This is a genomic window from Pseudomonas azerbaijanoccidentalis (assembly GCF_019145495.1).
Lineage (GTDB): Bacteria > Pseudomonadota > Gammaproteobacteria > Pseudomonadales > Pseudomonadaceae > Aquipseudomonas > Aquipseudomonas azerbaijanoccidentalis.
The window spans coordinates 114,945-228,687 of sequence record NZ_JAHSTU010000003.1 but is presented as its reverse complement, the minus strand read 5'-3'; the positions used below and the strand labels follow the sequence as shown (position 1 = coordinate 228,687).

The 113,743-nt window shown below is 59.4% G+C and carries 114 protein-coding genes and 1 pseudogene (2 of these 115 only partly in view); 28 read left to right on the top strand and 87 right to left on the bottom strand.

The features are described from left to right. A protein-coding gene (locus KVG88_RS11800) for a PQQ-dependent sugar dehydrogenase (RefSeq protein WP_217871410.1) crosses the window boundary here: on the top strand, positions 1–278 show its end. 1,036 nt of this gene lie to the left of the window's left edge; 278 of the gene's 1,314 nt are visible here — the last part of the coding sequence; its start codon lies off the left edge, out of view; its stop codon occupies positions 276–278. 48 nt (positions 279–326) lie between these two features. Here KVG88_RS11800 and KVG88_RS11795 read toward each other — a convergent pair whose 3' ends face one another. The 5 genes from KVG88_RS11795 to KVG88_RS11775 all read right to left on the bottom strand — a co-directional run bounded on the left by KVG88_RS11795 (position 327) and on the right by KVG88_RS11775 (position 5,000). After that, the gene (locus KVG88_RS11795; RefSeq protein WP_217871409.1) at positions 327–863 is read right to left on the bottom strand and encodes a C40 family peptidase; all 537 of its coding nucleotides are present in this window, start codon (positions 861–863) and stop codon (positions 327–329) included. 166 nt (positions 864–1,029) lie between these two features. Beyond that, complete coding sequence (locus tag KVG88_RS11790) at positions 1,030–1,677, bottom strand: C40 family peptidase (protein WP_217871408.1); 648 nt, start codon at positions 1,675–1,677, stop codon at positions 1,030–1,032. Between the two features lie 227 nt (positions 1,678–1,904). Next, positions 1,905–2,609 carry a DnaA regulatory inactivator Hda gene (hda, locus tag KVG88_RS11785; RefSeq protein WP_056852945.1) on the bottom strand — a complete coding sequence of 235 codons (705 nt, stop codon included), beginning with the start codon at positions 2,607–2,609 and terminating at the stop codon, positions 1,905–1,907. Between the two features lie 219 nt (positions 2,610–2,828). Continuing rightward, positions 2,829–3,902 (bottom strand): AI-2E family transporter, encoded by a 1,074-nt coding sequence (locus KVG88_RS11780; protein ID WP_217871407.1) that lies wholly within the window; start codon positions 3,900–3,902, stop codon positions 2,829–2,831. A gap of 36 nt (positions 3,903–3,938) precedes the next feature. Beyond that, positions 3,939–5,000: a DUF2066 domain-containing protein gene (locus KVG88_RS11775; RefSeq protein WP_150702776.1), complete on the bottom strand. Its 1,062-nt coding sequence runs from the start codon at positions 4,998–5,000 to the stop codon at positions 3,939–3,941. A gap of 383 nt (positions 5,001–5,383) precedes the next feature. Here KVG88_RS11775 and purM point away from each other — a divergent pair, with 383 nt between their 5' ends. From purM to KVG88_RS11750, 5 genes are all read left to right on the top strand, one after another. After that, positions 5,384–6,442 (top strand): phosphoribosylformylglycinamidine cyclo-ligase, encoded by a 1,059-nt coding sequence (gene purM / locus KVG88_RS11770; protein WP_034146362.1) that lies wholly within the window; start codon positions 5,384–5,386, stop codon positions 6,440–6,442. Continuing rightward, positions 6,442–7,092: a phosphoribosylglycinamide formyltransferase gene (purN, locus tag KVG88_RS11765; protein ID WP_217871406.1), complete on the top strand. Its 651-nt coding sequence runs from the start codon at positions 6,442–6,444 to the stop codon at positions 7,090–7,092. Before purM ends, purN begins: the two co-directional genes overlap by 1 nt. A gap of 8 nt (positions 7,093–7,100) precedes the next feature. Beyond that, positions 7,101–7,814 (top strand): DUF3108 domain-containing protein, encoded by a 714-nt coding sequence (locus tag KVG88_RS11760; protein ID WP_150702774.1) that lies wholly within the window; start codon positions 7,101–7,103, stop codon positions 7,812–7,814. Positions 7,815–8,030: 216 nt separating this feature from the next. Next, entirely contained in the window at positions 8,031–8,447 is a 417-nt protein-coding gene (locus tag KVG88_RS11755) for an OsmC family protein (protein WP_150702773.1), read from the top strand. A 62-nt stretch (positions 8,448–8,509) separates the two neighbouring features. After that, complete coding sequence (locus KVG88_RS11750; RefSeq protein ID WP_217871405.1) at positions 8,510–9,370, top strand: pirin family protein; 861 nt, start codon at positions 8,510–8,512, stop codon at positions 9,368–9,370. A gap of 100 nt (positions 9,371–9,470) precedes the next feature. Here the strand turns inward: KVG88_RS11750 and KVG88_RS11745 are convergent, their stop codons facing one another. From KVG88_RS11745 to KVG88_RS11730, 4 genes are all read right to left on the bottom strand, one after another. Continuing rightward, positions 9,471–10,199, bottom strand: a complete 729-nt coding sequence (locus KVG88_RS11745) for a dienelactone hydrolase family protein (RefSeq protein ID WP_150702771.1) — start codon at positions 10,197–10,199, stop codon at positions 9,471–9,473. Positions 10,200–10,266: 67 nt separating this feature from the next. Next, positions 10,267–12,171 (bottom strand): molecular chaperone HtpG, encoded by a 1,905-nt coding sequence (htpG, locus tag KVG88_RS11740; protein WP_217871404.1) that lies wholly within the window; start codon positions 12,169–12,171, stop codon positions 10,267–10,269. A gap of 82 nt (positions 12,172–12,253) precedes the next feature. Beyond that, entirely contained in the window at positions 12,254–12,703 is a 450-nt protein-coding gene (locus tag KVG88_RS11735) for a PaaI family thioesterase (RefSeq protein WP_150702769.1), read from the bottom strand. Next, a complete protein-coding gene (locus KVG88_RS11730) occupies positions 12,700–13,176 on the bottom strand; it encodes a PaaI family thioesterase (protein ID WP_150702768.1) in 477 nt (158 codons plus the stop codon). Before KVG88_RS11730 ends, KVG88_RS11735 begins: the two co-directional genes overlap by 4 nt. A 160-nt stretch (positions 13,177–13,336) precedes the next feature. Between KVG88_RS11730 and KVG88_RS11725 the strand changes: the two genes are divergently transcribed. Next, the gene (locus KVG88_RS11725; RefSeq protein WP_150702767.1) at positions 13,337–13,582 is read left to right on the top strand and encodes a hypothetical protein; all 246 of its coding nucleotides are present in this window, start codon (positions 13,337–13,339) and stop codon (positions 13,580–13,582) included. 79 nt (positions 13,583–13,661) lie between these two features. On the opposite strand, the gene KVG88_RS11720 is transcribed toward KVG88_RS11725, so the two are convergent. Together KVG88_RS11720 and KVG88_RS11715 are read right to left on the bottom strand one after the other, a co-directional pair. Beyond that, positions 13,662–14,063 (bottom strand): MAPEG family protein, encoded by a 402-nt coding sequence (locus KVG88_RS11720; protein WP_150702766.1) that lies wholly within the window; start codon positions 14,061–14,063, stop codon positions 13,662–13,664. Next, a complete protein-coding gene (locus KVG88_RS11715; RefSeq protein ID WP_150702765.1) occupies positions 14,063–14,800 on the bottom strand; it encodes a DUF599 domain-containing protein in 738 nt (245 codons plus the stop codon). Before KVG88_RS11715 ends, KVG88_RS11720 begins: the two co-directional genes overlap by 1 nt. Before the next feature lie 197 nt (positions 14,801–14,997). Here KVG88_RS11715 and KVG88_RS11710 point away from each other — a divergent pair, with 197 nt between their 5' ends. Next, complete coding sequence (locus tag KVG88_RS11710) at positions 14,998–16,197, top strand: NHL repeat-containing protein (RefSeq protein WP_217871403.1); 1,200 nt, start codon at positions 14,998–15,000, stop codon at positions 16,195–16,197. A gap of 110 nt (positions 16,198–16,307) precedes the next feature. Here the strand turns inward: KVG88_RS11710 and brnQ are convergent, their stop codons facing one another. The 10 genes from brnQ to sdhC form a co-directional block, all read right to left on the bottom strand. Further along, positions 16,308–17,621, bottom strand: coding sequence for a branched-chain amino acid transport system II carrier protein (brnQ, locus tag KVG88_RS11705; protein WP_150702763.1), 1,314 nt, complete (start codon positions 17,619–17,621; stop codon positions 16,308–16,310). Between the two features lie 383 nt (positions 17,622–18,004). After that, the gene (gene sucD, locus KVG88_RS11700; RefSeq protein ID WP_003223019.1) at positions 18,005–18,886 is read right to left on the bottom strand and encodes a succinate--CoA ligase subunit alpha; all 882 of its coding nucleotides are present in this window, start codon (positions 18,884–18,886) and stop codon (positions 18,005–18,007) included. Beyond that, on the bottom strand, positions 18,886–20,052 hold the full coding sequence (gene sucC / locus KVG88_RS11695; RefSeq protein ID WP_007919879.1) for an ADP-forming succinate--CoA ligase subunit beta: 1,167 nt from the start codon (positions 20,050–20,052) through the stop codon (positions 18,886–18,888). The genes sucD and sucC overlap by 1 nt, the downstream gene beginning before the upstream one ends. A 196-nt stretch (positions 20,053–20,248) precedes the next feature. Continuing rightward, positions 20,249–21,685, bottom strand: a complete 1,437-nt coding sequence (lpdA, locus tag KVG88_RS11690; RefSeq protein ID WP_103394793.1) for a dihydrolipoyl dehydrogenase — start codon at positions 21,683–21,685, stop codon at positions 20,249–20,251. A gap of 98 nt (positions 21,686–21,783) precedes the next feature. Beyond that, positions 21,784–23,004 (bottom strand): 2-oxoglutarate dehydrogenase complex dihydrolipoyllysine-residue succinyltransferase, encoded by a 1,221-nt coding sequence (gene odhB, locus KVG88_RS11685; protein WP_217871402.1) that lies wholly within the window; start codon positions 23,002–23,004, stop codon positions 21,784–21,786. 42 nt (positions 23,005–23,046) lie between these two features. Continuing rightward, positions 23,047–25,878 carry a 2-oxoglutarate dehydrogenase E1 component gene (locus KVG88_RS11680; RefSeq protein ID WP_150702761.1) on the bottom strand — a complete coding sequence of 944 codons (2,832 nt, stop codon included), beginning with the start codon at positions 25,876–25,878 and terminating at the stop codon, positions 23,047–23,049. Between the two features lie 258 nt (positions 25,879–26,136). Then, on the bottom strand, positions 26,137–26,841 hold the full coding sequence (locus KVG88_RS11675) for a succinate dehydrogenase iron-sulfur subunit (RefSeq protein WP_056852962.1): 705 nt from the start codon (positions 26,839–26,841) through the stop codon (positions 26,137–26,139). Between the two features lie 11 nt (positions 26,842–26,852). After that, the gene (sdhA, locus tag KVG88_RS11670; RefSeq protein ID WP_150702760.1) at positions 26,853–28,625 is read right to left on the bottom strand and encodes a succinate dehydrogenase flavoprotein subunit; all 1,773 of its coding nucleotides are present in this window, start codon (positions 28,623–28,625) and stop codon (positions 26,853–26,855) included. Between the two features lie 3 nt (positions 28,626–28,628). Beyond that, positions 28,629–28,997, bottom strand: a complete 369-nt coding sequence (gene sdhD / locus KVG88_RS11665; RefSeq protein WP_007977503.1) for a succinate dehydrogenase, hydrophobic membrane anchor protein — start codon at positions 28,995–28,997, stop codon at positions 28,629–28,631. Further along, positions 28,991–29,365: a succinate dehydrogenase, cytochrome b556 subunit gene (gene sdhC, locus KVG88_RS11660; RefSeq protein ID WP_056852964.1), complete on the bottom strand. Its 375-nt coding sequence runs from the start codon at positions 29,363–29,365 to the stop codon at positions 28,991–28,993. Before sdhC ends, sdhD begins: the two co-directional genes overlap by 7 nt. Positions 29,366–29,728: 363 nt before the next feature. On the opposite strand from sdhC, the gene gltA reads away from it, so the two are divergent. Beyond that, entirely contained in the window at positions 29,729–31,018 is a 1,290-nt protein-coding gene (gltA, locus tag KVG88_RS11655) for a citrate synthase (protein WP_150702759.1), read from the top strand. A gap of 772 nt (positions 31,019–31,790) precedes the next feature. Here gltA and KVG88_RS11650 read toward each other — a convergent pair. The 3 genes from KVG88_RS11650 to KVG88_RS11640 all read right to left on the bottom strand — a co-directional run bounded on the left by KVG88_RS11650 (position 31,791) and on the right by KVG88_RS11640 (position 34,882). Further along, the gene (locus KVG88_RS11650; protein WP_150702758.1) at positions 31,791–33,449 is read right to left on the bottom strand and encodes a cation acetate symporter; all 1,659 of its coding nucleotides are present in this window, start codon (positions 33,447–33,449) and stop codon (positions 31,791–31,793) included. After that, positions 33,446–33,757: a DUF485 domain-containing protein gene (locus KVG88_RS11645; RefSeq protein WP_150702757.1), complete on the bottom strand. Its 312-nt coding sequence runs from the start codon at positions 33,755–33,757 to the stop codon at positions 33,446–33,448. Before KVG88_RS11645 ends, KVG88_RS11650 begins: the two co-directional genes overlap by 4 nt. A 273-nt stretch (positions 33,758–34,030) precedes the next feature. Beyond that, positions 34,031–34,882, bottom strand: a complete 852-nt coding sequence (locus KVG88_RS11640; RefSeq protein WP_150702756.1) for a glycine betaine ABC transporter substrate-binding protein — start codon at positions 34,880–34,882, stop codon at positions 34,031–34,033. Positions 34,883–35,180: 298 nt separating this feature from the next. Between KVG88_RS11640 and KVG88_RS11635 the strand changes: the two genes are divergently transcribed. Next, entirely contained in the window at positions 35,181–36,776 is a 1,596-nt protein-coding gene (locus KVG88_RS11635) for a glycoside hydrolase family 17 protein (RefSeq protein WP_217871401.1), read from the top strand. A gap of 53 nt (positions 36,777–36,829) precedes the next feature. Here the strand turns inward: KVG88_RS11635 and KVG88_RS11630 are convergent, their stop codons facing one another. Together KVG88_RS11630 and KVG88_RS11625 are read right to left on the bottom strand one after the other, a co-directional pair. Beyond that, entirely contained in the window at positions 36,830–37,852 is a 1,023-nt protein-coding gene (locus KVG88_RS11630; protein WP_217871400.1) for an RHS repeat-associated core domain-containing protein, read from the bottom strand. Between the two features lie 218 nt (positions 37,853–38,070). Beyond that, complete coding sequence (locus tag KVG88_RS11625; RefSeq protein ID WP_217871399.1) at positions 38,071–38,439, bottom strand: hypothetical protein; 369 nt, start codon at positions 38,437–38,439, stop codon at positions 38,071–38,073. Between the two features lie 223 nt (positions 38,440–38,662). On the opposite strand from KVG88_RS11625, the gene KVG88_RS11620 reads away from it, so the two are divergent. Together KVG88_RS11620 and KVG88_RS11615 are read left to right on the top strand one after the other, a co-directional pair. Then, on the top strand, positions 38,663–39,961 hold the full coding sequence (locus tag KVG88_RS11620; RefSeq protein WP_217871398.1) for a serine/threonine protein kinase: 1,299 nt from the start codon (positions 38,663–38,665) through the stop codon (positions 39,959–39,961). Then, the gene (locus tag KVG88_RS11615; protein WP_150702750.1) at positions 39,954–40,742 is read left to right on the top strand and encodes an MlaA family lipoprotein; all 789 of its coding nucleotides are present in this window, start codon (positions 39,954–39,956) and stop codon (positions 40,740–40,742) included. Before KVG88_RS11620 ends, KVG88_RS11615 begins: the two co-directional genes overlap by 8 nt. Positions 40,743–40,868: 126 nt before the next feature. Here the strand turns inward: KVG88_RS11615 and KVG88_RS11610 are convergent, their stop codons facing one another. Continuing rightward, the gene (locus KVG88_RS11610) at positions 40,869–41,783 is read right to left on the bottom strand and encodes a DUF808 domain-containing protein (RefSeq protein ID WP_150702749.1); all 915 of its coding nucleotides are present in this window, start codon (positions 41,781–41,783) and stop codon (positions 40,869–40,871) included. Between the two features lie 134 nt (positions 41,784–41,917). On the opposite strand from KVG88_RS11610, the gene KVG88_RS11605 reads away from it, so the two are divergent. Then, a complete protein-coding gene (locus KVG88_RS11605) occupies positions 41,918–42,523 on the top strand; it encodes a TetR/AcrR family transcriptional regulator (protein WP_053156767.1) in 606 nt (201 codons plus the stop codon). 112 nt (positions 42,524–42,635) lie between these two features. Here KVG88_RS11605 and KVG88_RS11600 read toward each other — a convergent pair whose 3' ends face one another. Further along, on the bottom strand, positions 42,636–43,094 hold the full coding sequence (locus KVG88_RS11600; RefSeq protein WP_150702747.1) for an REP-associated tyrosine transposase: 459 nt from the start codon (positions 43,092–43,094) through the stop codon (positions 42,636–42,638). Positions 43,095–43,290: 196 nt separating this feature from the next. Next, positions 43,291–43,731 carry a GlcG/HbpS family heme-binding protein gene (locus KVG88_RS11595; RefSeq protein ID WP_075948483.1) on the bottom strand — a complete coding sequence of 147 codons (441 nt, stop codon included), beginning with the start codon at positions 43,729–43,731 and terminating at the stop codon, positions 43,291–43,293. A gap of 268 nt (positions 43,732–43,999) precedes the next feature. Here KVG88_RS11595 and gcl point away from each other — a divergent pair, with 268 nt between their 5' ends. The 12 genes from gcl to KVG88_RS11535 all read left to right on the top strand — a co-directional run bounded on the left by gcl (position 44,000) and on the right by KVG88_RS11535 (position 57,295). Continuing rightward, a complete protein-coding gene (gene gcl, locus KVG88_RS11590; protein WP_053156761.1) occupies positions 44,000–45,775 on the top strand; it encodes a glyoxylate carboligase in 1,776 nt (591 codons plus the stop codon). Between the two features lie 144 nt (positions 45,776–45,919). Beyond that, positions 45,920–46,702, top strand: a complete 783-nt coding sequence (hyi, locus tag KVG88_RS11585) for a hydroxypyruvate isomerase (protein WP_095944031.1) — start codon at positions 45,920–45,922, stop codon at positions 46,700–46,702. A 126-nt stretch (positions 46,703–46,828) separates the two neighbouring features. Beyond that, the gene (locus tag KVG88_RS11580) at positions 46,829–47,722 is read left to right on the top strand and encodes a 2-hydroxy-3-oxopropionate reductase (protein WP_217871397.1); all 894 of its coding nucleotides are present in this window, start codon (positions 46,829–46,831) and stop codon (positions 47,720–47,722) included. Positions 47,723–47,870: 148 nt separating this feature from the next. Then, positions 47,871–49,145 (top strand): glycerate kinase type-2 family protein, encoded by a 1,275-nt coding sequence (locus tag KVG88_RS11575; RefSeq protein WP_217871396.1) that lies wholly within the window; start codon positions 47,871–47,873, stop codon positions 49,143–49,145. Next, a complete protein-coding gene (gene pyk, locus KVG88_RS11570) occupies positions 49,142–50,557 on the top strand; it encodes a pyruvate kinase (protein ID WP_217871395.1) in 1,416 nt (471 codons plus the stop codon). The genes KVG88_RS11575 and pyk overlap by 4 nt, the downstream gene beginning before the upstream one ends. Positions 50,558–50,673: 116 nt before the next feature. Next, on the top strand, positions 50,674–51,588 hold the full coding sequence (locus KVG88_RS11565; protein ID WP_150702743.1) for an urea transporter: 915 nt from the start codon (positions 50,674–50,676) through the stop codon (positions 51,586–51,588). A gap of 21 nt (positions 51,589–51,609) precedes the next feature. Further along, complete coding sequence (locus KVG88_RS11560; protein WP_150702742.1) at positions 51,610–52,434, top strand: ion transporter; 825 nt, start codon at positions 51,610–51,612, stop codon at positions 52,432–52,434. Positions 52,435–52,613: 179 nt separating this feature from the next. After that, positions 52,614–53,612 carry a sulfate ABC transporter substrate-binding protein gene (locus tag KVG88_RS11555; RefSeq protein WP_150702741.1) on the top strand — a complete coding sequence of 333 codons (999 nt, stop codon included), beginning with the start codon at positions 52,614–52,616 and terminating at the stop codon, positions 53,610–53,612. 410 nt (positions 53,613–54,022) lie between these two features. Beyond that, complete coding sequence (locus KVG88_RS11550; RefSeq protein ID WP_150702740.1) at positions 54,023–55,228, top strand: MFS transporter; 1,206 nt, start codon at positions 54,023–54,025, stop codon at positions 55,226–55,228. A gap of 56 nt (positions 55,229–55,284) precedes the next feature. Next, entirely contained in the window at positions 55,285–56,172 is an 888-nt protein-coding gene (locus tag KVG88_RS11545; RefSeq protein WP_217871394.1) for a LysR family transcriptional regulator, read from the top strand. An 83-nt stretch (positions 56,173–56,255) separates the two neighbouring features. Next, positions 56,256–56,723, top strand: a complete 468-nt coding sequence (locus KVG88_RS11540; RefSeq protein WP_217871393.1) for a helix-turn-helix domain-containing protein — start codon at positions 56,256–56,258, stop codon at positions 56,721–56,723. Further along, on the top strand, positions 56,720–57,295 hold the full coding sequence (locus KVG88_RS11535) for a PIN domain-containing protein (RefSeq protein WP_217871392.1): 576 nt from the start codon (positions 56,720–56,722) through the stop codon (positions 57,293–57,295). Before KVG88_RS11540 ends, KVG88_RS11535 begins: the two co-directional genes overlap by 4 nt. A gap of 16 nt (positions 57,296–57,311) precedes the next feature. Here KVG88_RS11535 and phnP read toward each other — a convergent pair whose 3' ends face one another. The 23 genes and pseudogenes from phnP to ccmA form a co-directional block, all read right to left on the bottom strand. Then, on the bottom strand, positions 57,312–58,061 hold the full coding sequence (phnP, locus tag KVG88_RS11530) for a phosphonate metabolism protein PhnP (RefSeq protein ID WP_217871391.1): 750 nt from the start codon (positions 58,059–58,061) through the stop codon (positions 57,312–57,314). After that, positions 58,052–58,621: a phosphonate metabolism protein/1,5-bisphosphokinase (PRPP-forming) PhnN gene (gene phnN / locus KVG88_RS11525; protein ID WP_217871390.1), complete on the bottom strand. Its 570-nt coding sequence runs from the start codon at positions 58,619–58,621 to the stop codon at positions 58,052–58,054. Before phnN ends, phnP begins: the two co-directional genes overlap by 10 nt. Beyond that, entirely contained in the window at positions 58,621–59,766 is a 1,146-nt protein-coding gene (locus KVG88_RS11520; protein ID WP_150702736.1) for an alpha-D-ribose 1-methylphosphonate 5-triphosphate diphosphatase, read from the bottom strand. Before KVG88_RS11520 ends, phnN begins: the two co-directional genes overlap by 1 nt. Further along, the gene (gene phnL / locus KVG88_RS11515; RefSeq protein WP_217871389.1) at positions 59,756–60,475 is read right to left on the bottom strand and encodes a phosphonate C-P lyase system protein PhnL; all 720 of its coding nucleotides are present in this window, start codon (positions 60,473–60,475) and stop codon (positions 59,756–59,758) included. Before phnL ends, KVG88_RS11520 begins: the two co-directional genes overlap by 11 nt. A gap of 28 nt (positions 60,476–60,503) precedes the next feature. Continuing rightward, positions 60,504–61,310, bottom strand: a complete 807-nt coding sequence (gene phnK, locus KVG88_RS11510; protein ID WP_217871388.1) for a phosphonate C-P lyase system protein PhnK — start codon at positions 61,308–61,310, stop codon at positions 60,504–60,506. Next, a pseudogene (locus KVG88_RS11505) lies at positions 61,307–62,171 on the bottom strand (alpha-D-ribose 1-methylphosphonate 5-phosphate C-P-lyase PhnJ); the annotation flags it as partial. The pseudogene KVG88_RS11505 and the gene phnK, both read right to left, overlap by 4 nt. Continuing rightward, positions 62,172–63,248 carry a carbon-phosphorus lyase complex subunit gene (locus KVG88_RS11500; protein WP_217871386.1) on the bottom strand — a complete coding sequence of 359 codons (1,077 nt, stop codon included), beginning with the start codon at positions 63,246–63,248 and terminating at the stop codon, positions 62,172–62,174. Next, a complete protein-coding gene (gene phnH, locus KVG88_RS11495; RefSeq protein ID WP_150702731.1) occupies positions 63,248–63,838 on the bottom strand; it encodes a phosphonate C-P lyase system protein PhnH in 591 nt (196 codons plus the stop codon). The genes KVG88_RS11500 and phnH overlap by 1 nt, the downstream gene beginning before the upstream one ends. Then, positions 63,838–64,287 (bottom strand): phosphonate C-P lyase system protein PhnG, encoded by a 450-nt coding sequence (phnG, locus tag KVG88_RS11490; protein ID WP_225933964.1) that lies wholly within the window; start codon positions 64,285–64,287, stop codon positions 63,838–63,840. Before phnG ends, phnH begins: the two co-directional genes overlap by 1 nt. Positions 64,288–64,298: 11 nt before the next feature. Further along, positions 64,299–65,003, bottom strand: a complete 705-nt coding sequence (phnF, locus tag KVG88_RS11485) for a phosphonate metabolism transcriptional regulator PhnF (RefSeq protein ID WP_191630488.1) — start codon at positions 65,001–65,003, stop codon at positions 64,299–64,301. A gap of 36 nt (positions 65,004–65,039) precedes the next feature. Beyond that, entirely contained in the window at positions 65,040–65,822 is a 783-nt protein-coding gene (phnE, locus tag KVG88_RS11480) for a phosphonate ABC transporter, permease protein PhnE (protein ID WP_150702729.1), read from the bottom strand. Positions 65,823–65,954: 132 nt separating this feature from the next. Beyond that, positions 65,955–66,965, bottom strand: a complete 1,011-nt coding sequence (gene phnD, locus KVG88_RS11475; RefSeq protein ID WP_217871384.1) for a phosphonate ABC transporter substrate-binding protein — start codon at positions 66,963–66,965, stop codon at positions 65,955–65,957. Positions 66,966–67,009: 44 nt separating this feature from the next. After that, positions 67,010–67,843, bottom strand: a complete 834-nt coding sequence (gene phnC / locus KVG88_RS11470) for a phosphonate ABC transporter ATP-binding protein (protein WP_150702727.1) — start codon at positions 67,841–67,843, stop codon at positions 67,010–67,012. Between the two features lie 1,010 nt (positions 67,844–68,853). Further along, positions 68,854–69,264, bottom strand: coding sequence for a hypothetical protein (locus KVG88_RS11465; RefSeq protein WP_217871383.1), 411 nt, complete (start codon positions 69,262–69,264; stop codon positions 68,854–68,856). 14 nt (positions 69,265–69,278) lie between these two features. Beyond that, entirely contained in the window at positions 69,279–70,481 is a 1,203-nt protein-coding gene (gene ccmI, locus KVG88_RS11460) for a c-type cytochrome biogenesis protein CcmI (RefSeq protein WP_217871382.1), read from the bottom strand. Then, a complete protein-coding gene (locus KVG88_RS11455) occupies positions 70,478–70,948 on the bottom strand; it encodes a cytochrome c-type biogenesis protein (protein ID WP_217871381.1) in 471 nt (156 codons plus the stop codon). The genes ccmI and KVG88_RS11455 overlap by 4 nt, the downstream gene beginning before the upstream one ends. After that, positions 70,945–71,481, bottom strand: coding sequence for a DsbE family thiol:disulfide interchange protein (locus KVG88_RS11450; protein WP_150702722.1), 537 nt, complete (start codon positions 71,479–71,481; stop codon positions 70,945–70,947). The genes KVG88_RS11455 and KVG88_RS11450 overlap by 4 nt, the downstream gene beginning before the upstream one ends. Beyond that, on the bottom strand, positions 71,478–73,466 hold the full coding sequence (locus KVG88_RS11445) for a heme lyase CcmF/NrfE family subunit (RefSeq protein WP_150702721.1): 1,989 nt from the start codon (positions 73,464–73,466) through the stop codon (positions 71,478–71,480). Before KVG88_RS11445 ends, KVG88_RS11450 begins: the two co-directional genes overlap by 4 nt. Before the next feature lie 3 nt (positions 73,467–73,469). Then, the gene (gene ccmE / locus KVG88_RS11440) at positions 73,470–73,925 is read right to left on the bottom strand and encodes a cytochrome c maturation protein CcmE (protein ID WP_060541439.1); all 456 of its coding nucleotides are present in this window, start codon (positions 73,923–73,925) and stop codon (positions 73,470–73,472) included. Beyond that, positions 73,922–74,098 (bottom strand): heme exporter protein CcmD, encoded by a 177-nt coding sequence (ccmD, locus tag KVG88_RS11435; RefSeq protein ID WP_008055370.1) that lies wholly within the window; start codon positions 74,096–74,098, stop codon positions 73,922–73,924. The genes ccmE and ccmD overlap by 4 nt, the downstream gene beginning before the upstream one ends. Next, positions 74,095–74,850: a heme ABC transporter permease gene (locus KVG88_RS11430; RefSeq protein WP_217871380.1), complete on the bottom strand. Its 756-nt coding sequence runs from the start codon at positions 74,848–74,850 to the stop codon at positions 74,095–74,097. Before KVG88_RS11430 ends, ccmD begins: the two co-directional genes overlap by 4 nt. A 92-nt stretch (positions 74,851–74,942) precedes the next feature. Then, positions 74,943–75,611 (bottom strand): heme exporter protein CcmB, encoded by a 669-nt coding sequence (ccmB, locus tag KVG88_RS11425; protein ID WP_007980754.1) that lies wholly within the window; start codon positions 75,609–75,611, stop codon positions 74,943–74,945. After that, positions 75,608–76,243, bottom strand: coding sequence for a cytochrome c biogenesis heme-transporting ATPase CcmA (gene ccmA, locus KVG88_RS11420; protein WP_217871379.1), 636 nt, complete (start codon positions 76,241–76,243; stop codon positions 75,608–75,610). Before ccmA ends, ccmB begins: the two co-directional genes overlap by 4 nt. A 198-nt stretch (positions 76,244–76,441) precedes the next feature. Here ccmA and fliK point away from each other — a divergent pair, with 198 nt between their 5' ends. Both fliK and KVG88_RS11410 read left to right on the top strand, forming a co-directional pair. After that, a complete protein-coding gene (gene fliK, locus KVG88_RS11415; protein ID WP_217871378.1) occupies positions 76,442–78,016 on the top strand; it encodes a flagellar hook-length control protein FliK in 1,575 nt (524 codons plus the stop codon). After that, positions 78,013–78,342 carry an EscU/YscU/HrcU family type III secretion system export apparatus switch protein gene (locus tag KVG88_RS11410; RefSeq protein WP_217871377.1) on the top strand — a complete coding sequence of 110 codons (330 nt, stop codon included), beginning with the start codon at positions 78,013–78,015 and terminating at the stop codon, positions 78,340–78,342. Before fliK ends, KVG88_RS11410 begins: the two co-directional genes overlap by 4 nt. Positions 78,343–78,469: 127 nt before the next feature. Here the strand turns inward: KVG88_RS11410 and KVG88_RS11405 are convergent, their stop codons facing one another. The 14 genes from KVG88_RS11405 to flhA form a co-directional block, all read right to left on the bottom strand. Further along, complete coding sequence (locus tag KVG88_RS11405) at positions 78,470–78,862, bottom strand: DUF2802 domain-containing protein (RefSeq protein ID WP_150704834.1); 393 nt, start codon at positions 78,860–78,862, stop codon at positions 78,470–78,472. Next, on the bottom strand, positions 78,863–79,348 hold the full coding sequence (locus KVG88_RS11400) for a chemotaxis protein CheW (protein WP_007980742.1): 486 nt from the start codon (positions 79,346–79,348) through the stop codon (positions 78,863–78,865). Positions 79,349–79,389: 41 nt separating this feature from the next. Beyond that, positions 79,390–80,340 carry a CheW domain-containing protein gene (locus tag KVG88_RS11395; protein ID WP_217871376.1) on the bottom strand — a complete coding sequence of 317 codons (951 nt, stop codon included), beginning with the start codon at positions 80,338–80,340 and terminating at the stop codon, positions 79,390–79,392. A 120-nt stretch (positions 80,341–80,460) separates the two neighbouring features. Further along, positions 80,461–81,249, bottom strand: a complete 789-nt coding sequence (locus KVG88_RS11390) for a ParA family protein (RefSeq protein WP_217871375.1) — start codon at positions 81,247–81,249, stop codon at positions 80,461–80,463. A 43-nt stretch (positions 81,250–81,292) separates the two neighbouring features. Further along, positions 81,293–82,186: a flagellar motor protein MotD gene (gene motD / locus KVG88_RS11385; protein ID WP_412071306.1), complete on the bottom strand. Its 894-nt coding sequence runs from the start codon at positions 82,184–82,186 to the stop codon at positions 81,293–81,295. 12 nt (positions 82,187–82,198) lie between these two features. Beyond that, a complete protein-coding gene (locus tag KVG88_RS11380) occupies positions 82,199–82,939 on the bottom strand; it encodes a flagellar motor protein (protein ID WP_150704831.1) in 741 nt (246 codons plus the stop codon). Then, positions 82,939–84,069, bottom strand: a complete 1,131-nt coding sequence (locus KVG88_RS11375) for a protein-glutamate methylesterase/protein-glutamine glutaminase (protein ID WP_217871374.1) — start codon at positions 84,067–84,069, stop codon at positions 82,939–82,941. The genes KVG88_RS11380 and KVG88_RS11375 overlap by 1 nt, the downstream gene beginning before the upstream one ends. Before the next feature lie 50 nt (positions 84,070–84,119). Next, positions 84,120–86,369 (bottom strand): chemotaxis protein CheA, encoded by a 2,250-nt coding sequence (locus KVG88_RS11370; protein ID WP_217871373.1) that lies wholly within the window; start codon positions 86,367–86,369, stop codon positions 84,120–84,122. A gap of 54 nt (positions 86,370–86,423) precedes the next feature. After that, positions 86,424–87,212: a protein phosphatase CheZ gene (locus KVG88_RS11365; protein WP_217871372.1), complete on the bottom strand. Its 789-nt coding sequence runs from the start codon at positions 87,210–87,212 to the stop codon at positions 86,424–86,426. 19 nt (positions 87,213–87,231) lie between these two features. Beyond that, complete coding sequence (locus KVG88_RS11360; RefSeq protein ID WP_003183998.1) at positions 87,232–87,603, bottom strand: chemotaxis response regulator CheY; 372 nt, start codon at positions 87,601–87,603, stop codon at positions 87,232–87,234. A 166-nt stretch (positions 87,604–87,769) separates the two neighbouring features. Beyond that, positions 87,770–88,510 carry an RNA polymerase sigma factor FliA gene (gene fliA / locus KVG88_RS11355; RefSeq protein WP_007894214.1) on the bottom strand — a complete coding sequence of 247 codons (741 nt, stop codon included), beginning with the start codon at positions 88,508–88,510 and terminating at the stop codon, positions 87,770–87,772. Beyond that, the gene (fleN, locus tag KVG88_RS11350) at positions 88,507–89,337 is read right to left on the bottom strand and encodes a flagellar synthesis regulator FleN (protein ID WP_008001746.1); all 831 of its coding nucleotides are present in this window, start codon (positions 89,335–89,337) and stop codon (positions 88,507–88,509) included. The genes fliA and fleN overlap by 4 nt, the downstream gene beginning before the upstream one ends. A 116-nt stretch (positions 89,338–89,453) precedes the next feature. Then, positions 89,454–90,779, bottom strand: coding sequence for a flagellar biosynthesis GTPase FlhF (gene flhF, locus KVG88_RS11345; protein ID WP_150704827.1), 1,326 nt, complete (start codon positions 90,777–90,779; stop codon positions 89,454–89,456). Between the two features lie 11 nt (positions 90,780–90,790). Beyond that, complete coding sequence (gene flhA, locus KVG88_RS11340; protein ID WP_150704826.1) at positions 90,791–92,920, bottom strand: flagellar biosynthesis protein FlhA; 2,130 nt, start codon at positions 92,918–92,920, stop codon at positions 90,791–90,793. Between the two features lie 346 nt (positions 92,921–93,266). On the opposite strand from flhA, the gene KVG88_RS11335 reads away from it, so the two are divergent. Continuing rightward, positions 93,267–94,364 (top strand): RHS repeat-associated core domain-containing protein, encoded by a 1,098-nt coding sequence (locus KVG88_RS11335; RefSeq protein ID WP_217871371.1) that lies wholly within the window; start codon positions 93,267–93,269, stop codon positions 94,362–94,364. A gap of 66 nt (positions 94,365–94,430) precedes the next feature. Here KVG88_RS11335 and flhB read toward each other — a convergent pair whose 3' ends face one another. The 21 genes from flhB to KVG88_RS11230 form a co-directional block, all read right to left on the bottom strand. Continuing rightward, on the bottom strand, positions 94,431–95,570 hold the full coding sequence (gene flhB / locus KVG88_RS11330) for a flagellar biosynthesis protein FlhB (protein ID WP_150704825.1): 1,140 nt from the start codon (positions 95,568–95,570) through the stop codon (positions 94,431–94,433). A 3-nt stretch (positions 95,571–95,573) separates the two neighbouring features. Beyond that, a complete protein-coding gene (fliR, locus tag KVG88_RS11325) occupies positions 95,574–96,359 on the bottom strand; it encodes a flagellar biosynthetic protein FliR (RefSeq protein ID WP_150704824.1) in 786 nt (261 codons plus the stop codon). Between the two features lie 3 nt (positions 96,360–96,362). After that, complete coding sequence (gene fliQ / locus KVG88_RS11320) at positions 96,363–96,632, bottom strand: flagellar biosynthesis protein FliQ (RefSeq protein WP_008058625.1); 270 nt, start codon at positions 96,630–96,632, stop codon at positions 96,363–96,365. Further along, positions 96,629–97,387 (bottom strand): flagellar type III secretion system pore protein FliP, encoded by a 759-nt coding sequence (gene fliP / locus KVG88_RS11315; protein ID WP_075948885.1) that lies wholly within the window; start codon positions 97,385–97,387, stop codon positions 96,629–96,631. Before fliP ends, fliQ begins: the two co-directional genes overlap by 4 nt. After that, positions 97,387–97,833, bottom strand: coding sequence for a flagellar biosynthetic protein FliO (fliO, locus tag KVG88_RS11310; RefSeq protein WP_150704823.1), 447 nt, complete (start codon positions 97,831–97,833; stop codon positions 97,387–97,389). Before fliO ends, fliP begins: the two co-directional genes overlap by 1 nt. Further along, complete coding sequence (gene fliN / locus KVG88_RS11305) at positions 97,834–98,292, bottom strand: flagellar motor switch protein FliN (protein WP_056853168.1); 459 nt, start codon at positions 98,290–98,292, stop codon at positions 97,834–97,836. A 66-nt stretch (positions 98,293–98,358) separates the two neighbouring features. Continuing rightward, entirely contained in the window at positions 98,359–99,327 is a 969-nt protein-coding gene (gene fliM, locus KVG88_RS11300; protein ID WP_150704822.1) for a flagellar motor switch protein FliM, read from the bottom strand. Between the two features lie 9 nt (positions 99,328–99,336). Beyond that, complete coding sequence (gene fliL / locus KVG88_RS11295; protein ID WP_150704821.1) at positions 99,337–99,837, bottom strand: flagellar basal body-associated protein FliL; 501 nt, start codon at positions 99,835–99,837, stop codon at positions 99,337–99,339. Between the two features lie 187 nt (positions 99,838–100,024). Then, positions 100,025–101,380, bottom strand: a complete 1,356-nt coding sequence (locus tag KVG88_RS11290) for a flagellar hook-length control protein FliK (protein WP_217871370.1) — start codon at positions 101,378–101,380, stop codon at positions 100,025–100,027. A 100-nt stretch (positions 101,381–101,480) separates the two neighbouring features. Further along, on the bottom strand, positions 101,481–101,831 hold the full coding sequence (locus KVG88_RS11285) for an Hpt domain-containing protein (protein WP_150704819.1): 351 nt from the start codon (positions 101,829–101,831) through the stop codon (positions 101,481–101,483). A gap of 30 nt (positions 101,832–101,861) precedes the next feature. Then, a complete protein-coding gene (locus tag KVG88_RS11280; protein ID WP_217871369.1) occupies positions 101,862–103,568 on the bottom strand; it encodes an ATP-binding SpoIIE family protein phosphatase in 1,707 nt (568 codons plus the stop codon). A gap of 5 nt (positions 103,569–103,573) precedes the next feature. Further along, positions 103,574–103,873, bottom strand: coding sequence for an STAS domain-containing protein (locus KVG88_RS11275; RefSeq protein ID WP_150704817.1), 300 nt, complete (start codon positions 103,871–103,873; stop codon positions 103,574–103,576). A gap of 180 nt (positions 103,874–104,053) precedes the next feature. After that, positions 104,054–104,503 (bottom strand): flagellar export protein FliJ, encoded by a 450-nt coding sequence (fliJ, locus tag KVG88_RS11270; protein ID WP_150704816.1) that lies wholly within the window; start codon positions 104,501–104,503, stop codon positions 104,054–104,056. Positions 104,504–104,509: 6 nt separating this feature from the next. Then, positions 104,510–105,868: a flagellar protein export ATPase FliI gene (gene fliI, locus KVG88_RS11265; protein WP_150704815.1), complete on the bottom strand. Its 1,359-nt coding sequence runs from the start codon at positions 105,866–105,868 to the stop codon at positions 104,510–104,512. Next, positions 105,858–106,655: a flagellar assembly protein FliH gene (fliH, locus tag KVG88_RS11260; protein WP_150704814.1), complete on the bottom strand. Its 798-nt coding sequence runs from the start codon at positions 106,653–106,655 to the stop codon at positions 105,858–105,860. Before fliH ends, fliI begins: the two co-directional genes overlap by 11 nt. Positions 106,656–106,659: 4 nt before the next feature. After that, a complete protein-coding gene (fliG, locus tag KVG88_RS11255) occupies positions 106,660–107,679 on the bottom strand; it encodes a flagellar motor switch protein FliG (RefSeq protein WP_007983391.1) in 1,020 nt (339 codons plus the stop codon). Next, a complete protein-coding gene (gene fliF, locus KVG88_RS11250) occupies positions 107,672–109,459 on the bottom strand; it encodes a flagellar basal-body MS-ring/collar protein FliF (RefSeq protein ID WP_217871368.1) in 1,788 nt (595 codons plus the stop codon). Before fliF ends, fliG begins: the two co-directional genes overlap by 8 nt. Positions 109,460–109,474: 15 nt before the next feature. After that, positions 109,475–109,804, bottom strand: coding sequence for a flagellar hook-basal body complex protein FliE (fliE, locus tag KVG88_RS11245; RefSeq protein ID WP_150704812.1), 330 nt, complete (start codon positions 109,802–109,804; stop codon positions 109,475–109,477). A 264-nt stretch (positions 109,805–110,068) separates the two neighbouring features. Continuing rightward, positions 110,069–111,454 (bottom strand): sigma-54-dependent response regulator transcription factor FleR, encoded by a 1,386-nt coding sequence (gene fleR, locus KVG88_RS11240; RefSeq protein ID WP_150704811.1) that lies wholly within the window; start codon positions 111,452–111,454, stop codon positions 110,069–110,071. Positions 111,455–111,459: 5 nt separating this feature from the next. Further along, positions 111,460–112,665: a sensor histidine kinase gene (locus KVG88_RS11235; protein ID WP_217871826.1), complete on the bottom strand. Its 1,206-nt coding sequence runs from the start codon at positions 112,663–112,665 to the stop codon at positions 111,460–111,462. A 128-nt stretch (positions 112,666–112,793) separates the two neighbouring features. After that, on the bottom strand, positions 112,794–113,743 hold the 3' portion of the coding sequence (locus KVG88_RS11230) for a sigma-54 dependent transcriptional regulator (protein WP_150704809.1). Its footprint extends 526 nt past the window's final position; the window shows 950 of its 1,476 coding nt (coding positions 527–1,476); its start codon lies off the right edge, out of view — the gene reads right to left on this strand; its stop codon occupies positions 112,794–112,796.

Genomic DNA, 113,743 nt, shown 5'->3' with positions numbered 1-113,743 from the left:
CCGAAGGCAACAAGTTGCCGTCGCAGTTCAAGGAAGGCGCCTTTATCGGCCAACACGGCTCCTGGAACCGCAAACCGCACAGCGGCTACAAAGTGATCTTCGTACCGTTCAGCGCCGGCAAGCCAACGGGGCAACCGATAGACGTGCTCTCAGGTTTTCTCAATGACGAGGAAAAAGCCATGGGCCGGCCGGTGGGTGTGGTGATTGATCAGCAGGGAGATTTGCTGGTGGCCGATGACGTTGGGAACAAAGTGTGGCGGGTCTCCGCAACCCAATAACCCCGCCACCGTGAGAGCGCTCACGATGGCGTCAGGAACCTCCGGCGCTTACGGGTTGCGCGCCAAGTGTTCCGGTTGCAGGACGCGCTTGGCACTCAGGTAGGCTTTCTGCCAATACGCCTTGGACAGGCTGTCCAGCTTGACTGTGCCACCTGTGGCCGGTGCATGGACGAAACGGCCTTCGCCGACGTAGATCCCGGCGTGGCTTACCTGGGAGCCACCATTGGTAGCGAAGAAGATCAGGTCACCGGTCTGCAAGCCTTCCTTGCCGACATTGGCCGCTTGCATGGTGATCATCTCGCGTGTGGTGCGCGGCAAGGAGATGCCGGTGACATCGCGGTAGACATAACCGATCAAGCCACTGCAATCAAACCCCGAATCCGGTGTGTTGCCACCCCAGCGATAGGGCGTGCCCACCAAACCCAACGCGCGAAACAGCACGTCTTCCGCTTCAGGCGAAAAAGCTTGGGAGGGACCAAAAACGATGGGAGCGCGAACCACCGGCGCGGGTGGTGGCGTACGGCTGGCGCAAGCGCTGAGCAGCGCGGCGAGGAACAAGATTGCGAGGCGGGCCGACGTCGACATAAGCAGAGCATCCTGATCTGGCTGCGGCTTTTTTCTGCTGGGGACGCAGAAAAGAAAACCGCCTGCGCAGTACGCAGGCGGTTTGCCATCATTGATAGATCAGAATTCTAGCGCTTATCAGGCAAACTTCAAGTAAGACTTTAAGTTCACCTTACAAAATGTCCGCTTACTTGCGTGCGGTGACGATCGGAGTAGCGCCGGGTGCCATGGCGAGTGCACGCTTGGCTTCGATGAAGGTCTTGCTCCAGTAGCTATCGCCCAGGCTATCGATCCGCACGCCACCGCTGCGACGGCTGCTGGAATGGATGAACTGGTTGTCACCGAGGTAGATGCCGGCATGGCTCACGCGACCGCGACGGCCATTGGTGGCGAAGAATAGCAGGTCGCCGGGCTCAAGCTTGCTGCGCGACACCAGTGGCGCATCAACGTTGATCATTTCGCGGGTGGAGCGCGGCAGGTTCATGCCGGCTTCTTCGCGGAACAGATAACCGATGAAACCGCTGCAATCGAAGCCAGCTTCAGAGGTACCGCCAAAACGGTAACGGGTACCGATCAGCGACATACCGCGTTCGAGAATGCTGTCTGCCAGAACCGGCAGTTGGTAAGACTTGCCGTCGGCGAAGTTGGCCAGTTCTTTTTCGGTGGCCACTTCTTCCTGGTAAAGAGAGTCTTGATAACGAACGGAAGACTGGGCGGTAGCCGAGTTTTTAACCTGCTGTTGCTGCGCTTGCTGGGCCACTGGCGTGTGGGCAGCGCAACCGAACAACAGGGTAACGAGTGCGAGAGGCACGAGGGGTGCAAAGCGATTTAGCATGGGCACGACCGTGGCTGATAGTTGTAAAGAAGCCGAGACTATGCCCGCTATCATCCTCATTTGCAAATTCAATCGAACTTTTTGTGACTTATCGGTTTCTCGTTAACATCTAAGCGCTTAAGCCTATTTTGAATGTTGACGCAGCCTGCAACCGTACAGGAAAGCGCATTTTCTGGCGCCTGAAATATGCCAGAAAGCGCTTCAGGCCTTGAATTCCGCGGGTTCAGCTACCAACCCAGCGTCTCTTTAAGGAAAGGAATTGTCAGCTTGCGCTGTGCTTGAAGTGAGGCTTGGTCTAGCTGCTCAAGCAGGTCGAACAGAGCACTCATGCTGCGGGTGCCGCGGGTCAAAATAAAATGCCCGACTTCATCGGTCAGGTGCAGCCCACGGCGGGATGCACGCAGTTGCAGGGCACGTAATTTGTCTTCGTCGGAGAGTGGGCGCATCTGGAAGATCAGCGCCAGCGTGAGGCGGGATTTGAGGTCCGCCAGCTTTACCGGCAATTCGCGCGGTGACGTCGATGCCGCAATCAGCAAGCGCCGACCGCTGTCCCGCAGACGATTGAACAGATGAAACAGCGCTTCTTCCCAATCCGCCTTGCCCGCCACCGCATGCAAGTCGTCCAGGCAGACCAGTTCGTACTGTTCGAGGTTGTCGAGAATTTCGATACCGCGGTCCATCAACTCGGCTAGTGGTAGGTACACCGCCGGTTCCCCCATCTGCTCGAAACGCAGGCACGCGGCCTGCAACAGATGCGTACGCCCTACCCCGTGCTTGCCCCAGAGATAAATCAGGCTCTCGGTCCAGCCGGCGTCGGCTTCGCACAGCCGCTCGACATAGCCGAGTGCAGCGGCATTGGCGCCTGGGTAGTAGTTGATAAAGGTGGCGTCGTCACGCAGACGCACACCTAGGGGCAGCTGAATCGGTTTCATGCTGACTGAACAGTTCCAAAGGAACCGTTAGTGGCCTCTGTGTAAAGTTTGCGAAGTTTATACCCGTGAAGCCGACCGCACAATGCGACAGACCACAAGCAAAATCAAAGGTTTGCGTTGACGCTCTGGTTTTATGACAGTTTCTTTGGCGCTGCGGGCAACATTGCCGTGGAGGTTGCGGGTCAACCCGGGAGCGAACCGGGGTGCCCGCATTAACCTTTAAAGCTCAGGTTCGTCCGCACCACTGTAAATATCTGAATCCTTATATAAATCATGAACATGGCGCACCAGCACCATGATCACGGCCGCCACCGGCAGCGCCAGCAGCACGCCGGTAAAGCCGAACAGCTCTCCCCCGGCCAGAATCGCGAAGATCACCGCCACCGGATGCAAGCCGATTCGATCACCGACCAGCAATGGCGTCAGCACCATACCTTCCAGCGCTTGGCCGACCATGAACACCGCTACGATGCCGGCCATCGGATACAGGTCGCCACCGAACTGGAACAACCCGGCAATCAGCGCCGCGCCAATACCAATCACAAAGCCCATGTACGGCACGATTGCCGCCAGACCGGCGATCAGACCGATCAACAAGCCCAACTCCAGCCCCACCAACATCAGGCCCGCGGCGTAGATCACGCCCAGCGCCACCATCACCAGCAGTTGCCCGCGAACGAACGCCCCAAGCACCTCATGACACTCACCGGCCAACATCACCGCGCGCTCTTCGCGGTCACGGGGCAACAGGCTGCGGATCTTGGCCATCATCAGGTCCCAATCGCGCAGCAGGTAAAAACTCACCACTGGAATCAGTACCAGATTTGCCAGCCAGCCAATCAATGCCAGACCCGAAGCCGTCGCTTGGCTCAGCACGACCCCGACAATATCTGTGGTTTGCCCCATGTGTTCACTGATGGCAGCTTTGAGCTTGTCGAATTTCCAGAAGCCCTCCGACAAGCCGAACTTTGACTGCGCCCACGGCAGCGCGGTGTGCTGCAACCAATCAAGCATCTGAGGCGCCAACTCATACAAGCGGAACAGCTGCTTGGCGAGCATCGGCACCAACACCAGCATCAACGCAGTAACAATCAACGTGAACAGCGCGAACACCGTGATTACGCCCCAGGTCCGCGACAGTCCGGCCCTTTCCAGCCGGTCCACCACCGGATCGAAGAGGTACGCCAACAGTAACGCCACCAGGAAAGGCGTGAGAATCGGATGTAACAGCCAGATAAACGCGCAGAGCAGGACCACTGCACCCAACCAAAACCAACGCCGCGTATCGGCCATGAACCACTCCATTGCTTCTATATAAAGAAAGAAAATCTACCAGCGGAAACGCAATTGCGGTGTCGGTGCCGGGGCTGGTGCAACCGCAGGGGGCGCACCCTCCGCCGCAGGTTGAACCGGGGTTGCAGGAACGGCTGCTACCGGCGCCTCCGTCACCTCCTGCAATTTCGCCAGTGACAATTGCGCGCGCAATTGATCGGTGCTGCCATTGACCCGATAGAGAATCCGGTCGCCGTCGACACTTTGCGGGCGCCCGTTAAAAGGCTCCAGCAAACGCCCCAGTGCCGCGTAACGCTCAAGGTTCATGCCCTGCACTTCCAGCAGTTGCGGGGTTGAAGCCCCAGGCTTGGCGACATAGCGTGGCGCCAACCGCTCGTTGACCGCCAGCATCACCGCATCGGCCAAGGCAGCCTGATCAGCCCCCTGGACGCTGCCCGCCTCTTTTTGATCGCCCAACCACAAACGCCACTTGGCCTGCCACTGCCCAGCCTCTTCAGTGGCATGCACCGCCAGCAAGGCGTCGGCATTGTAACGTTCCGAGGCGCTGCGCAGCGGTGCCGCATCAGCACCTTCCAGATTCGGTGCAGTGGCGACGATCTGCTCGTTCAAATCAGCAAGCGGCAAGCGCAGCGGCAAACCACGATGCTGCGCCGCCCGACGCAACGGTGCGGCGCTGGCCTGGCCGTCGCCGACCAGGCTCGAACCCTCCGTGGAATCGTTCAGCCACCAGCCAAGGATCGATGGCCGATTGGCGCCCCACATGGCCAGCCCGGCACGGCGCAACACCTGCTCGGTGGTGGCCGGATCGAAATCGACCTTCAGCACTTCCGGCGGCCCGGCGTCGTAACCGAACTGGCTGATGATTTGCTGCGGCTCTTTGCGAATCGCCGCCAGCCCTGGACTCTGCGCCGCCTTCGGATCGCCGGTCAGGCGCAACACCAGGGTGTCCAGTGCGCGCAGGATCGCCTGATCGCGCTCTTCCGGCGCCTGGCCGCTGACCGGCTCGCGCACTTGATAGAGACCTTTGACGGTTTCGGCATGACTGACCAGACTGATCAACGACAAACAGCCCACAAACAAGAATTTACAAAAACGCATGGAAGATTCCTGACGACAAGAGCGGCTGGAACAGACCGCATGAAGACGATCGAGCTAGGCTGTGACCATCGCCCGGCGCAAAACATTCACACGCCCTGGGTAAGTTTTCGCACTGTCATAACGATAGACGGTTAATGGCGATACCTTGCACAGGTCAGCAGGATGCCATCAACCAGAAAGAATTAAGTTTTTTTAGGTGGATATGCCCCTGCCGTCGGCGTGAGGATGGCCGCTGCCCTTCAAGCCTGATAAAATCGCGCGCCTTCGCAGACCGGCAACAGCCGGGCACTTTCGAAATTCGCGTGAGGCAATCGCCCTCGTCGATTTCGGCGGCCCCGCTGGACTCGGTCGTTACCCCTGAATCCCCCCTAAAGGCCTGGATCATGAGCAAGCAACCCTCCCTGAGCTACAAGGACGCCGGTGTAGACATCGACGCCGGTGAAGCATTGGTCGAACGCATCAAGAGCGTCGCCAAGCGCACTGCGCGCCCGGAAGTCATGGGCGGCCTGGGCGGTTTCGGCGCCCTCTGCGAAATCCCGGCCGGCTACAAGCAGCCTGTGCTGGTTTCCGGTACTGACGGCGTCGGCACCAAGCTGCGCCTGGCCCTGAACCTGAACAAGCACGACAGCATCGGCATCGACCTGGTTGCCATGTGCGTCAACGACCTGGTCGTCTGCGGCGCCGAGCCGCTGTTCTTCCTCGACTACTATGCCACCGGCAAACTGAACGTCGACACCGCCGCTCAGGTCGTGACCGGCATCGGTGCCGGCTGCGAACTGTCCGGCTGCTCCCTGGTCGGCGGCGAAACCGCTGAAATGCCTGGCATGTACGAAGGCGAAGACTACGACCTGGCCGGTTTCTGCGTCGGCGTGGTAGAAAAATCCGAAATCATCGACGGTTCCAAAGTGGCTGCCGGCGACGCCCTGCTCGCCTTGCCGTCCTCCGGTCCGCACTCCAACGGCTACTCGCTGATCCGCAAGATCATCGAAGTGTCCGGTGCCGACATCGAAAACACCCAGCTCGACGGCAAGCCGCTGACCGACCTGCTGATGGCCCCGACCCGTATCTACGTGAAGCCGCTGCTCAAGCTGATCAAAGAAACCGGCGCCGTCAAAGCCATGGCTCACATCACTGGTGGCGGCCTGCTGGACAACATCCCGCGCGTTCTGCCAAAAGGCGCACAAGCGGTGGTTGACGTGGCAAGCTGGACCCGCCCGGCGGTGTTCGACTGGCTGCAAGAGAAAGGCAACGTCGACGAAAACGAAATGCACCGCGTGCTGAACTGCGGCGTGGGCATGGTCATCTGCGTGGCTCAAGAGCACGTTGAAACCGCCCTGAACGTCCTGCGTGAAGCCGGCGAGCAGCCTTGGGTCATCGGTCAGATCTCCACCGCTGCAGAAGGCGCGGCTCAGGTCGAACTGAAGAACCTCAAGGCTCATTGATGTCCCAGACCTGTGATGTGGTGGTGCTGTTGTCCGGCACCGGCAGTAACTTGCAGGCCTTGATCGACAGCACGCGGACCGGCGACAGCCCGGTCCGCATCGCTGCGGTGATTTCCAACCGTGCCGACGCCTACGGCCTGCAACGCGCCAGTGATGCGGGTATCGCCACCCGCTCGCTGGATCACAAGGCTTTCGAGGGTCGTGAAGCCTTCGATGCCGCGCTGATCGAACTGATCGACGCCTTCAACCCCAAACTCGTGGTACTGGCCGGTTTCATGCGCATTCTCAGCGCTGATTTCGTGCGTCACTATCAGGGTCGCCTGCTCAACATCCATCCCTCGCTGCTGCCCAAATACAAAGGGTTACACACTCATCAGCGTGCGCTGGAAGCCGGCGATACCGAACACGGCTGCTCCGTGCACTTCGTCACCGAGGAACTCGATGGCGGACCACTGGTCGTACAGGCAGTAATACCGGTAGAGTTGCATGACTCGCCGCAAAGTCTGGCGCAGCGAGTTCATGCTCAGGAACACCTGATCTACCCGATGGCCGTACGCTGGTTTGCCGAAGGCCGGTTATCACTCGGTGACCAAGGTGCTTTACTGGATGGACAGTTACTCGCGGCCAGCGGCCACTTGATTCGAACCTAGGAGATTTTATGCGTCGCGCCCTGCTCTTCGCTTGCGCTCTGCTCGCCTTGCCATTCGCGCAGGCCGCAGACCTTCAACCCTTCTCCGCCAGCTACACCGCCGACTGGAAGCAGTTGCCCATGAGCGGCACCGCTGAACGCAGCCTGACCAAGGAAGCCAACGGCGTCTGGAAGCTCAACTTCAAGGCGTCGATGATGATCGCCAGCCTGTCCGAAGAAAGCACCCTGACCGTCGACAAGGACACCCTGCTGCCACAGTCCTATCACTTCGAACGCGGTGGCCTGGGCAAAGCCAAGAAAGCCGACCTGGACTTCGACTGGGCCGCCAAGAAAGTCACCGGCACCGATCGTGGCGATGCGGTCAATATCCCGCTGAACCGCGGCATGCTCGACAAATCCACCTATCAGCTGGCGCTGCAACATGACGTGGCTGCCGGTAAAAAGAGCATGAGCTATCAGGTTGTCGATGATGGCGAAGTCGATACTTATGACTTCCGCGTGCTCGGTTCGGAAAAAGTCGACACCAAGGCAGGCCAGATCGATGCGATCAAGGTCGAGCGCGTTCGCGACCCAACACAAAGCAAGCGCATCACCGTGCTGTGGTTCGCCAAGGATTGGGACTACCTGCTGGTCCGCCTGCAACAGGTCGAAACCGACGGTAAGGAGTACAACATCATGCTCCTGGACGGTACCGTCAACGGCAAGGCTGTCAAAGGCAGCTGATCCGGATCGACATGAAGAAGCCTCGCGAATGCGGGGCTTTTTTTTGAGCAAAAGATCGCAGCCTGCGGCAGCTCCTACATGAAAAGGTGCACTCCTGAAGGAGCTGCCGCAGGCTGCGATCTTTTAAAAAGCAGGAACGCACGCCCGGCACAATGCTCTATACCTTCAAGGTCTTTTTTGATCGAATGACCATTCCTGTCGCTTGCGAGGTTTTCCATGACTGTCACCGTCAACACCGTTTCTGCCGAAGGTTTTCGCCACAGCGTCCAGATCGATGAGCACGAACTCTTCGCCGACGTGCCCGTCACGTCAGGCGGTGAAGGCTCGGCACCGGAACCACACGACTACTTCGACGCGGCGCTGGGTGCCTGCAAGGCCCTGACGCTGAAGCTCTACGCAAAGAAGAAAGACATCCCGCTCACCGGCGTTGGCGTGGAGGTTAAGCGCGACAACAGCCAGGAACAGAAAGGCAAATACGCGCTGCACGTCAAACTGACCCTCAAGGGCGTGCTCACTGACGCCCAGCGCGAAGAGTTGCACCGCGTGGCCGACCGTTGCCCGATCCACAAACTGATGACCACCAGCGAAGTCAGCATCGAAACCCATCTGTCTGAAGGTGCGTTCAGCCAATAGCGGCAACGGCTGCGCAAGCGGGTTATGCTCCAGCGCATCACCCGCTCAGCCTGGAATGCACCATGAACACTCCGCTCGTGATCCGCCCCCGCGCCGAAGATGTCGAAGGCCAGCCGATTCTTCGCCCGTTGCCGTCAGCCAAATGCCGTAATGTCGGGCCCTTCGTGTTTTTCGACCACATGCTTGAAACCGAGTATCCGGCAGGCAAAGGCATGAACATCCGACAGCACCCGCATATCGGGCTGTCGACCCTCACCTACTTGTTCGACGGGCAGATCCAGCACAAGGACAGCCTCGGTTCCGATCAGGTGGTCAATGCGGGCGATGTCAGCTGGATGACTGCCGGCAGCGCCATCGCCCACGTTGAACGCACACCGCAGCCGCTGTGGGACCAAAGCTTCAAGATGCATGGCTTGCAGATCTGGCTGGCTTCACCCAAAGATCACGAACAAGGCCCGGGGCATTACAGCCACCATCCAGCCGCCACGCTGCCGGTCAGTGAAAATCTGGGGGTGAAAATCCGCATGATTGCCGGGTCAGGCTTTTGCCTGGAATCGCCGGTGCCGGTGCTTTCTCCGACGCTGTACGCCGAACTGCACCTGCAAACGGCGACGACGCTGCTGATTCCCACCGAGCATGAAGAGCGTGCGCTGTATGTGTTGAGCGGTGAGGTGCAACTGGAAGGCGAGTTAATAGAACCGCATTCACTGGTGGTTTTGCCTGCCGGAGAAGAAATGACCCTGTCTGCTGACAGCGACACGCATGCCGTACTGTTGGGTGGCGCACCACTGGACGGGCCACGGCGGATCAACTGGAATTTTGTCGCGAGCGATCCTGCGGCCATCGATGAGGCGCGGCGCAAGTGGGCGGCCGGGGATTGGCCGACAGTGCCGGGGGAAGTTGAGCGGATCGAATTGCCTTAGGATAAAAAGCAAAAGATCGCAGCCTTCGGCAACTCATACATGGAATCAGGCAATTCTGTAGGAGCTGCCGAAGGCTGCGATCATTTGATCTTAAAGGTAATCAGTGTTTGAACACTTCATCCAGCAAATTATGCATCGAAGTAAACGCCCGGGCAGCGACTTTGGCGTCGTACATCATCATCCCCGGCACATTCGCGTGCGGATCGGTGAACGAGTGGAACGCGCCGCCGTAGCTCAGCAGCTGCCAATCCACGCCAGCCGCGTTCATTTCATCTTCGAAGGCCGGCAGTTGCTCTTTCGGCACCAACGGATCGGAAGCGCCGTGCAGTACCAGGACTTTACCCTTGATGTTTTTCGCATCGTTGACGTCTGGGGTATCGAGCGTGCCGTGGAAGGACACAGCCGCTTTAACCGGAGCCCCGGTACGAGCGAACTCCAGCGCACAGCAGCCGCCAAAGCAAAAACCGAAGGTCGCCAGTTTCGACGTATCGACGGCCACTTCACCCTGGTTTTGCAGCTGTTCGAACGCCACCTGCATGCGCTTGCGCAGCAATGGGCGGTCGTTTTTCAACGGCATCATTGCCGCGCCGGCCTCGTCGTTGTTCGTCGGTCGAACCGATTGCCCGTAAATATCCGCGATCAGCACCACGTAGCCCTTGGCCGCCACCGACTTGGCGATTTCCTCGGCCCCGGCACTGACGCCCATCCAGTTCGGCGCCATCAACAGACCCGGACGCGGGCCTTTATGATCGGCGTCGAAGGCCAGGCGGCTTTCATAGGATTGACCATCAATCTGATAGGCCACGGAACGCACAGTGATTTGGCTCATTTCTGACTCCTGATTGGTGAACACCAGAATGAAAAAACCCGCCGAAGCGGGTTTTCTTGCAATGCAGTTAAGCCGATAGCTCAACCAATAGCTTGTTCAGACGGCGCACATACGCTGCCGGATCTTTCAAGCTGTCGCCGGCCGCCAGGGCTGCCTGATCGAAGAGGATGTGCGACAGGTCGCCGAAGCGCTCGTCGCTCTGCTCGTTGTCGAGCTTCTCGATCAGCGGGTGAGCCGGGTTGAATTCGAAGATCGGCTTCGAATCCGGAACCTTCTGACCGCTGGCTTCGAGGATCTGACGCATCTGCAAGCCCAGGTCCTGCTCGCCGATGGCCAAAATCGCTGGCGAATCGGTCAAGCGATGGGATACCCGAACTTCAGCAACGGACTCGCCCAGCGCCGTTTTCAAGCGCTCGACCAGACCTTCTTTGGCCTTGGCGACCTCTTCCGCAGCCTTCTTGTCTTCTTCCGAATCCAGGTTGCCGAGATCAAGGTCACCGCGCGCGACGTCGACAAAGCTCTTGCCGTCGAAATCGCTGAGGTAGCTCATCAGCCACTCGTCGATGCGGTCGGTCAGCAGCAGCACTTCGATGCCTTTCTTGCGGAAGACTTCCAGATGCGGGCTGTTCTTGACTTGCGCGTAGGTTTCGCCGGTCAGGTAGTAAATCTTGTCCTGACCTTCCTTGGCCCGTGCCAGGTATTCGGCCAGGCCGACAACCTGCTCGCCATCTTCGCCATGGGTCGATGCGAAACGCAGCAAACCGGCGATTTTCTCTTTATTGGCGAAATCTTCTGCCGGGCCTTCCTTCATGACCTGACCGAAGTTTTTCCAGAAGCCTTTGTATTGCTCAGGCTCGTTTTTCGCCAGTTTTTCCAGCATGTCCAGGACACGCTTGGTCAGCGCCGACTTCATCGAGTCGATGATCGGATCTTTCTGCAGGATTTCGCGCGAGACGTTCAGCGACAGGTCGTTGGAATCAACCACACCTTTGATGAAGCGCAGGTACAGGGGCAAGAACGACTCAGCCTGGTCCATGACGAACACACGCTGCACGTACAGCTTCAGGCCCTTCGGCGCTTCACGCTGGTACAGGTCGAACGGAGCACGGCTCGGCACGTACAGCAGCGAGCTGTATTCCAGTTTGCCTTCAACCTTGTTGTGGCTCCAGCTCAGCGGATTTTCGAAATCGTGAGCGATGTGCTTGTAGAACTCCTGGTATTCCTCGTCCTTGATATCGGTACGCGGACGTGTCCACAGGGCGCTGGCGCGGTTGACGGTTTCCCACTCAACGGCCGGTTGCTCTTCGCCTTCGGCGGCTGCCACTTCTTTCGGCAACTCGATCGGCAAGGCGATGTGGTCGGAGTACTTCTTGATGATGTTGCGCAGACGCCAGCCGTCGGCGAACTCGTCTTCTGCGGATTTCAGGTGCAGGACGATACGAGTACCGCGCTCGGCTTTTTCGATGGTTGCAACTTCGAAATCGCCTTCGCCTTTGGACGACCAGTGCACGCCTTCACTGGCGGCACTGCCGGCACGACGGCTGTACACGTCGACTTTGTCAGCGACGATGAATGCGGAGTAGAAACCAACACCGAACTGGCCGATCAGGTGCGAGTCTTTCTTCTGGTCGCCGGTCAGGTGCTTCATGAAGTCGGCGGTGCCGGATTTGGCGATGGTGCCCAGATGCGTGATCGCATCTTCGCGGCTCATGCCGATACCGTTGTCTTCGAGGGTGACGGTTTTAGCGTCCTTGTCGAAGCTCACGCGGATTTTCAGTTCGGCGCCACCTTCCAGCAGTTCTGGCTTGGACAGCGCTTCGAAACGTAATTTGTCTACAGCGTCAGAGGCGTTCGAGATCAGTTCGCGAAGGAAAATTTCCTTGTTGGAATACAGCGAATGGATCATGAGGTGCAGCAGTTGCTTCACCTCGGTCTGGAAGCCCAGGGTTTCCTTTTGAGTTTCCACACTCATGGTCATCAAACTCCAATCAGATGGCATTGGCCGCGACCTTGAGCGGTCGGCGGCGGGTTGTCATCAGAGTTGGGGGCTGAGTTCAGGATTTCAAGGGCTCCTCCAGTTTGAAATGCGCCCGGGCCGTGGCAATGGGCTCGCCTTCGGTGGTTTGCCAGGCGGTTATCGCCACGTTGGCGACCCGGCGCCCCTGACGGCACACCTGGCAACGTGCCCAGGTATCGCGGAATTGCCCCGCACGCAGGTAATCAAGGGAGAAGTCGATAATCTTCGGTACACCGGGCGAGCCGGTAGCAATGAGCAAATGCAGGGCCGCGGACAACTCCATAAACCCGGCGATCACGCCTCCATGGATGGCTGGCAGTAAAGGGTTACCAATGTTGTCTTTGTTAGCCGGCAGACGAAACAGCAATTCATCCCCCACCCGCGAACATTCGACACCGATCAATCCGGCATAAGGGATGAGCTGCAGCAGCGGCGCGTAGTCGCCTTTTGCGTGAGCCTCCTCAAGCTGAAGTTTGAAATCACTCATTGCCCCGCTCCCTTGATCACACCGCCAAAGCTCTTGGTGCCCCTGATGCCCTTGCCCATGCGCATGAACGTGCCCACCACGTGGGCGATAGGCTGCTCGGGATCGTCCTGATAGGCAAAGCCGCGGGCGAAAATCACATCGGTGGTCACCCGGTAGCACTGGGCGAAGCCGTAGACATCTTTGTGCGGTTCGGCGGCATGCATGTAGTCGATGCGCAGATCGAGCGTCGGGCAGACTTCGAACTCGGGCAGTACACAAAGCGTGGACATGCCGCACGCGGTGTCCATCAGCGAAGTCAGCGCACCGCCATGAATGACGCCCGTTTGCGGGTTGCCGACAATCTGCGGGCTGTAAGGCAGCACCACCGTGAGCCCTTCGGTACTCGCGCTGTGAACCCGCAAACCAAGGACCTGACAATGTCGCAGCGCCGAGAGAAATCGCGTCGCGCGCTCAAAAACGGGGTTTTCGGCCATTTGATAAATACTCTTGTTTAGTGTTCGGACCGTGCAGTAACAATCAGGGTAAAAGTTCCGCATTAGAACAAACTTATATATCTGAAGAATTTGAGGAACTTAACCCTGACGGCTGGGCTCTTAAGGCCAGATAGATATTTTCCATAAGGAGAAACACCCCATGCGTAAGACTTTAGCTATTGCCTTGATGTTGACCGCTTCCCTCGGTCTCGCAGCCTGCGATAAAAAATCCGAGGACAAAGCTCAAGATGCTGCCAAACATGCTGAGCAAGCTCAGCAAGACATGAGCAAAGCTCAGGATAAAGTGAACGACGCGGCGAAAGAAAACGCCGAAGCCGCCAAAGATCAGGCTGAATCGAATGCAGAAGCGGCTAAAGAAGCTGCTCCGGAAGCACCTAAGAACTAATTCGGTTTTTAGCGTGATAAAAGAAAACCCGCCAAGTGCGGGTTTTCTTTTGCCTGCGTTTTCTGTCGCCGTGCCAGCGTTAGAGCAAAATCGTGCGAAAAGTCGGACTAATCATCAACAACAACGAACAGACTAAACCTATCAACCAAACCAGGCTGCGCTGCCAAGTCAGGTCCTTCCAGTAACATACCAAATAGACTACTCGCGAGATCACGAAGATGATCGCCAGCAAGTCGATGAGCCATCCCGCTGTCTGCGTGGTATGCGCCATCAGCACCCCGACCGCAAACAATATGAACGCCTCGAAACTGTTCTGATGCGCCGCCACAGCACGGGCACCCAGCCCGGTGAGTTGCGCCTGCTGTTGGCGCGGCAAGTGATTGTTGTAACCGCCCTGCTCTTTCATCGCAGTAGTCACGGGCAAGCGCGCCACGTAAATCAGTACTGCACTGATCAACACACACCAGAATGGAATACTCATCAAGCTGCCTCTTTATTCACCTCGGGCAATGGCGCCTCTGTAGGGGTATAGACCATCACGTCGAGTACGTCGGAGTGAAACTCGCGGCGGTACAGCACAAACACCACACCAGCACTCATCAACATGAACAGCCACGGGCTGACGAACCAGGCCAGCATGGTCATGCCGAAGTAGTAGGAGCGCAGACCGAAGTTGAACTGGTTGGCGGCCATCGAGATGACACGTGCCGCGCGGGCGGCAAAGGCTTTACGTTCCAACTCGGACACATGCCGTTCACCCACCATCGGCGCCGACCCCACCAGAATCGCTGCGAAGTTGTACTGACGCATGCACCAACTGAACGTGAAGAACGCATAGACGAACACCAGCGCCAGGCACAGCAACTTGATTTCCGACATGCCCTGGGACGCCTGTTGCACCATCGGGATGTCCGCCAGCAACGATACCGCCCGTTCCGAAGCCCCCAATACCGTGAGAATACCGGCCAGGATAATCAAGGTACTGGAGGCAAAGAACGAAGCATTGCGTTCCAGATTGCCGATCACGCTGGCATCGGCGATTCGGTTGTCGCGCAGCAGCATGCGGCGCATCCAGTCTTCTCGATACAGGTGCAGCACACTGGCCAGGCACGCGGTGTCACGGCCCTTCCAGGTGGCGTAGCGGGTGTATCCGCCCCAGCAGATAACGAACCAGACGGCTGCAAGAAGGTGGATCAGGTTGGCGTGGATGAATGACATGAAAGATCCCTATGGATTGGACAACGACGCCTATTTCGCCAAGACGCAATCGACGGTTGATATATCAAAACTATGGTTAAACCTCAACCAATAGCTGTCATTTCTAACAGCTAACAACCTATATCACCTGCGAGTAGATTGAATAAGACCGATGCTTTACCCGGTAACTCCATTGTTCTTATCTCAGGAAAATAAACATGTCGAACAACAAAACAGTTCCTATCAGGGATGGGCTGGACACTGCATTCGCAGATGACGGTGTGGCAGCCAATTTTGAGCCAGGTAGCTCGCCATTGAAAATCGTCGGAAGAAGGGCCAATGGCAAGCTCGTTTTCGTGGGCTCGATCTCTTCAGGGATTCAACAAGAGTTTCTGCTGGTTCAACTGCTTGAGAACGGCCAACTGGACCCAGACTTCGGAGCCGGAGGTATTGTTAAAGGCAAATTCCGGAATGAAACTGGCGCAAATGCAACGGGGGCCCATCTGCTTGAGGATGGAAAAATCCTGCTGATCGGCAATCACCTTGGAGAGCCGACACAAAGGGCCTTCGCCAGGTTTGATATGAACGGAGCACCTGACCCTGCTTTTGGAGACAATGGCGTGGTTATTCCAACGCCAGCCAAAGTGGATGAAACCTCTGACTCTCAAAAACCGTCGGACATCACTCTCAATAGCAACGCTCCCAGATCCGATACCGCCATTGGACCGAACGGAGAACTTCTGGTGGCGACCCCAACCAGAATCCAGGTTTACAAAAGCGATGGGCAGTTTGAACGCAACATTGCGATGAGCCCGCCTGTACTCGGCCCCACCCTGGGGACGTCAGTTAACGCAATTACCGTCGCAGGCCACCATTCCGGCTATGGCAAAATTGCCCGTTTTAGCCTGAATGGCAATCCCGACCCGAGTTTTGGAGAAAACGGGCGCGTTCAATTCAGCGTTAATGATCGCCCCGTCGCCGTCACAGCCTTGCTGCTGCGCGATGACAACAGCATGTTCGTTGCAGGCGGTATATATATGGGCGAAGCGGGAAACCTGGGCATGCTCGCCGCCTTCAACACTAATGGTCAACCGAATCTGGTTTTCAACGGAGGCAAACCGGTGGTCAGCGAGCATCCATCCAAACAAACTTTCCTGTGGAGCGGCATTGCTATGGACGGGGCGAACGGACTTATTGTCACTGGGACAATAGGCCCCGAAGACGATGAATGCACCCTGATAGCTCGTTATAAAATGACCGGAGAGATCGATATTTCTTTTGGAAAGGAGGGGTTCCTGGAAACAAGAATTGGTGAGGGAAACGAAAATGCATTCTCCCTGCTGGTACAGCCAGACGGCAAACCCATCGTGTCCATAGATCGCGAGTCTCTGCCAGCGGTCGTTCGTTATCTACCGTAGTGGCACGTCGACGCCTGTTTCCTGCATCACAATAAAATGCCCCGCATCGATTGATACGGGGCATTTCTGTTTTTGCTCAAGACCCGCTTGTGGCGGGCCGTGGGAGCGAATCAGGCCAAGGCTTCTTCGCGCTTGCCCAGCAGGCGGTCGCAAACCACCGCGACCACAAGAACCATCACCGACGGCACCAGCCACGCCAGGCCTTGCTCGCTCAGCGGCAGGTGGGCCATTTGCGCCGGCATCCAGTCTGCCAGGCCTGCACCCTTGAGGGCATCGATCAGGCCGAAGATGAACGACACCAGCATCACCGGGCCGAGGATTCGACCCTGCTCATGCCAGAAGTCCTTGCAGAAACTCAACGCCACCAGAACGATGCATGGCGGATAGATCGCGGTGAGCACCGGGATCGAGAACGCAATCAGCTTGGTCAGGCCCAGGTTGGACACCAACAGCGAGAACGCAGCGAGGATGATCACCAGCGTCTTGTAGGACAGTGGCACCACACGGCTGAAGTACTCGGCGCAGGCACAGGTCAGGCCGACCGCAGTCACCAGGCACGCGAGGGAGATCAGCACGGCCAGGAAGCCGCTGCCCAGCGATCCAAAGGTGTGTTGCACGTACGCATGCAATACCGCCGCACCATTGGTGGCACCGGCCGCCACTTCATGGCTGCCCGAGCCGAGACGGAACAGGCTGACGTAAACCAGCGCCAGGCCGACACCGGCGATCAGGCCGGCGATGATCGCGTAACGGGTGATCAGCGCAGGCGACTCGACGCCACGGGAGCGAATGGCGTTAACAATGACGATCCCGAACACCAGGGCGCCCAAGGTATCCATGGTCAGGTAACCATTGATGAAGCCCTGGGAAAACGGTGCTGCCACGTATTCCGGCGTGGCATGGCCAATGTCACCGGCCGGCAAGGCGAATGCGGCGATGCCCAGGACGGCGAGCGCAATGATCTTCAGCGGCGCGAGGAAGCGCCCTACGGTATCCAGCAAGCGACCCGGATACAGCGAGATGAAGAACACCAGCAGGAAGTACACCGAGCTATAGAGGAACAGCGCCAGCGGGCTCTCGCCGGTCAAAGGCGCCAGGCCCACTTCGAAGGACACGGTCGCCGTGCGCGGCGTGGCGAACAGCGGGCCAACAGCGAGGTAGCAAGCGGCGGCCAACACGCCACCGGCCACTTTACCGATCGGGCTGCTCAGCGCGTCCATGGCGCCGCCAACCTTGGCCAGGGCCACGACCGTGATCACCGGCAGACCTACCGCCGTGACCAGGAAGCCCAGCGCCGCCATCCAGACATGAGGTCCTGACTGCAAACCGACGATAGGCGGGAAGATGATGTTGCCAGCCCCGACGAACAGGGCAAACGTCATAAAACCAAGTGCCAGGATGTCCTGGCCTTTCAACACTTTCATTAAGGAAATACCACACTACTGAATCGGAATTTAGAGAGGGATTTCCCTATGGGTGAGGGAAATGCTGTCAGTCCGTATGAGACCGACCCTTTTAGCGCGTTGCGGCCTTGTGGGCCACGGACGCAAAAATGGCGCGTAGCCTAACGAATTTGCTCGATAAGCGCACTGTTACGGGGCGAACATTCCGATATACGACATCATTGTGTCGCGTTTACATATCTAAATTTCAATACAGATCAAAAGATCGCAGCCTGCGGCAGCTCCTACGGAAGATCGCACCCCGATGTAGAGCTGCTGCAGGCTGCGATCTTTCGATCTTCAAGAACGACAAAGGCCACCCGAAGGTGGCCTTTGTTTGGTGAAGCGTCAGTTAAGCGCGAGGCTTACTTGACAGCCCAACCAGTCAGCTCAGCCAAGGCTTTGCCGATGTCTGCCAGCGAACGCACGGTTTTAACGCCTGCGTCTTGCAGCGCAGCGAATTTCTCGTCTGCAGTGCCTTTGCCGCCAGAGATGATTGCGCCAGCATGGCCCATGCGCTTGCCCGGAGGAGCAGTCACACCAGCGATGTAGGAAACAACCGGCTTGGTCACGTGTGCCTTGATGTAGGCAGCCGCTTCTTCTTCAGCCGAACCGCCGATCTCACCGATCATGACGATCGCTTCGGTCTTCGGGTCTTCCTGGAACAGCTTCAGGATGTCGATGAAGTTCGAACCCGGGATCGGGTCACCACCGATGCCGACGCAAGTCGACTGACCGAAACCGGCGTCAGTAGTCTGCTTCACAGCTTCGTAGGTCAGGGTGCCGGAACGGGAAACGATACCGACCTTGCCTGGCAAGTGAATGTGACCTGGCATGATGCCGATCTTGCATTCGCCTGGGGTGATCACGCCTGGGCAGTTAGGGCCGATCAGGGTAACACCCAGTTCGTCGCACTTAACTTTAGCGTCCAGCATGTCCAGGGTAGGAATGCCTTCGGTGATGCAGACGATCAGTTTGATGCCGCCGAAAGCAGCTTCCAGGATCGAATCTTTGCAGAAAGGAGCCGGAACGTAGATCACGCTGGCGGTAGCGCCAGTGGCCGCTACTGCGTCTTTAACGGTGTTGAACACTGGCAGACCCAGGTGCTCGGTGCCGCCTTTGCCTGGAGTTACACCACCAACCATCTTGGTGCCGTACTCAATGGCTTGCTGGGTGTGGAAACTACCTTGCGAACCGGTAATACCCTGGCAGATAACTTTGGTGTCTTTATTGATCAGGACGCTCATTATTTGCCCTCCGCAGCTTTGACAACTTGTTGAGCAGCGTCGGTCAGGCTGGTAGCAGCGATGATGTTCAAACCGCTTTCTGCCAGTACTTTAGCGCCCAGCTCAGCGTTGTTGCCTTCAAGGCGAACAACAACCGGGATTTTCACGCCGACTTCTTTCACTGCACCGATGATGCCTTCGGCAATCATGTCGCAACGAACGATGCCGCCGAAGATGTTAACCAGTACTGCAGCGACGTTGGTGTCGGACAGAATGATCTTGAACGCTTCGGTAACGCGTTCTTTGGTAGCACCGCCGCCCACGTCGAGGAAGTTGGCTGGCTTGCCGCCATGCAGGTTGACGATGTCCATGGTACCCATGGCCAGGCCAGCACCGTTGACCATGCAACCGATGTTGCCTTCCAGCGCAACGTAGTTCAGTTCGAACTTGGCAGCGTGCGCTTCGCGCGGATCGTCTTGCGACGGATCGTGGAAAGTCTTCAGCTTAGGCTGACGGTACATGGCGTTGGCGTCGATGTTGATCTTGGCGTCGAGGCAGTGCAGATCGCCGTCAGCCTTGATCACCAGCGGGTTCACTTCCAGCAGGGCCAGGTCGTGATCCTTGAACAGCTTGGCCAGACCTACGAAGATCTTGGCGAACTGAGCAACTTGCTTACCTTCCAGACCCAACTGGAATGCCAGCTCGCGACCCTGGAATGGCTGAGCGCCAACCAGTGGATCGATAGTGGCTTTCAGAATTTTTTCTGGAGTGTCGTGAGCGATTTTCTCGATGTCCACGCCACCTTCGGTGGAAGCCATGAACACGATACGACGGCTCGAACGGTCAACGACAGCGCCCAGGTACAGCTCTTTAGCGATATCAGTGCACGATTCAACCAGGATCTTGGTGACTGGCTGGCCATTGGCGTCAGTCTGGTAAGTCACCAGACGCTTGCCCAGCCACTGCTGTGCGAAGGCTTTGGCGTCTTCTTTGCTGCGAACCAGCTTTACGCCGCCCGCTTTACCGCGACCACCGGCGTGGACCTGGGCTTTGACAACCCACTCGCTGCCGCCGATTTTGTCGCAAGCTTCTGCTGCTGCTTCCGGGGTGTCTACCGCGTAACCGGTGGAAACTGGCAGGCCGTATTCAGCGAACAGCTGCTTACCCTGATACTCGTGAAGATTCATGCTTATTACCGTCTTCGTTAGGTACTGCGCATTCGGTGCTGCACTCATTCAAGTGCCGCACCACCTGTGACTGCTGCTTGCATAGCCTTTCCGGATACCCGGTGCAGCTATGCAAGACTGCGTCCAGCGGATATTCCGCGGTGAGTCTTGCATGCAAGGCTCACGACGGGCCATTCCGCCGTGGTTTCTTATTGTCTTAACGCTTCTTGCGGTTGGCGATGTGGATGGCGCCGCCATTCACTGCCAGAGCAGCTTCGTGCAAGGCTTCAGACAGGGTCGGATGGGAGAAAACCATCATGCCCAGGTCTTCAGCGCTGGTGCCGAATTCCATACCGATTGCGCCCTGCTGAACCAGCTCGGCAGCGCTTGGGCCAATCACGTGGACGCCCAGTACGCGGTCTGTCTTGGCATCTGCGATGACCTTGACGAAACCACCGGTATCGTTGGCAGCCATGGCACGGCCAGAGGCTGCGAACGGGAAGGTGCCGACGTTAACTTCAACGCCTTCAGCTTTCAAGGCCTGCTCGGTTTTACCCACCCACGCGATTTCCGGGTGAGTATAAATAACCGAAGGGATCAAATCATAGTTCATCTGAGCCTTGTGGCCCTTGATGCGCTCGACAACCATGATGCCTTCTTCCGACGCCTTGTGCGCCAGCATCATGCCGCGAACCACGTCACCGATGGCGTAGACGCCCGGTACAGTGGTAGCGCAGTGATCGTCAACGTGCACGAAACCGCGCTCGTCCAGGGTCACGCCGCAGTCGGCAGCCAGCAGATCAGTGGTCACCGGACGGCGACCAACGGCTACGATCAGCTTATCGAAAGTGATGTTCTGTTCGCCGTTGGCATCGGTGTAGTTCACAACGACTTCGTCGCCGTTCACTTTGGAGCCGGTCACGCGAGCGCCCAGCTTGATGTCCAGGCCCTGTTTGGTCAGGGTTTTCAGCGCTTCCTTGGAAACAGCGGCATCAGCTGCCATCAGGAAAGTGTCCAGGGCTTCCAGGACAGTCACTTCTGCACCCAGACGCGACCAGACCGAACCCAGTTCCAGACCGATTACGCCAGCGCCGATCACGCCCAGCCGCTTAGGCACGGTCTGGAATTCCAGAGCGCCAGTCGAATCAACGATCACATTCTGGTCAACAGGAGCCGGTGGAATGTCGATCGGACGCGAACCTGGAGCCAGGATCACGTTCTCGGCCTGGATGATTTCTACCGAGCCGTCCGGCTTGGTGACTTCAACTTGCTTGCCGGCCAGCAGCTTGCCGTGACCTTCAATGGAAGTCACACCGTTGGCTTTGAACAGGGTCGCAACGCCGGAGGTCAGGCCTTTGACGATGGTAGCCTTGCGGCCGACCATTGCTGGCACGTCCATGGTCACGCCAGCGTGGTTGATACCGTGGATCGCGAAACCTTCTTTGGCTTCCTTGTACTTCCAGGAGCTGTCCAGCAGCGCCTTGGATGGAATGCAGCCGACGTTCAGGCAAGTACCGCCCAGAGCCAGTTTGCCTTCCTTGTCGGTGTACTTCTCGATGCAGGCAGTGCTGAGGCCCAGTTGGGCGGCCTTGATGGCAGCCACATAGCCGCCAGGGCCAGCGCCGATCACTACTACGTCAAATTTCTGCGACATTCAAAAAATCCTCTTTTGCGAAAAGCTTCAAGCCGCAAGCTGCAAGCCAAGCTGCGGGTTTTCCGACAGCTCGAGCCTGCAGCTCATGGCTGCTTCTATCAGATATCCAGCAACAGACGAGCCGGATCTTCCAGCAGGTTCTTGATGGTCACCAGGAAGGTCACAGCTTCTTTGCCATCGATCAGACGGTGATCGTAGGACAGAGCCAGGTACATCATCGGACGGATAACGACCTGGCCATTGATGGCCATAGGACGCTGGATGATGTTGTGCATGCCCAGGATGGCCGCTTGTGGCGGGTTGACGATCGGGGTCGACATCATCGAACCGAAAGTACCACCGTTAGTGATGGTGAAAGTACCACCGGTCATTTCGTCCATCGACAGTTTGCCGTCGCGGGCTTTCTTGCCGAAGGTGGCGATGCCGCCTTCGATTTCAGCCAGGCTCATCAGTTCGGCGTTACGCAGAACCGGTACAACCAGGCCGCGATCGCTGGAAACTGCAACGCCGACGTCAGCGTAGCCGTGGTAAACGATGTCGCCGCCGTCGATCGAAGCGTTGACAGCCGGGAAGCGTTTCAGCGCTTCGGTGGCCGCTTTCACGAAGAACGACATGAAGCCCAGGCGCACGCCGTTGTGGGACTTCTCGAACAGGTCCTTGTACTTCGAACGCAGGGCCATGACTTCAGTCATGTCGACTTCGTTGAAAGTGGTCAGCATCGCCATGTTCGATTGCGCTTCAACCAGACGCTTGGCCACAGTGGCACGAACGCGGGTCATCGGTACGCGCTTCTCGATGCGGTCGCCGGCGGCGAACACAGGAGCGGCAGCCGAAGGAGCAGCAGCCTTGGCAGGCGCGGCAGCCGGAGCGGCTTTCTTGGCAGCAACAGCTGCAACCACGTCTTCCTTGGTTACACGACCGCCTTTGCCAGTGCCGGCAACGGAAGCGATGTTGATGCCGTTTTCTTCAGCCAGCTTGCGAGCAGCCGGTGCAGCAACAGGATCGTCTTCGCCTTCGGCAGCTGGAGCAGCAGTTTGTGCAGCGGCCGGAGCAGCAGCGGCAGCCGGGGCAGCAGCAGCGCTGCCCGCTTCGATGGAGCCCAGGACTTCGTCGGACAGAACGGTGTCGCCTTCGTTCTTGACGATAGCGCCCAGCACGCCATCAGCAGTGGCCAACACTTCCAGGACAACCTTGTCGGTTTCGATGTCGACGATCAGGTCATCACGCTTTACAGCGTCGCCCGGTTGTTTGTGCCAGGTGGCAACGGTGCCATCGGCAACCGATTCCGGGAAAGTGGGGGCTTTGATTTCGATAGCCATTATCTGTGGGTCCTTAAATTCGGTTTCAGGTGCGCGAAGGCGTTAAACAGTAAAGGCGTCTTGCAGCAGTTTTTCCTGCTGCTCAGCGTGCATCGATGCATAACCGCATGCCGGTGCAGCAGAAGCCTCACGGCCCGCGTACTCAAGTACGAGAGACTTGTCGAGGTTGCTGATGCTGCGACGCATGTGGTGTTGGCTGCAGTACCACGCACCCTGGTTCATCGGCTCTTCCTGACACCAAACGGCAGCTTTGACGTTGGTATAAGGAGCCAGGACTTCTTTCAAGTCGTCCTCAGGGAATGGGTACAGCTGCTCGATACGCACGATGGCGATATCGTCACGGCCTTCGGCACGGCGTTTTTCCAGCAGGTCGTAGTAGACCTTGCCGCTACACAGAACAACGCGCTCGACCTTTTTCGGGTCCAGGGCATCGATTTCCGGGATAACGGTCTGGAACGAACCTTCGGCCAGATCTTCCAGGGTCGAAATGGCCAGCTTGTGACGCAACAACGACTTCGGAGTCAGAACGATCAACGGCTTGCGCAGCGGGCGAATCACCTGACGACGCAGCAAATGGTAGATCTGAGCCGGCGTAGTCGGTACCGCGACCTGAATGTTGTGCTCGGCGCACAGTTGCAGGTAACGCTCCAGACGAGCCGACGAGTGCTCCGGACCCTGACCTTCATAACCGTGCGGCAGCAGCATGGTCAGACCGCACAGACGGCCCCACTTGTGCTCGCCACTGGTGATGAACTGGTCGATAACCACCTGGGCACCGTTGGCGAAGTCGCCGAACTGGGCTTCCCAGATAACCAGCGCATCCGGCGTGGTGGTCGAATAGCCGTATTCGAACGCCAGCACCGCTTCTTCGGACAGGAACGAGTCGTACAGGTCAAAGCGTGGCTGACCGTCGTACAGGTTCTGCAACGGGATGTAGGTTCCCGCGTCTTTCTGGTTGTGCAGCACAGCATGACGGTGCGAGAACGTACCGCGGCCGATGTCCTGGCCGGTCATGCGGATCGGGTGACCTTCGAACGCCAGGGTCGCGTACGCCATGGTTTCGGCGTAACCCCAGTTGATCGGCAGGCCGCCGGCTTGCATCTTCTGACGGTCTTCGTAGATCTTCGCAACCTGGCGCTGAACCACGAAGCCTTCCGGGATTTCCAGCAGCTTGGCGGACAGTTCCTGCAAGGTCTTGAGGTCGAAACGAGTGTCGTGACGCGCAGTCCAGGCGTGGCCCAGATACGGACGCCAGTCCACGAACAACTCTTTGTTCGGCTCTTTGACCAGGCTTTTCACTACGTGCAGGCCGTTGTCCAGCGCGTTGCGGTATTCGTCGACTTTCGCCTGAACACGCTCTGCGTCGAGCACACCGCCCTGGGTCAGACGATCGGCATACAGCTCACGGGTGGTGCGCTGCTTGGTGATCTGCTGATACATGATCGGCTGGGTGCCGCTTGGCTCGTCGGCCTCGTTGTGGCCGCGACGACGGTAGCAGACCAGGTCGATCACCACGTCACGCTTGAACTGCATGCGGTAGTCGATGGCCAGCTGGGTCACGAACAATACGGCTTCCGGATCATCACCATTCACATGGAGGATCGGCGCCTGGATCATTTTCGCAACGTCGGTCGCGTACTCGGTGGAACGCGAGTCCAGCGGGTTGCTGATGGTGAAACCAACCTGGTTGTTGATCACGATGTGCACGGTACCGCCGGTCTTGAAACCGCGGGTCTGCGACATCTGGAAGGTTTCCATCACCACGCCCTGACCTGCGAAAGCAGCGTCACCGTGGATGGAGATCGGCAGGACTTTCTCACCGGTCGGGTCGTTACGACGATCCTGACGGGCGCGAACCGAACCCTCGACAACCGGCGAAACGATTTCCAGGTGGGACGGGTTGAACGCCATGGCCAGGTGAACTTCACCGCCAGTGGTCATCACGTTGGACGAGAAGCCCTGGTGGTACTTAACGTCACCGGAACCCAGCTCGACCTTCTTCTTGCCTTCGAACTCGTCGAACAACTCGCGCGGGTTCTTGCCGAAGGTGTTGACCAGCACGTTCAGCCGGCCACGGTGGGCCATGCCGATGACGATTTCCTTGGTGCCGTAGGAACCGGAACGCTGGATCAGCTCGTCGAGCATTGGAATCAGGCTTTCGCCGCCTTCCAGACCGAAACGCTTGGTACCCGGGTATTTGGTGCCCAGGTATTTTTCCAGGCCTTCACCGGCGGTCACGCGCTCAAGCAAGTGGCTCTTGATGTCGGCGGAGTACGTCGGGCGGCCGCGCACGCTTTCCAGACGCTGCTGGAACCACTGGCGCTGCTCGGAATCGGTGATGTGCGTAAATTCAGCGCCGATGGTGCGGCAATATGTCTGCTGCAACGCTTCGTGAATTTCGCGTAGGCTCGCTTCCTCTTTGCCGATGAACAGGTCGCCGGCACGGAAGGTCGTATCAAGATCGGCATTGGTCAAGCCGTAATGATTGATCGACAGGTCTGCAGGTGCAGGACGCTGCCACAGCCCCAGCGGGTCAAGCTGGGCTGCCTGGTGGCCACGCATACGGTAGGCCTGGATCAATCGCAGCACTTCAACTTGCTTCTTCTCGTGCTCACTGCTCACGCTGCCGGCGGAAACCGGTTGGGCGCGGCGCTGGTTCTTTGCCAGCAAGACGAAATGATCGCGAATTGTGGAGTGCGAAACATCGGTGGCAGAGTTGCCGTCAGCAGGCAACTTCTGGAAGTAGGTGCGCCACTCTTCTGGCACAGCGTTAGGGTCGTGCAGGTAGAGCTCGTAGAGCTCTTCCACATAGGCAGCGTTACTACCGGACAGGTAGGCGCTGTTCCACATGCGCTGCATCACGCTTTCTTGCATGCTTGGTCACCCTCGGTTAGGGGAACACCACCGGTGTCGACACCGAGCAAACTTGCAGAAGTCCGAATGCAGCGACCAAAACAAGCCACTAGGATCACACTGATAGTCCGGGTACCAGCCCGGATGCCCCTGCTTGTCTCATTTCTTCAAAATAAGAGCTGCAGCCTTATAAGCTGCTGCTCAGGTTAAAACTACGGCGCCGGTTGAAGCCTGCGCCGTAGCATCTACGGGTACAGCAGTACATCTACAGCAGCTGAATCACACGCCGCTTTGCAGCAACATGTTACGGATGTGACCGATGGCCTTAGTCGGGTTCAGGCCTTTCGGACATACGTTGACGCAGTTCATGATCCCGCGGCAGCGGAATACGCTGAACGGGTCATCCAGCGAAGCCAGTCGCTCGGTCGTCTTGGTGTCACGGCTGTCTGCCAGGAAGCGGTACGCTTGCAGCAGTGCGGCCGGGCCCAGGAACTTGTCCGGGTTCCACCAGAAGGACGGGCAAGAGGTCGAGCAGCAAGCGCACAAGATGCACTCGTACAGACCGTCGAGCTTTTCACGCTCTTCAGGGGACTGCAGACGCTCGATGGCCGGAGCCGGCGTGTCGTTCTGCAGGAATGGCTTAACCTTCTCGTATTGCTTGTAGAAGATGCTCATATCGACGACCAGGTCACGGATAACCGGCAAACCTGGCAGCGGACGAACGATCAACTTGTTACCTTTTACAACAGCAGACAGCGGCGTGACGCAGGCCAGGCCGTTCTTGCCGTTGATGTTCATGCCGTCGGAACCACAAACGCCTTCACGGCAAGAGCGACGATAGGAGAAACCTTCGTCCTGCTCTTTGATCAGGGCCAGTACGTCCAGCACCATCAGGTCTTTACCACCGGTATCAACCTGGAATTCCTGCATGAACGGCGCGGCGTCCTGATCAGGGTTGTAACGATAAACGCTGACTTGCAACATGGCGGCCACCCTTAATAAGTCCGAATCTTAGGTTCAAAAGTCGGAACAGTCTTCGGCGAGAAGTTCACAGCACGCTTGGTCACGCGCTTGTCACCCGGGAAGTACAGGGTGTGGCACAGCCAGTTTTCGTCGTCACGATCTTCGAAGTCTTCACGGGCGTGAGCACCGCGGGACTCTTTACGTACTTCTGCAGCGATGGCGGTGGCTTCGGCCACTTCCAGCAGGTTTTGCAGTTCCAGAGCTTCGATACGCGCAGTGTTGAACGCTTGCGACTTATCGTTGATCTTGACGTTGGCGATGCGCTTGCGCAGATCAGCCAGCTGGGCGATACCCTTCTGCATGTATTCGCCGGTACGGAATACACCGAAGTAGTTCTGCATGCAGTTTTGCAGTTCGCGACGCAGGGAGGCCACGTCTTCGCCTTCGGTACGCTCGTTCAGAGCGGACAGACGCGCCAGGGCAGCTTCGATGTTGGCGTCGGTGGCGTCATCGTATTCGATGCCGTCGGTCAGGGCTTTTTCCAGGTGCAGGCCGGCAGCGCGACCGAATACCACCAGGTCGAGCAGCGAGTTGCCGCCCAGACGGTTGGCACCGTGAACCGATACGCAAGCCACTTCGCCCACTGCGAACAAGCCAGGGATGATGGCATCAACGCCGTCAGCGTCCTGGGTGATCGCCTGGCCATGAATGTTGGTGGCAACGCCGCCCATCATATAGTGGCAAGTCGGAACAACCGGAACCGGAGCAACCACCGGGTCAACGTGTGCGAAAGTCTTCGACAGTTCGCAGATGCCTGGCAGACGGCTGTGCAGCACTTCCTCGCCCAAGTGGTCGAGTTTTAGCATCACGTGGTCGCCATTCGGACCGCAACCGTTGCCGGCGATGATTTCCTTAACCATCGAACGGGCAACCACGTCACGACCGGCAAGGTCTTTGGCGTTCGGAGCGTAACGCTCCATGAAACGCTCGCCGTGCTTGTTGATCAGGTAACCACCTTCACCACGGCAACCTTCTGTAACCAGTACACCGGCGCCGGCGATGCCGGTTGGGTGGAACTGCCACATTTCGATGTCTTGTACCGGTACGCCGGCACGCAGTGCCATACCAACGCCGTCACCGGTGTTGATCAGGGCATTGGTGGTCGATGCGTAGATACGACCTGCACCGCCAGTAGCCAGAACGGTAGCCTTGGCACGGATGTAGGTGGTTTCGCCGGTTTCGATGCAGATGGCGATCACGCCGACGAACTCGCCTTGCGAGTTCTTCACCAGATCGACAGCGTAGTACTCGTTCAGGAACGTGGTACCGGCTTTCAGGTTGCCCTGATAAAGGGTGTGCAGCAGCGCGTGACCGGTACGGTCGGATGCCGCGCAAGTACGCGCAGCCTGGCCGCCTTTACCGTAGTCCTTGGACTGACCGCCGAACGGACGCTGATAGATGCGGCCTTGTTCGGTACGGGAGAAAGGCAGACCCATGTGGTCCAGTTCGAAAACTGCGGCCGGGCCTTCCTGACACATGTATTCGATAGCGTCCTGGTCACCGATGTAGTCGGAACCCTTGACGGTATCGTACATGTGCCAGCGCCAGTCATCGTTCGGGTCAGCCGACGCGATGGCGCAGGTGATGCCACCCTGGGCGGATACAGTGTGCGAACGGGTCGGGAAAACCTTGGTGATCACGGCAGTCTTGTGACCGCCCTGCGCCAGTTGCAGCGCTGCGCGCATGCCGGCACCGCCACCACCAATAATGATGGCGTCGAAAGAAATCGTTGGAATGTTAGCCATGAATCAGATACCCCAGAGAATCTGCACACCCCAGACGAAGTAAGCGAACATCGCAACGCCGCATACTGCCTGGAAAAGGAAACGTACTGCAGTCGCGGACTTGCCCAGCGCCATCGGCGTCAGGTAGTCGGTCGCGATGGTCCACATGCCGACCCAGGCGTGAGCGCCCAGGGCCACAAGGGCCAGCAGACTGAAGATACGCATCCCGTTGTGGGCGAACAGGCCGTGCCATTGGTCGTAGCCAATGCCCGGGTTCGCAGCGAGGTATCCGATCAGGAAAATGAAATAAGCCGCGAGAACGACCGCAGACACACGTTGCGCCATCCAGTCATACAGACCGGAACGCGAAAGGTTCGTAACGCTGGTTACCATATCCAAACTCCTGCCAGAACGATCAACACCACGGAAACGGCGATGATAATTTTCGAGCCCAGGCGGCCGCCTTCCAGCGTCTCACCGATGCCCATATCCATGATCAAGTGGCGCACACCGGCTACCAGGTGATACAGAAGAGCGGACAGGAGGCCCCATGCTACGAACTTGGCCAGCGGACTGGTCAAGCATGCCTTCACGTCGGCAAAACCTTCCTCGGAACCCAAAGACTTGCCCAATGCATAAAGCATGAAGCCAAGGCCCAGGAAGAGGATGATGCCGGAAACACGGTGAAGAAACGACGTAACGCCGGTGATGGGGAGTTTGATGGTCCTTAGGTCTAGGTTTACAGGTCGTTGGCTTTTCACGGCTTTTTTTTCACACTGAAGAGCCCCTAACAATCAGGGCAAAGTTGTTGGGGAGTGCACTGGTCAGGTAACCACCACCCAGGGATGCGACCCCCAATAAAGCAGGCCCAAAAGCCCTTGGCGGTCGGTGGCCGAGTATAGACAGTTAGGCTACTAATGACAACGCAAAGACCTAACCCAAACAGCTGATTGCGCAACTGACATAAAAGGCGTAAATGGCTGGCAATTTCGAGAAAAAAGTACGGTTAAAGCCTTCTGGAGCAAGACTTTAGGCAAATTGACATTCGAATTTATCTCACTATAGTGGTGCGGGCCCTGCGTGGGGGGTCTGTCTGATGATTTCAAGCATAAATAGGAGGCCACATGGCTGACAAAAAAGCGCAGTTGATCATCGAGGGCGCAGCCCCCGTCGAGCTGCCCATTTTAACCGGCACCGTTGGTCCCGATGTTATCGATGTTCGGGGCCTGACGGCCACGGGCCGCTTCACCTTTGACCCTGGTTTCATGTCGACCGCCTCTTGCGAGTCGAAAATCACCTATATCGACGGCGACAACGGCATTCTGTTGCACCGCGGCTACCCGATCGAACAGCTGGCTGAAAAGTCGGACTACCTGGAAACCTGCTATCTGCTGCTCAACGGCGAACTGCCGACCGCAGAACAGAAGGCCCAGTTCGTCAGCACCGTTAAGAACCACACCATGGTTCACGAGCAGCTGAAGACCTTCTTCAACGGCTTCCGTCGCGACGCCCACCCGATGGCCGTCATGTGCGGCGTCGTCGGCGCCCTGTCGGCGTTCTACCACGACTCCCTCGACATCAATAACCCGCAGCATCGCGAAATCTCCGCGATCCGTCTGGTTGCCAAGATGCCGACCCTGGCAGCGATGGTTTACAAGTACTCCATGGGTCAACCCATGATGTACCCGCGCAACGACCTGACGTACGCGGAAAACTTCCTGCACATGATGTTCAACACCCCGTGCGAGATCAAACCGATCAGCCCGGTACTCGCCAAGGCCATGGACCGGATCTTCATCCTCCATGCCGACCACGAGCAGAACGCATCGACTTCGACCGTACGCCTGGCAGGCTCCTCGGGCGCCAACCCGTTCGCCTGTATCGCCGCCGGCATCGCTGCACTGTGGGGCCCTGCCCACGGCGGCGCCAACGAAGCCGTTCTGACCATGCTCGATGAAATTGGCGATGTTTCGAACATCGACAAGTACATCGCCAAGGCCAAGGACAAGAACGATCCGTTCAAACTGATGGGCTTCGGTCACCGCGTTTACAAAAACCGCGACCCACGCGCAACAGTCATGAAGCAGACCTGCGACGAAGTGTTGAAGGAACTGGGCATCCAGAACGATCCGCAACTCGAACTGGCCATGCGCCTGGAAGAGATCGCCCTGACCGACCCGTACTTCATCGAACGCTCGCTGTACCCGAACGTCGACTTCTACTCGGGGATCATCCTCAAGGCGATCGGCATTCCAACCAGCATGTTCACCGTGATCTTCGCCTTGGCGCGGACCGTTGGCTGGATCTCCCACTGGAAAGAAATGCTCTCCAGCCCGTACAAGATTGGCCGTCCACGCCAGCTGTACACCGGCTACGAGTCGCGTGATATCTCCAAGCTGGAAGACCGCAAGTAAGAGCTCTCTTGCTATAGCGTGTTGAGTTGCACCGGAAACGGCCTCCTGCTTTATATAAAGAGCAGGAGGCCGTTTTTGTTTGTGCCGCTTTTAACGATCAAAAGATCGCAGCCTTCGGCAGCTCCTACAGAGGATACGCATTCCCCCCTGTAGGAGCTGCCGAAGGCTGCGATCTTTTGATCTTGCTGTTGCTTTGGCTTTTACTCCACTCACCACCATTCCCGACAAGCCGGCCCCCTACAGATAGATAAAGGGCGATCAGCGGACAAAAAAATGCCCCGATCTCTCGACCGGGGCACCTCGTACAACTGCGTTACTTATATGGCAGCCTTCGGCAGCTCCTACAGAGGATACGCATTCCCCCCTGTAGGAGCTGCCAAAGGCTGCGATCTTTTGATCTTGCTGTTGCTTTGCCTTTTACTCCACTCACCGCCATTCCCGACAAGCCGGCCCCCCCCTACAGATAGATAAAGGGCGATCAGCGGACAAAAAATGCCCCGATCTCTCGACCGGGGCACCTCGTACAACTGCGTTACTTATATGGCAGCCTTCGGCAGCTCCTACAGAGGATACGCATTCCCCCTGTAGGAGCTGCCGAAGGCTGCGATCTTTTGATCTTGCTGTTGGTTTGGCTTTTACTCCACTCACCGCCATTGCCAACAAGCCGGCCCCCTACAGATATATAAAGGGCGATCAGCGGACAAAAAAATGCCCCGATCTCTCGACCGGGGCATCTCGTAGAACTGCGTTACTTATATAAAAGCATCAAACTTTAGTGCGAAACCGCCCCACTCGCCCCCAGACCGGTCTGCGAACGAACAAACTGCGGGAAGAACAGCGCGCGTTCATTGTCAGCCGCCGTAGACTTGTCAGTAATCGAGAAGAACCAGATACCGACAAAAGCAATGATCATCGAGAACAGCGCTGGATACTCATACGGGAAGATAGCCTTCTCGTGATGCAGGATCTGCACCCAGATGGTTGGCCCAAGGATCATCAAGCCAACAGCGCTGATCAAGCCCAACCAGCCGCCGATCATCGCACCGCGGGTGGTCAGCTTTTTCCAGTACATGGAAAGCAGCAGGACCGGGAAGTTGCAGCTCGCCGCGATGGAGAACGCCAGGCCCACCATGAACGCAATGTTCTGGCTTTCGAACAGAATGCCCAAGCCGATCGCCAGCACCGCCAAAGCGATAGTGGTGATTTTCGAGACGCGAATCTCGTCCTTCTCGTTGGCCTTGCCTTTCTTGATCACGCTGGCGTACAGGTCGTGGGACACCGCCGATGCACCGGCCAGGGTCAGACCGGCAACCACTGCCAGAATGGTCGCGAACGCTACCGCCGAGATGAAGCCCAGGAAGATACTGCCACCCACCGCGTTGGCCAGGTGCACCGCCGCCATGTTGTTACCGCCCAACAGTGCGCCAGCCGCATCTTTGAAGGCCGGGTTGGTGCTGACCAGCAGGATCGCGCCGAAGCCGATGATGAACGTCAGGATGTAGAAGTAACCAATGAAGCCGGTTGCGTACAGCACGCTCTTGCGAGCTTCTTTTGCGTCACTCACGGTGAAGAAGCGCATCAGAATGTGCGGCAGGCCAGCGGTACCGAACATCAGTGCCAGACCCAGGGAGAACGCCGAGATCGGATCTTTCACCAGGCCGCCCGGGCTCATGATCGCTTCACCTTTCGGGTGAACCTTGATCGCTTCGGAGAACAGCATGTTGAAGTCGAAGTTGACGTGCTTCATCACCATCAGCGCCATGAAGGAGGCACCGGACAGCAGCAGCACTGCCTTGATGATCTGCACCCAGGTGGTCGCCAGCATGCCGCCGAACAACACGTACATGCACATCAGGATACCGACCAGGATCACTGCAACGTGGTAATCGAGACCGAACAGCAGCTGGATCAGCTTGCCGGCACCGACCATTTGCGCGATCAGGTAGAACGCCACCACCACCAGCGAACCGCAAGCGGACAGCGAGCGAATCTGGGTTTGGCCCAGGCGATAGGACGCCACGTCGGCAAAGGTGTATTTACCCAGGTTACGCAGGCGCTCGGCGATCAGAAACAGAATGATCGGCCAGCCCACCAGGAAGCCGATCGAATAGATCAGCCCATCGTAGCCGGAGGTGAACACCAGCGCGGAAATACCCAGGAAGGAAGCTGCCGACATGTAGTCACCGGCAATCGCCAGACCGTTCTGGAAACCGGTGATCTTGCCGCCAGCGGCGTAGTAGTCGGAGGCCGAGTTGTTTTTCTTGGACGCCCAGTACGTGATGTACAACGTTGCGCCGACGAACGCCACGAACATAAGGATTGCGGCGACGTTCAGCGGTTGTTTCTGCACGGCGCCGGTCAGGGCGTCAGCCGCCCAGGCGCCCGGTGCGAAGGCTGCGATGCTCAATAGAGCCATTAGACGCCGGATCATTGCTGAGCCTCCTTGAGAATCGCATTGTTCAGGTCGTCGAATTCGCCGTTGGCGCGTCGTACGTAAATGCCGGTCAGGATGAAGGCCGAAAGGATCAGCCCGACACCGATCGGTATGCCCCAGGTAATCGATGACTCAGGGCTGAGTTTCGCCCCCAGCACATGCGGCCCGTAAGCAATCAAAAGGATGAATCCGGAGTAAAGCCCTAGCATGATCGCCGAAAGAATCCAGGCGAATCGTTCCCTCTTGCTAACCAGCTCCTTGAAGCGCGGGCTGTTTTGAATCGAGAGGTAAATGCTGTCGTTCATTGTTTTTATCCTCGCAGCACAGATTTAGTTGGAACGGTATCCACTCTATGCGGCTGCGGGGCAGGTTCCAGACGACCTTAGTCTTAGAACCCTATGACATATTCGCCAATTATCAGCAGGAAACAATTTCCCGGCCATCAACATGACTGTAGGAGCTGCCGAAGGCTGCGATCTTTTGATTTTGCTTTTAAAGCGAGATCAAAAAATCGCAGCCTTCGGCAGCTCCTACAGGGTAAATCGACCATCTATTAAATATGCAGGCCTGTTCTCAGATTACTTGACCCAGTCAGCCACGCGCTCCGGGTGCTTGGCTACCCAGTCTTTCGCTGCGGCTTCAGGCTTGGCGCCTTCCTGAATTGCCAGCATGACTTCGCCGATTTCGTCTTTCGAAGCCCACTGGAAGTTCTTCAGGAACTTGGCCACTTCCGGTGCCTTGGTTGCCAGCTCTTTGCTGCCGATACTGTTCACGGTTTCAGCCGCGCCATACACGCCTTTCGGGTCTTCGAGGAAACGCAGTTTCCACTTCGCGAACATCCAGTGCGGCACCCAACCGGTCACGGCAATGGATTCGTTTTTCTTCTCGGCACGGGTCAGCTCGGCGATCATGCCTGCGCCGGAACTGGCCTTGAGCTGGTAGCCGGTCAGGTCGTAGTCCTTGATGGCCTGCTCGGTTTTCAGCATCACGCCTGAACCGGCGTCGATGCCGACGATGCGTTTTTTGAAGCTGTCATCGGTTTTCAGGTCTTCAAGCGACTTGGCCTTGACGTAGTCCGGCACGATCAAGCCGATCTTGGCGTCCTTGAAGTTCGGGCCGTAGTCGACAACCTGATCCTTGTTCTTGGTCCAGTAGTCGCCGTGGGTCACTGGCAGCCAGGCCGACAGCATGGCGTCGAGTTTGCCGGTGGCCACGCCTTGCCACATGATCCCGGTCGCGACGGCTTGCAGCTTCACGTCGTATCCGAGTTTCTGCTTGATCACTTCAGCCGCCACGTGAGTGGTGGCAACGCTATCTGACCAGCCGTCAACGTAACCGATGCTCAGGGTCTTGCTCTCGGCATTGGCGAATGTGGAGCCAATCGCAAGTACCAGTGCGGCACCTGCGCCTAAAAGTCGTCGCATCTTCATCGTTACTTCCCCGAAAGTGCTGCGCTCGACGGGTGCCGAGTCGCGTCAACGTTTTATTATGGTGCACAGCGCCCCCTTCACGCCCCACCTCAAACTCGATCATCAGCGCGATTTATCAACGAGGGTACTGACGCTTCCGATAATCAACCTGACGTCATCAACGACCTGCTCTGCCAGCGACCTCAAGGCATCGAGAAACGACATCACAACGCCATTAATCTCGAGCACCGCTGGCGCTCCGGCCAATCCGCCCGAACTTTGCATGTCAAAATTATGCGAGCCACCAAGCACGCGACAAATGCAGGTAACATGCGCCGCTTTGCTCCCAGACGGCCTGATCATGCCCGCGACATCCCGCTTTCCTTTTTTTGCTTATCTATTCGCCTGCCTGTTGGGGCTTTTTGCCCTTTGCGGCTTCTGGTACGGCATCGGCAAACCGGTGACCCTGCCGGACGTGGCCAGCGCGACGCACAAGCTTCAATGTGCCTCCTACACCCCGTTCGACAAAGACCAATCGCCGTTCGACGTGCCGTTCAATCTGCGCCCCGAGCGCATGGACGCGGACCTCGCGCTGCTGTCGAAAAGCTTCGAATGCATCCGCACCTATTCCATGACCGGTCTTGAAGCCCTGCCCGATCTGGCGCGCAAGCACGGCCTGAAGTTGATGATCGGCGCCTGGGTCAACAGCAACCCGGTGGACACCGAAAAAGAAGTCGATCTGCTGATTGCTTCGGCCAACGCCAACCCCGATGTGGTGACCGCCGTGATCGTCGGCAACGAAACCCTGCTGCGCAAAGAGGTTACCGGCGCACAACTGGCCCGGCTGATCAGCAAGGTCAAAAGCCAGGTCAAGCAGCCCGTAACCTACGCCGACGTTTGGGAGTTCTGGCTAAAGCACCCGGAAATCGCCCCGGCCGTGGACTTCCTGACCATTCACTTGTTGCCGTATTGGGAAGACGATCCATCGAACATCGATGCTGCGCTGCAACACGTCGCCGAAGTGCGTCAGGTGTTCGGCAACAAGTTCGCGCCCAAAGACGTAATGATTGGCGAAACCGGCTGGCCGAGCGAAGGTCGTCAGCGTGAAACCGCCCTGCCGAGCCGCGTCAACGAAGCCAAGTTCATTCGCGGTTTTGTCACCATGGCCGAGCAACAAGGCTGGCACTACAACCTGATCGAAGCGTTTGACCAACCGTGGAAGCGCGCCAGCGAAGGTGCGGTAGGTGGTTACTGGGGACTGTTCGATGCCGACCGCCAAGACAAAGGTGTACTGGCAGGTCCCGTGTCGAACGTACCGTTCTGGTCGCAGTGGCTGGTGGTGGGCGGCTTGATTTTCCTCGGCACGCTTTTGCTCGGCGGCCGCGTTCGCAGCACCCGCGCCGCGCTGGTGCTGCCGTTGTTTGCCGCCGTGGCTGCATGCTCCCTCGGCGTGTGGGGCGACCTTGCCCGCGTCACCACGCGCTTTACCAGTGAATGGTTGTGGGTGGCATTGCTGACGGCGCTGAACCTGTTGGTGCTGATGCACGCCGCGCTGACATTGAGCCCTCGCACGGGATGGCGCGCGCAGGCTTTCAATGCGCTGGAGCGTCGAGCAGGCTGGCTGGTGGCCGTGATCGGGTTTGCCGCCGCGGTGAGCATGCTGGAACTGGTGTTCGATCCGCGTTATCGCAGCTTCCCGAGCGTGGCGTTCATCGTACCGGCGCTGGTGTATCTGTGCCGCCCGGTGAACGTACCGCGTCGGGAAATTGCGCTGCTGACCTTCATCATCGGAGCCGGTATTGCGCCGCAGTTGTTCCGTGAAGGGCTGCAGAACCAGCAGGCTTGGGGCTGGGCGTTGGTGAGTGTGTTGATGGTGGCGGCGTTGTGGCGGTGTTTGCGGGTTCGCATGAAGTAATCGCCATTTAGACCGAGGAAAAATAACCGGCCCCACGCTCTATTGGGGCTGCGTTATTCCCATCGAATTCTGGAGATCAGCTCTCTTGTAGCCGCCTCATGGGCAGGATATTTTCTTACATGAACACCCGTTGCCACTAGAAGCTTGACGTCTGCCTGCCGTAACCGCTCTATCGCCTCTGGCTGTTGCGAATGGAAGTATTGCTTCTGCACCCCGGGATCGTTTTTAAACCCGTCTTCCGCAAACAAATCCTGTTCAGAATAGTTCTTGGATTTTGCGAACCGGGCTATAGCCGGAGGCTCATCCGCCGTCTTAATCGCCTTATATTCTTTACCAATCTGACGCAGCTTTACCTCATCAGCCGCTTCATCAATCAAGGCATTTAAAGGGCTGGGTCGAGGTGTGCGCTTGGGAACTTCAGACGTCGATGCACTGTGAGGCCTACTCATTGCACTCTTCTTCATTGCACTAAGTCCTTTGCCAATCTGCCGAAATGTAGAAATTGGCGCATACACTAGCCGCGAAAGCCCAGGCGCAATTAATGCAATCCCACCCGTCGGATCCATCTTATTAACGGGGTCTCCCATACAGTACGCATACGCATTCACCCCACCCTTCCCAAACGGACTCAAACTGTCCGGGCTGTTAAACCGCATCAACACCGGATTGAACGCACGATACCCATTCCCAAGCAAATAATGCCCGGTCACCGGATCCCTCCGCTGGCCATTGAAGCCCAAGAGACTGCTCAAACCACTTTCAGGAGAGCGATGTCCGTAAGGACAAAAGACCGATGGCTGATGCTCACCATTGATAAGGGAATGCAGAACTGAACGTTTAAAATCCGTGGCAAGCAACAATGAATCAACCCTGCCCTCCTGGCTCAGTTGCTGCGCCAATGGTTGATCCTCATGCTCCAGGATCGAGTACTGAACCGGACCCTGAATTTCAGTAGCCAAGCGATCTTTTCGATAAAAGCGCTGAATGCTCTCCTGATTCAGCAGGTCACAACCCACGATCTTGTCTTGTGGATCGTAGCGATACTGGCAAAGCAACGTGTCTCGCTGGATGGTCATGGACGTGTTCCGTTTCAGATCCGAAGGGCAGATGACTAGATTCGGATCATTTGGAACGGCCGTCTACTATCAGAACTGATAGGGAGGGAGATGGATACTCAGCGCGGCTACAGGCCTCATCGCGAGCAGGCTCGCTCCCACAGTAGATTTGCAGTGAACGCAATTCCTGTGCGACGAAGATCCAATGTGGGAGCGAGCCTGCTCGCGAAAGCTGACTATCAGGCGCTACGAGGCGCCCTGACCAACCGCAACCCCGCAATCACCACCGCAAACACCGCCAGCGTCGTGTTGTACAACGCCAGTGCCGGAAAGCCGAGCGCCAGCGCCAGCACTGCCAGCCACCACCCTGCCCGTCCCGGGATCACGAAGCCGATCACTGCAGCAGCCAGTGCGCCGTATCCCAGAATTTTGAAGTGAATCATCAGCCCCAGGTTTGCACGAACCTGGCATTCCCAGCGACTCGCCTCATCCACGCAAATGCCGACCCACTGCGCATCCTCCATGAAGCCATAACGCGCGCCATAACTGGCGGCCAGCCACAGGGGCAGCAAAACGAGCAGTAGAATCACAGGCAGACGGCGGGACATGAAGCACTCCAATAAACGAAAAACGGCGGCCAGCTTAATCCCCCGCCAGCCTTACGCAAGCGATAACAACTGTTAACTGGTCAATCAATCGCTGCAAAGTGTATCGTCCAGCTACTATTACTTCGAATTAGGCCTGTTTGGTGCCGATGCGTGGCACTTTGGCGCAAATCCAGTGGTCATAGCCTGCGAACTTCATTCGGCACCTTATCTAAGGGATCTAGTCATGCTCCGTTCCTTGCGCTTCGCCGCCCTGTTTGGCGGCCTTATATTGAGTGCGTCCGCACTGGCGGTCGACATCGACGCCGCCAGTTATGGCTATCCCTTGACCAACCCTTTCGAGGCAACCATTGCCACGACGCCACCAGATTTGCGGCCCGAACTGCCCCTGGACGACGACATCAATCAGTCGGATCGCAGCATCACCTTGCGTCCGGAGCGTGCCTTCGAACTGCCGGACAATTTTTGGGCGGTAAAGAAACTCACCTATCGCATCGCCACCCAGGACAAAGCGGCGCCGCTGATTTTCCTGATCGCCGGCACGGGCGCTCGCTATGACAGCAGCCTCAACGAATACCTGAAAAAGCTCTACTACAAGGCCGGCTATCACGTGGTGCAGTTGTCGTCGCCCACCAGCTTCGACTTCATCAGCGCCGCCTCTCGTTTTGCGACCCCGGGCATCACCAAGGAAGATGCCGAAGACATGTACCGGGTGATGCAATCCGTGCGGGCACAGAACCCGAACGTGCCGGTCACCGATTACTACCTGACCGGTTACAGCCTCGGCGCACTGGATGCCGCTTTCGTCGCGCACCTGGACGAAACCCGCCGCAGCTTCAATTTCAAGAAAGTGTTGTTGCTCAACCCGCCGGTCAATCTCTACACCTCGATCACCAACCTCGACAAACTGGTGCAAACCGAGGTCAAGGGCATCAACAACTCCACCACGTTCTATGAACTGGTACTGAACAAACTGACCCGCTATTTCCAGCAGAAAGGCTACATCGACCTCAACGATGCACTGCTTTATGACTTTCAGCAGTCCAAACAGCACCTGACCAACGAACAGATGGCCATGCTGATCGGTACCTCGTTCCGCTTCTCGGCGGCCGACATTGCCTTTACTTCGGACCTGATCAACCGTCGCGGCCTCATTACTCCACCGAAAACCCCGATCACCGAGGGCACCAGCCTCACGCCGTATCTCAAGCGTGCGCTGCAGTGCGATTTTGACTGCTACATCACTGAACAAGTGATCCCGATGTGGCGCGCCCGCACCGACGGCGGCAGCCTGCTGCAACTGATCGACCAGGTGAGCCTGTACGCACTGAAGGATTACCTGCACGACAGCCCGAAAATCGCCGTCATGCACAACGCTGACGACGTGATCCTCGGCCCGGGCGACCTCGGGTTCCTGCGCAAGACTTTCGGCGATCGCTTGACCGTTTACCCGCTGGGCGGCCATTGCGGCAACCTTAACTACCGCGTCAACAGCGACGCCATGCTGGAGTTCTTCCGTGGCTAAATACCTCCTGCTTATCGCTGCGTTACTCTGTGCAGGCGTTGCCAATGCCGACAACAGCAAAGCCAACGCCCCTGTTGTCGTCGACGATGACGGCTTCAAGGAACCGTTGAGCAAACTCAAATTCAACCCGGGGCTGGATCAGCGCGAGTTCGAGCGTTCGACGCTCAGCGCACTGAACGTCTACGACCCGCTGGAAGAATGGAACCGCCGCGTTTACCACTTCAACTACCGGTTCGACCAATGGGTATTCCTGCCGGTGGTCGATGGCTATCGCTACATCACGCCAAGCTTTTTGCGCACCGGCGTGAGCAACTTCTTCAACAACCTGGGTGACGTGCCGAACCTGCTGAACAGCCTGTTGCAGTTCAAGGGGCAGCGTTCGATGGAGACCACGGCACGGCTGCTGCTCAACACCACGATCGGCATCGCCGGCCTGTGGGACCCGGCCACTGCCATGGGCCTGCCGCGCCAGAGCGAAGACTTTGGCCAGACCCTGGGTTTCTATGGCGTTCCGGGCGGCGCCTATTTCGTGCTGCCGATTCTCGGGCCGTCCAACCTGCGTGACACGGGCGGGTTGTTGGTCGACTACAGCGCCGAGAACGCAATCAACTTCCTCAACGTTGCCGAAGTCAGCTCCAACCATCCCGAAGTCTGGATTCTGCGAGGCGTCGACAAGCGCTATCAGACCAGTTTCCGCTACGGTCAGATGAACTCGCCGTTCGAGTACGAGAAGGTGCGGTACGTTTACACCGAGGCGCGCAAGTTGCAGATTGCCGAGTAATTTCGGCTAGGCAAAAAACTGTGGGAGCGAGCCCGCTCGCGATGAGGCCATAACAATCAACACCTGTGTTGACTGTTACACCGCTATCGCGAGCAGGCTCGCTCCCACATTGGTTATTGGTGGTTCTTAGCCTTTCAAGGCTTTCCAGATTTTGCTGACGGCCATCACACCCACCAACACCACCGCCCCCGCCACAATCCCCGCGACGCCATTGAGCAATACCGGCACGATAAACCCGGCACCGCCCGCCGCTGCACTGACGCTTTCGATCCAGTGATGCACCACCGGCACGCCATGGGTAAGGATGCCGCCACCGACCAAAAACATCGCCGCCGTACCAATTACCGACAGGCTTTTCATCATGTAGGGAGCTGCGCGCAGAATTCCGCTACCGATGCTTTTGGCCACTTGCCCAGGCTTCTGGGTCAGCCACAGACCCAAGTCATCCAGTTTGACGATGCCGGCCACCAGCCCGTAGACGCCGACGGTCATGACGATGGCGATACCTGAAAGCACGATGACTTGCTGGGTCAGCGCCGAATCAGCCACGACGCCAAGGGTGATCGCGATGATCTCTGCCGAAAGGATGAAGTCAGTGCGGATCGCGCCCTTGATCTTGTCCTTCTCGTACGCCACCAGATCCACTGCCGGGTCCGCCACGGCTTCAACCAGTTCAGCATGTTCGGCCTGATCTTCAGCCTTGCTGTGCAAGAACTTATGGGCGAGCTTCTCGAACCCTTCGAAACACAGGTAAGCGCCGCCGACCATCAACAACGGCGTGACCAGCCACGGGATGAACGCGCTGATGGCCAGTGCCGAGGGCACCAGGATCAGTTTGTTGATGAACGAGCCCTTGGCCACCGCCCAAACCACGGGAATTTCCCGGTCGGCACGCACGCCGCTGACTTGCTGGGCATTGAGCGCCAGATCGTCGCCGAGCACGCCGGCGGTCTTCTTGGCGGCCATTTTGGTCATCAACGCCACATCGTCCAGCACCGCCGCAATGTCGTCGATCAGCAACAGCAAACTGCTTCCTGCCATGAATCGGGTTTCCTTCTAGAGTGAATGCGATGCAGCATAGCGTGGCCGAGCGGCGCATGGAGCATTCTTGAGCGTCGCCGAAGGCCGGTGCTACCATGCGCAACCGCCAGAACAGGCAAGGAACCCCCTGGTTTATGAGCACCATCCGCGAGCGCAACAAACAACTGATCCTGCGTGCCGCCAGTGAAGAATTTGCCGACAAGGGCTTCGCTGCGACCAAAACCAGCGATATCGCAGCCAAGGCGGGATTGCCCAAGCCCAACGTCTATTACTACTTCAAGTCCAAGGAAAACCTCTACCGCGAGGTCCTGGAAAGCATCATCGAACCGATCCTGCAGGCCTCGACGCCGTTCAACCCCGACGGCGTGCCCAGCGAAGTGCTGAGCGGTTACATTCGTTCAAAAATCCGCATCTCCCGCGACCTGCCTTTCGCCTCCAAGGTATTCGCCAGTGAAATCATGCACGGCGCCCCGCACCTGAGCACCGACCTGGTCGAACAACTCAACGGCCAGGCCAAGCACAACATCGAGTGCATCCAGACCTGGATCGACCGCGGCCAAATCGCCCCCATCGACCCCAACCACCTGATGTTCAGCATCTGGGCCGCGACCCAGACCTACGCCGACTTCGACTGGCAAATCACCGCCATCACCGGCAAGGCCAAACTGGATGAAGAAGATTACGAAGCGGCGGCACAGACGATTATTCGGCTGGTGTTGAAGGGGTGTGAGCCGGACTGAAATACCGAGGTGGATTTATCGCTAGCAGGCTAGCTCCCACAGGGGATTTATGTACACCATGGATCCAGTGTGGGAGCTAGCCTGCTAGCGATGAAGGCAACACAATTTTAGTTCAAACCCAAATGGCATCCCACAGTGGATAGTCGCCCAGCTTTTCAACCAAACCTGCCCGCAACGGGTTGGCCACGATATATCGAGCCACCTTCACCAGATCTTCTTCCCTTCTTAAGGCCCGGTCATGAAAGCCTTTCTGCCAGAGAGTGACCTTGCGGCCAGTAAACTGATTTACCGCTTTGGTACTCATCGATTTGGTCCTCTGCATGAGGTCACACAATGATTCCTGTTGTAACTCGACCAACCAATGAAAATGATCGGGCATGACGACCCAAGCCAGTGAGTTAGCGAAACCTTGGTCCTGAGCGCAGCGAAATTGATTGACCACCGCTCTCCCCGAGTTGAAGTCTTTGAATATCGGCTCTCGATCACGTGTATTGGTAGTTAACAGATAAATGCGGTTGGATTCGGCATAGCGGCCGATGCGCAAGCGATTTGAGGCGGGTAGATCAGGCATTCCTTTGCCCTTGCATGATTAATTCATGAGTAAGGCTAGTCCTGATATTCCCCAATGGAGGGACAGACATTTAGCGGGATGTGTCTGGGAGATAGCCATCGCTAGCAGGCTAGCTCCCACACTGGATTTGCGGCGTTCACAAACCCCTGTGGGAGCCAGCCTGCTGGCGATGGCTATAGATCAATCAATACAAAACTTAAGCCACAACCCCCGCATCCGCCCTCAACCCCAACGCCTCGATCGCGGTGATTGCGCACTGTTCATCCACATCCGACAGATCGCCGCTGATCCCCACTGCCCCCAACACATTGCCGGCGTGATCGCGAATCAACACACCACCCGGTGCCGGCACGACGCTGCCCTGCCCCAGGCTATTCAATGCGGCGATGAAGGCCGGGCGCTGTTGGGCGTCCAGCGCCAGCAGGCGCGAGCCTTTGCCCAACGCAATGGCGCCCCAGGCTTTGCCGATGGCGACCTGCGGGCGTAGCAGGCTGGCGCCGTCTTCGCGTTGCAGGGTAATCAGATGCCCACCGGCATCCAGCACTGCGATGGTCAGGGGCGCCGCGGAGATTGCACGCCCTGCGGTGATGGCCTCGTTGACCAGGTTGACTGCGACTTTCAAGGTTAAAGCGCTCATGGTGCCGTCCTCATTTTGTTTTTCGGAAAGCCGTGGAGCTGCGCGTTTGTGCCGCAGCTCGATGCAACAAATAGAACACAATGAATTATTTTTTTGTATACAATAATTCTCGAAAAGCGCCACATGCGACGAAAAGCCACAGTAGATCGGGCTTCCGACGAATGAAACGAGCGCTTGAGAAAATGGATTGACCTGCGCCGTCCGCCGTGAATACACTCTGCGCAAAGCCACTTGTATACAATTACAAAACGTAAAGAGGCACAAAACCATGAGCAAAATGAGAGCAATCGAAGCCGCCGTTCTGGTGATGCGCCGTGAAGGGGTTGATACCGCTTTTGGCATCCCGGGTGCAGCCATCAACCCGCTGTACAACGCCCTGCAAAAAGTCGGCGGCATCGATCACGTACTCGCTCGCCACGTTGAAGGCGCCTCGCACATGGCCGAGGGCTACACCCGCACCAAGGCCGGCAACATCGGCGTGTGCATCGGGACTTCCGGCCCAGCCGGTACCGACATGGTCACCGGGCTCTACAGCGCCTCGGCCGACTCGATTCCCATCCTCTGCATTACCGGCCAGGCACCCCGCGCCCGTATGCACAAGGAAGACTTCCAGGCTGTCGACATCACCAGCATCGTCAAGCCAGTCACCAAGTGGGCAACCACCGTTCTTGAACCGGGCCAAGTGCCTTACGCGTTCCAGAAAGCTTTCTTTGAAATGCGCTCCGGTCGTCCAGGCCCAGTGCTGATCGACCTGCCGTTCGACGTGCAGATGGCTGAAATCGAATTCGACATCGACGCTTACCAGCCACTGCCGCTGGCCAAGCCGACCGCTAGCCGCGTTCAAGTCGAGAAGGCCCTGGCCTTGCTGGATCAGGCTGAACGTCCATTGCTGGTGGCCGGTGGTGGCATCATCAATGCCGACGCCAGCGATCTATTGGTCGAGTTCGCCGAGCTGACCGGCATTCCGGTTATCCCGACCCTGATGGGCTGGGGCACCATCCCGGACGATCACCCGCTGATGGTCGGCATGGTTGGCTTGCAGACGTCGCACCGCTACGGCAACGCGACCATGCTCAAGTCGGACGTGGTGCTGGGCATCGGTAACCGTTGGGCCAACCGTCACACCGGTTCGGTCGACGTGTACACCGAAGGCCGCAAGTTCATTCACGTCGACATCGAAGGCACGCAGATCGGCCGCGTGTTCACTCCGGACCTGGGCATCGTGTCCGACGCCGCTGCCGCGCTGACCGTGTTCATTGAAGTCGCTCGCGAGTGGCAAGCCGCCGGCAAGCTGAAAAACCGCAGCGCCTGGTTGCAGGACTGCCAGCAGCGCAAAGCCAGCCTGCAGCGCAAGACTCACTTCGACAACGTGCCGGTCAAGCCGCAACGCGTTTACGAAGAAATGAACCAAGTGTTCGGCAAAGACACCTGCTACGTCAGCACCATCGGTCTGTCGCAGATTGCCGGCGCGCAGTTCCTGCACGTCTACAAACCACGTCACTGGATCAACTGCGGTCAGGCTGGCCCGTTGGGCTGGACCATTCCGGCAGCACTGGGTGTGGTCAAGGCTGATCCGAACCGCAAAGTCGTGGCCCTGTCGGGGGACTATGACTTCCAGTTCATGATCGAAGAATTGGCGGTGGGCGCGCAGTTCAAGCTGCCGTACATTCATGTGGTGGTAAACAACTCGTACCTGGGTCTGATCCGTCAGGCGCAGCGCGGTTTCGACATGGACTACTGCGTACAGCTGTCCTTCGATAACCTCAACGCTCCGGAACTCAACGGTTACGGTGTCGACCACGTCGCCGTTGCCGAGGGCCTCGGTTGCAAGGCACTGCGCGTGTTCGAACCGGCGCAGATCCAGCCTGCCCTGCGCAAGGCCCAGGAGCTGATCGAAGAGTTCAAGGTGCCGGTGATCGTCGAAATCATCCTGGAGCGCGTGACCAACATTTCCATGGGTACCGAGATCAACGCCGTCAACGAGTTCGAAGACCTGGCGCTGGTCGGCAACGACGCACCGACTGCGATTTCGTTGCTCGACTGATTCGTTATGGCCTGATGCCCCTGTAGGAGCTGCCGCAGGCTGCGATCTTTTGATCTTTGGTTTTGAAGATCAAGATCAAAAGATCGCAGCCTTCGGCAGCTCCTACACAGGGCCATCCTCATTAATTTGCAACGGGAGACCACCATGCCGCGTTTCGCAGCCAACCTGTCCATGCTGTTCACCGAACAGGACTTTCTTGCCCGTTTCGAAGCGGCCGCCAAGGCCGGCTTCAGTGGTGTCGAATACCTGTTCCCGTACGACTTCAGCTCCGCCGAAATCAAGGCCAAGCTCGACGCCCACGGTCTGACCCAAGTGCTGTTCAACCTGCCGGCCGGTGACTGGGCCAAGGGCGAGCGCGGTATCGCGTGCCTGCCGGACCGCGTTGAAGAATTCCGCGCCGGTGTCGACCTGGCCATCGCTTACGCACAGGTACTGGGCAACACCCAGGTCAACTGCCTGGCCGGTATTCGTCCGCAGGGTTTTGACGACGCCACCGTAGAGAAAACCTTCGTTGCCAACCTCAAGTACGCGGCCGACAAGCTGCAAGCGGCGGGTATCAAACTGGTGATGGAAGCGATCAACACCCGTGACATTCCAGGCTTCTACCTGAACAACACGGCGCAAGCCCTGTCGATTCGCGAGCAGGTCGGCAGCGCCAACCTGTTCCTGCAATACGACATCTATCACATGCAAATCATGGAAGGCGATCTGGCTCGCACCCTGCAATCGCACCTGGGCGAGATCAACCATGTACAGCTCGCGGACAACCCGGGGCGCAACGAACCAGGCACCGGTGAAATCAACTACCGCTTCCTGTTCGAACACCTGGACCGCATCGGTTACCAGGGTTGGGTCGGTTGCGAATACAAGCCGCTGACCACCACCGAAGCGGGCCTGGGCTGGTTGAAAACCCATAACGCGATTTAACACGTAATCCTGTAGGAGCTGCCGAAGGCTGCGATCTTTCGATCTTGATCTTCAAAAGCAACATCAAAAGATCGCAGCCTTCGGCAGCTCCTACAGGGAACGACACAAAAACAAGAGGATTTTCTCATGGCTAAAATCGGATTTATCGGCACCGGCATCATGGGCCACCCAATGGCGTTGAACCTGCAGAAAGCCGGTCACAGCCTGTTCCTGTCGGCGCACCACGATGCCGCCCCTGCCGACCTGGTCGCCGCTGGCGCCGTTGCATTGGCGAACCCGAAAGAAGTCGCCCAGGAAGCCGAATTCATCATCGTCATGGTGCCGGATACCCCGCAGGTCGATGACGTGCTGTTCCGCGCCGACGGCATTGCCGCCGGTATCGGCAAAGGCAAAGTCGTGATCGACATGAGCTCGATCTCGCCAACCGCGACCAAGGCCTTCGCCGCCAAGATCAACGAAAAAGGCGCCCAGTACCTCGACGCGCCAGTGTCCGGCGGTGAAGTCGGCGCCAAGGCTGCGACCCTGAGCATCATGGTCGGCGGCGATGCCGATGCCTTCGAACGCGCACTGCCGCTGTTCCAGGCCATGGGCAAGAACATCACCCTGGTCGGTGGCAACGGCGACGGTCAGACCGCGAAAGTGGCCAACCAGATCATCGTGGCGCTGAACATTCAGGCGGTGGCTGAAGCCCTGCTGTTCGCCGCGAAAAACGGTGCCGATCCAGCCAAAGTGCGTGAAGCGCTGATGGGCGGTTTCGCGTCCTCGAAGATCCTCGAAGTCCACGGCGACCGCATGATCAAGGGCACTTTCGATCCAGGCTTCCGCATCAGCCTGCACCAGAAAGACTTGAACCTGGCCCTGCAAGGCGCCAAGGAACTGAACATCAACCTGCCCAACACCGCCAACACCCAGCAAGTGTTCAGCACCTGCGCGGCCATCGGTGGCAGCAACTGGGACCACTCGGCGCTGATTAAGGGCCTGGAACACATGGCGAATTTCTCGATTCGCGATAAAAACTAAGCCCTGCCGCAATACCTGTGGGAGCTAGCCTGCTAGCGATGAAATCGACGCGGTGTGTCTGATAGACCTCAGTGCCTGAATCGCTAGCAGGCTAGCTCCCACAGAGGTTCTAGCCGTTCTCCAATAACAAGAATTCCGGGAGCCCGCCATGTCGGTCGATCCGCAACAACTGCTGCGCGAGCTGTTTGCCACAGCCATCGACGCGGCCCATCCGCAGCAAGTCCTCGAAGCCCATTTACCTGCCGACCGCACAGGTCGTGTGATCGTCATCGGTGCCGGTAAAGCCGCCGCGGCCATGGCCCAGGTGGTCGAGCGCTGCTGGCAGGGTGAAGTCTCAGGTCTGGTGGTGACCCGTTACGGTCACGGCGCCCCGTGCGAAAAAATCGAAGTGGTCGAAGCGGCGCATCCGGTACCAGACGCCGCCGGCCAAGCCGTCGCCAAGCGTGTATTCGAGCTGGTCAGCGACCTGAACGAATCCGACCGTGTGATCTTTCTGCTCTCTGGCGGTGGCTCTGCCCTGCTCGCACTGCCGGCAGTCGGCATCACCCTGGCCGACAAACAATCCATCAACAAAGCCCTGCTGAAATCCGGCGCGACCATCGGCGAGATGAACTGCGTACGCAAGCACCTCTCGGCGATCAAGGGCGGCCGTCTGGGCAAAGCCTGCTGGCCTGCCACTGTTTATACCTATGCGATCTCCGATGTACCGGGCGACCTCGCCACGGTCATCGCCTCCGGCCCCACCGTGGCTGACCCGAGCACGTCCGCCGAAGCGCTGGCGATCCTCAAGCGCTACAACATTGAAGTGCCGGCCTCGGTGCGCACCTGGCTGCAAAGCCCGGAATCGGAGACGGTCAAACCTGGCGATCCGAGCCTGGCCCGCAGCCATTTCCAGTTGATCGCCAAGCCTCAGCAATCGCTTGAAGCGGCGGCAGTGAAGTGCCGTCAGGCGGGCTTCAGCCCGCTGATCCTCGGCGATCTGGAAGGCGAATCCCGCGACGTGGCAAAAGTCCACGCCGGTATCGCGCGGCAGATCGTTTTGCATGGCCAGCCGCTGGCCGCACCGTGCGTGATTCTTTCCGGCGGTGAAACCACCGTCACCGTGCGCGGCAATGGCCGTGGCGGACGCAATGCCGAGTTCCTGCTCAGCCTGACCGACAGCCTCAAAGGCCTGCCCGGCGTCTACGCGCTGGCCGGCGACACCGATGGCATCGACGGCTCCGAAGACAACGCCGGCGCCATCATGACCCCGGACAGCTACGCCCGCGCCGCTGCCCTCGGCCTGAGCGCCAGCGACGAGCTGGACAACAACAATGGCTATGGCTATTTCGAGGCGCTCGACGCACTGATCGTCACCGAGCCGACCCGCACCAACGTCAACGACTTCCGCGCCATTCTGATCCTTGAGAGCCCAACATCATGACGCCTGATAAAAAGGTCAAAATCCTCGCCACCCTGGGTCCGGCCATTGACGGGATCGACGATATCCGTGAACTGGTGCAGGCCGGGGTCAACATTTTCCGCCTGAACTTCAGCCACGGCGATCATGCCGACCACGCCCAGCGTTTCCAGTGGATTCGCGAAGTCGAGCGCCAGCTCAATTACCCGCTGGGTATTCTGATGGACCTGCAAGGCCCGAAACTGCGGGTCGGCAAATTCGCCGAGGGCAAGGTGCAACTGGTGCGCGGTCAGGCACTGCGCCTGGACCTCGATGCCTCGCCGGGCGATGAACGCCGGGTCAACCTGCCGCATCCGGAAATCATCGCGGCGCTTGAGCCGGGCATGGACCTGCTGCTCGACGATGGCAAGCTGCGCCTTCGCGTGGTCACCAAGTACGCCGACGCCATCGACACTACCGTGCTCAACGGCGGCGAACTGTCGGACCGCAAAGGCGTGAACGTGCCGCAAGCGGTGCTCGACCTTAGCCCGCTGACCGCCAAGGATCGCCGCGACCTGAGCTTCGGTCTGGAGCTGGGTGTGGACTGGGTGGCGCTGTCGTTTGTGCAGCGCCCGGACGACATCCGCGAAGCCCGCACGCTGATCGGCGACAAAGCGTTCCTGATGGCGAAAATCGAGAAACCATCGGCCGTTGAACAACTGCGCGAAATCGCCGAGCTGAGCGACGCGATCATGGTCGCGCGCGGCGACCTGGGCGTTGAAGTGCCGGCCGAAAGCGTGCCGCAGATTCAGAAAAACATCATCAGCACCTGCCGTGAACTGGGCAAACCGGTGGTGGTGGCGACGCAGATGCTGGAGTCGATGCGCTTCTCACCGGCCCCGACCCGCGCCGAGGTAACCGACGTGGCCAACGCCGTGGCCGAAGGTGCGGACGCGGTGATGCTGTCGGCCGAAACCGCGTCCGGCGAATACCCGCTCGAAGCCGTGCAGATGATGAGCAAAATCATCCGCCAAGTGGAAAACGGTCCGGACTATCAGGCGCAACTGGATGTGAGCCGGCCGAAAGCCGAAGCCACCGTTTCCGACGCCATCAGCTGCGCGATCCGTCGTATCAGCAACGTGCTGCCGGTGGCGGTGCTGGTGAACTACAGCGAGTCGGGCACCTCAAGCCTGCGCGCTGCACGTGAACGGCCAACGGTGCCGATCCTCAACCTGACGCCGAATCTGCAAACCGCTCGTCGCCTGACCGTGGCGTGGGGCGTGCACTCGGTGGTCAACGATCGCCTGCGCCAGGTCGATGAAGTCTGCTCCACAGCCCTGGAAATCGCCCAGGCCCAAGGCATGGCGCAGCGCGGTGATACGTTGTTGATCACAGCCGGTGTGCCGTTTGGGCAGCCGGGGTCGACTAACTCCTTGCGTATCGAGACGTTGATCTAGAGCGCCCACCGGCCTCACCGCCAGCAGGCTGGCTCCCACAGGAACAGCGTATTTCTGTGGGAGCCAGCCTGCTGGCGATGCAGGCGTTCCGGTTTCACTGACCTTTCAGAACTGCCATGCCTGCCAACCACTTCAACACCCACTGCCCCGACTGGGCCGAAGCCATGCTCAACGGCTTCAGCCAGATATTCCTCCAGCGCAATCCGCTGTGCGGCTTGCTGATACTTTCGGCCATCCTGTTCACCGCGCCCGCCTTACTCGGCGGTGCATTGCTCGGCGGTGTCGCCGGCTTGCTCACCGCGCAACGCCGCAACTATGCCAAGGCTGATCGCCAGGCCGGGTTGTTCAGCTACAACGGTGTGTTGCTCGGGCTTTTGCTGAGTCTGTATTTCCCCTGGTCGGCGATGATGCCACCACTGATTCTGGCCGCTGGCGGCCTGAGCGCGATGATCACTCAACAGTGGCTCAAACGCGTGCGGGTCAGCCAATACCTCCCCGCCTACACCACGCCCTTCGTCGTGTTGAGCTGGGTGCTGCTGTGCTTCGCCACGCCTTCGACAGAAGCGCACTTGATTGAAGTCAGTACGCTGAACATGCTCGCCGCGCCACTCAAGGGCGTTGGCCAAGTGATGTTCCTGGGTCATCCGCTGGCCGGGGCGATGATTGCCGCGGGTTTGTTGATCGCCGATCGCCGCGCGTTCTGTTGGGCGCTGTTGGCGTCTATCGCCGGTATGGGCTGGAGCCTGTTGCATCACGACTTCTATACCGCACTACTCGGCCTCGGTGGCTATAACGCCGTGCTCGCCGCCCTTGCCCTCTGCTCACAGCGCCAACAGCCGTGGCTGCCGCTGGTTGGCATCGTGCTGGCGCTGTTGCTGACGCCGATGTTTGCCGCCATCGGTCTGCCAACCCTGACGGCGCCGTTCATTCTCGCCTGCTGGCTGGTGCGCAGCGTGGTTCAGATGTTTGCCAAGGCCACTGTCAGCCATACGCCTTGCACTCTGGAGGAGAATCAACCTAGGCTGCGCTGATCATTGAGTCAGGCGTTATCCATGGACAGCAACAAAAACTGGCGTGAAGAGCTTTACGTCATGATTTTCCAGAGCGACACCAAGGCCGGCAGGCGTTTCGACGGCATTTTGCTGTTGATCATCCTTGCCAGCCTGGTGATCGTGATGCTCGACAGCATCGACAGCATTCACAAAAACTACGCCGATGTACTCGCCTACATCGAGTGGGGTTTCACGGTCATCTTCCTCGGCGAATACATCCTGCGCCTGTACTGCTCGCCCAAGCCGCTGCGCTATGCCTTCAGTTTTTATGGGCTGGTGGATTTGCTGGCGATCGTGCCCGGCATCCTTGCGCTGTATTACGCCGATGCGCAGTACTTGCTGATCATCCGGATCATTCGGATGCTGCGGATTTTCCGCGTGCTCAAGCTCAGCCCCTACCTCAAGCAAGCCAACTATTTGATGTCGGCGCTGCGCGGGAGCAAGCAGAAAATCGTGGTGTTCCTGGTCAGCGTCTGCACCCTGGTGACGGTGTTCGGCACGCTAATGTATGTGATCGAAGGCCCGGAGCACGGTTTCACCAGCATTCCCAAAGGCATCTATTGGGCTATCGTGACCCTGACCACCGTGGGCTTCGGCGACATCGTGCCGAAGACACCGCTGGGCCAGGTGATTTCGTCACTGGTGATGATCACCGGTTACTCGATCATTGCCGTGCCCACCGGGATTTTCACCGCCGAACTGGCCAACGCCATGCGCGGCGAACAGCTGCAACACGACTGCCCGGTGTGCCGGAAAAACAGCCATGAACACGGCGCCGCGTTCTGCTCTCGATGCGGCAACGCCCTGTTCAAAAAACTGGAATAAGCAAAGTTCTTTTTAATCTTTAAACGACTATGTGAGCCCGGCTATAGTCGCTGCCTTTAATAACAGACAAATAACCTGTAGGAGCTGCCGCAGGCTGCGATCTTTTGATCTTGCTTTTGAAGATCAAGATCAAAAGATCGCAGCCTGCGGCAGCTCCTGCATAGAACAAGGAATTCGCAGTGAAAAAACTCTTTGGCGCCTCACTTCTGGCCGCTGGCCTGGCCCTGACCAGCGTGGCTCAGGCCGCACCGACCCTGCTCAACGTTTCCTACGACGTGATGCGCGATTTCTACAAGGACTACAACACTGCGTTCCAGAAACACTGGCAAGCCGAGCACAACGAGAACATCACCCTGCAGATGTCATTTGGCGGCTCCAGCAAACAGGCGCGTTCAGTCATCGACGGCCTGCCGGCTGACGTGATCACCATGAACATGGCCACCGACATCAACGCCCTCGCCGACAACGGCAAACTGGTTCCGGACAACTGGGTCACGCGCCTGCCGAACAACAGCGCGCCGTTCACCTCCGCCACCGTGTTCATCGTGCGCAAGGGCAACCCGAAAGCCCTGAAAGACTGGCCGGACCTGCTCAAGGATGGCGTGCAAGTCATCGTGCCGAACCCGAAAACCTCGGGCAACGGTCGCTACACCTACCTGTCGGCCTGGGGCTACGTGCTGAAAAACGGCGGCGACGAAAACAAGGCCAAAGACTTCGTCGGCAAGCTGTTCAAGCAAGCGCCAGTGCTGGATACCGGCGGCCGCGCCGCCACGACAACCTTCATGACCAACCAGATCGGCGACGTACTGGTGACCTTCGAAAACGAAGCGGAAATGATTGCCCGTGAATTTGGTCGCGATCAGTTCGAAGTGATCTACCCAAGCGTCTCCGCCGAAGCCGAGCCACCGGTGTCCGTGGTCGATAAAACCGTGGACAAGAAAGGCACCCGCGCCGCCGCCGAGGAATACCTGAAATATCTGTGGTCCCCGGAAGGTCAGGAAATCGCTGCCGCCAACTACCTGCGTCCGCGTGACCCGGCCGTGCTGGCCAAATACACCGACCGCTTCCCGAAAGTGGACTTCCTGTCGGTGGAAAAAACCTTCGGTGACTGGCGCACCGTGCAGAAAACCCACTTCAATGACGGTGGCGTTTTCGATCAGATCTACAGCGGTCAGTAATCGCTGAGTGGCAATGAAAAAGGCGACCTGCAGAGGTCGCCTTTTTTGTGGGTTTGCGATTTACCTGTAGGAGCTGCCGCAGGCTGCGATCTTTTGACTTTGCTTTTAACAATCAAGATCAAAAGATCGCAGCCTGCGGCAGCTCCTACAGTGTTTAGCTCAGATATAAGCCTGCACATCGGCGGTGGCACGCCTTCCAATGAAGAGGGAACATAAGCACGCTATCGAACGGGATGTAAGTGAATGTATCATCGACTTTTCGTATTCTGACGCTACACCCAGCGGCGAACGACATGCACGTTCGCCTGTCATTCCGCAATGGAATGACTGCTATCACTCCAATCTCTCTTCCGCCGTTCCGGTCAGGCCATTAGCCTGCGCGCATTCCCATCTGTACAGCGAGACACGTTATGAACCCAGCGACTCAAGTGCCCCACGGCACCGCGACAATGACCCGAGGCATGGTGCTGCTGTTCGCCTTCTGCTGCGGCGCGATTGTGGCCAACATCTACTACGCACAACCGATCATCGGCCTGATCGCCCCGGACATCGGCCTGACCAACACCATGGCCAGCCTGATCGTTTCGCTGACCCAGATCGGTTACGCGCTGGGCCTGTTTTTCCTGGTGCCGTTGGGTGATCTGCTGGAGAACCGCCGCCTGATGATCATCACCACGCTGGTGGCGATTGCCAGCCTGCTGGGCGCGGCGTTCACTGATCAGCCCAATGTGTTCTTGCTGATTTCGCTGTTGGTAGGGTTCAGTTCGGTGTCTGTGCAGATCCTGATTCCACTGGCCGCGCACCTGGCGCCGGAAGAATCCCGTGGCCGGGTGGTTGGCGGGATCATGGGCGGTTTGTTACTGGGGATTTTGCTGGCGCGACCGGTTTCCAGCGTAGTCGCCGACCACTTTGGCTGGCGTGCGATGTTTATGATTGCTGCGGTTTTAATGGCTGCGATCAGCATCGTCCTGGCCGTGACCATCCCCAAGCGCCAGCCTGATCACAGTGCCTCCTACGGCCAGTTGCTGGGTTCGTTGTGGACGCTGCTGCGCAAGCAGCCGGTGCTGCGCCAACGGGCGTTCTATCAGGGTTGCATGTTCGCCACGTTCAGTCTGTTCTGGACAGCCGTGCCGCTGGAACTGGCGCGCAATCATGGTTTGACGCAAACCCAGATCGCGATCTTCGCCCTGGTCGGAGCCATCGGCGCCATCGCCGCGCCCATCGCCGGTCGCCTGGCCGACGCCGGCCACACCCGCGTCGCTTCGCTGCTGGCGCTACTGTTCGCCAGCCTGAGCTTTTTGCCCGCGTTCATCCATCCGGTGTACAGCGTCATCGGCCTGGCCGTGACCGGCGTGGTGCTCGATTTCTGTGTGCAGATGAACATGGTCCTCGGTCAGCGCGCCGTCTACGCGCTCGACGCCAAGAGCCGCAGCCGCCTGAACGCGCTGTACATGACCAGCATCTTCATCGGTGGCGCGTTCGGCTCCTCGGTCGCCAGCCCGGTGTACGAACACGGTGGCTGGCTATGGATCGTGATCGTCGGTAGCGCGTTTCCATTGTTGGCGTTGCTGCGTTTCTTGAGTGTTTCGCAGAAGGCTGCGCTGGCGACGGCTTAGTTTCAAAAGTTTTGCGAGCGGGCTCGCTTCTACAGTGATTTCTATAAGGACCATCGATGGACCGTCTCGGCGCAATGGAAACCTTCGTCCTCGTGGTGGAAACCGGCTCGTTTTCCGCGGCGGCTCGACGCTTGAATATTGGTCAGCCCGCCGTGTCGAAAACCATTGCACAGCTTGAATCGCGGCTGGCGGTGCGGCTGTTGTTGCGTTCCACCCGTGGCCTGACGCCCACCGAGGCGGGTTTTGCGTTTTTCGAGCGGGCCAAGCGCGCCATCGAAGAAGCCGATGAGGCCGACAACGCGGCCCGGGGTGCCGCCGGTGGATTGACCGGCAACCTGCGGATCTGCGCTGCCGTGACCTTCGGCCGGATGCATATCGTGCCGCATCTGGCAGCGTTCCTTGAGCAGAATCCGCAGTTGAACATCGACCTGATGCTCGATGATCGCAACGTCAATCTGGTGGAAGAAGGCGTCGACATTGCCCTGCGCCTGGGCACTCTGAACGACTCCAGTCTTACCGCCCGCAAGATCGCCCAATCCCGGCGCGTAGTGCTCGGTACGCCAACGTACTTCGAAAAACACGGTGAACCCACCTGCCCCGCAGACCTGGGCAAGCATCAGGCAATCGTCTACACCCTCGGCGGCGGTGCCAATTGGCAGTTCAAGCAGGCTGACGAGGAGCACCCCGTGATCATCAACGGCCGCCTGCGCATCAGCGCCGCCGAAGGCTTGCGCGCTGCCGTGCTGTCGCACCAGGGGCTGACCATGGCGTCGCAGTGGATGTTCGCGCCGGAACTGGCCAGCGGCGCGGTCCGTGAAGTGATGAGCGAATGGACGCTGCCAAATCAGGAACTGTGGGCCGTATTTCCCACGGGCCGAATGGCCAGCGCCAAGGCTCGGGCGTTTATGGAATATGTGCAGGGGTTGTTGATAAAGGACGCCTGAAAGCCATGCGTTTCGTTTATTGCGAATTTCGATTAATTCGAATAGGCTGCCGACATCGATTATTCACAATATTGGAAACCGTCATGCCGACAGTCATGCATCCACCTATCAACTTGCCAGCAGAACATGAAGTACAGGTTGCCATAGAGGGAAAGCGCGCCCTGGCTGCCTACCTCGCCACTCAATTCGAAACCCAGCGCATCCAGATTTTCGACGAACATAACGAAGCGCACATCGTCGAATTGCCAACTTCGGCGCTACGCTTGCTGGTCGACATCCTCGCTGAATTGGCGGCTGGCAACGCCGTCAAAGTGGTCCCCGTCCATGCGGAACTAACCACGCAAGAAGCGGCTGACTTGCTCAATGTCTCACGCCCGCACCTGATCAAACTGCTCGAATCCGGTGAACTGTCCTACCACAAAACCGGTAAGCACCGACGTGTGCGCTTTGCCGATTTGATGGACTATAAGAACCGGCGCGACATCGCCAGCGAGCAAGCAATGACGCTACTCGCCGAGCAGGCACAGGCATTAAGGACAGGATACGAGTGAGGCATTCCTCTTTTACCGCTGTATATGACGCTTGCGTGCTTTACCCCGCTCCCTTGAGAGATTTTTTGATGTGGCTCGCGCTTTCCGGTCGCTTCCGCGCGCGATGGTCCCTGGAGATTCACAACGAATGGAAACGCAACCTGCTGAAAAACCGTCCTGACCTGACAACCCAACAACTGGATCGCACATCCGAGTTGATGGATCAGGCCATCCCCGACGCTTGTGTCACCGGTTACGAGGAGTTGATCGCGGGACTGACATTGCCCGACCTCGATGACCGACACGTGCTTGCGGCCGCGATTCGTTGCAATGCCGACGTCATCGTGACGTTCAATCGGAAAGACTTCCCTAGTTCGGCATTGACCCCATACGGTATCGAGGCCCAGCACCCTGACGAGTTCGTCGACAACCTTTTTCACCTTGACCCGACAGCAGTGCTTTCGGCTGCCGAACGGCAACGTAGCCAATTGAAAACCCCGACAATGGAAGTTGACACCTACCTTGACCTATTACTGCGCCAAGGTCTGGTTCTATCGGTCACGTCATTAAGCAAGTACCGGGCAATGCTATGAACCAATCCGGATTTCGCTAAAGCACACACCCATCAAACCCCACACTGACATTCCCCGGCAACTCGCCGCGATGCTCCATCAACCAGACATCAAACGTATGCCCCACATGGGTCAACACTGCTGACTTCGGTTGCAGTTCGTCGATGCATTGCAAGGCCAGGTTCAGGTCGTTGTGATTGCGCGGTGCCTGGGGTTGCGGTGGCATTGAGCAGTCCAGCACCAGTACGTCCAATGGCTGACGGCGCAGCCATGCCGTGGTTTGTGGTGGTAGCCCGACGGTGTCGGTGAGGTAGGCGATGCGCCGCCCCTCGCCTTCCAACAGATAGCCCAGGGTTGGTTTGGAGTGCAGCAGCGGCAGTGCTGTCACGCTCAGCGGCCCGAAGGAGCGGGTTTCAAACGCGTCGAACGGCTGGCTGAAATCAAGTATGCCGGGGTGTTTGTAGAGGTCGGCCAGGCCCTCCGGGTCAACCGGACCGTGCACGGGGATCACCAGTCCCTGACCCCAGCGCAAGTGCAGCAAACCTTGTGCATGGTCTGCGTGGTAGTGCGTCTGCAAGATGCCATTGAAACTGCGTGGTGCAAAGCGTTCCGTCAGGTCTGGCAGACCACTGTCGATCAGCCAGCGCTGGTCCCCACATTCGACCAGCGCGCAGCAAGGCAGACGTCGCCAGCGCTCATCGATGTGAGCGCGCGTACAGGCCGCGCACTCACAGCCATAGACCGGGACTTGCCGCGCGTCACCGGTGCCCAACAACGTCAGGCGCATGCCGATTGTTCGTCGATGCAGGCGAGCAAACGTTCAACGGTATTCTCCAGTGCTCCGGAGTTGTCGAGCACATGCAGCGCCGGGTCGTTGTCAGCAAGGACGCGTTTGTTGAAACGGGCATTTCGCGCCAGCCGTGCATCGATTTCCGCGACCGACTCCCGCCCTCGCGCCAGTAACCGCTCGCACAACACAGCCTGGTCCACGGTCAACAACACCACCAGCATCTGCGGATAGCGCGCGCGAGCGTTCTGCAAGTGCCCGCGCGAACCGTTGACCAGCACGTCATCACCCGCCGCCAACCAATCGTCGATTTCCCGAGGGATGCCGTAGGACAGGCCGTTGGCGTGCCAGCTCAGGGCAAACGCGCCCTGAGCTTCCATCTCGGCGAACTGTTGCGTACTGACGCCCAATGCTGCCTCGCCCACCGCTTCCGCCGAACGGGTGATGACCCGCCGTACGATGCGGCAACCCCGTTCGGCCAAGCGCGTGCGCGCTGCATCCAACAGGCTGTCCTTGCCCGAACCGGAAGGCCCGATGAGATAGATCAACCTGCCTGACATCAAAATACCCTCGTCGCTTGTCGCCACACTTGTTGGACCACCGGCAAACCGTCCTGACTGCGTGCCTGAATCAGGTCGGCACGCAAACCCGGCGCAATTTCACCGCGATCAGTCAGCCCCGCCGCCCGCGCCGGATTCAGGCTGACCATGCGCACCGCTTCGGCCAAACCGATCCGCTGGTTCTGCGCAGCCAGCGCAAACGCCGATTGCAGCAGGCTCGCCGGGTAATAGTCGCTGGACAGAATATCCAGCAAGCCTGCGGCGGCCAGATCGGCGGCGGCCACGTTACCCGAGTGCGAACCGCCACGCACGATGTTCGGTGCGCCCATCAGGACCTGCATGCCGTTTTCCCGGCAACCGCGCGCGGCTTCGACGGTGGTCGGGAACTCGGCAATGGTCATGCCGTAGCGCGCCGACTCTTCGACGTGAGCCAGGGTCGCGTCATCATGACTGGCCACCGACAGGCCTAGGGCCAGGCAGTGCTCGACGATTGCCGCCCGATATCGATCGCTGTAAGTGCGCGAGTTGGCCATTTGCAGCGTAATGAACTCATCCATCTGCGTGGTCGTCAGGTGGTATTTGCCCATGTAGTACTCACGGTACTTGGATTCGAGCACGAACTGGCGCTGACCCGGCGAGTGGTCCATCACCGACACCAGTTGCACCAGCGGGTTTTCCACCAGGTCGCGAAACACGGTGAGGGTGTCCGGGTGGCACAGCTCGCAACGCAAATGCAAACGGTGTTCGGCGCGGGTCAGCCCGGCCTCGGAGGCCTTGGAGATAGCCTCGAGCATCGCCGGCAGTTTCTGCATGCGATTGCCCTTGGGGTTCACGTCGCCGATAGATACCGCGTCGAACACCGTGGTGATGCCAGCCGCGATGATCTGCGCATCATGGCTGAGCACCGCCGGCACCGACGGCCAGTCCACGCCAGGACGCGGGGTCATGTGCCGCTCCAGGTTGTCAGTGTGCAACTCCACCAGCCCCGGCAGCAGGTAATCACCATTGAGGTCCAGCGCCTGGGGCAAACGGCTCGGGCCTTCATTGACCTCGGCGATCAAACCGTCGCGCAGCACCACGGTGCCGTAGAACACACGGTCAGCGGTGACCAGTTGGGCATTGCTGAGGATCTGTTCAACGGGCATCGGCGTATTCCTCTGGGTTCACGGCGGCTGGGGTCATGTCGAGATGGCGGTCGGCAACTGCTTCGCGGGCGATGCGGTCGTGGAAGATGCCGATCAGCGCGGCACCGGCGACTTTTGCTTCGTTCATCAGTTCCAGCACCACTTGGCGATTGCCGTCGTCAAGGGAGGCGGTCGGCTCATCGAGCAACATCACCGGCCACGCGACCATGAAGCCTCGGGCGATGTTCACCCGTTGCTGCTCGCCACCGGAGAACGTGCCGGGCGCCAATTGCCAAAGACGTTGTGGAATATTCAGGCGACTGAGCAGCAATTCGGCGCGCGATTGCGCCAGTTGCTTCGACCAGCCACGGGCCAGAGCGGGCTCCATGACGACGTCCAGGCACGCGACCCGCGGGATCACCCGCAGGAACTGGCTGACATAGCCGAGCGTGCGCTGACGCACTTGCAGAATGTCCCGGTGCTCGGCGCCCACCAGCTCCCGCCACTGGCCGTCATGCTGCACGCGAATGCTGCCGCCCGCCGGCAGATAGTTGCCATACAGGGTGCGCAGCAAGGTGCTTTTGCCGGCGCCGGACTGGCCGTGCAACACCAGGCACTCGCCGCCCGCCACACTGAAATCCACCCCGCGCAACACGTTGAGGACCACGCCGTTTTGCTGATGCAGGGTGAAGGTTTTCGAGAGGTCACGGACCTCGATCAAGGTATTCATCGCTCGGTTTCCACAGTTGGACGGGGCTTCACGGCTGCAACACCGAAGACACCAGCAGTTGCGAATAAGGGTGCTGCGGATCGTCGAGAATCTGGTCGGTCAGGCCGGTTTCCACCACCCGCGAACGGCGCATGACCATCAGTCGATCCGCCAGCAAGCGAGCAACCGCCAGGTCGTGGGTGACGATCACCACGGCCAGATCGAGCTCCCGCACCAGGCCGCGCAACAGGTCGAGCAAGCGCGCCTGCACCGAAACGTCGAGGCCACCGGTCGGCTCGTCCATGAACACCAGCCGTGGACTCGACACCAGGTTGCGGGCGATTTGCAGGCGCTGCTGCATGCCACCGGAAAAGGTCCGCGGCAAATCGTCGATACGCTGCGGATCGATTTCCACCTGGCTCAGCCAGTCGAGACCGGCGCCGCGCAACTGTTGGTAATTGCGTACGCCTTGGGCCATCAGGCGTTCGCCGATGTTGGCGCCAGCAGATACGCCCATGCGCAAACCGTCACGCGGGTTCTGTTCGACGAAGCCCCATTCGGTACGCAGCAAGGTGCGGCGCTCGGCTTCGCTGGCGCTGTACAGGTCCAGCCATTGCCCCTGTTTATCGCGATAGCCGATGTTGCCGCGCTGTGGCGGCAAGCGACCGCTGAGCAGCGACAGCAAGGTCGATTTGCCCGAGCCGGACTCGCCGACAATCCCCAACACTTCACCGGGATACAGATCGAAACTGACGTCCTGACAGCCCTTTTCCGGTCCGTACAACAGCGACAAATCACGCACTCGCAACAAGGGTTCGGTGGATACGGACAATTGGTTTTTCAGCGCCTGGTTCATTGACCCTGCTCCTGCTGGCTGACGCGCTGGGCGCAGTAATAAGTGTCGGAACAGACGAAGCTCTGGGTGCCGGCGTCGTCGAGGATCAGCTCGTCGAGGAACGATTCACGGCTACCGCAGATGGCGCAGCACTCTTCCCATTTCTGCGCTTCGAAGGGGTGATCCTCGAAGTCGAGACTGGTAACTCGGGTAAACGGCGGCACCGCGTACAGACGCTTCTCGCGACCGGCACCGAACAGCATCAGCGCCGGACTCATGTCGAGTTTCGGGTTGTCGAATTTCGGGATCGGCGACGGGTCCATCACATAGCGCTCGTCGACCATCACCGGGTAGGCGTAGGCCGTGGCGATGTGGCCGAAGGTAGCGATGTCCTCGTAGAGCTTGACGTGCATGACCCCGTAATCGTTGAGGGCGTGCATTGTCCGCGTCTCGGTTTCCGACGGTTCGATGAAGCGCAGCGGCTCGGGAATCGGCACTTGATAGACCATGATCTGGTCAGCGTGCAGCGGTGTTTCCGGGATGCGGTGACGGGTCTGGATTACCGTCGCGTCCGGCGTACTTTCCGTTGTCTCGACGCCAGCGGTGCGGGCGAAGAAGCGGCGGATCGAGACCGCGTTGGTGGTGTCGTCCGCGCCCTGGTCGATGACCTTGAGCACGTCGTCATCGCCAAGAATCGCGGCGGTCAATTGCATGCCACCGGTGCCCCAGCCGTAAGGCAGCGGCATCTCGCGCCCACCGAACGGCACTTGGTAACCGGGGACCGCCACGGCCTTGAGCAGGGCGCGACGGATCATGCGTTTGGTCTGTTCGTCGAGGTAGGCGAAGTTGTACGCCGCGTCGCGGACCGGCGCTTGAGTCAGGTCATTCATGGTTGCTGCCCTCGGCCGGCTTGCGCAGTTTGCGGATCAGTTCCAGTTCGGCCTGGAAGTCCACGTAGTGAGGTAATTTGAGGTGCGAGACAAACCCCGAGGCTTCGACGTTATCGCAGTGCATCAGCACGAACTCTTCCTGCTGCGCCGGGGACACGATCTCTTCGTTGTACTCGTCGGCGCGTAACGCACGGTCGACCAGCGCCATGCCCATGGCCTTGCGCTCGGCGTGTCCGAAGGCCAGACCGTAGCCGCGAGTGAACTGCGCCAGCTCCGTGGCCGAGCCGACGAACTGGTTGACCATCTCGCACTCGGTGACTTCGATGCTGCCCAGGTTGACGGGGAAACCCAGCTCTTCGGGTTCGATCCACACCTCGACCTCACCGATACGAATCTCACCGGCGAACGGGTGATTGCGGCCATAACCGCGTTGGGTCGAGTAACCCAGCGCCAACAGAAAACCTTCGTCGCCACGGGCCAACGCTTGCAGGCGCTGGGCGCGACTGGCGGGGAACTCCAGCGGATCGCGGGTAATGTCAGCGACGGTTTCGCCGTTGTCGAACTCGTTCTTGATCAAGCCTTCCTTGGCCAGCAAACCGAGGACCCGCGGGCACGGTTCAAGACTGGCATTCGGGGTGGTTTGCGGTCCCGGATATTCACCTTCGGCGAGCAGCGCAAAGTCCAGCAAGCGATGGGTGTAATCGAAAGTCGGCCCGAGCAATTGCCCGCCCGGCACGTCCTTGAACGTGGCAGAGAGGCGGCGGCTGAGTTGCATGTTTTGCGTGTCGATCGGCAGGCTCGGACTGAAGCGCGGCAACGTGGTGCGGTAGGCACGCAGCAGGAAGATCGCTTCGACCATATCCCCCGCCGCTTGCTTGATGGCCAGCGCGGCCAGCTCTTCGTCGTACAGCGAGCCTTCGCTCATGACCCGCGCCACTGCCAGCGGCAGTTGCTGGCGGATCTGCTCAACGCTCAGCTCGGAGACCGAGGTATCGCCCCGGCGTTTTTTCGCCAGCAGACGGTGGGCATTGTCGATGGCCTGTTCGCCACCCTTGACGGCTACGTACATCAGGCACGCTCCTCTGCGATACGGGTGCTGCGTGGCAAACCGATCAGGTCATGGCCGGCCGCGAAAAACAGGTCCAGGCCCCGGGGAAATTCGATGCGGCGTTCACGCTCGCGCCAGAAGCCATCGGCCACCGGCAGCGCCACGCCGTGTTCGCTTTCGATCCCCGGCCCGCGCCACTTCAGCCCTGCCCCGCCGTCGAGGCTTGGCAGTTGAACCAGCAAAGTGCAGGACTGATCGGGGTAGCGGTCGTTGCCATGATCGAAGCCGCTCAGGTCGAGCAAATCGTCGGCGGCAAGCAAGGCAAACCCCGCGTCTTCACGCTTGGCGGTCAGCGGGCAACCACAGTGGAACGCCAGGTTGGCGCGGATCAGCGGCGTGTCGAAGGACGGCGCCAGCCACAGCGGCGTGTCGACATCCAGCAGCGCCAGGCACAGCGCATAAGTCGCCGGTTCCAATCCTTCAAGGCTCGGAGTCGGTTGCAATGTCTGGATCAGACCGGGACCAGCAAGAGCCTTGAGTGCCGCGCGAAAACCGCGCTGGGCATCCAGCACAGGGTCGGCGAACGCCGGTTGCAATAGCTGCGCGCTCATCAATTTTCTCCTCGCACGAGGGTGAAGAATTCGACTTTGGTGGCGGCGGTTTCCGCCTCTTTCTGTGCCCGGCGCTCGGCCTGACTTGCCGCCAGTGGCGTGATCATTTCCGTCAGCCAATGACGCTGTTGCACGCCTTGCAAATGCGCGTCGGCCAGCGCCGCGAGTTCGGCGTGAACCTTGTCGCGACCTGCCAGGTAGCTGTAGCCCGTGCGGCCATCGGCCAGGCGCACCACGCAACGCGTCACGCTCATTTCGCCGACGTTGAACGGCGCGCCATTGCCGCCCATGCGGCCGCGAACCAGGGTCATGCCGATTTCCGGCGCGCGGATCAGTTGGTACTCGATGTCGCGCAGTGCGTCTTCGAAGGGCTGCAATTCATTGCGACGAGCGCGGGCCAGCACGCCGATCCAGTGCTGGCGTTCGGTGTGAGGAACAGGGTTTTGCATGGCGTTCTCCATCAGGTGACGACCTGGTACTGGAAGCGATCCGAACGGCTGGTGGACTGGGCCAGCTCCACCGCACGGCCGTCGCGATCACGGGAAAGGGTGAACACACTCAACGCCGGCAAATGCCGGGGCATCATCAACAACGCGGCTTCTTCGCGGTTGGGCAAACGGGCGCCGATCAGGCTTTGGGTGCGGGTCAGCGGCATGTCCCGTTCGCTGAGGTACTGGCGCAATGAGCCGCCGGTGTAGTCCGCCAGCAGTGGCGCGTGGCTGGCGCAGTAGCGATGGCGAATCAGGCTGACCGGCTGGTGGTCGAGCTTGCGCAAGGTCTGCAATTCAATCATCGGTGCCATCTCGGCGATGCCCAGATGCTGCGCCTCTTCACGGCTGGCAAAGCAGTAGCGACGCTTGAGCAACACCGCCTCGACGCCATGCCCTTGGGCCGACAGCGACTGGCTGTAGGCGCTGTCGGCGGCCATCGGATAAATCAGCGGGCGTTCCAGCACTTGCGTGCCTTTGCCCTGGCGCCGCAACAGGCTGCCTTCGAACACCAATTCATCGATGGCGCGGCGAAGGGTGTGGCGGTTGACACCGAAGCGTTCGGCCAACTGCACCTCGGCCGGCAGGAAATCTCCGGCGCGGTAGTCACCCAGCTCACGACGCAGGATGTCGGCCAATTCGCGGTACACCGGCTCATCTTGTCTAGACAACTGCATGCTTTAAAAAAGCGCCCGCAGGCACCCCTCCGAAAATCAGATGAACTGCTTGCGCAGGCGTTGCGAGAGGATGTCGATCAGGCTGACGACGACGATGATCACCAGCAGCACCGCGCAGGTTTGTACGAACTGAAAAGCGCGAATGTTTTCCCACAGGATCACGCCGATCCCGCCGGCACCGACCATGCCCACCACCGTCGCCGAGCGCACGTTGGCTTCGAAACGGTAGAGCGCATACGAAACCCACAGCGGCATCACTTGCGGAATCACGCCGTAGATCACCTCTTGCAGGGCACTGGCGCCGGTAGCGCGAACGCCTTCGACCGGGCCTGGATCAATCGCCTCGACCGCTTCGGCGAACAGCTTGGCGAGGACGCCGGTGGTGCTGATCCACAGTGCCAGGACACCGGCAAACGGCCCCAAGCCGACGGCCACCACGAACAACATCGCGAAGACCATTTCGTTGATCGAACGGAAGGCATCCATCACCCGACGCAGCGGTTGGTGGATCCACCAAGGCGTGATGTTTTCCGAGCAGAGAATGCCCAGCGGCACCGAGCAGACAATCGCCAGCACCGTGCCCCACAAGGCGATTTGTAAGGTGACGATCATTTCCTTGAGGTACGAGCGCCATTCATGGAAGTCCGGCGGGAAGAAATCTGCGGCGAACGTCGCCATGTTTCCCGAATCGCGGTACAGCGCCATCGGATTCATTTCGGCACCGTGCCAGGCCCAGGCCAGCAGGACCAGAAACAGGCCCCAACCGGCGTATTGCGGCCAGGTACGCTTGCCAACAGCTTCAGCGTGGAGAGTGGTCATGAGGGTTCTCTGAAAAAGTTATGCCGAGTACAAAAAACTGTGGGAGCGAGCCTGCTCGCGATGAGGCCGGCACATGCACCTGCGATGTCGACTGACACATCGTCATCGCGAGCAGGCTCGCTCCCACATGGATCAACCGGCGTTGGCGGTCTTTTTGTCGCTCTTCTCGAGCAAGGTGATGCGCTCTTGCAGCTTGGCCAGCTCGGCGTCGATGTCGGCCAGTTTCTTGGCCTTGTCCGCCGCTTCAAGCTTGGTGTCGGCGCTGATCGTGGTGCGCTGCTTGAACAGCTCCAGCTGACGGATCGGCAGCAATTGGTCGTCGCTGGACTTCAGGAACTTGCCCAACTGCATGCCCGCGAGCACGGCTTTCTCGGAGTCGGTATCGCCGTAGCTGAAGATGAAATCGCGGATCTTCTGCTTCTCGCTGTCACTCAGCGCTTTGCTCCACACCAGCGGGTCGGCCGGGATCAGCGGCGACTTCCAGATCACTTTCAGCAACGCGGCTTTATCAGGTTGGGTGACTTCCAGGCGATCCCAGCTTTCGGTGTTGAAGGTCGCCACGTCCAGTTGCCCCTTGGCCACGCTCAACGCGTTGACCTCATGGCTGGAATTGAGGGTGCGCTTGAAGGCGGTGGCGGCATCGACGTGGTTCTTGGCGAACACGTAATAGCCCGGTACCAGGTAGCCCGAAGTGGAGTTCGGATCGCCGTTACCGAAGGTCAGGTTCTTGGCGTTTTTCAGCATGTCGTCAACGGAGTTGATCGGGCTGTCCTTGCGCGCGATCAACACGCTCCAGTAACCGGCTGCACCGCTGGCGGCTGCGGTTTGGGCGAAGATTTCACCGTTGGAGCGGTCCACGGCTTCAATGGCCGCCTTGTTGCCCAGCCAGGCGACGTCGACCTTGTTGAAGCGCATGCCCTGGATCAGGCCGGCATAGTCAGAGGCGAACGTGGCGTTGATCTTCAGGCCGGTCTGCTTCTGCATGTCATCGAGAAATGGCTGCCAGATGCTCTTGAGGTTTTGCGAAGACTCGGTGGACATGATGCCGAAGTTGATGGCTTTTTCTTCAGCCTGGGCGGTGCCCATTACGCAACTGGCGAGCAGGGCTGCGCCAGCAAAAACACGACCGATACGGTTCAACATGGAAAGGTTTCCTGAGGGTGAACGGTTGGGAAATCCAGGAGTTGTCACGCGCGCGCCATGACCAGGCGGGGCGTGGCTTCGACGGGGCGAAGCTGGTCGGAACACATCAGGCTGGTGTCGATGTCGGCACCATACAAATCGTTGAGGAACTGGCCGCTCAGCTCAGCGGCGCGACCATCGAAATGGATGCGTCCGCCCTTGAGCGCCACGGCGCGCGGGCAATAGCGGGTGGCGTAATCGACTTGATGCAGGGTCACCACCACGGTCTTGCCATCGCGGCGGTTGATGTCGGCGAGGATTTCCATGACCTTGCGCGCCGACTCGGGGTCGAGCGAGGCAATCGGTTCATCCGCCAGAATCACCTCGGCCCGCTGGGTCAACGCACGGGCGATGGCCACGCGTTGCTGCTGGCCGCCGGACAGGGTCGAAGCGCGCTGCGCCGCCAGATCAGCCAGACCGACGCGGTCCAGGGACTCCAGGGCGAATTGTTTTTCTTCGGCGTTGAACAGGCCCAGGTTGCCACGCCAGCGCGGCATGCGCCCCAGGCAGCCGAGCAGTACGTTGTCGAGCACGCTCAGGCGATTGACCAGGTTGAATTGCTGGAAGATATAGCCGATGTCGGCGCGCAGACGTCGCACTTTGCCATTCAATCGACCGCTCGCCTGCACTTCGCGGCCCAGGACCTTGACGCTGCCGCCGTTGTTTTTATCGCAACAGGCCAGGCCCGCGAGATGGCGCAGCAAGGTGGATTTGCCGGAGCCGGACGCGCCGATCAGCGCGACCATCTCACCGGCCGCAATGGTCAGTTCGAGGTCGACCAGTGCGGTTTTACGCGCAAAGGTCTTGTTCAGATGATCGACATGGATAGCTGCGTTCATGGGCTTCTCTGTCTGGTTGAACAGCCGTCCGTGGCTGTATTGGAGTTCAACCGACTTTAGGCACGGGGCATGTCAGCCCTATGACTCGCACAAGTCGCTGGAATAACTATTTGATGAAGGTTTTGTGAAAGGTTGAGCGGGTGGCTCCGGTTTTACACAGTTACTGTGTCTGCTGAAGATCCCTGTGGGAGCCAGCCTGCTGGCGATTTTTTGAGGGTGTACTTATCCGTTTCTGCGGTAACGGCGGCTTATGGTTTCGCTCTTACAGCGACTCACTTTTCCAAACGCCGGAGTGCCGGCCCAGCAAAAGTAAGCAAAAGGCTTTGCCCCGGCGTACGGCCTGCCGAAGGGGTAAAAGATCAAAAGCCAAAGCAAAAGCGAGGCGGCCTACCGGCCGGCCTGTTTGTTTGGTTCGTGCGCATTTCCCTGTAGGAGCTGTCGAGTGCACCGAGGCTGCGATCTTTTGATTTTGTTTTTTACAAGCGAGATCAAAAGATCGCAGCCTGCGGCAGCTCCTACATTGGGCGTGGTACAGCCGTGAAATCTGGTCGGCTGTCAGGCCGCCATCGCCAGAAGGCTGGCTCCTACAATGGATCGGCCTACACCCAGGCTTTTCACCACTCAACAGGCCGAGCGTTAGCTCGCCTGCCGCTTTTGATCTTGATCCACCCGCCCCATCGGCAGGCTGAGTGCAGGCGTTTATCCGGGGGTGGGCGCGCAGCGCCGTGCGGCGCAGCCGCACACATCGAGAGGAGGTCGTCGCGAAGCAGACCGGAGGCGATGCCCCCGGATGAATGCCGGAGCGAAGGAACACCGAGCCTTAGCGAGGGGCCGTACGTAAGGGCGAAACCATAAGCAGCCGTTACCGCAGGAATGGATATGTACATCATCAACACCCACTCCGCCTGACACAAAGCCATCGCCAGCAGGCTGGCTCGCACAAGGTTCGTAAGTGCCCGAGACAAACACGCACCCACAAAAAAGGCGACCCAGAAGGTCGCCTCTTAACGTCACTGCCCGAACTGCCGCCCCAATCCCCCAGGCACACCATGAATATCCGTCTCCTCCCAAGGCCCCTTCGGACTGATCGAACGGCTCCAGCCATTATCCCAACGGTAATAAGTACGCTGGCGATAAAAGGTATTGGGCTGATCATCCAGCACGTAGACACCCAGTTTAGGATCCCAGTGACTATTCCCCCCCGGCGGCGGCGCGAAACTGGCCGAGGTCCGGGGCAGCGATTTGGCGGGCTTGGCCGGCGTGGACGGCTTGCTCGGCACAGTAGACGGCACCGGCTTGGTACTTGGCTGCGATGGCGGGATCGGAGGTCGCGTCGGCTGCTCCGAAGGTGGCCGTTGGACCGCACAAGCGCTCAGCCCTAAAACAACGCTGAGCAAGGTGATACGAGCGATGGCGGTCATGAGGGTGCTTCCTGTTATTTATCCGGGCTGTCGATAGTCAGTGTTTGCGGCGCGGTGGTGCTGCTAGCCAAGGGTTGGCTGCGACCGATCCACTCGCCAGCGGTAGGTTTGCCGGCGCGAGAGATGCGCGCAACCAGTTGGACTTCAGGAAAGTTCGACAGTTTCAACTGCGGCATCATTGCGTCAGCATCGCTCAACTCAACGGTTGCCGGCAGATCAGCCACGGTCAGACGCTTGGCTGCCAAAGGCGCGGGAGGACCGTTGGTGGCACGAGCGAAGATGAACACACTGTCACCCGGCTGAACCTTCGCCTTGAGGTCCGGCGCCAGATCGACGCTGACCTTGAGCAATGCCGTCGCTTTAGCCACGGGAGCCTTGACCACCTGGCCACCGCTGGCCACCAGTTTCTCGGTGGCGCGAGTAATCCCGCCTTGCAGCGCGATTCGCGATTTATCGTCCGCCGGCAGTTGCTCCAGCAGGCGATTCCAGTAGTCGATGGCGTCCTGGTAACGCTCGGCTTCGAATGCGGCGATGCCCAACAACCCGAGGCTGGTGACTTCTTTCGGATCGGCTTTCAACGCTTCGTCGGTCAACGCCTGAACCTTGTCCGACCATTTCTTGCCGTCGGCAAAGTACTGGGCCTGAGCCCACTGCCCCAGCAGTTCAGGCTGGCGCCCGGCGAGGTTGACGGTGCGCTCGAAAATCTTCGCCGCATCCGCTGGTCGATCCTGAGTCATGTAGGTGCGACCGAGGAAATACAGGGCCTCGGCGGAATCCGGCTGTGCCGCCACCGCGCGCTCCAGACGCTGGGTCATTTCTTCCATCGACTTCGGCGCCTGGGAGAATTCCCGGGTCAGCTCGACTTTGTCGCTGGCGCCGAAATGCAGGTACAACCCCAGGCCCAGCACCGGAACCAGAATCGCCGCCAGCAACGGTGCCGGTTTGCCCAGACGCGTGACGCGTGGCGCGGCGACGCCTTCGGTGTCGGCGAGCAATTCCCGGGCGGCTTCAGCGCGACCGGCATCCATTTGTGCGGCGTCGAGCACGCCCTCTTCCTGCTGAGTCTGCAACTCAGCCACGCGCTCTTGATACAACGCCACGTTCAGGGCAGTACGATCCTCTTCGAGCTGGGCGCGACGGCTGCGCAGAACGGGGATCAACAGAAAACTCAGGGCCACCAGAAGGAGCAGACCTGCAGCGAGCCAGAAATCAATCATTCTTGGTTTTTATCCAACAGTTGATCGAGGCGCTTGCGCTCCTCGGCAGAAAGCGTGTCCGGGGTATCAGCGCGTTGCACGCGACGACGGCGGACGATCACCGCGATGATCACAAAACCGCCCAGCAGGAGGCCGGCAGGACCAAACCAGAGCAATGCGGTCTTGGCGTTCAGGGCCGGTTTGTAGCGGACGAAATCACCGTATCGATCGACCATGAAGTCGATGATCTGCTGATTGTCCTTGCCCTCGCCGAGCATGCGGAAAATCTCTTTGCGCAGGTCCGCGGCGATCGGTGCGTTGGAGTCGGCGATGTCCTGGTTCTGGCACTTGGGGCAGCGCAACTCCTTGGTCAACTCACGAAAACGCTCGCGATCGCCTTCCTTGGCGAACTCGTAGGTGTCGATGGCGGCGTGCGCCACACCGGCCAGGCTCAAGCCCAGAACAACAGCAGCCACCCAGCGCTTCATGGCTTGGCCTCATCAACCAGCGCCTGATACTTGGCCGCCAGTTTTTCGCGCCAGACCTGCTCGTCAATCACACCGACAAACTTGTCGCGGATGATGCCCTTGGCGTCGATGAAGAAGGTTTCCGGCGCGCCGTAAACCCCGAGGTTCAGGCCCAGGGTGCCGGCGTCGTCACGGATATCCAGCTGATACGGGTTGTGAAATTCCGACAGCCACTTCAAGGCATCGGCGTTGACGTCCTTGTAGTTGATGCCGTAGATCACCACGCCTTTCTCGGCCAGTTTGTTCAGCACCGGGTGCTCGACCCGGCAGGAAATGCACCAGGTCCCCCAGACGTTGACCAGTGCCGGTTTACCGAGGATGTCGGCGCGGGTCAGGGTCTTGTCGCCCTGCACCGCTGGCAGGGAGAACTCCGGGAACGGCTTGCCGATCATTGCCGAAGGCAGCTCGGCGGGGTCCAGATACAGTCCGCGATAAAGGAACACAGCGACCACCAGAAAAATCGCCAGTGGCAACAACATCAACCAACGTCTCATGCAGTGGCTCCCGACATGCCCAGCGCTTCACGCACACGGCTTTTCACCTTGACCCGATAACGACGATCCAGCGCCGCCAGCAATCCGCCCAGACCGGTGAGCAAGCCACCGAACCAGATCCAGCGCACGAACGGTTTGACGTGCACCCGAACTGCCCAAGCGCCATCGCCCAGCGGTTCACCCAGAGCAACGTAGAGGTCACGGGTGAAACCGGCGTCGATCCCGGCCTCGGTCATCACCGAGTTCTGCACGGTGTACAGGCGTTTTTCCGGGTGCAGCACGCTGACTTCCTTGCCATCGCGGATCACCCGCACAGTGCCTTTGTCGGAAGTGAAATTCGGGCCTTCGAAGTGCTTGGCGCCTTCGAAGACGAACTGGTAGCCGCCCAGGTCCATGGATTCGCCCGGCGCCAGGCGCAAATCGCGCTCGGCACTGTTCTGGCTCGACAGCACCACGCCGAGGGCGCAGACCGCGATACCCAGGTGCGCCACCTGCATGCCCCAGTAGCTGCGGGTCAGGGTCGGCAGGCCTTTGATCAAGCCTTTGTGGCGCGTCTTGTCGAAGATGTCACGCACACCGGCCAGCAACACCCAGGCCGCAAGCATGAACGTCGCCAGCACCGCCCAGTTGAAATCGCCATAAGCGACGCCAGCCACCACGGCCAGCGCGGCGCTGCCGAGCAACACCGGGGTCAGCATGCTCATCAGCCATTTGACCGGGGTGTCTTTCCAGCGCACCAGCATGCCCACTGCCATCACTACCATCAGCAACCCCATCAACGGAATGAACAACGCGTTGAAGTACGGCGGGCCGACCGACAGCTTGGCGCCGGTCATCGCATCGAGAATCAGCGGGTACAAAGTGCCGAGCAGGATCATCGAAGCTGCAACCACCAGCACCAGGTTGTTGCCCAGCAACAGGGTTTCCCGGGACCAGAGGTTGAAGCCGACCTGGCTCTTGACCACCGGTGCGCGCAAGGCGAACAAGGTCAGCGAGCCACCGACCACGAACAGCAGGAAAATCAGGATGAACACGCCGCGCTCCGGGTCGGAGGCAAACGCATGAACCGAAGTCAGCACGCCGGAACGCACGAGGAAGGTGCCAAGCAAGCTCAACGAGAACGCGGCGATCGCCAGCAACACGGTCCAGCTCTTGAACACGCCGCGTTTTTCCGTGACCGCCAACGAGTGAATCAACGCGGTGCCCACCAGCCATGGCATGAACGAGGCGTTTTCCACCGGGTCCCAGAACCACCAGCCGCCCCAGCCGAGTTCGTAATACGCCCACCACGAACCGAGGGTGATGCCGATACCGAGAAACGCCCACGCAACGATGGTCCACGGACGCGACCAACGCGCCCACGCCGCATCAAGGCGACCGCCCATCAGCGCGGCAATCGCGAAAGCAAACGCCACGGAGAAACCGACGTAGCCCATGTACAGCATCGGCGGGTGGACGATCAGGCCGATGTCTTGCAGCAACGGGTTGAGGTCGGCGCCGTCGCTGGGCACTTGCGGCAGGATGCGTTTGAACGGGTTCGAGGTCAGGATCAGGAACAGCAGGAAACCGGTGCTGATCATGCCCATCACCGCCAACACGCGGGCCAGCATGACTTGCGGCAATTGCCGGGAGAACACCGAGACCGCGAAGGTCCAGCCGCCGAGGATCAGCGCCCACAGCAGCAACGAACCTTCGTGGGCGCCCCATACGGCGCTGAATTTGTAGTACCACGGCAACGCGCTGTTGGAGTTGTTGGCCACATAGGCCACGGAGAAATCATCGACCATGAAGGCGTAGGTCAGGCAACCGAAGGCGAACAGCAAAAACGCGAACTGCCCCCATGCGGCTGGCTGGGCCAGGCTCATCCAGAAACGGTCACCGCGCCAGGCACCGACCAATGGCACCACGGCTTGAACCAGCGCGAAACACAGCGCCAGGATCATGGCCAGGTGGCCCAGCTCCGGGATAAATATTCCAGATGTCATCGGTTAGCCCTCTTTCGCAGGAGTAGGTGCCGACTGGCCGCTGTCTTTCAGGGCCTTGGTCACTTCCGGCGGCATGTACTTTTCATCGTGCTTGGCCAGCACTTCATCGGCCACCACTACGCCATCGGCGTTGATCTTGCCCAGGGCGACGATGCCCTGCCCTTCGCGGAACAGGTCCGGAAGGATGCCGCGGTAAGTGATAGTCACGGACTTGTTGAAGTCGGTAACGACGAACTTCACGTCCAGCGAGTCGCCGGAGCGCTGCAAGGAACCGGCCTCGACCATGCCGCCAGCACGGATGCGCGTGTCTTGCGGGGCTTCGCCATTGGCGATCTGGGTCGGTGTATAAAACAGGTTGATGTTCTGCTGCAGGGCACTCAGGGCCAGGCCGACGGCAGCGCCGACCCCGACCAGGATGGCCAGAATGATGATAAGTCGCTTTTTACGCAGCGGATTCACTTGCCGTTCTCCCGGCGCAGACGACGCGCCTCTTGTTGCAGATACCGCTTGCGGGCCAGGATTGGCGCCGCCACGTTGAGGGCCAGCACCGCCAGGCAGATGCCGTAGGCCGACCAGACATACAGGCCGTGATGGCCCATGGCGAGGAAATCGCCGAATGACGCAAAACTCATCTAGCGATCTCCAGGCTGTTTTCCACTTCAGCTTTCACCCAACTGGCCCGTGCTTCCCGCTTGAGCACTTCAAGGCGCATGCGCAGCAGCAGGACCGCGCCGAAGAAACAGTAGAAACCCAGCGCCGTCAGCAGCAATGGCAGCCACATCTCTGCCGGCATCGCCGGCTTTTCGGTGAGGGTGAACGTCGCGCCCTGGTGCAGGGTGTTCCACCACTCCACCGAGTACTTGATGATCGGGATATTGATGACGCCAACAATCGCCAGCACCGCGCAAGCCTTGGCCGCGCTGTCACGATTACTGATGGCGTTGCCCAGCGCAATGAGACCGAAGTACAGGAAAAGCAGGATAAGCATGGACGTAAGGCGTGCATCCCAGACCCACCACGAGCCCCAGGTCGGTTTGCCCCAGATCGCCCCGGTGACCAGCGCCACGGCGGTCATCCAGGCACCGATGGGCGCCGCGCATTGCAGGGCGACGTCGGCCAGTTTCATCTTCCACACCAGCCCGACGACGCCGCACACCGCCAGCATCACGTAGATGGACTGCGCCAGCATGGCGGCCGGAACGTGGATATAGATGATGCGGAAACTATTGCCTTGCTGGTAATCCGGCGGCGCAAACGCCAGACCCCAGACCACGCCGACGCCGATCAGCAGCAACGCCGCGACGCTCAGCCAGGGCAGCATTTTGCCGCTGATGCCGTAAAACCATTTGGGCGAGCCGAGCTTGTGAAACCACGTCCAGTTCATACTTTGTTTCCGTCACGGTTGCTCTTTACTGTGAAGAGCCAGGGCCTGCCTTTCTTCAAAAGAAGTGATCAAAAAATGATCAGGCCTCATTATTATTCGCCGACGCTGATCTTCAGGCCAGCAGCTATTGCAAAAGGTGTCAGGGTTATCGCCAGGGCGGTCAGGCTACCAAGCCACAGCAGATAACCGGTCGCCGGCATGCCCTGCAGCGCGGCCTGCAAGGCGCCACTGCCAAGGATCAACACCGGGATGTACAGCGGCAGAATCAGCAACGCCAGCAACAGGCCACCGCGCTTCAAACCGACCGTCAGGGCTGCGCCCACCGCACCGAGCAGGCTCAGCACCGGTGTACCCAGCAACAACGAAAGCAGCAACACCGGCAGACAGGCGGCAGGCAGACCGAGCATCAAAGCCAGCAAGGGTGCGAGCAAAACCAGTGCCAGGCCGGAAAACGCCCAGTGTGCCAGCACCTTGGCCAAAACCAGAAGAGCCAGGGGGTGCGGCGAAAGGACCCACTGTTCCAGCGATCCATCCTCGAAATCACTGCGGAAAAGCCCGTCCAGCGAGAGCAAAACCGATAAAAGCGCTGCCACCCAGACCAGTCCCGGAGACAAGGTTTGCAACAATTGAGACTCGGGACCAACCGCCAACGGGAACAGCGAAACGACGATGGCAAAGAACACCAGCGGATTGGCCAGTTCCGCGGGACGGCGGAACAGCAGACGGGCCTCACGGGCGACCAACAGGCCGAAAACACTCATACGGCCCATTTCCCCAGATCAATATCGCGGTAACCGGCCGGCATCCGGCTCAGCGTGTGGTGAGTGGTCAATACCACCATGCCACCGCGCTCGCAGTGGGCGGCCAGGTGTTCTTCGAGTTGCGCCACGCCTTGCTTGTCGAGAGCGGTGAACGGTTCGTCGAGAATCCACAGCGGCGGGCTATCCAGATACAAGCGTGCCAGCGCAACGCGGCGCTGTTGCCCGGCGGACAGGGTGTGACACGGAACATCTTCGAAACCGCGCAGCCCGACAGCGGCCAAGGCTTGCCAGATCGCTTCCACGGAGGCCGGTTGATGCAGGGCGCAGAGCCAGCTCAGGTTCTCTTCGGGCGTCAGCAGGTCCTTGATCCCGGCGGCATGGCCGATCCACAGCAGGTTGCGCGCCAGCTCCGTGCGTTGCTCGTGCAGCGGCTGACCGTTGAGCAACACTTGACCGGCGGTCGGCTGCATCAACCCGGACAGCAGGCGCAACAGGCTGGTCTTGCCACTGCCGTTGGGGCCGCTGATCTGCACCATTTCGCCACTGGCCAGTCTCAAATCGAGATTTTCGAAAAGCAGCCGAAGGTCCCGCTCACAGGCAAGGGCAACGGTTTGCAGGACAGGACTGGTCAAGGGTTCACGGGCCTTATACGGTTCAAGTCGGCTCTGGCGCGGCCGTTAAAGAGATGCAGAATAAATGTATTGGCGGCCCAAACTAGCGAGCTGCGTCAAATAATTGCAATGTTATCGGCACTCTGTATACAACTGCGCGGCATTATACATGCCATCCCCTACTCTAAAGCGTGCATTTTCCCAAGGTTGTGACCGCGTATGACAGGCGAAATGAACATCCTCCCGCTACCGCAGACCACCCCTGCATCTGCGCGCCCACAGGCAGTAAGCGGCGAGTTGCTCAAGCTGCTGACGCCCATCGAAGGCCTGATCACTGCGGGCCAGACTGCCAAGGCTGAAGTGCTGTCGCTCAAGCAGGCGGACCAGACTTTTCAGCTACTGCTCAAGGTCACCCTCGACAGCGGCCGCCAAACCACGGTCCAGGCCACCAGCAATCAGCCGTTGGCCCAAGGCACCAGTGTGGCCGTGACTCAACCATCGGCTGGCAACCTGGCGATCACCGTGCAGCAGGCCATCGCCTCCAGCGTTGCCACCCTCACCCGTCTCGACACCGCGCAACTGCCGGTGGGGACGCTGTTGCAGGGCAAAGTGCTGACCTCCCAGGTGTTGCCGCAAGTGCCGGGGCAACCGACCGTGTTTCGCTCGATGGTCAGCCTGCTCAACACCGCCCTCAGTGGCAGCACCCTGAGCATCGACAGCCCGCAGCCATTGCGTATCGGCACGTTGCTCAGTGCGCAGGTGCAGGACACGCAAACGCTGAAGTTCGTACCGTTGAGCAGCCGCCAGGAGCAATTGGCGGTAACCCAGCAACTGGTCAGCCAGACCAGCCGCCAGGGCTCGCTGGATGGTTTGCTCAAACTCCTGCAAAACTTGCCGCCCTCGAATCAGACCTCCAGTGATTTGCATGCCACGGTCGACAAGCTGCTCTCTGGCCTACCGGACGTCCGGCAACTGAGCACACCCAAAGGCCTGGCGCTGGCTCTGGCCGGCAGCGGTGCGTTTCTCGAATCGAAACTGCTGACCGGCCAGAACCCGACGGCCGCACCCGATATGAAAGGAGACTTGCTCAAGCTCATCGCGCAACTGACACCGGGGCTGCCGGCCAGCACCAATCTCAGTGCAATCATTGCTGCTAACACGCTGGCCCAGGCGATGCCGAGTTTCGTGCGCAACGCTTTGGGCATGCTCGGCCAGGTCAGCGCCAAACCATCGCCGACAAGTTTTCCGTTGCCTGAACGGATGCTGCAAAGCGCAGACGGCGAAGACGATCTCGAACACCTGCTGCGCCTCGCCGCCGCCGCGGTTTCGCGCTTGCAAAGCCATCAGTTGTCGAGCCTCGAGCAAACCGGCGTGACCAATGACGGTCGCCTGATGAGCACCTGGCAGCTGGAAGTGCCGATGCGCAATATGCAGGACATCGTACCGTTGCAGATCAAGTTCCAGCGCGAAGACGCGCCGGAAAAAGAGCAGCCCCAGGAACGCCGCGACGAGCGCGAGCCGAAACAACAACTGTGGCGTGTCGAAATGGCCTTTGACATGGAGCCGCTGGGGCCGATGCAGGTCCAGGCGCAATTGATCAAGGGCAGCCTGTCCAGCCAGCTCTGGGCCGAACGGCCGTACACCGCCAGCCTGATCGAAAGCAATCTGGCGGCATTGCGCGCGCGTATGCTCGATTGTGGCCTGAATGTCGGCGATCTCGATTGCCATCACGGCAAGCCACCGCAAGGCCCACAAACTCGTCTAGAACAACGCTGGGTCGACGAAACCGCATGAGAAATCCCAACGCCCCACGCCAGGCCATCGCCCTCAAATATGACGGCAGCCACGCCCCGACCCTTACGGCCAAGGGTGATGAAGAACTGGCGGAAGAAATTCTGCGGATCGCCCGCGACTACGAAGTGCCGATCTACGAAAACGCCGAATTGGTGAGATTGCTCGCACGCATGGAGTTGGGCGACAGCATTCCGGAAGACTTGTACCGGACGATTGCCGAGATCATTGCGTTTGCTTGGAATCTGAAAGGCAAGTTTCCGGCGGGACAGGATCCGGACGCGCCAATGGTCGAGAAGGACGTTACTGAGCGTGGGGATGATTATTGAGTCTGGGGAGGGTTCTGGGGTGAAGTGAAAAGATCGCAGCCTCGTTTTACTCGACAGCTCCTACAGGGTGTACGCCTTCCCAATGTAGGAGCTGTCGAGTGAAACGAGGCTGCGATCTTTTGATCTGTCAGTTCTTATGCAGCTTGCTCATCAACTCCGCCTCAGCCTGGGTCAAGCCGCAGGACTGGGTCAGTTCGTCGACGCTCGCGCCCATCCCGACCAGTCGCGCCGCCTGGGCGAACGAGAGGCTGGTGGGGTCGCGCTGTTCCAGCTGAACGAGTTTGTCCGGCAACGGCGCGACGATCGCGCGCAGTTCATGCAGGTCTTCACCCATGCGAACGTTGCCGTTCTGATAGTCGTCAACGCGCTTGCCCAGGTCCTTGATGCGCTGATCGCGCAGCGCGTCACCTTGGGCCTGTTGTGCGGCGATCTGTTTCTGAGCGCGAATGTACGCCAGGAACATTGCCAGCGTGCCTGCCCAGAACAGGAACAGGACAATGACCGCAACCTCGAGAATCAATCAGATACTCTCCAGTTCCGACCATTCTTCTTCGCTCATCATCTTGTCCAGTTCGACCAGGATAAGCAGTTCGTTGTTCTTGTTGCACACGCCTTGAATGAACTTCGCGGATTCTTCGTTACCGACGTTCGGCGCGGTTTCGATTTCCGACTGACGCAGGTAAACCACTTCGGCCACGCTGTCGACCATGATCCCGACGACTTGCTTGTCGGCTTCGATGATGACGATACGGGTGTTGTCGCTGATCTCGGCATTCATCAGGCCGAAACGCTGGCGGGTGTCGATCACGGTGACCACGTTACCGCGCAGGTTGATGATGCCCAGCACGTAGCTCGGGGCACCCGGGACCGGGGCGATTTCGGTGTAGCGCAGGACTTCCTGAACGCGCATCACGTTGATGCCGTAGGTCTCGTTGTCCAGCTTGAAGGTGACCCATTGCAGGATCGGATCTTCGGAACCTTTTGCCGCCGTTGCCTTGTCATTCATACCCTGACCCCTCAAGAAACCGCCCTAGCGGTGTTGTTCTGTTATGTAGTTTTGTGGGTCGGCTTGCTGCCGCCCATGTGCTTTGCGCCGCCGCTGGCGATCAACTCCGCCAGCGCGGAAACGTCGAGCAACGCACACATGTGTTCAATCACCGTGCCCGCCAGCCATGGCCGTTGACCACGGTGACTGCGCCACTTGATTTCGTTCGGATCCAGGCGCAACGAACGGCTGACCTGATGCACCGCCAGCCCCCATTCATAGCCCTGGACGGAAATGACGTATTGCAGGCCTTGCTTGAAATCGTCGCGATAACGGTCGGGCATGACCCACCGAGCGGTATCCAGCACTTTCAGGTTGCCTGCCTGACTCGGCAAGATCCCGAGAAACCACTCAGGCTGGCCGAACAACGGCGTCAGCTCATGACCGGCCAGGGAATAAATCGAACCCAGGCACACCAACGGCACCGCCAGGGTCAACCCGGCGACATCGAACAACAGGCATTCGAACGGCTCGGCGGCCCAGTACGGACGACCATCGGTTTCCACCGGTGGTGGGGTGATGGCGGGCGGCAAATGAACTTCGACCACCGGCGCAACCAAGGCTTGCTGGACTTCGACGACTGTCGGCTCCGGCGCCTGCTGCACTTCGGCAACCGGCGTGACCAGTGTTTGCAGCAATGGCGCGATGGTCGAGACCGGCGACAGGATCGGTGCAGGCGCTTCGATCACGGCAACAGCCGGACGCGCCGGCACGTCCACCGGCTCAGCGGCCTTGGCGACAGGCTCGGCAGCACGCCTGACCTGCTCGGCATCACGGGCCTGCTCTTCAAGTACCGCAGCCTGGAACTCATCGAGAACCGCTTCGGCTTCGGCTACCTCAGGCAGCGCTTCAACCGGCGATAACAGTTCCTCGGTCACCTCTTGCAGAAGGTTGTCCAGGTACGACTGCAACGCCAGTTGCGGGCGTGACGTGAGCTTCAGTGGCCGATTCATGCGCATGCTCTCACTGCAGGAGCTGCCGCAGGCTGCGATCTTTTAGCGATTTCTAACGCACCGCAAAACCAGATCAAAAGATCGCAGCCTGCGGCAGCTCCTACAGGAATTGAACTCATCTCAAGCCACCTGCGGAACAAGTTGTGCCGCCAGCAAATGCTTGAGCAGCGCGCGGTAAGCGAGTACGCCACGGCTCTTGCCATCGAACTGCGAAGGTGTGACTCCGGCACGGCTGGCATCGCGCAGGCGTGTGTCCACCGGGATGTAGCCCTGCCAGATTTCATCGGGAAACTTATCGCGCAAGACCCGCAGCGTACCGAGAGAGGCTTGGGTACGGCGGTCAAACAGCGTCGGCACGATGGTGAACGGCAACGCCTGTTTACGCGAACGGTTGATCATCGCCAGCGTATTGACCATACGCTCCAGGCCTTTGACCGCCAGGTGTTCGGTCTGCACCGGGATCACCAGTTGCTGGCTCGCCGCCAAGGCATTGACCATCAGCACGCCGAGCAACGGCGGGCTGTCGATCACCGCGTAATCAAAGTCTTGCCACAACTGCGCCAGGCTCTTGGCGATCACCAGGCCCAAGCCACTCTGGCCCGGCGACTGACGTTCAAGGGTCGCCAGCGCGGTACTGGAAGGCAGCAGGGAAATGCGTGGGTCGCTGGTCGACAGCAACAACTGGCCCGGCAAACCCTGAGGCACGTTGCCCTTGTGCAGGAACAGGTCGTAGTTGCTGTGTTCCAGGCTGTCAGGGTCGTAACCGAAATAGCTGGTCATCGAGCCGTGGGGGTCCAGGTCGACCACGACCACGCGCTTGCCCGCCTCGGCCAGCAAACCGGCTAAAGCGATGGAGGAAGTGGTTTTACCGACACCACCCTTTTGATTGGCGACTGCCCAGACTCTCATTCGGATTGTTCCTCCCGGCCCTGTGAAACGGCCGAGAAATAGCTCAACGTGTTAATGCGGGTGACGGAGAATTGACGGCGCTCTCTCGTACCGGCGACTTGACCGGGGTCGGTGCAGTTTGTGTGCCAGCACGCTTCAACGCGGCATCCGGTTGTGCATGAGCGGTTCCGGTGCCTGTCAGGCTGCGGCGTACATCGAGATTGCGCGACACCACCAGCACCACGCGACGGTTGCGCGCCCGGCCTTCCGCGGTGGCGTTATTGGCCACGGGCTGGAACTCGCCATAGCCCACCGATGCCAGGCGACCGGGGTTCACCCCTTGCATCGCCAGCATGCGCACGATGCTGGCCGAACGGGCCGATGACAGCTCCCAATTGGTCGGGTACTGCGCGGTGCGAATCGGCTGATCGTCGGTAAAACCTTCGACGTGAATCGGGTTGTCGAACGGCTTCAGGATGGCCGCGACCTTGTCGATGATGTTGAATGCGATGTCGCTGGGCATGGCGTCGCCGCTGCCGAACAACAGGCTGGAATTGAGTTCGATCTCGACCCACAACTCGTTGCCGCGCACGGTCATCTGGTTGGACTGGATCAGATCGCCGAATGCCGCACTGATATCGTCAGCGATGCTTTTCAGTGGATCGCTGGCACCGGCAACACCGGCGTCCACCTGCTCACTGTCCTTGACCAGCGGCTTGGCCGGGATCACGGTCTTCGGCCGCTCTTCGCCGATCGGGATCGGCTTGAGCGCACGGTCGGAGTCGGTAAAGACGCCGATCAGCGCCTCGGAAATGATCTTGTACTTGCCTTCGTTGATCGAAGAAATCGAGTACATCACCACGAAAAAAGCGAACAGCAGCGTGATGAAGTCCGCGTAGGACACGAGCCAGCGCTCGTGGTTAACGTGTTCTTCCTGGTGCCGACGACGAGCCATAATCCATTACCCCCATCAATCCATGAAGCCCTGAAGCTTCAACTCAATTGAGCGTGGGTTTTCACCTTCGGCGATCGACAGGATCCCTTCCAACAACATTTCGCGATAACGCGACTGGCGCAACGCAATGGATTTGAGTTTGGCGGCAATCGGTAGCAGCACCAGGTTGGCACTGGCCACACCGTAGATGGTAGCGACGAACGCCACGGCAATACCGCTGCCCAATTGCGAGGGATCAGCGAGGTTGCCCATGACATGAATCAGGCCCATGACCGCACCGATGATGCCGATGGTCGGCGCGTAACCGCCCATGCTTTCGAAGACTTTGGCGGCTTCGATGTCACGGCTTTCCTGGGTGTAGAAATCCACTTCGAGGATGCTGCGAATCGCTTCCGGCTCGGCGCCGTCGACCAGCAGTTGCAGGCCTTTGCGCGAGTAGTTGTCGGGCTCGGCATCGGCCACGCCTTCAAGGCCCAGCAAGCCTTCCTTGCGGGCGGTCAGGCTCCAGTTGACGACGCGGTCGATGCCACCAGCCAGGTCGACACGCGGCGGAAACAGGATCCACGCCAGAATCTGCATGGCGCGCTTGAACGCGCTCATCGGCGATTGCAGCAACGCCGCGCCGATGGTCCCGCCGAGCACGATCAACGCCGCCGGGCCGTTCGCCAGCGCACCGAGGTGGCCGCCTTCGAGGTAGTTGCCGCCGATGATGGCGACGAACGCCATGATGATGCCGATTAGGCTGAGAACATCCATCAGATACATGCCTCGACGATGTGCCGGCCGATATCGTCCAGGCTGTACACCGCGTCGGCGAGCTCGGCTTTGACGATGGCCATCGGCATGCCGTAGATCACGCAGCTGGCTTCATCCTGCGCCCAGATCGAACTGCCGCCCTGCTTGAGCAGACGCGCGCCTTCGCGACCGTCGGCGCCCATGCCGGTCAACACGACCGCCAGAACTTTGTCGCCGTAAGACTTGGCCGCCGAGCCGAAGGTAATGTCGACGCACGGCTTGTAGTTCAATCGCTCGTCACCCGGCAGGATTTTCACCGCGCCACGGCCGTCGATCATCATTTGCTTGCCACCCGGTGCGAGCAACGCCAGGCCCGGACGCAGGATGTCGCCATCCTCGGCTTCCTTGACGCTGATGCGGCACAGCTTGTCCAGGCGCTCGGCGAACGCTTTGGTAAACGCCGCAGGCATGTGCTGGATCAGCACGATCGGTGCCGGAAAGTTGGCCGGCAACTGGGTCAGTACCCGCTGCAAGGCAACCGGGCCGCCAGTGGACGTGCCGATCGCGACCAGTTTGTAGGCTTTGCGTTTTGGCGCAGGCGACGACGGCGCAGCTGCGTGGGCACGAGCCGGAATCGGTGCGGGTGCCGGACGTGCAGGCGCGCTGCTGCCGTAACTGCCAATGCTCGACGGCGCAGGCGTTGGGGCTGGCGCGGCCACAGGCGCCGGGGCGCTGTAGGCATTGACGCGACGGTTGCTGCGCGAAATGCTCAGGATCTTTTCGCACAGCAGTTGTTTGACCTTCTCGGGGTTACGCGAGATGTCTTCGAAATTCTTCGGCAGGAAGTCCACCGCGCCGGCGTCCAGCGCATCCAGGGTTACCCGGGCGCCTTCATGGGTCAGCGAGGAAAACATCAAGACCGGGGTCGGGCAGCGCTGCATGATGTGCCGCACCGCCGTGATGCCGTCCATCATTGGCATCTCGTAGTCCATGGTGATCACGTCCGGCTTGAGGGCCAGGGCCTGATCGATCGCCTCTTTTCCGTTGGTCGCCGTACCGACGACCTGGATATTCGAATCCGCTGAAAGAATTTCCGAGACGCGGCGGCGGAAAAACCCCGAATCATCCACCACCAGGACTTTGACTGCCATAAACACTCCGTTAGACGCAGCGGGGCCTCAGTCGCCCCGCTTCGCCAGAATCAAATACGCCGTGCGGCGTAACGCTTGAGCATGCTCGGAACATCGAGAATCAGCGCAATGCGACCGTCACCGGTGATGGTGGCGCCCGACATGCCCGGGGTTCCCTGGAGCATTTTGCCCAATGGCTTGATGACCACCTCTTCCTGGCCCACCAGTTGGTCGACGACGAAGCCGATCCGCTGGGTGCCCACCGAAAGGATCACCACATGGCCCTCGCGCTGCTCTTCGTGAGCGGCGGAGCTGACCAGCCAGCGCTTGAGGTAGAACAATGGCAGCGCCTTGTCCCGCACGATCACCACTTCCTGGCCGTCCACCACGTTGGTGGTCGACAGGTCGAGGTGGAAAATCTCGTTGACGTTCACCAGCGGGAACGCAAACGCCTGGTTGCCGAGCATGACCATCAGCGTCGGCATGATCGCCAGGGTCAACGGCACCTTGATGACGATCTTCGATCCCTGGCCCTTGGCCGAGAAGATGTTGATCGAACCGTTGAGCTGGGAAATCTTGGTTTTCACCACGTCCATGCCCACGCCACGACCCGACACGTCGGAGATCTCGGTCTTGGTCGAGAAACCCGGGGCGAAGATCAGGTTGTAGCACTCGGTATCGCTCAGGCGATCGGCCGCGTCCTTGTCCATCACACCGCGTTTCACCGCGATGGAACGCAGGACATTCGGGTCCATGCCCTTGCCGTCATCGGAGATCGACAACAGGATGTGGTCGCCTTCCTGTTCCGCCGCCAGGATCACCTTGCCGCCACGGGCCTTGCCCGAAGCTTCGCGCTCTTCCGGCGACTCGATGCCGTGGTCGACCGCGTTGCGCACCAAGTGGACCAGCGGGTCGGCCAGGGCCTCGACGAGGTTCTTGTCGAGGTCGGTTTCTTCGCCGACCAGCTCCAGGTTGATCTCTTTCTTGAGCTGGCGAGCCAGGTCGCGAACCAGACGCGGGAAGCGCCCGAAGACTTTCTTGATCGGTTGCATCCGGGTCTTCATGACCGCGGTTTGCAGGTCGGCCGTGACCACGTCGAGGTTGGACACGGCTTTGGACATGGCTTCGTCGGCGCTGTTGGCACCCAGGCGAACCAGGCGGTTACGCACCAGCACCAACTCGCCGACCATGTTCATGATTTCGTCCAGCCGTGCGGTATCGACGCGCACGGTGGTTTCGGCTTCGCTGGCCGGTTTTTCCGCCGGCGGCGCAGCCGGGGCACGGGCCGGAGCTGGTGCAGCAGCGGCAGCAGGTGCCGGTGTTTCGGGTTTCGGCTCGGGGGCCTTGGCCACCGGTTTCGGCGCCGCAGCCTTGGCGACAGGAGCCGCTACCGAGGCGCTGGCACCGGTGGCCGTTCCAGCCGTCGCACCGACTTCGGTGAACTTGCCTTTGCCGTGCAGTTCGTCGAGCAGCGATTCGAATTCGTGGTCGGTGATCAGGTCGCTGCCGGCTGCCGCAGCGGTTGGCGCGGCGGGTGTCGGCACCGAAGCGATGGCCGATTCCAGCGCGTCGACGGCAAAGTTGCCCTTGCCGTGCAACTGGTCGAGCAGTGCTTCGAATTCGTCGTCGGTGATGTCGGAGCTGTCGCCCGCGGCTTTTGGCGCCTGCGGTGCGGCAGGAGCAGCCGGTGCCACCGCATCGACGGCGAACTGGCCTTTACCGTGCAATTGATCGAGCAACGACTCGAACTCGGCATCGGTGATTTCGTCACTGGCAGGCGCTGGAGCAGCCGCCGGGGCCTCGGCCTGGGCCTTGACGGCGTTCAGCGAGTCCAGCAATTGTTCGAATTCATTGTCGGTGATGTCACCCGATTCGACTTCAGCGGCAGGTTCTTCAACCGCTTGGGCGACAGGTGCAGCTTCGTCAGCCGATTGCGGCTCGGCCAGACGGGCCAAAGCAGCGAGCAATTCAGGTGTGGCAGCCGTGATCGGGCTGCGCTCGCGGACTTCGCTGAACATGCTGTTCACCGCGTCCAGCGCTTCGAGAACCACGTCCATCAGTTCCGAGTCAACGCGACGTTCGCCCTTGCGCAGGATGTCGAACACGTTCTCGGCGATGTGACAGCACTCCACCAGCTCGTTGAGCTGGAGGAAGCCGGCGCCCCCTTTTACAGTGTGAAAACCGCGAAAAATTGCATTGAGCAAATCCGCATCATCCGGTCGGCTTTCCAGCTCGACCAGCTGTTCGGACAGTTGCTCTAGAATCTCGCCGGCCTCAACCAGGAAATCCTGAAGGATCTCTTCATCGGCGCCGAAGCTCATTAATGGTGTGCTCCTACAGGTCTAAAAACCCAAAAAACCTAAAATTCTAAAACGCTAAAATCCCAGGCTGGATAACAAATCGTCCACATCGTCCTGACCGGACACAACGTCTTCTCTTTTATCGGCATGAATCTGCGGACCTTCACCCTGAGAGAGATGTTTTTGTGGATCTTTTTCTGCAAGCATCGCTTCACGGTCATGTTCGATGCCCGCAAAGCGGTCCACCTGACTGGCCATCAGCACGAGCTTGAGCAGGTTGCTTTCAACTTCGGTGACCAGTTGGGTCACACGCTTGATCACTTGACCTGTGAGGTCCTGATAATCCTGGGCAAGCAGGATGTCGTTGAGGTTGGCCGACACGGCGCGGTTATCCGTGCTGCTGCGCGCCAGGAAGCCATCGACTCGCCGGGCCAGCTCGCGGAACTCTTCAGCCCCGACTTCACGGCGCATGAACCGTCCCCAGTCCGTACTCAAGGCCTGGGCTTCGTCAGCCAGGCTGTTGACCAGCGGCGTGGCGTTTTCCACCAGGTCCATGGTGCGGTTGGCCGCCGCCTCGGTCAGCTTGACCACATAGCCCAGACGCTCGGTGGCGTCGGTGATCTGTGACACCTCCTCGGCTTGCGGCATGTGCGGGTCAATCTGAAAATTGACGATCGCGCTATGCAGCTCGCGAGTGAGCTTGCCCACTTCCTGATACAGGCCGCGGTCACGGGTCTGGTTGAGCTCATGGATCAATTGCACAGCATCGCCGAACCTGCCCTTTTCAAGGCTCGCGACCAGTTCGACGGCGTGTTTTTTCAGGGTCGATTCAAAATCGCCCTGCGAAGATTCGTTATGCCCCATAGCTCCCCCGTGGCGCAGTTCAACCGATGCGTTCGAAAATCTTCTCGATTTTTTCTTTCAACGCCTGGGCCGTGAAGGGTTTGACCACATAGCCGTTTACACCGGCCTGGGCCGCTTCGATGATCTGCTCGCGCTTGGCTTCAGCGGTCACCATCAACACCGGCAGGTGCTTGAGCTTTTCATCGGCACGCACGTGGCGCAGCAGATCGATACCGGTCATGCCAGGCATGTTCCAGTCCGTCACCAGAAAGTCGATGCTCCCGCTGTTGAGTACCGGAATGGCGGTAGTGCCATCGTCGGCCTCGACCGTGTTGGTGAACCCAAGGTCACGCAACAGGTTTTTTATGATCCGCCGCATCGTTGAGAAGTCATCAACGATGAGGATTTTCATGTTCTTGTCCAATTCGACCTCCAAGCAGACTAAAACGCGCCCAGCACCTGGACGCGCCATTTCAATCAATCTGGCAAAGCACTCAATGACTGTCTGGAGTACAACGAAGCAAGACCGGCGCGGTTCATCACCCCACCAGCCACGTCGCAGTGCCCCCACACCGCCTTCAGCGCGCTCGCCACTCTCCCAAACGCCCCCGCAAACGGGCCGCGCACTGGCTATGTAACTGGCTGACCCGAGATTCGCTGACCCCCAGGACCTCACCGATTTCCTTGAGATTCAACTCTTCGTCGTAGTACAGCGCCAACACCAGTCGCTCACGCTCCGGCAAATTGGCAATCGCGTCCGCCAGCGCTGCCTGGAAGCGTTCATCTTCCAGATCGCGTGACGGCTCGAGATGAGCACTCGCGCCATCCTCGTGCAGCCCTTCGTGTTCGCCGTCCTGCAACAGATCGTCGAAACTGAATAAACGGCTGCCCAGGGTGTCGTTCAAAATCCCGTAGTAATCGTCGAGACTCAATTGGAGTTCGGCCGCAACTTCGTGATCTTTAGCGTCACGGCCGGTTTTAGCTTCAATCGAGCGGATGGCGTCGCTGACCATGCGGGTATTGCGGTGGACCGAGCGTGGCGCCCAGTCGCCCTTGCGCACTTCATCGAGCATGGCGCCGCGGATGCGGATGCCCGCGTACGTCTCGAAACTCGCGCCTTTGCTGGCGTCGTATTTGGTCGAGACTTCCAGCAGGCCGATCATCCCGGCCTGAATCAAATCTTCGACCTGAACACTGGCCGGCAAACGCGCCAGCAAGTGATAGGCAATGCGTTTGACCAGCGGCGCGTAACGCTCGATCAGCTCGTACTGCGCATCGCGCGCCGATTTCTTGTAGAGGTTGTAGCCGCTGGCTGTCATAGCACGGGTCCTGCCGTTTGTTGCACGAGGCGCTCAACGAAGAATTCCAGGTGCCCACGCGGGTTGGCAGGCAGTGGCCAGGTGTCGACCTTCTGCGCAATGGCCTTGAACGCCAGCGAGCACTTGGAGCGCGGGAATGCTTCGTAGACGGCACGTTGCTTCTGAACAGCCTTGCGCACGCTTTCGTCGTAAGGCACGGCGCCGACGTATTGCAGGGCGACGTCGAGGAAGCGATCCGTGACCTTGGTCAACTTGGCGAACAGGTTGCGCCCTTCCTGCGGGCTCTGGGCCATGTTGGCCAGGACACGGAAGCGGTTCATGCCGTAGTCGCGGTTAAGCAGTTTGATCAACGCATAAGCGTCGGTGATCGAGGTCGGTTCGTCGCAGACCACCAGCAACACTTCCTGGGCCGCACGGACGAAACTGACTACCGAGTCACCAATACCCGCAGCGGTGTCGATCACCAACACATCGAGGTTGTCGCCGATGTCGCTGAAGGCCTGAATCAGGCCGGCGTGTTGCGCCGGGCTCAGGTGAACCATGCTCTGGGTGCCGGACGCGGCCGGAACGATGCGGATGCCGCCAGGACCTTGCAACAGGACGTCGCGCAGTTCGCAGCGACCCTCGATCACATCGGCCAGGGTACGTTTGGGTGTCAGGCCCAGCAGAACGTCGACGTTCGCCAGCCCCAGGTCGGCGTCCAGCAACATGACGCGCCGGCCAAGTTCAGCCAAAGCCAGGGACAAGTTCACTGACACGTTAGTTTTCCCGACGCCACCTTTGCCGCCGGTCACCGCGATCACCTGTACGGGATGCATGCTGCCCATGTTATTTCTTTACCTTGTCTTGCATAGACGGAGGCCACATTACTGGCTGCGCGTTCACAAACGGAACAATGCATGGCAGACCATCGATGTAGGTACAAAAACGATTCATTGTTACCTCAGCCTACCTGCTTGGTGGGGCTGTGGTAGATATCAGCGAACATGTCAGCCATGGCTTCTTCGCTGGGTTCTTCCTGCATTTGCACGCTCACGGCGCGGCTGACCAGTTGATGACGGCGCGGCAGATGCAAATCATCCGGAATCCGCGGGCCATCGGTCAGGTAGGCCACCGGCAGTTCATGGCTGATGGCCAGGCTCAAGACCTCACCCAGACTTGCCGTTTCATCCAGTTTAGTCAGGATGCAGCCAGCGAGCCCGCAGCGCTTGTAACTGTGATAAGCGGCGGTTAGAACCTGTTTCTGGCTGGTGGTTGCCAGGACCAGATAATTTTTTGACTTGATGCCACGCCCGGCCAGGCTTTCGAGCTGCATGCGCAGGGCCGGGTCGCTGGCTTGAAGGCCAGCGGTATCGATGAGTACGACGCGTTTGCGCAGCAAAGGTTCGAGCGCCTGGACCAGCGATTGCCCCGGATCGACGTGGGTCACCGAGACGTTGAGAATCCGACCGAGGGTCTTGAGCTGTTCCTGGGCACCGATACGGTAGCTGTCCATGCTCACCAGCGCGATGTTCTGCGCGCCGTACTTGAGCACGTAGCGGGCAGCCAGCTTGGCCAGCGTGGTGGTCTTGCCCATGCCGGCAGGGCCGACCATGGCAATCACACCACCCTCTTCCAGCGGCTCGACTTCCGGTGTGGCGATCATCCGCGCCAGGTGCGCCAGCAACATGCGCCAGGCCTGACGGGGTTCTTGAATGTCGGTAATCAGCGCCAGCAAGTCGCGCGACAACGGCCCGGACAAACCGATGCGTTGCAGACGGCGCCACAGATTGGCTTGGCCCGGGCTGCTGCCTTGCAGTTGGTTCCAGGCCAACGAGCCAAGCTGAACTTCCATCAGTTCGCGCAGGCTGTTGAGTTCGAAACGCATCGAGTCGAACACCCGAGAATCCACAGCGGCCGCTGGAGCAGGCGCCGGCGCAGGACGACGAGGCTCGGCGTAGGTCGGTTCGATCAGCGGCTCGGCTGCGGTGAGTGGCAAGCCGGCGAACAACTGGCGGTTGGTCGCGTTGTCGCTTTCGCCGTCGCTGCGCAGGCTCAATTCGGCCTGAGCGGTGACGATGCGCGACTGAGTCTTGCGCAGCTCGTCTTCGAGCTCCATGTTCGGCACGCGCGGCGCCAGCGCCGAGAGCTTGTAATCCAGGGCAGCCGTCAGTTCGACACCACCGGCGATGCGGCGGTTGCCAATGATGGCTGCTTCAGCGCCCAGCTCATCACGAACCAGTTTCATGGCCTGACGCATATCGGCGGCGAAAAAACGCTTAACTTGCATAAACCACTACCTCAGCCGTTGGGCCCTACTGTCGCAACGATGGTCACTTGCTTGTTGTCAGGGATTTCCTGATAAGCCAACACATGCAAACCCGGGACTGCCAGCCGGCCAAACCGCGAAAGCATCGCGCGTACCGGACCGGCTACCAGCAGAATCACCGGTTGACCTTGCATCTCTTGGCGCTGCGCCGCATCGATCAGCGAGCGTTGCAGCTTTTCAGCCATGCTTGGCTCCAGCAGAACGCCCTCTTCCGAGCCTTGTCCTGCCTTCTGCAGACTATTGAGCAATATTTGTTCCAACCTTGGCTCCAGCGTGATCACTGGGAGCTCGGAGTCAGTGCCTACAATGCTTTGCACGATGGCGCGGCTTACGCCGACGCGCACCGCAGCCACCAATGCGGCGGTATCTTGACTCTTGGAAGCATTGTTAGCGATGGCTTCGGCAATGCTTCGAATGTCGCGCACCGGCACCTGTTCGGCCAGCAGCGCTTGCAGAACCTTGAGCAGTTGCGACAGCGACAACACACCCGGCACCAGCTCTTCAGCCAGTTTCGGCGAGTTTTTCGCCAGCAATTGCATCAATTGCTGCACTTCTTCGTGCCCGATCAGCTCGCTGGAGTGCTTGTACAGAATCTGGTTCAAGTGCGTGGCCACTACTGTACTGGCATCGACCACTGTATAGCCAAGGGATTGTGCCTGGGCACGCTGACTTATTTCGATCCAGACCGCTTCGAGCCCGAAAGCCGGATCTTTGGCGGTGATGCCGTTGAGCGTGCCGTAGACCTGCCCCGGGTTGATCGCCAGTTCGCGATCCGGGTAAATCTCGGCTTCGGCCAGGATCACGCCCATCAGGGTCAGGCGATAGGCACTCGGCGCCAGGTCGAGGTTGTCGCGGATGTGCACGGTCGGCATCAGGAAGCCCAGGTCCTGGGACAGCTTCTTGCGCACGCCCTTGATCCGCGCCAGCAATTGCCCACCCTGATTGCGATCCACCAGCGGAATCAGGCGATAACCCACTTCCAGGCCAATCATGTCGATCGGCGTCACGTCATCCCAGCCCAACTCCTTGGTTTCCTGGGCGCGGGCCGGCGATGGCAGCAGCTCCTGCTGGCGCTTGACCTCTTGCAGAGCCTGGACCTTGACGATGTTCTGCTTGCGCCAGAACAGGTACGCGCCACCGGCAGCGAGGGCAGCCATGCTCAGGAACGAGAAGTGCGGCATGCCGGGCACCAGGCCCATCACCGCCATCAAACCTGCCGAGACGGCCAGCGCTTTGGGCGAGGCAAACATCTGGCGATTGATCTGCTTACCCATGTCTTCGGAGCCGGAAGCACGGGTCACCATGATCGCGGCAGCCGTCGACAACAGCAGTGATGGCAATTGCGCCACCAAACCGTCACCAATGGTTAACAGCGCGTACACCTTGCCGGCGTCGGCAAAGGTCATGTTGTGCTGGAAGATACCGACCGCCATGCCGCCGATCAGGTTGATGAACAGAATCAGCAGGCCGGCGATGGCGTCACCGCGCACGAACTTGCTGGCACCGTCCATGGACCCGTAGAACTCGGCTTCCTGGGCCACTTCCGAACGACGGGCCTTGGCCTGGTTCTGGTCGATCAAACCGGCGTTGAGGTCGGCGTCGATGGCCATCTGTTTGCCGGGCATCGCATCGAGGGTGAAGCGCGCGCTTACCTCGGAAATCCGCCCGGCACCCTTGGTTACCACGACGAAGTTGATGATCATCAAAATCGCGAAAACCACGATACCGACCACGTAGTTACCGCCGATCACCACCTCACCGAAGGCCTGGATCACCTTACCGGCAGCGGCGTGGCCGTCCTGACCGTGGAGCATCACCACCCGCGTCGAGGCCACGTTCAACGCCAGTCGCAACAACGTCGCCACTAGCAGAATGGTCGGGAACACCGCAAAATCCAACGGCCGCAAGGCGTACACGCAGACCAGCAGGACCACGATCGACAGGGCAATGTTGAAGGTAAAAAACACGTCGAGCAGGAACGGTGGAATCGGCAACATCATCATTGCCAACATGACCAGCAGCAACAGCGGCACGCCCAGATTGCCTCGACTGAGGTCTGCCATGTTCGTGCGGGCACTGTTGATTAACTGAGAGCGATCCACCGGTATTCCCCGTTCCTTTGAAGCAAACTTTTGACGCCTGAAGCAGGCTCGGGACGGGTATTGCAAGAAGCCTTCCAACTTTTGGATTTGAGGATGCAGCGCTGGCCCGTGCGGCTTGTGGAGATCCTTGTGGGAGCGAGCTTGCTCGCGATGACGTCGGCACAGCGAGCACTGATGTTGACTGACCCACCGCTATCGCGAGCAAGCTCGCTCCCACAGGGTTTGCGGTGTCCAGACTTGTAGCTGATCGAGCCATACAGAGTGCCGCCCCTATCAGTTCTGATAGTACCGAGCCGGCAAAAATCCGCCGATACTCAAGCTCCCCCAAGAATCCGGAGCAAGCGCAATGGCTTCCTCACAACCAATCCTGCGCTGCCGCTATGGCTACGACCCGCTGGATCGTCTGATCAACCAAACTCTAGCGAGTGCCCCCGCGCACCAACGGTTTTATTGCAAAAGTCGCCTTAGTACGGAAATACAAGGGGATATCGGGTACTCCATTTTTCAGCAAGACGACTTGCTGCTGGCGCAACAGAAGCGTCAGCACGATGCGGTCGAAAGCACGTTGCTGGCTACCGATCTGCAGCGTTCGGTGTTGCAGACGCTGAAAGCCGAACTGCGACACCCCATCGCCTACTCGCCCTACGGACATCGACGGGCCGAAAGCGGATTAACCAGTTTGCTGGGTTTCAATGGTGAGCGGGCGGACCGAGTGACCGGTTGTTACTTATTGGGGAATGGGTATCGGGCCTTTAATCCGGTGTTGATGCGCTTTAATAGTCCGGATAATTTGAGCCCGTTTGGAAATGGCGGGTTGAATCCGTATGCGTATTGCCTCGCGGACCCGGTCAACTTTTATGATCAAAACGGCCATATGCCACTCTCGAAAATCTTTACATCCTTTCCTTCATCGCGGCGAGCACTTACAACGGCAAAGGCGCCAAGGAATGGGTACATGCAAGAGATTCGAATGATCGACGACGCAGCGTTCACTTTTATAGATAACTACAAGGGCAATAGACGCCTCAACATTAAAGCTCACGGCGAGCCAGGCATATCAAGCAAGCCCTCGAAAATTGTCTTCAAAGATCGACAGTTAACCCCTGAAGAGCTTCACACCGAGCTACTGCAGAAAAACTACGACTTTGAAAAATACGAAAACATTAGAATTTTGGCTTGCCATTCCGCGGAGGGCGGCCGCAACTCATTCGCAGCAGAATTTTCACATCTGACTAGAAAACCCGTAAAAGGCTTTAAAGGCATTGTGGTGGCGAACAACGATCCGCAGGATATTCTTGAACAATTTAATTATTCTCGCCAACACTACCCAGATGATCCATACAGCGACTTAGACACCTTTTTTAGAATACAGACCCATCATGTAAAAAAAGGAAAAAGCATTAATTTCCACCCAGAAAAAGTCTTACATATTCGCAATGGGTGAAATCGCCAGATCTATCCCCTGGCAAAGAGCAAGAAGCGATTAAGCTAAAAACACAGTAACTCTACTTTAAGAATCCCGCCTCAAATCCGGTGGGATCGGCAAATCATCCTTAAGCGGATCCGGACGCTTGCCTTTGCCTGCTCGATATTGGCGAATCTGATAAACATAAGCCAACACCTGCGCCACCGCCAGATAGAGTCCGCCGGGGATTTCCTGCTCAAGTTCAGTGGAGTAGTAAATCGACCGCGCCAGCGCCGGCGATTCCAGCAGCAGAATCTCGTTGGCGGCGGCGATTTCACGAATCTTCAGCGCCAGGAAGTCGCTGCCCTTGGCGATCAACATCGGCGCACCGCTCTTGTCCGGGTCGTACTTGAGGGCTACGGCGTAATGGGTTGGGTTGGTGATGACCACGTCGGCGTCGGGGATTGCCGCCATCATCCGCCGCTGGGACATTTCGCGCTGGAGCTGGCGAATGCGTTGTTTGACTTCAGGTCGACCTTCCTGATCCTTGTGCTCGTCGCGCACTTCCTGCTTGGTCATTTTCAGCTTCTTGATGCTTTCCCAGAGCTGGATTGGCACATCGACAGCCGCAATGATGATCAAGCCGCAGGCCATCCACAGGGTGCTCCAGCCCACCACTTGCAGGCTGTGGATGATCGCCCGGTCCAACGGTTCGTGGGCGATGCGCAACAGGTCGTCGATGTCCGCCGACAACACCAGCAGCGCCACGAACAGCACGATGAAAAACTTCGCCAGCGCCTTGAGCAGTTCGGCAATGGCCTTGGCCGAGAACATGCGCTTGAGCCCGGCGCCGGGGTTCATGCGGCTGAACTTGGGCGCCATGGTGCCGGCGGAGAACAGCCAGCCACCGAGGGAAATCGGTCCGATCAACGCGGCCAGCAGCAAGGTGATCATCACCGGCTGAATCGCCAGCAAGGCAATCAGCCCTGAATGCAGCAGATAGGTGCCCATCGAACGCTGGTCCAGCACCACCTCTCGCGACAGCGAAAAATTCAGGCGCATCAGGTCCATCATTTCCTGAGCCAGCGCCCCGCCGAATATCAGCAATGCAGCAGCCCCGGCGAGCATGATCGCCAGGGTATTGAGCTCCTTGGAACGGGCGATCTCACCTTTCTCACGGGCGTCCTTTTTCTTTTTCTCCGTGGGGTCTTCTGTTTTGTCCTGACCGCTTTCGCTCTCAGCCATGACTCAGCGCGCCTGTGCCAGTTCGCGTAAAAACTGCAAGGCCTCGGTGGCCAGCGGTTGATACTGATTGAGAATGTCCGCCAGCCCGACCCAGACGATAAACAGCCCGAGCACCAGGGTCAGCGGGAAGCCAATGGAGAAAATGTTCAGTTGCGGCGCCGCCCGGGTCATCACGCCAAACGCGATGTTGACCACCAGCAGTGCGGTGATTGCCGGCAGCACCAACAGCAGCGCCGCGCCAAGGACCCAACCGAGTTTGCCGGCCACTTCCCAGTAGTGATTGACCATCAGGCCACTGCCAACCGGCAGCGTGGTAAAGCTTTCGGTCAGCACCTCGAACACCACCAGATGGCCGTTCATCGCCAGGAACATCAGCGTCACCAGCATGGTGAAGAACTGCCCGATCACCGCCACCGACACGCCGTTGGTGGGGTCGACCATCGAGGCGAAACCCATGCCCATCTGGATGGCGACAATCTGCCCCGCCACCACGAACGCCTGGAAGAACAGTTGCAAGGAAAACCCGAGGATTGCGCCGACGAGAATCTGCTCCGCAATCAGCAACAGCCCGCTCAAATCCAGCGCATTGACCGGCGGCATGGGCGGTAGATTGGGTGCGATGACCACGGTAATGGCGATCGCGAAGTAAAGCCGGATACGCTTGGGCACCAGCGAGGTGCCGAACACCGGCATGACCATCAGCAGCGCGCCGACGCGAAACAGCGGCAACATGAACGTCGCCACCCAGGTGCTGATCTGGGTATCGGTCAGTTGCAGTAGCGACGACATGGTTTAGCCGATGACCTGCGGAATGCTGCCGTACAACTGCAGGATGTATTCCATGAACGTCTGCACCAGCCACGGGCCAGCCACGATCAGCGTCACCAGCATCACCAGCAGGCGCGGCAAAAAGCTCAAGGTCTGTTCGTTGATCTGGGTGGCGGCCTGGAACATCGCCACGATAAGGCCCACCAGCAGGCTCGGAATCACCAGCACCGCCACCATCAGCGTGGTCAGCCACAGCGCCTCGCGGAAGATGTCGACCGCTACTTCCGGCGTCATGGCGAGACACCGCCGAAGCTGCTGGCCAACGTGCCGATGATCAGCGCCCAGCCATCGACAAGGACGAACAGCATGATTTTGAACGGCAGGGAAATGATCAGCGGCGAAAGCATCATCATACCCATGGCCATCAGCACGCTCGCCACGACGAGGTCGATGATCAGGAACGGGATGAAAATCATGAAGCCGATCTGGAACGCGGTTTTCAGTTCAGAGGTCACGAACGCCGGCACCAGAATGGTCAATGGCGCCTGATCCGGCGAGGCAATGTCGGTGCGCTTGGACAGGCGCATGAACAGCTCAAGATCACTGGTGCGGGTCTGAGCCAGCATGAAATCCTTGATCGGCACCTGGGCCTTGGCCACGGCATCCTGGGCGGTCATTTTTTCCGCCAGATACGGTTGCAAGGCATCCTGATTCACCCGATCGAACACCGGCGCCATGATGAACAACGTCAGGAACAGCGCCATGCCGGTGAGGATCTGGTTCGACGGCGTTTGCTGCAAGCCCAGGGCCTGACGAAGGATCGAGAAGACGATGATGATCCGGGTGAAACTGGTCATCAGCATGACGAACGCCGGGATGAAACTCAGCGCAGTCATGATCAGCAGGATTTGCAGGCTGACCGAGTATTCCTGCGCACCTTCGGCGTTGGTGCCCAGCGTGATCGCCGGGATCGACAACGGATCGGCGGCGAACGCCAAAGGAGCGGCCAGCATCAAGGCCAGCGTCAAGACGATGCGCAGCGCACCCATTACTTCTTATCCTTTTGATCTTTACCGAGGATCTCCAGCAGGCGCTGGGCAAACTCCGGCGTCGTCTTCTCAGTCGTGCTCGGCACCTGCACCGGCTCCTTGAGCACATGCAAGGCCGTGATGGTGCCGGGGCTCAGACCCAGCAGAATCTGTTCATTGCCGACCTGCACCAGCATCAGCCGATCACGCGGTCCAAGAGCGCGGGAACCGATCAGCTCGATCACCTGGCCCTTGCCGGCCGGGCCTGCCTGCTGGACCCGGCGCAACAGCCAGGCGAGGAAGAAGATCAACCCCAGCACCAGCAGCAGGCCGAAAACCAACTGCGTCAATTGCCCGGCCACGCCACTGCTGGCGACAGGCGCAGCCGCCGTGGCAGCGCTCGCCACAGGCTCGGCCGCCAGCACGCTGAACGGCAACGCCAACAGAACCCCAAAAAACCTTTTCACTCAGCGCAGCTTCTTGATGCGTTCGCTTGGGCTGATCACGTCGGTCAGGCGGATGCCGAACTTCTCGTTGACCACAACCACTTCGCCGTGAGCGATCAGCGTGCCGTTGACCAGCACGTCCAGCGGCTCGCCGGCCAGGCGATCAAGCTCGATTACCGAGCCCTGGTTGAGTTGCAGCAGGTTGCGGATGTTGATGTCGGTGCTGCCCACTTCCATGGAGATCGACACCGGAATGTCGAGGATCACGTCCAGGTTCGGCCCTTCCAGGCTCACCGGGTCGTTGTTTCTCGGCACACTGCCGAACTCTTCCATTGGCAGGCGATTGTTCGAGGAACCGGAAGCATCGGCTGCCAGCAGCGCGTCAATATCAGCCTGCCCGGCATCACCGGTTTCTTCCAGGGCCGCAGCCCATTCGTCAGCCAGCGCCTGGTCGTCCTGGGTATTCATATCGTCAGCCATCATTTGTCCTCGGCGGGCCACCTGTGAGGGAGGCCGTCAGTTAAAAGCGAATGTGTGGGGCGTCGATCAACGACGCTCGATCGGCTCGATCACTTGCAACGCGAGGTTGCCTTTGTGCGATCCCATCTTGACCTTGAAGGCCGGCACGCCATTGGCGCGCATGATCATGTCTTCCGGCATTTCCACCGGGATGATGTCCCCCGGCTGCATGTGCAGGATGTCGCGCAGCTTCAACTGGCGGCGGGCAACGGTGGCACCGATCGGCACGTCGACATCCAGCACGTCCTGGCGCAGGGCATTGACCCAGCGTTCGTCCTGGTCGTCGAGGTCCGACTGGAAGCCGGCGTCGAGCATTTCGCGCACCGGTTCGATCATCGAGTACGGCATGGTCACGTGCAGGTCGCCGCCACCGCCATCGAGTTCGATGTGGAAGGTCGATACCACAATCGCTTCGCTTGGGCCGACGATGTTGGCCATGGCCGGGTTCACTTCCGAGTTGATGTACTCGAAGTTGACTTCCATGATCGCCTGCCAGGCTTCCTTCAAGTCGACGAAGGCCTGTTCCAGCACCATGCGCACCACCCGCAGTTCGGTCGGGGTGAATTCACGCCCTTCGATCTTGGCGTGACGGCCGTCGCCACCGAAGAAGTTGTCCACCAGCTTGAACACCAGTTTGGCGTCGAGGATGAACAGCGCGGTGCCGCGCAGCGGTTTGATCTTGACCAGGTTGAGGCTGGTCGGCACGTACAGCGAGTGCACGTATTCGCCGAACTTCATCACCTGAACGCCACCGACCGCCACGTCTGCCGAGCGACGCAGCATGTTGAACATGCTGATGCGCGTGTAGCGGGCGAAACGTTCGTTGATCATTTCCAGGGTCGGCATGCGTCCACGGACGATGCGATCCTGGCTGGTCAGGTCGTAGCTTTTGACGGTGCCGGGTTCGGCAGCGTTATCGGTCTGTACCAGACCATCGTCCACGCCATGCAACAGCGCGTCGATCTCATCCTGGGACAGCAGGTCCTGCACGGCCATGTCGTGTTCCTACTGCAGTACGAAATTAGTGAAAAGCAATTGTTCGATGACCACTTTGCCAAGCTCTTTCTGCGCCACTTCCTGAACGCTGGCCGTGGCTTTCTGGCGCAGCATTTCCTGGCCGACCGGCGACGCGAGCGTGGCGAAGTCTTGCCCGGAGAACAGCATGACCAGGTTGTTGCGGATCACCGGCATGTGCACCTTGAGCGCTTCCAGATCGGCCTGGCTACGGCCGAGCATGGTGATGCTCACCTGCATGTAGCGCTGACGGCCGTTCTGGTTGTAGTTGGCGACGAACGCCGGCGCCATCGGTTCGAAAACCGCCGGCTGCTTGCCCTGTGGCGCAGTTTCAACCACGGCGGCAGGCTTGCTCTGGGCGCTGTGCATGAAGTACCAGGTCGCCCCCACGGACAAACCGATCGCCAGCAGCAGGGCCACCACGACCGCGATGATCAGCTTGAGTTTGCTTTTGGTTGCGGGGTCTTTTACTGCTGCGTCGCTCTTCGCCATGCCAATAATCCGTCACTATTCGGGTTTTCACAGTCGCACGGATAGGCAAGAGCAAGTGTTATGCCAGAAGTAACCAGGGGGAAATGTCGGGGTATTGAAAAGCGAAAGATCGCAGCCTTCGGCAGCTCCTGCGTTTCCACTGTAGGAGCTGCCGAAGGCTGCGATCTCTTGAAGGCAACCCGATCTATCAGGCGTAGTAATCGACCGCGCTGGAGCCGATCACACTGGTCACCGGTGCAGCGACTTCAGCGATGGCTGGCGTTATGTCGTCATCCATCGAATCAAGACGACCGCCACCGGCACTGGTACGCCCACTCTGTGCCTGCTGATTTTGCCCCTGGTCCTGGGACCCGCGGTTCTGGTCGGACACATTGACGTCAACCTGGCCCATGCCCTGCTGGGTAAACATGTCACGCAAGCGATGCATCTGCCCGTCCAGCGCTTCGCGAACACTCGGGTGTGCGCTCATGAACGTCACTTGGGTCTGCTGGTCCGGGACCATGTTGACCCGTATGTCGAGACGCCCCAGTTCGGCCGGTTGCAACTGGATATCCGCCGCCTTGAGATTGGCGCTGGATAGATACATCACACGGTTGACCACTTCTTCAGTCCAGCCGCTCTGATGCATGGCGATCGGCTGATTGACCGGCAAGGCGTTGGCGGTTTTCGGTGTGGCGGCCTGGGTCAATGCCGCCAGACGGTTGGCAAAATCGTCGACGCGGGTATCGCTGCTGGCCGACTTCAGGTCCTTGAGACCGTCATCAATCAAACCGCTGAAGGCTTTTTCGCCACCCTGGCTGGTGCTGTCCTTGTCGGCCTGCACATCGAGCATGCTGGCCATGCCGGCGGCAAAGTTCTGCGCGGCGGTCTGTTCGCCATCGGCCTGGGCCTGGGCGGACGTCGATGCAGCCTTGGGCTGCGCCTGACTGGACGCGGACACGTGGCCGCTTTGCTCCATGGCCATGCGCAAGGCAGGCAATGCATCGAGCGGATCGGCCTCGGGATCGAAAGCGGTATCCGTGGCATCCGCCGCCGGCAAAGCGGCAACCGGCGCGGCAACCGGGGCTTCAGCCGGCAACGGAGCGGCATCCACAACCGGCGTGATCACCGGTGCAGGCGTGGCCGCTACGGGTTGCGCCGCCAGCAGTAAGGCAGGATCGAGCGTTGGATCAACAGGCGCGGCATCGACAACCGGCGTTTGTGCGGTATCGGCAGCATCGTCGCTGGCTGCGCTGTCGTCAGCCTGCGCCGGTTTGTCGGCGGGCAAGGTTTTGCCGCTATCGGCAACCTCGGGTTGCGCGGCGGCAGATTTATCGTCGGCGACGTCTTTCTTGCCGGCGCTGTCCGCCGCCTTCTCACGCACCGGTTTGACCGGGCTGTCAGCCGCGGCGGCGGGTTTGTTCTGGCCTTGCTTGGCGTACACCTGAGCGAAGCTGGCAGCCTTGTCCCCGGGCTCAGCGGTCAGCGCCGTGGAATTGGCGGAGGCAGTCTGCGCCTTGGCCGGCGCGACGGCCTGAAGAAGATTATTGGGGGTAACGGGCATTTAACGGTCTCCGCTGCACTGGGATCGTAGGTACAGTTGGAGAGTTATCTGCAAGGCTCGCGCCAGTTTCACCGGATGACGACGAAAGGCGCTTGTCAATTCAACTGGCCGCCGGGGAAGGCTGTCGCGCGGTGTCATAAAGAGGCCGCACGAGGGCGAACTCGCTTTCGATATCGGCGATCAATCGGTCAATATCGACAGCCGCAAGGGTCTTGGCATTGTGCTCAAGCGTGCTACACAACTCGGCGAGCCTGACGGCGCCCATGTTGCTGCTGCTGCCTTTGAAACTGTGGGCAATCTCGTTCAACTGCGCAGCCGAATCCGCCTGACGCAACGACTGCAGGCGCGCTTCACAATCGACGAGGAAGGTATCGATCAATGTCGAAAACTCCTCCTCCATGACTTCCCGTAACGCGCTCAGCACGTCCGGGTCCAGATGTTGATCAGCCACTTGCTCACTCCTTGATCAAGAATGCGCGGATTATGCCAGAGCCTCCCAGAAAAACTCCACGCGGGCACTTCGACCATCGTCGGACCAACTGGCGTTGCGCCCTAATTGACGGATCAAACTCACACCACGCCCCGACAGACGGACAGGATCAATCGGTCGCGCCAGCACGCGCCCGACATCAAATCCCTTGCCGCTGTCCTCGACGCGGATCACCAGGCAACCACCCTCGCCTTGCGGCGTGACCTGCAGATGCACCCGTACGAAGCCGTCCTGCAATTCGTCCAGACGCGTGTTGCGCTCTTGGTAATAACGGGTAAAACCCGAGACATCGCGCTTAAGACTTGAGTCGAGTCCCAGCACGCCATGCTCCAGGGCATTGGAATACAACTCGGCCAAGACACTGTAGAGCGCCCCGCTCTGCGCCCGTAAACCATGAACCTCCAGCAGCAATTGCAGCAAGTACGGTAGTGGATTGAAGCGTTTGAGCGTCGCTGCGCGATACTCGAAACTCACCGACCAGTCGAGCGGACACGACTGACCACTGTCGGAATAGACCGGCACCGGCGCAATCAGCTGTGACGACTCAAGCAGGCTGATTTCCACCATGCTCACATCGTCGCGGGTCTGACCACCAAAGTCGCGCAACGCCTGGCCGATTTCCTCGAACAGTGCATCCGGCTCACGATTGGCCGCAAACACCCGTTGCAGACGCTGCACACCGAACAATTGTTCATTGGCATCGCAGGTATCGATCACTCCGTCTGACAGCAGGAACACCCGATCACCGACTGCCATCGGGAACACTTCCGTGCGGTCATCGAATGTTTGCGGGCTGAGCACGCCTAAAGGCAAATGCCTAGCCGTTATCGGTGTGCGCTCGCCACTAGCGATGTTGTTCAGATAACCGTCCGGCATGCCACCGTTCCAGACCTCCACCGAGCGACGCTGGAAACTCAGGCACAGCATCGTTGCGCAACAGAACATGTCCACTGGCAAGATGCGTTTGAGCTTGGCGTTCATTTCGCGCAGGGTTTCGGACAAGCCGTAACCCTTTGCCGTCATCCCGTAGAAAACCTCGGCCAGCGGCATGGCGCCAACCGCCGCGGGCAAACCATGGCCGGTGAAATCACCGAGCAGCACGTGCATATCGCCCGCCGGCGTGTACGCCGCCAGTAGCAAGTCGCCGTTGAACAACGCGTAAGGCGATTGCAGATAACGGATATTGGCAGCGTTGAGGCAGCCGGAATGGGCCACCTTGTCGAATACGGCCTTGGCCACCCGTTGCTCATTGAGCAGATAGTCGTGGTGCCGGGCAATCTGATCACGCTGTTGCAACACGGTCGCCTGCAACCGGCGCAAGCGGTCCATCGCCTTGATTTTGGCGGCGAGAATCACCTGGTTGTAGGGCTTAGCCAAAAAGTCGTCACCTCCGGCCTCTAGACAGCGAGCCAAGGCTTCGCTCTCGGACAGCGAGGTGAGGAAGATGATCGGCACCAGGGTTTCCCCGGCCAGTGCCTTGATTTGCTGCGCAGCCTCGAAGCCATCCATCACCGGCATCATCGCGTCCATCAACACCAGTTGCGGTCGTTGCTGGCGAAACGCTTCGACCGCCTCGGCGCCGTTGGCTGCCGTCAGTACTTCATGGCCCTGACGACGGACGATACTCGACAGCAGCATGCGATCCGCCGCACTGTCTTCGGCAATGAGGATCGTCAACGGTTCGAGTGCTGTGTGCACGGTGCTCAACTGATGTCGAACAGTTTGTCGAAGTTGGAAATAGCGAGAATTTTCCTCACATCCGAACTGCTGTTGACCACGCGAATGTCGGAGTCTTCGCCACCGGCGTGATCACGCAACAGCAGCAACATGCCCAGCGCAGAGCTGTCGAGGTAGGTGGCCTCTCTGAGGTCGACCACAACCGCCGATAGCTCTTTATCTTCGTAGGATTCACGAAATTCCTGATGCTTGGCGAAATCGAATCGTCCTTTGACCGATATCGTCAGCTTTTGGCCGTCGGGGGATACTTCTGTAACAACTGACATGTCATGGCTTCCTTGTCATTGGTAAACCTGCTTGTACAAGGTTTAGCATTTGGTAGAGGTTGCGGCAAGGCAGGTCATCAGGATCAAAAGATCGCAGCCTGCGGCAGCTCCTACAATATCGGATTTACACACGGTCAATGTAGGAGCTGCCGCAGGCTGCGATCTTTTCGCAACGCTCTATCAATACTGATCCTGCCGCGGCAAGCGCTGGGACAATTCGTCCAGCAACTTCTGCTCACGCTTGTCTTCCAGTGCCCGCGCCTCATCGGCATAGCGCTGCACCAGTTTACGCAAACCCTCGACCCGGGCAAACGCTTGCTGCCAGGTGTCCCGCGCCTTGTTCAGGTTGTTCTGGTGCCAGGCCAGGCTTTGGCGCTGCTGATCGATGGCGGTGCCCAATTGCGCGAGAAAGCCTTGATAGCCCAGCAGCCATTGGCCCGAAACGCCGCTGCTGCCGCGCACGATCCACTGTTCTTGATAATCGAGACGAAAAGCTTCGAGGTCGGCGAGTTTGCTTTCGGCCAAACGCACCTGCCCCTGAAAATGCCCCAGGCGCTGGACCGCGGTTTTTTCGGCCTTCTCGGCCATTTCCACCACAGGTGCCAGACGCCCCGCCCGAGTCTGCGCCATGACGGGTTAGCCGCCCGCCGCGGGCGCGAAAATCGAGGCGAGATACGCTTCGCTTTCGCCCAGGCTGATGCTGTCGTTGAGGCCTTGGCGCAGGTATTTGACCAGTTGCGGCTGCAGGGAAATCGCCAGGTCGGTCTCGCGATCACCGCCGGCGACGTAAGCGCCAACGCTGATCAGGTCGCGACTCTGCTGATAGCGTGACCACAATTGCTTGAAGTACTGCGCCCGCATCATGTGCTCAGGTGACACCACGGCCGGCATGACCCGGCTGATGGAGGCCTCGATATCGATGGCCGGGTAATGCCCTTCTTCGGCCAGTCGCCGCGACAGCACGATGTGCCCGTCGAGCACGCCCCGCGCCGAGTCGGCAATCGGGTCTTGCTGGTCATCGCCTTCGGACAGCACGGTGTAGAACGCCGTGATCGAACCGCCACCCTTCTCGGCATTACCGGCCCGCTCCACCAGTTTCGGCAACTTGGCGAATACCGACGGCGGATAACCCTTGGTCGCTGGCGGCTCACCGATGGCCAGGGCGATTTCCCGCTGGGCCTGGGCGAAACGGGTCAACGAATCCATCAGCAGCAGGACGTTCTTGCCCTTGTCGCGGAAATACTCGGCGATGCGCGTGCAGTACATGGCGGCGCGCAAGCGCATCAGCGGCGCATCGTCCGCCGGGGACGCCACCACCACGGAACGCTTGAGCCCTTCTTCACCGAGGATGTGCTCGATGAATTCTTTAACTTCACGACCCCGCTCACCGATCAGCCCGACGACGATGATGTCGGCCTCGGTGAAGCGGGTCATCATGCCCAACAGCACGGATTTACCGACACCCGTACCTGCGAACAGGCCGAGACGCTGGCCGCGACCCACCGTCAACATGCCGTTGATGCAACGAATGCCCACGTCCAGCGGTTCGCTGATCGGTTCACGCTTGAGCGGGTTGATGGTCGGGCCGTCCATCGGCACCCAGTCTTCGGCCTTCATCCCGCCCTTGCCGTCGAGCGCACGACCGGCGCCATCGAGCACACGCCCAAGCATGCTCATGCCCATCGGCAAGCGGCCGGTATCGGAAAGCGGAACAACGCGAGCGCCGGGCGCAATGCCGGCAACGCTGCCGACCGGCATCAAAAACACTTTGCTGCCGGAGAAGCCCATGACTTCGGCTTCGACCTGCACCGGGTGATAGCTGTCATCGTTGATGACCATGCAACGGCTGCCCATCGCGGCGCGCAAGCCTTCGGCTTCGAGGGTCAGGCCGACCATGCGCAGCAGGCGCCCTTCAAGAATCGGCGCGCCGGCCAGTTCCGTGGCCTCGGCATAGCTGCCCAGGCGCTTGGCGAAACTGGTGCGTTCAAGGCGCATCGGGAAGGTCCGGATCAGCGGCGGCTGCGGGTTTGCTTTCGACCGGCAGCTCCAGAGTCACGTCCGGCGCCGACGGGTGCAAGGCCTGCTCGTGGAGCTGATCGAACAGCTTGTCCATGACCTGCTTGACCCGAGTCTCCACGGTGGCATCGATGCGGCTGTGCTCGGTTTCGACCCGGCAGCCGCCCGGCAACAGCGACTCGTCCTCGACGATGCGCCAGGTTTCTTCATGGCGTTCGCGCAGGGCTTTGACCTGTTCGAAATCCTGCGGATTGATGTACAGCCGCACATTGCCCACGCCCAGCGGCAACAGCTTGAGGGCTTCGCGCATGACGTGTTCGATCTGCGTCGAATCGATGGCCAGTTCGCGCTGAATCACCTGCTTGGTGATGTGCTGCACGAGATCGACCAGCGACTTTTCAATCTGGGTGTCTTGTTCGGCGATAGGCTCGAACAGATGCGCCATCAGCTGTTCCAGCCCGGCGATCTTCGGCGCCAATGCCTGTTCGGCTTCCTGGCGAACCTTGAGGGTGGTGCTGTGGAAACCTTCCTTCTCACCCACTGCAAAGCCTTCGTTATAGGCTTCCTGGCGAATGCTTTCGAGCTCTTCGAGGGTCAGTGGCTGGACTTCCTCCAGCGGCACTTCTTCCATTTCCGGCGGTTCGGGTTCCGGCTCCGGTTCTGGCTCAGGTGCCGGCGGGTCGAAACTGGGCAGCGCCCAGGTATCGAAACCACTGACATCCCTGGCCCGGATCAGGTCAGTGGGTGAATCATCATGCTTGGCCATGGTGTTAAATCATTTCCTCGCCGCCCTTGCCACCGAGAACGATTTCTCCGGCCTCGGCCATACGACGGGCGATCGTGAGGATTTCTTTCTGCGCGGTTTCCACGTCGCTGACGCGTACCGGGCCTTTGGCTTCCAGGTCGTCGCGCAACAGTTCGGCCGCACGCTTGGACATGTTCTTGAAGATCTTCTCTTTGACGCCTTCGTCCGAACCCTTGAGGGCCAGTACCAGCACGTCGGAGGACACTTCGCGCAACAGTGCCTGGATACCGCGGTCGTCGACATCGGCCAGGTTGTTGAACACGAACATGAGGTCTTCGATCTGACCGGACAGGTCTTCGTCGACTTCGCGGATCGAGTCCATGAGCTGGCCTTCGATCGAGCTGTCGAGGAAGTTCATGATGTCGGCTGCACGCTTGATGCCGCCCAGCGTGGTACGCGAAGCATTCGAGTTGCCGGAGAACTGCTTCTCGAGAATCTGGTTGAGCTCTTTGAGGGCCGCCGGCTGCACGGTGTTCAGCGAGGAAACCCGCAAAATGATGTCCAGGCGCACCTTGTGGTCGAAGTTGCCCAGCACTTCGCCGGCCTGGTCCGGATCGAGATACGCCACCACGATCGCCTGGATCTGCGGGTGCTCGTAACGGATCACATCGGCGACGGCGCGCGGTTCCATCCACTTCAGGCTGTCGAGGCCACTGGTGTTGCCACCCAGCAGGATGCGGTCGATCAGGCCATTGGCCTTGTCTTCGCCCAGTGCCTGGGTGAGCATTTTGCGCACGTAGTCGTCGGAGCCGACGCCCAGGCTGGTCTGGTCGCCGACGATGTCGACGAACTCGCTCATCACCTGCTCGACCTGCTCGCGGTGCACGTTACCCATCTGCGCCATGGCCACGCCTACACGCTGGACCTCTTTAGGCCCCATGTGGCGCAGCACCTGGGCGGCGTCGGTAGAACCAAGGGACAGCAGCAGGATTGCGGCTTTGTCGACCTTGGACAGCTTGGCGGCAACGGCTCGGTTATCACTCATCTGCGTTAATCCACTCTTTCACGACCTGGGCCACACGACCCGGGTCTTCTGCCACCAGACTCTTGATGGCGTTCAACTGTGCGTCATAGCCTTCGCTCGGGCTCGGCAGCAGAATGCTTTGCGGGCCACCGAGGCTGACGCGGTCGTTGGCCAGTTCGCCGTCCAGACCGCCCATGCCACCCAGCTCGACATCACTGCCGATGCCGGCCAGTTGCTTGTCCTTGCCGCCGCCGGTGATGTTGTTAAGCACCGGCCGCAACACGCCGAACACCAGCACCAGAATGAACAGGACACCCAGCACTTGCTTGACGATGTCCCAGAACCACGGCTGGGAGTAGAACGGAATGTCGGCGATCACTTCACCGCGATCGGCGGAGAACGGCATGTTGATGACGCTGACGCTGTCACCGCGGCTGGCATCGAAACCGACTGCGTCCTGAACCAGACGGGTGAAGCGCGCCAATTCGTCGGCGGTCCACGGTGCGCGGCTGGTTTCGCCGATGGCCGGGTTGATCTTGACCTGATCATCAACCACCACCGACACCGACAGGCGATTCAACCGGCCCTGCTGCTGCTTGGTGTGACTGATGGAACGGTCGAGTTCGAAGTTCTTGGTCGATTGTTGACGCTTGTCCGCCGGGTAAGGCGCGAGCATTGGCTGACCGGTGGCCGGGTCCATGATTTGTTGGCCGTTGGCATCGATCAGCGGCTGGCCTGGCTGCACCATACCGGCGGCTGGCGCGGCGCCCGCGGTGGTTTGTGGCGCGGAGGCCGGCGCAGGTGGCTGGTTGCTCAGGGCACCTGGAACACCTTGCGGGCCATTGCTGGCAGTACGTTGTTCGTTGACCGACTGCTCGCTGCGCAGCGCTGGCTGGTCAGGGTTGAACTGCTCGGACGTCGACTCGACGGCACTGAAGTCGACATCGGCGGAAACTTCCGCTTTATAGCGGTCGTTGCCCAGCACCGGTTGCAGGATGTTGTGCACACGCTGGGTGAGCATGCTTTCCATGCGGCGGCTGTAATCGAATTGCTTGCCGGCCATGGTCAGTTCGGAGTTTTCCGCCTGATCGGAGAGCAGGTTGCCCTTCTGGTCGACCACGGTGATCTGCGACTTGCTCAACTCGGGAACGCTGGTCGCCACCAGGTTAATGATGGCCACGACCTGGCCTGGCTCCAGCGAACGACCGGAATAGAGTTCAACCAGTACCGAAGCACTCGGCTTGCGCTCATCACGCACAAACACCGAACTCTTGGGAATCGCCAGGTGCACACGGGCACCCTTGACGTTGTTCAGGCTGGAAATGGTCCGGGCCAGCTCACCTTCGAGGCCACGACGATAACGGGTGGCTTCCATGAACTGGCTGGTACCCAGGCCCTGCTCTTTATCGAGGATCTCAAAACCGATGTTGCCATCGCTGGGAGTGACACCAGCGCCCGCGAGCTTGAGGCGCGCGCGGGACAAATCTTCAGCCTTGACCAGCAAGGCACCGGAGTTCGGTTCAACGGTATAAGCGATATCGGCGGCGGCGAGGGTGTCCATGACCTGCTTGGCGTCCATACCGGCAAGGCTGCCGTACAGCGGACGGTAGTCCGGCTGCTGGGACCACAACACCACGGCAAAACCAATCGCCACGCTCGCAGCCAGGCCAACCAACAGGCCAACCTGACGCAGCATGGTCATCTCGGAGAGGTTTTCCAGGAAGGACAACCCGAACAGCGGCGGTTTGCCGTCTATTGGAGTGGCCTTGGCCGGAACATTATCGGCGACTGCTTCTGCCATGACTCAATCTCGTCCTTAAACCGGCATCTGCATGATGTCTTGGTAAGCCTGAACCAGCTTGTTACGCACTTGGGTCAACGCCTGGAAAGACACGCTGGCTTTCTGCGAAGAAATCATCACGTCCGTCAGGTCGACGCCGCTCTTGCCGATCTCGAAGGCATTGGCCAACTGAGTGGAAGCCTGCTGGGTGTCGTTCACTTTATTGACGGCCTGACCGAGCATGTCGGAAAAGCTGCTGCCATTCAGTTCAGGGACGGCGGCAGTCGATTTCGGCGCAGACATGGCATCCATTTGCATGGCACGCATATCCAGCATCAACCGATTGAATTCAATACCTTGGCTCATGATCTCTCTCTTTGGCGGCCCGCAATTTTTTGACACTCACTCGGCGGGTATTGAGGTGTTAGCAACAAGGGTGCCAGCTCCGTGGCCACACTGAACAAAAGCCCGTCCCGGACTTCTGCCGCTCCGCACCTGTAGCAGCTGCCGAAGGCTGCGTTCGGCTGCGAAGCAGTCGTTAAACCTGAAGCCTGATTTTCCTGAAGGACCGCGTCGACTGATTTGCGACTGCTGCGCAGCCGAACGCAGCCTTCGCCAGCTGCTACAGGGTTACGTGGCGAACAAATAGGCTTCCACGTCCATCCCGGCATCGCGCATCTGCGCCAGCTTGTAGCGCAAGGTTCGCGGGCTGATGCCCAGGCGCTCGGCGGCCTCCTTGCGGCGGCCGCGCTCGGTGCGCAGGGTGTCGATGATCATCTGGAATTCACGACGGCGCAGGTCGTCGCCCAGCGCTCCCGCCGACTCAGCGTCAACTTCCACCGCTCGCACCGGCGCAGGCGCCAATGTCGGCAGCGGCGCACAAGCGACCGGCCCGGCCAGGCAGAAATCCTGAGGCTGGATCACGCCGCCCTGCTGCAGGATCAATGCACGCTGAATCGCGTTGTCCAGTTCGCGCACGTTGCCCGGCCACGGATAACCGATCAGACACGCCTGCGCCTCGGGAGACAGTCTCGCCGCCGCATGCTTCATTTTATTGACGTGTTTGGCCAGCAGACGCTCGGCCAGCGGCAGAATATCGGCGGTGCGCTCGCGCAGCGGTCGCCACGCAAGAGGGAAGACCGACAGACGATAATAAAGGTCTTCACGGAACCGCCCCGCCGCCACTTCCCCGGCCAGATCCCGATTGGTCGTCGCGACCACCCGAATATCCAGGGTAATCGGCTTGCGCGCGCCCACCCGCTCGACCTCGCGCTCTTGCAACACACGCAGCAGTTTGGCTTGCAGGCCGAGGGGCATTTCAGAGATTTCATCGAGCAGGATGGTCCCGCCATCGGCTTGTTCGAACTTACCGGCCTGCGCCGCAATGGCGCCGGTGAACGAGCCTTTCTCGTGACCAAACAGCGTGGCTTCGAGCATGTTGTCCGGGATCGCCGCGCAGTTGATCGCAATGAACGGCTGACTGGCGCGGTGCGAGTGCTGGTGAATGTAGCGCGCCAGCACTTCCTTGCCGGTGCCGGACTCGCCAGAGATCAACACCGTCGAATCGCTGCGCGCGACGCGCGCTGCCAATTCCAGCAGTTGCGCACTGGCTGGCTCGAAAGCGACCGGTCCTTCATTGTCACTGGCACCGAGACTGCCCAGCGCATGGCGCGCAACCAGATCGAGCAAGGCCTTGGCCTCGAATGGCTTGACCAGATAATCGGCCGCGCCCTGTCGCATGGCGTCGACCGCCCGCTCCACCGCGCCGTGCGCCGTCATCAGCAACACCGGCAGTTGCGGCTGACGCGCCCGAAGCAGGCCGAGCAATTGATGCCCGTCCATGCCCGGCATGTTGACGTCGCTGACCACCAGATTGAACGCCTCGGCTTCAACCGCCGCCAACGCTTCTTCCGCCGAGCCGACGGCCTGGTAATCGTGCCCGCCGAGTAATAGCGTATCGGCCAGTGCTTCACGCAGCGCGCGGTCATCCTCGACCAGTAGAACCTTAATACCCATGACCTTCACTCCGATCCCTGAGCGCTGCTCTTGTCGCTGACAAAAAGCGGCAGGATCACCTGCGCACACGTACCGCGACCGATTCGCGAACGCAGGTGCAATTCTCCCTGATGCGCACGGGCAACCGCCTTGACCACGGTCAGGCCCAGACCGGTGCCGGTGGCCTTGGTGGTGAAAAACGGCTCGCCCAGTCGCGCCAGCACAGCGCCGTCGATACCGCTGCCGCTGTCGCTGACGCAGACGCGCAATTGGTTGTCGCGGGCATACAGATGAACCTTCAAGCGCACGTCACCGGCACTGGCTTGGATGGCGTTTTCGATCAAGTTGAGGATGGCCCCGACCAGGGTGTCGCGATTGCACAGCAGGTCGCCGGCATGGCTGTCGCACTGCCAGCGGATCGGCAGGTCCTGTACATGGGTCAGCGCCGCCGCTTGCAGCGACTGCATCAATTGTTTGGGGGTTACGCGGTCGGTCAGTGGCAACTCACCGCGAGCGAACACCAGCATGTCGCGTACCTGATGCTCCAGCTCGTGCAAGCGCTCTTTAAGCCGGCCGGCGAAGCGTTGCTGGGTGGCCACTGGCAGCTCCTGCTCGGTCAAATGACTGGCGTAAAGCAATGCTGCGGACAACGGCGTACGAATCTGGTGAGCCAGCGACGCGACCATGCGTCCAAGGGACGACAGGCGCTCGTGGCGAGCCAGTTGATCTTGCAGATGACGGGTTTCAGTCAGGTCGTTGAGCAGCACCAATTGACCGGGCTCGGCGTCCAGCGAACGCGTGGCAATCGACAGGCGCCGACCGTCCTTCAGGGAGACTTCGTGGCCATCGTCTTCGCGCGGCGCAAAGCAGCGCGCGATGACGTGACGCCACAGCTCACCTTCGAGCGGCAGCCCCAGCAGCTCGCACGCCGCCGGATTGGCTTCGCGCACGATACCCTGCGCGTCGATGACGATGACGCCACCGGGCAACAGATCGAGGAGATTTTGCAGACGGTTGGCCAGGCGTTCTTTTTCCGCCAGTTCCTGCATGCGCTGGGCACTGACGACCGCCAGTTCACCCTTGAGCTCGGTGACCCGCGCCTCAAGCATGCTGTAGGAGTCGGTCAATTGACTCGACATCTGGTTGAACAGCGCGAAAGCCTGCTCGAGGCCAAGCCGGCTGGCCTGTTCTACGGACGATGATTGCCCCAGGGCATCAGGGGCAACAGACATCTGGGCGGCTTGGGGCATCGTGCTCTCTCGCTTGGCTGACCGTCAGTGAAACGGAACGTTGCGAGGGATGTAGCAATACCCGTGCCTAAAAAAAACCGCTTACAAATGAGTGACTTGAAAAACAGGCGTCAATCATCCGCCTGTTCGTCTCCGTCACGACGGCTCATGCCGTACTTGCGCATCTTCTCCACCAGCGTGGTGCGGCGGATACGCAGGCGTTCGGCAGCACGCGCGACGATGCCGTTGGCGTCATCAAGCGCCTGTTGAATCAGACCTTGCTCCAGACCACCCAGGTAGTCTTTCAGGTCCAGGCCTTCGGGCGGCAACATGGCGCCAGCACTGAAGTCCGGCGTGTGGCCATTGATCGCCACGCGCTCTTCCAGATCACTGCGCAGGGTGTCGACCAATTGCTCGTCTTCGTCGTCGACGTAGCGGAATTTCTTCGGCAGCTCGACCACGCCAATCACCCCGTACGGGTGCATGATCGCCATGCGTTCCACCAGGTTCGCCAGCTCGCGAACGTTGCCCGGCCAGCCATGGCGGCACAAGGACATGATGGCAGCGGAGTTGAAACGGATCGAACCGCGCTTCTCGTGCTCCATGCGCGAGATCAGCTCGTTCATCAACAGCGGAATGTCTTCGACGCGCTCGCGCAACGGCGCCATCTCGATCGGGAACACGTTCAGGCGATAGTACAAATCTTCGCGGAAGGTGCCGATCTCGATCATGCTTTCGAGATTCTTGTGGGTCGCGGCAATGATGCGCACGTCGACGCTCTGGGTCTTGTTACTGCCCACGCGCTCGAAGGTGCGCTCTTGCAATACGCGCAGCAGCTTGACCTGCATCGGCAGCGGCATGTCGCCGATTTCATCGAGGAACAGGGTGCCGCCGTTGGCCAGCTCAAAACGTCCGGCACGGCTGGTGATTGCGCCTGTGAAGGCGCCCTTCTCGTGGCCGAACAATTCGCTTTCGAGCAACTCGGCAGGAATCGCCCCGCAGTTGACCGGCACGAACGGCGCTTCGCGGCGCTTGGAATGGTAATGCAGGTTGCGTGCGACCACTTCTTTGCCGGTACCGG

Excerpts from the sequence above, each read along its gene's own strand:
- KVG88_RS11795 (WP_217871409.1), bottom strand. The coding sequence starts at position 863 with ATGTCGACGTCGGCCCGCCTCGCAATCTTGTTCCTCGCCGCGCTGCTC.
- KVG88_RS11790 (WP_217871408.1), bottom strand. The coding sequence starts at position 1,677 with ATGCTAAATCGCTTTGCACCCCTCGTGCCTCTCGCACTCGTTACCCTG.
- hda (WP_056852945.1), bottom strand. The coding sequence starts at position 2,609 with ATGAAACCGATTCAGCTGCCCCTAGGTGTGCGTCTGCGTGACGACGCC.
- KVG88_RS11780 (WP_217871407.1), bottom strand. The coding sequence starts at position 3,902 with ATGGCCGATACGCGGCGTTGGTTTTGGTTGGGTGCAGTGGTCCTGCTC.
- KVG88_RS11775 (WP_150702776.1), bottom strand. The coding sequence starts at position 5,000 with ATGCGTTTTTGTAAATTCTTGTTTGTGGGCTGTTTGTCGTTGATCAGT.
- purM (WP_034146362.1), top strand. The coding sequence starts at position 5,384 with ATGAGCAAGCAACCCTCCCTGAGCTACAAGGACGCCGGTGTAGACATC.
- purN (WP_217871406.1), top strand. The coding sequence starts at position 6,442 with ATGTCCCAGACCTGTGATGTGGTGGTGCTGTTGTCCGGCACCGGCAGT.
- KVG88_RS11760 (WP_150702774.1), top strand. The coding sequence starts at position 7,101 with ATGCGTCGCGCCCTGCTCTTCGCTTGCGCTCTGCTCGCCTTGCCATTC.
- KVG88_RS11755 (WP_150702773.1), top strand. The coding sequence starts at position 8,031 with ATGACTGTCACCGTCAACACCGTTTCTGCCGAAGGTTTTCGCCACAGC.
- KVG88_RS11750 (WP_217871405.1), top strand. The coding sequence starts at position 8,510 with ATGAACACTCCGCTCGTGATCCGCCCCCGCGCCGAAGATGTCGAAGGC.
- KVG88_RS11745 (WP_150702771.1), bottom strand. The coding sequence starts at position 10,199 with ATGAGCCAAATCACTGTGCGTTCCGTGGCCTATCAGATTGATGGTCAA.
- htpG (WP_217871404.1), bottom strand. The coding sequence starts at position 12,171 with ATGAGTGTGGAAACTCAAAAGGAAACCCTGGGCTTCCAGACCGAGGTG.
- KVG88_RS11735 (WP_150702769.1), bottom strand. The coding sequence starts at position 12,703 with ATGAGTGATTTCAAACTTCAGCTTGAGGAGGCTCACGCAAAAGGCGAC.
- KVG88_RS11730 (WP_150702768.1), bottom strand. The coding sequence starts at position 13,176 with ATGGCCGAAAACCCCGTTTTTGAGCGCGCGACGCGATTTCTCTCGGCG.
- KVG88_RS11725 (WP_150702767.1), top strand. The coding sequence starts at position 13,337 with ATGCGTAAGACTTTAGCTATTGCCTTGATGTTGACCGCTTCCCTCGGT.
- KVG88_RS11720 (WP_150702766.1), bottom strand. The coding sequence starts at position 14,063 with ATGAGTATTCCATTCTGGTGTGTGTTGATCAGTGCAGTACTGATTTAC.
- KVG88_RS11715 (WP_150702765.1), bottom strand. The coding sequence starts at position 14,800 with ATGTCATTCATCCACGCCAACCTGATCCACCTTCTTGCAGCCGTCTGG.
- KVG88_RS11710 (WP_217871403.1), top strand. The coding sequence starts at position 14,998 with ATGTCGAACAACAAAACAGTTCCTATCAGGGATGGGCTGGACACTGCA.
- brnQ (WP_150702763.1), bottom strand. The coding sequence starts at position 17,621 with ATGAAAGTGTTGAAAGGCCAGGACATCCTGGCACTTGGTTTTATGACG.
- sucD (WP_003223019.1), bottom strand. The coding sequence starts at position 18,886 with ATGAGCGTCCTGATCAATAAAGACACCAAAGTTATCTGCCAGGGTATT.
- sucC (WP_007919879.1), bottom strand. The coding sequence starts at position 20,052 with ATGAATCTTCACGAGTATCAGGGTAAGCAGCTGTTCGCTGAATACGGC.
- lpdA (WP_103394793.1), bottom strand. The coding sequence starts at position 21,685 with ATGTCGCAGAAATTTGACGTAGTAGTGATCGGCGCTGGCCCTGGCGGC.
- odhB (WP_217871402.1), bottom strand. The coding sequence starts at position 23,004 with ATGGCTATCGAAATCAAAGCCCCCACTTTCCCGGAATCGGTTGCCGAT.
- KVG88_RS11680 (WP_150702761.1), bottom strand. The coding sequence starts at position 25,878 with ATGCAAGAAAGCGTGATGCAGCGCATGTGGAACAGCGCCTACCTGTCC.
- KVG88_RS11675 (WP_056852962.1), bottom strand. The coding sequence starts at position 26,841 with ATGTTGCAAGTCAGCGTTTATCGTTACAACCCTGATCAGGACGCCGCG.
- sdhA (WP_150702760.1), bottom strand. The coding sequence starts at position 28,625 with ATGGCTAACATTCCAACGATTTCTTTCGACGCCATCATTATTGGTGGT.
- sdhD (WP_007977503.1), bottom strand. The coding sequence starts at position 28,997 with ATGGTAACCAGCGTTACGAACCTTTCGCGTTCCGGTCTGTATGACTGG.
- gltA (WP_150702759.1), top strand. The coding sequence starts at position 29,729 with ATGGCTGACAAAAAAGCGCAGTTGATCATCGAGGGCGCAGCCCCCGTC.
- KVG88_RS11650 (WP_150702758.1), bottom strand. The coding sequence starts at position 33,449 with ATGATCCGGCGTCTAATGGCTCTATTGAGCATCGCAGCCTTCGCACCG.
- KVG88_RS11645 (WP_150702757.1), bottom strand. The coding sequence starts at position 33,757 with ATGAACGACAGCATTTACCTCTCGATTCAAAACAGCCCGCGCTTCAAG.
- KVG88_RS11640 (WP_150702756.1), bottom strand. The coding sequence starts at position 34,882 with ATGAAGATGCGACGACTTTTAGGCGCAGGTGCCGCACTGGTACTTGCG.
- KVG88_RS11635 (WP_217871401.1), top strand. The coding sequence starts at position 35,181 with ATGCAGGTAACATGCGCCGCTTTGCTCCCAGACGGCCTGATCATGCCC.
- KVG88_RS11630 (WP_217871400.1), bottom strand. The coding sequence starts at position 37,852 with ATGACCATCCAGCGAGACACGTTGCTTTGCCAGTATCGCTACGATCCA.
- KVG88_RS11625 (WP_217871399.1), bottom strand. The coding sequence starts at position 38,439 with ATGTCCCGCCGTCTGCCTGTGATTCTACTGCTCGTTTTGCTGCCCCTG.
- KVG88_RS11620 (WP_217871398.1), top strand. The coding sequence starts at position 38,663 with ATGCTCCGTTCCTTGCGCTTCGCCGCCCTGTTTGGCGGCCTTATATTG.
- KVG88_RS11610 (WP_150702749.1), bottom strand. The coding sequence starts at position 41,783 with ATGGCAGGAAGCAGTTTGCTGTTGCTGATCGACGACATTGCGGCGGTG.
- KVG88_RS11605 (WP_053156767.1), top strand. The coding sequence starts at position 41,918 with ATGAGCACCATCCGCGAGCGCAACAAACAACTGATCCTGCGTGCCGCC.
- KVG88_RS11600 (WP_150702747.1), bottom strand. The coding sequence starts at position 43,094 with ATGCCTGATCTACCCGCCTCAAATCGCTTGCGCATCGGCCGCTATGCC.
- KVG88_RS11595 (WP_075948483.1), bottom strand. The coding sequence starts at position 43,731 with ATGAGCGCTTTAACCTTGAAAGTCGCAGTCAACCTGGTCAACGAGGCC.
- gcl (WP_053156761.1), top strand. The coding sequence starts at position 44,000 with ATGAGCAAAATGAGAGCAATCGAAGCCGCCGTTCTGGTGATGCGCCGT.
- hyi (WP_095944031.1), top strand. The coding sequence starts at position 45,920 with ATGCCGCGTTTCGCAGCCAACCTGTCCATGCTGTTCACCGAACAGGAC.
- KVG88_RS11580 (WP_217871397.1), top strand. The coding sequence starts at position 46,829 with ATGGCTAAAATCGGATTTATCGGCACCGGCATCATGGGCCACCCAATG.
- KVG88_RS11575 (WP_217871396.1), top strand. The coding sequence starts at position 47,871 with ATGTCGGTCGATCCGCAACAACTGCTGCGCGAGCTGTTTGCCACAGCC.
- pyk (WP_217871395.1), top strand. The coding sequence starts at position 49,142 with ATGACGCCTGATAAAAAGGTCAAAATCCTCGCCACCCTGGGTCCGGCC.
- KVG88_RS11565 (WP_150702743.1), top strand. The coding sequence starts at position 50,674 with ATGCCTGCCAACCACTTCAACACCCACTGCCCCGACTGGGCCGAAGCC.
- KVG88_RS11560 (WP_150702742.1), top strand. The coding sequence starts at position 51,610 with ATGGACAGCAACAAAAACTGGCGTGAAGAGCTTTACGTCATGATTTTC.
- KVG88_RS11550 (WP_150702740.1), top strand. The coding sequence starts at position 54,023 with ATGAACCCAGCGACTCAAGTGCCCCACGGCACCGCGACAATGACCCGA.
- KVG88_RS11545 (WP_217871394.1), top strand. The coding sequence starts at position 55,285 with ATGGACCGTCTCGGCGCAATGGAAACCTTCGTCCTCGTGGTGGAAACC.
- KVG88_RS11540 (WP_217871393.1), top strand. The coding sequence starts at position 56,256 with ATGCCGACAGTCATGCATCCACCTATCAACTTGCCAGCAGAACATGAA.
- phnP (WP_217871391.1), bottom strand. The coding sequence starts at position 58,061 with ATGCGCCTGACGTTGTTGGGCACCGGTGACGCGCGGCAAGTCCCGGTC.
- phnN (WP_217871390.1), bottom strand. The coding sequence starts at position 58,621 with ATGTCAGGCAGGTTGATCTATCTCATCGGGCCTTCCGGTTCGGGCAAG.
- KVG88_RS11520 (WP_150702736.1), bottom strand. The coding sequence starts at position 59,766 with ATGCCCGTTGAACAGATCCTCAGCAATGCCCAACTGGTCACCGCTGAC.
- phnL (WP_217871389.1), bottom strand. The coding sequence starts at position 60,475 with ATGAATACCTTGATCGAGGTCCGTGACCTCTCGAAAACCTTCACCCTG.
- phnK (WP_217871388.1), bottom strand. The coding sequence starts at position 61,310 with ATGAACCAGGCGCTGAAAAACCAATTGTCCGTATCCACCGAACCCTTG.
- KVG88_RS11500 (WP_217871386.1), bottom strand. The coding sequence starts at position 63,248 with ATGTACGTAGCCGTCAAGGGTGGCGAACAGGCCATCGACAATGCCCAC.
- phnH (WP_150702731.1), bottom strand. The coding sequence starts at position 63,838 with ATGAGCGCGCAGCTATTGCAACCGGCGTTCGCCGACCCTGTGCTGGAT.
- phnG (WP_225933964.1), bottom strand. The coding sequence starts at position 64,287 with ATGCAAAACCCTGTTCCTCACACCGAACGCCAGCACTGGATCGGCGTG.
- phnF (WP_191630488.1), bottom strand. The coding sequence starts at position 65,003 with ATGCAGTTGTCTAGACAAGATGAGCCGGTGTACCGCGAATTGGCCGAC.
- phnE (WP_150702729.1), bottom strand. The coding sequence starts at position 65,822 with ATGACCACTCTCCACGCTGAAGCTGTTGGCAAGCGTACCTGGCCGCAA.
- phnD (WP_217871384.1), bottom strand. The coding sequence starts at position 66,965 with ATGTTGAACCGTATCGGTCGTGTTTTTGCTGGCGCAGCCCTGCTCGCC.
- phnC (WP_150702727.1), bottom strand. The coding sequence starts at position 67,843 with ATGAACGCAGCTATCCATGTCGATCATCTGAACAAGACCTTTGCGCGT.
- KVG88_RS11465 (WP_217871383.1), bottom strand. The coding sequence starts at position 69,264 with ATGACCGCCATCGCTCGTATCACCTTGCTCAGCGTTGTTTTAGGGCTG.
- ccmI (WP_217871382.1), bottom strand. The coding sequence starts at position 70,481 with ATGATTGATTTCTGGCTCGCTGCAGGTCTGCTCCTTCTGGTGGCCCTG.
- KVG88_RS11455 (WP_217871381.1), bottom strand. The coding sequence starts at position 70,948 with ATGAAGCGCTGGGTGGCTGCTGTTGTTCTGGGCTTGAGCCTGGCCGGT.
- KVG88_RS11450 (WP_150702722.1), bottom strand. The coding sequence starts at position 71,481 with ATGAGACGTTGGTTGATGTTGTTGCCACTGGCGATTTTTCTGGTGGTC.
- KVG88_RS11445 (WP_150702721.1), bottom strand. The coding sequence starts at position 73,466 with ATGACATCTGGAATATTTATCCCGGAGCTGGGCCACCTGGCCATGATC.
- ccmD (WP_008055370.1), bottom strand. The coding sequence starts at position 74,098 with ATGAGTTTTGCGTCATTCGGCGATTTCCTCGCCATGGGCCATCACGGC.
- KVG88_RS11430 (WP_217871380.1), bottom strand. The coding sequence starts at position 74,850 with ATGAACTGGACGTGGTTTCACAAGCTCGGCTCGCCCAAATGGTTTTAC.
- ccmB (WP_007980754.1), bottom strand. The coding sequence starts at position 75,611 with ATGAGTGTTTTCGGCCTGTTGGTCGCCCGTGAGGCCCGTCTGCTGTTC.
- fliK (WP_217871378.1), top strand. The coding sequence starts at position 76,442 with ATGACAGGCGAAATGAACATCCTCCCGCTACCGCAGACCACCCCTGCA.
- KVG88_RS11410 (WP_217871377.1), top strand. The coding sequence starts at position 78,013 with ATGAGAAATCCCAACGCCCCACGCCAGGCCATCGCCCTCAAATATGAC.
- KVG88_RS11400 (WP_007980742.1), bottom strand. The coding sequence starts at position 79,348 with ATGAATGACAAGGCAACGGCGGCAAAAGGTTCCGAAGATCCGATCCTG.
- KVG88_RS11395 (WP_217871376.1), bottom strand. The coding sequence starts at position 80,340 with ATGAATCGGCCACTGAAGCTCACGTCACGCCCGCAACTGGCGTTGCAG.
- KVG88_RS11390 (WP_217871375.1), bottom strand. The coding sequence starts at position 81,249 with ATGAGAGTCTGGGCAGTCGCCAATCAAAAGGGTGGTGTCGGTAAAACC.
- KVG88_RS11380 (WP_150704831.1), bottom strand. The coding sequence starts at position 82,939 with ATGGATGTTCTCAGCCTAATCGGCATCATCATGGCGTTCGTCGCCATC.
- KVG88_RS11375 (WP_217871374.1), bottom strand. The coding sequence starts at position 84,069 with ATGGCAGTCAAAGTCCTGGTGGTGGATGATTCGGGGTTTTTCCGCCGC.
- KVG88_RS11370 (WP_217871373.1), bottom strand. The coding sequence starts at position 86,369 with ATGAGCTTCGGCGCCGATGAAGAGATCCTTCAGGATTTCCTGGTTGAG.
- KVG88_RS11365 (WP_217871372.1), bottom strand. The coding sequence starts at position 87,212 with ATGGGGCATAACGAATCTTCGCAGGGCGATTTTGAATCGACCCTGAAA.
- KVG88_RS11360 (WP_003183998.1), bottom strand. The coding sequence starts at position 87,603 with ATGAAAATCCTCATCGTTGATGACTTCTCAACGATGCGGCGGATCATA.
- fliA (WP_007894214.1), bottom strand. The coding sequence starts at position 88,510 with ATGACAGCCAGCGGCTACAACCTCTACAAGAAATCGGCGCGCGATGCG.
- fleN (WP_008001746.1), bottom strand. The coding sequence starts at position 89,337 with ATGGGCAGCATGCATCCCGTACAGGTGATCGCGGTGACCGGCGGCAAA.
- flhF (WP_150704827.1), bottom strand. The coding sequence starts at position 90,779 with ATGCAAGTTAAGCGTTTTTTCGCCGCCGATATGCGTCAGGCCATGAAA.
- KVG88_RS11335 (WP_217871371.1), top strand. The coding sequence starts at position 93,267 with ATGGCTTCCTCACAACCAATCCTGCGCTGCCGCTATGGCTACGACCCG.
- flhB (WP_150704825.1), bottom strand. The coding sequence starts at position 95,570 with ATGGCTGAGAGCGAAAGCGGTCAGGACAAAACAGAAGACCCCACGGAG.
- fliR (WP_150704824.1), bottom strand. The coding sequence starts at position 96,359 with ATGTCGTCGCTACTGCAACTGACCGATACCCAGATCAGCACCTGGGTG.
- fliQ (WP_008058625.1), bottom strand. The coding sequence starts at position 96,632 with ATGACGCCGGAAGTAGCGGTCGACATCTTCCGCGAGGCGCTGTGGCTG.
- fliP (WP_075948885.1), bottom strand. The coding sequence starts at position 97,387 with ATGGGTGCGCTGCGCATCGTCTTGACGCTGGCCTTGATGCTGGCCGCT.
- fliN (WP_056853168.1), bottom strand. The coding sequence starts at position 98,292 with ATGGCTGACGATATGAATACCCAGGACGACCAGGCGCTGGCTGACGAA.
- fliM (WP_150704822.1), bottom strand. The coding sequence starts at position 99,327 with ATGGCCGTGCAGGACCTGCTGTCCCAGGATGAGATCGACGCGCTGTTG.
- fliL (WP_150704821.1), bottom strand. The coding sequence starts at position 99,837 with ATGGCGAAGAGCGACGCAGCAGTAAAAGACCCCGCAACCAAAAGCAAA.
- KVG88_RS11290 (WP_217871370.1), bottom strand. The coding sequence starts at position 101,380 with ATGCCCGTTACCCCCAATAATCTTCTTCAGGCCGTCGCGCCGGCCAAG.
- KVG88_RS11275 (WP_150704817.1), bottom strand. The coding sequence starts at position 103,873 with ATGTCAGTTGTTACAGAAGTATCCCCCGACGGCCAAAAGCTGACGATA.
- fliJ (WP_150704816.1), bottom strand. The coding sequence starts at position 104,503 with ATGGCGCAGACTCGGGCGGGGCGTCTGGCACCTGTGGTGGAAATGGCC.
- fliI (WP_150704815.1), bottom strand. The coding sequence starts at position 105,868 with ATGCGCCTTGAACGCACCAGTTTCGCCAAGCGCCTGGGCAGCTATGCC.
- fliH (WP_150704814.1), bottom strand. The coding sequence starts at position 106,655 with ATGGCCAAGCATGATGATTCACCCACTGACCTGATCCGGGCCAGGGAT.
- fliG (WP_007983391.1), bottom strand. The coding sequence starts at position 107,679 with ATGAGTGATAACCGAGCCGTTGCCGCCAAGCTGTCCAAGGTCGACAAA.
- fliF (WP_217871368.1), bottom strand. The coding sequence starts at position 109,459 with ATGGCAGAAGCAGTCGCCGATAATGTTCCGGCCAAGGCCACTCCAATA.
- fliE (WP_150704812.1), bottom strand. The coding sequence starts at position 109,804 with ATGAGCCAAGGTATTGAATTCAATCGGTTGATGCTGGATATGCGTGCC.
- fleR (WP_150704811.1), bottom strand. The coding sequence starts at position 111,454 with ATGGGTATTAAGGTTCTACTGGTCGAGGATGACCGCGCGCTGCGTGAA.
- KVG88_RS11235 (WP_217871826.1), bottom strand. The coding sequence starts at position 112,665 with ATGTCTGTTGCCCCTGATGCCCTGGGGCAATCATCGTCCGTAGAACAG.